Raw genomic sequence first — 111,873 nt, 5'->3', positions numbered from 1 at the left:
GAAGCGCTTTCCAACCAGATCACCATGGCGGGCCTGGAAGTTGACGGCGTTGAGCCGGTTTCCGGTGCCTTCAACGGCGTCGTGGTGGGTGAAGTAGTCGAGTGCGGCCAGCACCCTAACGCTGACAAACTGCGCGTGACAAAAGTGAACGTAGGTGGCGACCGTCTGCTGGATATCGTCTGCGGTGCGCCAAACTGCCGTCAGGGCCTGAAGGTGGCCGTGGCGACCGTCGGTGCCGTACTGCCGGGTGATTTCAAAATCAAAGCGGCCAAGCTGCGCGGTGAGCCGTCTGAAGGCATGCTGTGCTCCTTCTCCGAGCTGGGTATTTCCGACGACCACAACGGCATCATCGAGCTGCCGCTGGATGCGCCAGTGGGCACCGATATCCGTGAATACCTGAAGCTTGATGACAATACTATCGAAATCAGCGTCACGCCAAACCGTGCCGACTGCTTAGGTATTATCGGCGTGGCGCGCGACGTGGCCGTACTGAACCAGACCGAACTCAACGCGCCGGAGATTGTGCCGGTTGAAGCGACCATCAGTGACGTGCTGCCGATTCAGGTTGACGCTGCTGATGCCTGCCCGCGCTACCTCGGTCGCGTGGTAAAAGGCATTAATGTTAAAGCGCCAACCCCGCTTTGGATGAAAGAGAAGCTGCGCCGCTGCGGTATCCGCTCAATCGACGCCGTGGTTGACGTCACTAACTACGTTCTGCTGGAGCTGGGCCAGCCGATGCACGCGTTCGATAAAGATCGTATCGAAGGCGGCATCGTTGTGCGCATGGCGAAAGAGGGGGAAACCCTGGTGCTGCTGGACGGCACAGAAGCCAAACTGAACGCCGACACCCTTGTGATTGCTGACCACAGCAAAGCGCTGGCGATGGGCGGTATCTTTGGTGGCGAACACTCTGGCGTCAACGACGAAACGCAAAACGTTCTGCTGGAGTGTGCGTTCTTCAGCCCGCTCTCCATCACCGGCCGCGCGCGCCGTCACGGCCTGCACACCGACGCCTCTCACCGCTACGAGCGCGGCGTTGATCCGGCGCTGCAGTACAAAGCGATGGAGCGTGCAACCCGCCTGCTGATCGACATCTGCGGCGGCGAAGCGGGCCCGGTTATTGACGTCACCAACGAAGCGACCCTGCCGAAGCGTGCGACCATTACCCTGCGCCGCAGCAAGCTGGATCGCCTGATTGGTCACCACGTTGCCGACGCGCAGGTGACCGACATCCTGACGCGCCTGGGCTGCGAAGTGACCGAAGGTCAGGACGAGTGGAAAGCCGTTGCGCCGTCATGGCGTTTCGACATGGAAATTGAAGAAGATCTGGTGGAAGAAGTGGCCCGTGTTTACGGTTACAACAACATCCCTGACGAGCCTGTGCAGGCGGGTCTGGTGATGGGCGCCCACCGTGAAGCCAACCTGTCCCTGAAGCGTGTGAAAACCATGCTGAACGACAAAGGCTACCAGGAAGTGATCACCTACAGCTTCGTTGATCCTAAGCTGCAGCAGCTGATCCACCCGGGTCAGGAAGCGCTGATCCTGCCAAGCCCAATCTCCAGCGAAATGTCTGCGATGCGTCTGTCCCTGTGGACGGGCCTGCTGGGGACTATCGTTTACAACCAGAACCGCCAGCAAAACCGCGTACGCATTTTCGAAAGCGGTTTGCGCTTTGTGCCGGATAATCAGGCAAATTTAGGCATCCGTCAGGATCTCATGCTGGCTGGTGCCATCAGCGGTAACCGCTACGAAGAGCACTGGGACCTGGCAAAAGGCACGGTTGATTTCTACGATATGAAGGGCGATCTGGAAGCGATTCTGGATCTGACCGGTAAATTATCTGAAATTGAATTCCGCGCGGAAGCGATTCCTGCGCTCCATCCGGGCCAGAGCGCGGCGATTTATTTAGACGGCAAACGCGTTGGTTTCATTGGCGTTGTCCACCCGGAACTGGAGCGTAATCTGGACCTGAACGGCCGTACCATCGTGTTCGAGCTGGAGTGGAGCCCGGTTGCAGACCGCGTCATTCCTCAGGCGCAGGACGTCTCCCGCTTCCCGGCGAACCGCCGTGATATCGCGGTTGTGGTCGCTGAAAACGTGCCCGCAGCAGATATTTTGGCCGAATGTAAGAAAGTTGGCGTAAATCAGGTAGTTGGCGTAAACTTATTTGACGTGTACCGCGGCAAGGGCGTAGCAGAAGGTTTCAAGAGCCTCGCTATCAGCCTTATCCTTCAGGATACCAGCCGTACACTCGAAGAAGAGGAGATTGCCGCTACCGTCGCCAAATGTGTAGAGGCATTAAAAGAGCGATTCCAGGCATCATTGAGGGATTGAACCTATGGCGCTTACAAAAGCTGAAATGTCAGAATATCTGTTTGATAAGCTTGGGCTTAGCAAACGGGATGCCAAAGAGCTGGTAGAGCTGTTTTTCGAAGAGATCCGTCGTGCTCTGGAAAATGGTGAGCAGGTAAAACTCTCCGGTTTTGGCAATTTTGATTTGCGAGACAAAAACCAACGTCCGGGCCGTAACCCGAAGACGGGGGAAGATATTCCCATTACAGCCCGCCGCGTGGTGACCTTCAGACCCGGCCAGAAGTTAAAGAGCCGCGTCGAAAACGCAACGCCTAAAGCAGAGTAATATGAACTAACCAAAAAGGCCGCCCACGCGGCCTTTTTTCTTTGCGCTCTCCGGCAAACACGCCGTAAAATCAATTACATCACTCGCTAACAAACCGTACACATGCTTGATTATGCTCATCGCCAGCACCGTTCCGATCGGCGTCGCCTGCTTCTGCTGGTGCTGCTGCTTATTCTTGCCGCGGGTATTAGCCTCTGCGCAGGCGACAGCTGGATCGGGCCTGAAAGCTGGCTGGGGCCTGACGGGCAGCTCTTCGTCTGGCAAATTCGCCTGCCGCGCACCGTCGCGGTGATCCTGGTCGGCGCCGCGCTGGCGCTGTCTGGCACTATTATGCAGGCACTGTTCGAAAACCCGCTGGCGGAGCCCGGCCTGCTGGGGGTGTCGAACGGTGCAGGCGTCGGGCTGATTGCGGCGGTGATGCTGGGCGGGGGAGGACTCTCCGGCTGGAGCATTAGCCTGAGCGCCATTCTCGGCGCACTGCTGATCACAATCATTCTTCTTCGCTTCGCCAGACGGCACCTGTCGACCAGCCGGCTGCTGCTTGCCGGCGTCGCGCTGGGGATCATCTGTAGCGCGCTGATGACCTGGGCGGTCTACTTCTCGACCTCCTTTGACCTGCGTCAGCTCATGTACTGGATGATGGGCGGCTTTGGCGGCGTTGACTGGCACCAGGGCTGGCTAATGGCGCTGCTGGTGCCGGTCATCGCGTGGGCTGCGCTGCAGGCCCAGCCGCTGAATCGGCTCGCGCTGGGGGAAATCTCTGCCCGCCAGCTCGGCATGCCGATTGGTTTCTGGCGTAACGTACTGGTCATTGCCATTGGCTGGCTGGTAGGCGTGAGCGTGGCCCTGGCGGGGGCGATTGGTTTTATCGGGCTGGTCATTCCGCACATGCTGCGTCTTTGCGGCTTCACGGATCATCGAACCTTGCTTCCGGCCTCGGCGGTTGCCGGGGCAGCCACGCTGCTGGTGGCCGACATCATCGCCCGTCTCGCCCTGAAGGCTGCAGAATTGCCTGTTGGCGTGGTGACCGCAACGCTGGGCGCGCCAGTCTTTATCTGGCTACTATTAAAAGCTGGACGTTAAATCGACAACCTGAGGAAATGCTATGCAGTCAGATATCCTGAATACCGAAGTGACCACCATTGATGGGGATAACACCACGCTGGAAAGCTACAAAGGCAAGGTGTTGCTCATCGTCAACGTGGCATCGAAATGCGGCCTGACGCCGCAGTACGAGCAGCTGGAGAATATTCAGAAGGCCTGGGAGAAAGACGGTTTTACCGTGTTGGGCTTCCCGTGCAACCAGTTCCTGGGCCAGGAGCCGGGCAGCGAAGAAGAGATCAAAACCTTCTGCAACACCACTTATGGCGTGACGTTCCCGATGTTCAGCAAAATTGACGTCAACGGTGAAGACCGCCATCCGCTGTATGCGAAGCTGATTGCCGCCGCGCCGAAGGCCGTTGCGCCGGAAGAGAGCGGTTTTTACGAGCGCATGGCCAGCAAAGGCCGCGCGCCGCTCTATCCGGACGATATTCTGTGGAACTTCGAAAAATTCCTGATTGGTCGTGACGGCCAGGTCGTTCAGCGTTTTTCGCCGGATATGACGCCTGAGGACCCGATCGTCATGGAATCTATTAAGCTGGCGCTGGCGAAATAATGTCGCTGCTGATGCAGCTCACGGACGTCGCCGAGAAGGGGCGTCTGGAGCCGGTAACCTGCGACATCAATTCGGGTGAAATCCTGCATCTCGTCGGGCCAAACGGCGCGGGTAAAAGCACGCTGCTGGCGCGGATGGCGGGGCTGACCACCGGGCCAGGGCAGATTACGCTGCTGGAACATGCTTTGGTCGACTGGTCACCCGCCTCGCTGGCCCACCGGCGCAGCTACCTGGTGCAGCAGCAGGTACCGCCTTTTGCGATGCCGGTCTGGCATTATCTGATGCTGCATCTGCACGACAAACAGCATACGGCACTGCTGGAGGAAGTGGCTGCGGCGTTAGGGCTGGAAGATAAACTGTCCCGGCATGCCAGCCAGCTTTCCGGGGGGGAGTGGCAGCGGGTGCGTCTGGCGGCGGTCATTCTGCAGATCCATCCCGCGGGCAATCCTCACGGGAGGATGCTGCTGCTGGATGAACCGATGAGCGGTCTGGATGTTGCCCAGCAGGCGGCGCTGGATAGCCTGCTAAGCGCTCTGAGCAGGAAAGGTATCGCCGTAGTGATGAGCAGCCACGATCTTAACCATACGTTACGTCACGCCCATCGCGTGTGGCTCCTGTCGCGCGGCAGGATGATCGCCAGCGGTACGCGGGATCGGGTCCTTACGCCGCCAAATCTTGCCCGCGCCTACAACATGTCGTTCCGCAGGCTGGATATAGAGGGACATAAGATGCTGATTTCTACCGGGCAGGAGTAACCGTTTCTTGCCTGCGAACACAATTGCACGCTAAATTACCAAAAGAACAATAAAAGCAGAGGATTCGTCTGAAAATGCGATTCTGGTTTCTCTTCGTGGCGGCACTCTTTCTTGCGGGATGCAGCAGCCATCGTGCACCGCCGCCTAATCCGCGGCTATCGGATTCTATCACCGTTATTGCCAGCCTTAACGATCAGCTGAGCAACTGGCGCGGCACGCCTTATCGCTACGGCGGCATGAGCCGCGGCGGGGTGGACTGCTCAGGCTTTGTCCTGATGACGTTTCGTGACAAGTTTGATTTACAGCTTCCGCGAGACACGCGCAAGCAGGCGGAAATAGGCACTGAAATTGATAAAGACGATCTCCTTCCCGGTGACCTGGTCTTTTTCAAAACCGGCTCGGGAGAAAGCGGCCTGCATGTTGGGATATATGATACAGACAACCAGTTTATTCATGCCTCTACCAGCCGCGGCGTGATGCGCTCTTCTCTCGATAACGTGTACTGGCGTAAAAATTTCTGGCAGGCGCGACGTATTTAGACTGCCCGAACACGTTTCTTATGTCGGCATGGTAACTATTAAACCATGCCGTTTTTCTCAAATAAGCTGATTAAAGTTAAATTTACCTAAATTAGCAACATCCTTATGTGTCTGTTTTATCTAAAACTGGCTATTACTCAGTAACCAGGATAAGATTATTTTAGATTCAGGGATAAATCTGAAAATTAATACGGAACTAATGAAATTAAACTTATTAAAATCAAGACAGTGGAATTGTGTCAGCAATTGCTCCAGGATGTCCTCTCTCATCTTTAATGCGGGGCGAGTGCAATGATTATTACGCTAGATAATGCTTACCAGTCTGAACTGATGCTTCTGCCTGCCCGTAATAGCGCAGGCGAGCTAAAAGGTTTAGAAATACTGGTTAACTTTACTGGCGTCGGCACCGATGTGAGGATCCCCACTGAGCTCGTTATCCCTCGGCTTTCAGCGGCAGAGGAGTTAGCGCTGTTTAACGAAAAACTGCAATTGCTTGATACCTGTAAACTGTTTTTTATTCAGCATCAGTTAATTGCATGGATCAATATTACACCAGCAATTGTTGAGTTTTTATTAAGTAATGGGAATGCTGTTTCAATTCTTGAGCGTTATCCGTTTCTTGAGTTTACTGTTAATGAGAACTATCCAGGTTTAAATAACGGAAAGGACGATCTGCAGCTGGCAAGAATGGCGATCCATTTTCCATTGGTGCTGGCAAACTTTGGAGCCGGTGCTGCATCGCTTAAGGCCGTCTATGATGGATTATTTAAACGGGTTATTCTTGATAAAGGATTCATCCAGCAGCGTGCTTCTGAGCTTTCTTTCGAGCCTTTTATGCGCGCGATCCTCTGGCAAATAACGCCGCACTGCCAGTCGGTGATCGTCTCCGGCATTGACGACCACGGTTTGCTGCAGCGCGTTCTGTCCTTCAATTTTGGTGCCATGCAGGGTGCGCTCTGGCCAGCCGTCTCGGCGGAGCACGTCACGACGCTCGTTCAGCAGCGATAACCCTGCCTTTCGCCCGTGTTTAAGTCCGGGTAAACCCTCTACACTAAAGGCAGGAGGACTTATGACCCTGTCTTTTACTGCTCACTGGCATGACGAGTTGCCTGGCTTTTACACCGCACTCAAACCAACACCGTTACATAATTCACGTCTTATCTGGCATAACGAACGGCTGGCCGATGAGCTGGCCATTCCGCCCGATCTGTTTCAGCGTTCAGACAGTGCTGGCGTCTGGGGAGGCGAGACGCTTCTCCCCGGTATGCAGCCTCTGGCTCAGGTCTATAGCGGACACCAGTTTGGCGTCTGGGCGGGGCAGCTGGGTGACGGCAGGGGGATCCTGCTCGGCGAACAACGGCTTCCCAACGGGGAGACGGTTGACTGGCATCTGAAAGGCGCAGGTCTTACCCCTTACTCACGGATGGGCGACGGGCGCGCGGTATTGCGGTCAACGATACGCGAAAGTCTGGCATCCGAAGCGATGCATGCGCTGGGGATTCCCACCACCCGCGCGCTGTCGATCGTCACCAGCGACACGCCGGTGACGCGCGAAACGGTGGAAAAGGGGGCGATGCTGATGCGCATTGCGCAAAGCCATCTCCGCTTTGGTCATTTTGAGCACTTTTACTATCGCCGCGAGCCGGACAAGGTTCGCCAGCTCGCGGACTTCGCCATTCGCCACCACTGGGCGCATCTGCAGGATGAGGCGGATAAATACGTTCTCTGGTTCCGGGACGTGGTTGCCCGTACCGCCACGATGATTGCGCGCTGGCAAACGGTAGGCTTTGCTCATGGGGTCATGAACACGGACAATATGTCGATTCTCGGCCTGACCTTTGATTACGGTCCGTTTGGTTTCCTGGACGATTATCAGCCGGGGTATATCTGCAACCATTCCGACTATCAGGGGCGTTACAGCTTTGATAATCAGCCGGCGGTTGGGCTGTGGAACCTCCAGCGGCTTGCACAAACCTTATCGCCGTTTATCGACGTTGATGCCCTGAACGATGCGCTCGACAGCTATCAGGACCTTTTGCTGCGGGAATACGGCACGCTGATGCGTAACAAGCTGGGGCTGATGACCCAGGAGAAGGGCGACAACGACATCCTCAACGGCCTGTTTACCCTGATGGCGCGTGAAGGGAGCGATTACACCCGCACCTTCCGAATGCTGGGCCAGACGGAGCAGCACAGCGCCGCCTCGCCGCTGCGCGACGAGTTTATTGACCGTCAGGCGTTTGACGACTGGTTTGCACAGTACCGCACGCGGCTGCAGCAGGAGCAGGTAGACGACGCTACCCGTCAGGCGCAGATGAACGCAGCGAATCCCGCGATGGTATTACGCAACTGGCTGGCACAGCGGGCGATTGAGCAGGCAGAGCAGGGTGAGTACGACGAGTTACACCGGCTGCATCTGGCGTTGCGCACGCCGTTTGCCGACCGGGATGATGACTACGTCAGCCGCCCGCCCGACTGGGGCAAGCGGCTGGAGGTCAGCTGCTCAAGCTAGCGATTTTAGCCGGGCGGCGACGTTGCCTTACCCGGCCTGTTCATCACTGAGCAACCCAGCCGCCATCCATATTCCACGCAGCGCCGCGAACGTTCACGGCGCCGTCGCTGCACAAAAACAGCGCCAGCTCGCCCAGTTGTTCCGGGGTAACAAATTCCCCTGAAGGCTGTTTCTCCGCCAGAAGCTGTTCGCGAGCCTGCTCCGGCGGTACGCCATCCGCGATACGTTTGTCGATTTGCTGCTGCACCAGCGGGGTCAGTACCCAGCCGGGGCAAATAGTATTGGCGGTAATACCCGTGCGGGCGGTTTCCAGCGCCAGGGATTTGGTAAAGCCCACCACGCCGTGCTTGGCCGCAACGTAGGCCGATTTCTCTTTCGACGCGACCAGCCCGTGAACGGAGGCGATATTGATGACGCGCCCCCAGTTTTTATCCCGCATGGTCGGCAGCGCCAGCCGGCTGGTGTGAAACACCGCGGAAAGATTAATGGCGATAATGTCGTTCCATTTCTCTACCGGGAAGGCGTCAACCGGAGCCACGTGCTGGATCCCGGCGTTGTTCACAAGAATGTCCACGCCGCCAAACTGCGATTCGGCGTAGCGCATCATGGCCTCAATCTGCAATACGTCCCGCAGATCCGCATCGTGATAGCCCGGCTTTTTGCCCAGTTGCGCAATCTCTTCTCGTGCCGATCCGCTGTCGCCGAAGCCGTTGAGGATCAGCTGCGCGCCCGCCTTCGCCAGCACGCGGGCGATCCCCAGACCAATGCCGCTGGTTGAGCCGGTGACCAGGGCGGTTTTACCGTTCAGATTCATTTTTCTCTCCTTACACAATGCCGGTCAGATAGAACACGGCAATGACAAAAAGTACTGCCAGACTTTTAATGATGGTGATAGCGAAAATGCCGCCGTAGGCCTGGCGATGGCTCAGGCCGGTGATAGCCAGCAGAGTAATCACCGCCCCGTTATGGGGAAGGGTATCCATCCCGCCGCTCGCCATCGAGGCCACGCGGTGCAGCACCTCAAGCGGGATATTGGCCGCATGGGCGGCGGCGACAAACGAGTCGGACATGGCGGCAAGGGCAATACTCATCCCGCCGGACGCCGAACCGGTGATCCCCGCGAGCACGGTCACGCTGATGGCCTCATTTAGCAGCGGATTCGGAATGGCCGCCAGCGCTTTGGATAACACCAGGAACCCAGGCAGCGCCGCGATAACCGCGCCGAAACCGTATTCCGAGGCGGTATTCATCGCCGCCAGAATGGCTCCGCTCACCGCTGTTCGGCTGCCTTCAGCCAGACGCCCCCGGATATTGCGAAAGCCAAAAATCAGCACCAGCACGATACCGGCGATCAGCGCCGCCTCCACGGCCCAGATGGCGGTGATCTTGCCCACCTCGGTCACAATCGGTTTCGCCAGGCCGGGCAGGGTAAGCTCGTGACTCACGCCGTACCAGCCGGGGATCCAGCGGGTAAACAGCAGGTTCAGTATGCCCACCACCAGCAGCGGAGAGATAGCAATCAGCGGATGCGGGAGATTAATGTTATCCGGCGTCTCGGGTTCATTTTTCAGATCCGTGCCGTAACCTTCATTATTATTGAGCGCCTTCCGGCGCTGGCGCTCCAGCCAGAGCAGGCCAAAGATGATAATAAACAGAGAGCCGATAAGCCCCAGCCACGGGGCCGCCCAGGCGTTCGTGCCGAAGAAGCTGGTGGGGATGATATTCTGGATCTGCGGCGTGCCGGGCAGGGCGTCCATGGTAAACGAGAATGCCCCCAGCGCCACGGTGGCCGGGATCAGCCGCTTAGGGATGCCGCTCTGGCGAAACAGCTCGGCGGCAAACGGGTACACCGCAAACGCCACCACGAACAGCGAAACGCCGCCGTAGGTTAACAGCGCGCATACCAGGACAATCACCGGGATGGCGTGTCGACGCCCGAGGATCTGGATTGCGGCGGCGACGATGGAGCGTGAGAAGCCGGAAAGCTCAATCAGCTTACCAAACACCGCACCCAGCAGGAACACCGGGAAGTAGAGCTTGACGAAGCCCACCATCTTTTCCATAAACAGGCCGGTAAACGTCGGGCCGACGGCACCCGGATCGGTCAGCAGCACGGCACCGAGCGCCGCGATCGGCGCAAACAAAATAACGCTGTATCCGCGGTAGGCCGCCAGCATCAGCAGAGCCAGCGCCGCCAGGGCTATTAACACACTCATTATGACTCCTCACTTTACTTATTATTCGGGTACCAACGAGAGGTTTAACGCTCGACGGTCAGGGCAATGCCTTGTCCGCCGCCTACGCACAGGGTGACGAGCCCTTTTTTAACGTCACGGCGCTGCATTTCGTACAGCAGGGTCACGAGGATTCGGCAGCCGGAAGCACCAATCGGATGGCCCAGGGCGATGGCACCGCCGTTAACGTTGACCTTGTGCTCATCCCAGCCGAGCTGCTGGCCCACCGCCAGCGCCTGGGCGGCAAAGGCTTCATTGGCTTCAATGAGGTCCACCTCGTCGAGCGTCCAGCCAGCCCGCGCTAGCGCCGTCCGGCAGGCGCTGACCGGGCCCATGCCCATTACTGACGGGTCAACGCCCGTCACGGCGTAACTCACGATGCGGCCAAGGACAGGCAATCCGCTCTCCCGCGCCTTTTCCTCGCTCATCAGCAGCACCGCGGCGGCACCGTCGTTGAGCGTGGAGGCATTCCCCGCCGTGACGGTGCCTTCCTCGTGCAAAAAGGCGGGGCGCAACTGCGCAAGCTGCTCTGCAGTAGTGCCTGGTCGGGGCTGTTCGTCACGATCAATAACCAGCGGCGGCTTTTTACCCTGTTTCACCGTCACCGGCGCTATCTCGGCGTCAAGCCGGCCGGACTCAATGGCGGACGCCGCTTTTTGCTGCGAGCGGGCGGCGAATGCGTCCTGCTGCTCGCGGGAAATGTCATACTCGCGGGCGACGTTTTCAGCGGTGATCCCCATGTGGTAATCGTTGAATGCGTCCCACAGGCCGTCGGTAATCATGCTGTCCTTGAGACCCGCATGCCCGAAACGCAGCCCGGCACGTGCGCCGTCCAGCAGATACGGGGCGTTGCTCATGCTCTCCTGACCGCCGGCGATAACCACCTCCGCGTCGCCGCAGCGGATCGCCTGGGCGGCGAGCTGGACCGCTTTTAAGCCCGCGCCGCACACCAGGTTGACGGTGGTCGCCGGCGTGCTGACGGGCAACCCGGCGCCGATGGCCGTCTGGCGGGCGGGGTTTTGCCCGCATCCGGCCGTCAGCACCTGGCCGAAAATCGTTTCATCTACCTGTTCGGCGCTGAGACCACTGTTCTCCAGCAGACGCCGTACCGTGACGGCCCCAAGCTCAACCGCAGAAAGGGACGAGAGCGATCCGCGAAAACTGCCAATGGGGGTTCGCGTTGCCCCGACAATCATGACCTTTTTCATGCTGACCCCTCAGGTGAAGCGCATCTCGCGCACGTCGTCCGCCACAATGATTTTCCCTGCCGTTTTACGCACGATCTCGTCAATACTGACGCCCGGGGCGTATTCCCGCAGGATGAACGCGCCGTCCTGAATTTCCAGCAGCGCGAGATCGGTCAGGACCCGACGGATACAGCCCGCGCCCGTGAGCGGAAGCGTGCAGCGCGGCAGCAGCTTCGACTCACCGCTCTTTGAGGCGTGGGTCATCACCACGATGATGTTCTGCGCCCCGGCAACGAGATCCATCGCGCCGCCCATGCCCTTCACCATCTTTCCGGGGATCATCCATGAGGCGATGTTGCCCTCCACGTCCACTTCAAATGCGCCCAGCACGGTCAGGTCCACGTGGCCGCCGCGGATCATGGCAAACGACTGGGCCGAGTCGAAAATGGCCGCGCCGGTCCGCGCGGTCACGGTCTGTTTACCGGCGTTGATCATGTCAGGATCAAGGGTTTGCTCGTCGGGAAAAGCCCCCATCCCCAGCAGGCCGTTTTCCGACTGCAGCATCACGTCCATCCCGTCCGGAATGTAGTTCGCCACCAGGGTAGGGATGCCGATCCCCAGGTTGACGTAATAACCGTCACGCAGCTCGCGGGCGACGCGCATGGCCATCTGTTCACGGGTTAACATCGTCACACTCCTTGCGCGCGCAGGGTGCGCTGCTCAATGCGTTTTTCGAACTGGCCGACAATCAGCCTGTCGACGTAAATTCCCGGGGTGTGAATGGCCGACGGGGGCAGTTCACCCGGCGGAACAATCTCTTCCACCTCCACCACCGTGATCCGGCCCGCCGTTGCCATCAGTGGATTAAAGTTTTGCGCGGTATGGCGATAGATGACGTTGCCGTACCAGTCCGCTTTCCATCCCTTGATCAGCGCGAAGTCACCGACGATCGCCTCCTCGAGGATGTAGTGCTTCCCCGCGAACTGGCGCACGTCCTTGCCGGTCGCCACGGGCGTGCCGTAGCCGGTGGCCGTATAAAACGCCGGAATACCGGCCCCGCCCGCGCGCACCTTTTCCGCCAGCGTGCCCTGCGGCGTAAGCTCAATTTCCAGCTCGCCGCTCAGCACCTGCTGCTCAAACAGCGCGTTCTCGCCGACGTAAGAGGCCACCACTTTGCGAACCTGCCGCGTTTCGAGCAGTATCCCCAGGCCGAATCCATCCACGCCGCAGTTGTTTGACACCACGGTCAAATCTCTCACCTGACGGCGTCGGACCTCCGCAATCAGGTTCTCCGGAATGCCGCACAGGCCGAAGCCGCCCGCCAGCAAGGTCATTCCGTCCGTCAGCCCGTCCAGCGCCTGCGCATAGCTGCCGACGCGCTTATCCAGTCCTGCCATAGTCATCCCTCCCGTTAACCGTGCCGGTATCATTAGGGGCGGCGACTCATTTGTTAATTTTGAATTTGTGACCCACTCATTTGGTTTTCTTATTAGTTTCCTGTTAACTAATTCTTTTCAATTAGTTAACAGGATGAAAAATGAGAATGAGTGTCAAACAGTTACGCGCGTTTTTAGCGGTAGCTCACACTCTCAATTTCGCGCACGCCAGCGAACGCTTAAATCTCTCCCAGCCGGCCCTGAGCCTGACGATTAAAAGTCTGGAAGACGCGCTCGGCGGCCCGCTGCTGCAGCGGAGCACGCGCAAGGTTGCCCTCACGCAGGAAGGGGAGACGTTTCTGCCGATGGCGCGGCAGCTGCTTGCCGACTGGGATAATGTGGAGGAGGCGATGCACCAGTGCTTTACCCTGCAGCGCGGCAAAATCTCGGTCGCGGCGATGCCGTCATTTGCCGCCAACGTTTTACCGGAGGTGCTCAAGGCGTTTCGCGATCGCCACGCCGGGATTAACGTCACCGTGCATGACGTCATTAACGAGCAGGTGATTGAGATGGTGCGGGAAGGGCGGGTTGAGATGGGGATCGCCTTTGAGCCGGCCCCCACGCACAACCTGCTGTTTACGCCGCTGGGGCTCGACAGGTTTGTCGCCATTGTGCCGAAGGACTCCGCGCTGGCGGGCAAAAAGCGGCTGGCCTGGGAAGAGCTACTGACGCTGGATTTTATTACCCTGCAGCGCCCGTCGGCGGTACGTCTGATGATGGAGGAGGAGCTGGCCCGAAGCGGCAGAAAGCTGGACGTGGCGCTGGAGAGTCATCAGCTGGTGACGGTAGGTCGCATGGTCGCCAGCGGGCTGGGCGGCAGTGCCGTACCGGCGCTCTGCGAAGCGCAGATGACGGCGCTGGGCGCGGTCTGTATACCGCTGGATAACCCGCCCATTGAAAAGTGCATCGGAGCAATCCATCCGGGGCACACGCAGCTCTCTAAAGCGGCGCATGCCCTGCTGGAAACGCTGAAGGATTTTTACCAGCCCGCTCACGGGGCGAGAAATACCTGCGGTACGGGGTGATCCGGATGGCTGCCGACGCGCACCTGCGCGCCGTACCAGCGCGCCAGCGTCCCGGCCTGCAGCACGTCCTCCGGTGTGCCACTGGAGACCAGCCTGCCGTTGTGCAACAGCAGAATGCGATCCGCCCACAGCGCCGCCAGATTGAGATCGTGCAGCACCACGCACACGTGGAGATGACCCCGACGGGTCAGGGATCTCATCAGGCGCAGCAGATGCTGCTGGTGGTAGAGATCCAGCGCGGAGGTGGGCTCATCAAGAAACAGCCAGCCGCGCGGGGCTCCGTCGCACCAGAGCTGGGCCAGCGCGCGGGCGAGCTGGATCCGCTGCTGCTCGCCGCCGGAGAGCGTCGAATAGCGTCTGCCCGCCAGCGGTAGACAGCCCGTTATCGCCATCACTTCCTCAACTACCGACGCTTCAGGGGAGCGAGTCCAGGGCGCGCGTCCCATACCGACCACCGCGTCCACCGGCCAGTCGAATCCGGGCTGAGTATTCTGGCGCATCACCGCCCGGTAACGCGCGAGGGTATCCGGCGGCCAGTCCGCAAGCGGCGTCCCGGCCAGAGTGCTGCGTCCGCTTGCGGGCTTGAGATAGCCGGTAAGCAGCCGCAATAACGTCGATTTCCCGGCACCGTTGGGGCCAATCAGGGCGACCAGCTCACCCTGAGAGAGGGTAAGCGACACATCGTCGATCAGCGTCCGCTGACCGGCGTGAAAGAAAATCTTCTCTGCACAATAGCGTTCAGCCATGCGTACCTCCGCGACGAAAGATAAGCCACAGGAACCACGGCGCGCCGAGAAGGCTGGTCAATAACCCGACGGGCATCTCCGCCGGAGAGACCAGGGTGCGCGCCAGCGTGTCGGCAACCAGCAGCAGCAGCGCACCGGCCAGCACCGAGCCGGGTACGACGGCCCGGTGGTCGGCCCCCAGCCACATGCGCATCAGGTGCGGCACCACAAGGCCAATAAAGCCGATCACGCCGCTGACGGCTACCGCCGCGGCAACCAGCAGGGCGCTGCACAGCAGCAGGATCCGCTGTACCATCGCAACATCCACCCCGAGATAGTGCGCCTCTTCATCGCCCAGCTGCAGCAGGTTGAGCGGGGCGGCCAGCCGCCAGATAATCAGCACCACGGGCACCATCAGCGACGTTACCGCCAGCAGGGTGGACCACTGCGCCTGCCCGAGGCTGCCCATTCCCCAGAGGGAAAGCTGGCGAAGCTGGGCATCGTTGCTGAGCCATGAGAGCACCCCGACGGCCGCGCCACACAGGGCGTTGATGGCGATCCCCACCAGCAGCAGGCGGGACAGGGAGCCGTGACGCTGCTGGCTGAGCAGGAAGATAATGACGGTTGCGGCCAGCGCGCCGAGGAACGCCGCGAGCATCGGGGCATACAGCATCAGCAGGGCAGGTAACGCGGCGGGAATGACCACCCACAGCGCCACCGCCAGCGCCGCGCCGCTGCTGATCCCCAGCAGACCCGGGTCCGCCAGCGGGTTGCGGAACAGCCCCTGCATCACACAGCCGGCCAGCGCCAGCGCTCCGCCAATCACCAGCGCCAGCAGTACGCGGGGCAGGCGAATGGTAAGCCAGATCTGACGCATGGCCTCATCGCTGCCGCTCCACAGCAGGCTGACCGGCAGGTGCAGTGCCCCAAACCCGGTCGCGGTGAGCGTCATGATGCTCAGGATCGCGGCCAGCATCCACAACGACAAGGCGATCCGCCGGGACATCAGGGCAGTTGCTCCGCTTTGGCGCGCAGCTGCTGGATGGCATCCGGCGTTCGCACGCTGAAGCCCAGCAGCGCCATATCATCAATCGCCAGCACCTGCCTGTTCTGTCCCGCCGGGGTTTGCGCCAGACCGGGCAGCTTCCACAGGTTTTCTTCGCCGCCCAGCGCGTTCACGCCGTCCTGCGAAATCACCACCAGATCGGGCTGGCTGGCAATGACCCCTTCCTGAGACAGCGGCTGATAGCGGGTGAATCCCTGCATCGCGTTCTGCAGCCCGGCTGCACGGATGGCAGCGTCTGCGCCGGTCTGCTGCCCGGCGGCCATTGCGGTCATTCCCCCGTGGTTGAGGATAAACAACACCCGCTTGTTGAGGGGCGCGGAGGGCAGGGCCGCCAGCGCCTGACGCAGCGTGTGGCGCAGGGCTTCCCCCTCGGCTTCACGGTGCGTAGCGTTGGCAATCACCCGAACCTTTTCGTCAATGACGCTCAGGTCGTTGCGGCCGGGAACGGTTACTACCCTGACGTGACTTTGTTCAACCTGCTTCAACGCCAGAGACGGCTGCGCCTGGTCGCTGGCCAGCACCAGCGTGGGGCGCATGGACAAAATGCCTTCGGCGTTAAGCTGGCGTAAATATCCCACGTCAGGCAGATCGTTTGCCGCCTGCGGCCACTGGCTGGTGCTGTCGCGCGCGACCAGCGAAGACTGCGCGCCAAGCGCGTAGACAATCTCCGTCACGTCGCCGCCAAGGGCGACAATTTTCTCCTGCGCGGCGGCAAACGCCACAAGAGGCAGGGCGCTCAGCAGGGCTAACCACGTTTTCATGCGGCCAGCCCTTTTGGCGTCAGGGCGTCAATCTGGCTGCGCCACTGGCTCTGCTCCGGCTCACCTTCGGTACGCTGGCCGTAAAGCTGGGCGATTTGCGTGCCGTCGGCGGCAAACAGCTCCAGGCTCGTGACGTGACCGTCAGCCGTGGGCTTGCGCGTCACCCAGCTCTCTGCGATCGTCTCCTCCAGCAGATGCAGGGTAAAGGCAGGGTTAAAGACGTTCAGCCAGCCTTTCATCGGCACGACTTTTTCCACCGCGCCGGTGAAGATCTGCACGCAGCCGCGGTTGCCGACGAAGACCATGATTTCGTTGCCGTCCCGGCGTGCCGCTTCCAGCAGCTGTGCCAGCGCGCTGTTCTCCACCTTACAGGCCAGGTCGTCGCCCACCAGGCGAAACGCCTGCTGACGGCTGAGATTGTGGCGCTTGAGCAGGCTGAAGAACTGATGCACGTCGGTCATGGCGCGCCACTCCTTGTCCACGAGAGCGGCATCCGCGTTTTCGGCGTGAGCCGGGACATCCCCAGCGCTCAGCTCAAGCGGCGGGTTATCGGCAAAGATAAAGCGGGTCAGCACGTCGCCCCAGGCGGCGAGGTCGGTGTTGTCCGTGGTGTAGACCTTCAGCACCGCATCGCCCTGACGATCGAAGAACTGAATGCTCTGTCGCTCGCCGCGGGCGGTGGTTTCGCTGAGGTGAAACGCGCTCGCCCACTGGTTGAGGAACAGGCGCAGATCCAGCGCGCGAGGGTTCAGCACCAGCCCGGCGTGGCCGTTCAGGTGCTGGTTGGTGAAGCTGCCCACCTGCTCGTGAACGGCATACTCGTTGCGGCAGATGCACTTGGTTTCACCCACGGCTTCCAGCGCGCCCAGAATATCGCGGATTTCGCCGCGCAGTCGCCAGGCGTCATGGCACACGCGGGAAAAGGTCAGCTCCGCTTCGCTGATGTTCATTAACCCTGCGATGTCTCGCGCATACTTACCCGGATTTTCTTCTTTTAGCTCAAGCCAGCGTGCGTAGTGATGCATTGTCTTATCCTTCTGAAGAGTGGCCCCGAAGGGAATTACCATTGATAGCTTACGAAAATCTTGCCGTTACGACCGTCCTGCGGAATACCCTGCGGAGACCAGTACTCCTTATCGAAGGCGTTGCCGAGCACCAGCGTGGTGGTGACGCCCTTGAGCTGCTCCTGGCCCTTATAGCTGACGTAGAAATCGTTAACCGCATAGCCCGGCTGCTTGCTGTAGCTGCTGCTGACGTGGGTTGAGCGATCGGCAAAGGTGCCGATCCAGCCCACGGAGAAACCGCTTTGCGCCACCGGAACGTCCAGCTTGCTGGTGACGGTATCCGGGTTAATGCTGGAGATGTACTCGCCCGTATCGGTGTCTTTCCCGCGCGTGCGGTTATAGGCCACGTCGAGGCTAAACAGATCGGCCGAGTATTTTGCCATCATGTCCCAGCCCCAGATTTTGGCGTTCGGAACGTTGTACGACATGGTGGTCGCCGCGGCAAAATCGACGGTTGTGGAGATATAGTCTTTGGCTTTGGTATCGAAATAGCTGGCCTTAAACTCCAGCGCATCGTTGGCAAGCATCAGATCGTCAAAGCGCAGGCCAAAACCAAACTCCTGCGTTTCGTTGGTTTCCGGGCGCAGGTTCGGGTTCGGCACCCAGTAGTTGGTGTAGAAGCGGCCAATGGAGAAGTGTTTGGCGTCGTTATACATCTCACCCATGGTCGGCGCGCGGAAGGCCTGCGCGTAAGATCCGAACAACATCAGCCAGTCGGTGGGGCTGACGGTTAACCCGGCGCGGGAGGACCATTTATCGGCATCGACATCGTCGTAGCCATTGCTGCTGCCGCGGTAGTTGTCATACCGCGTGCCGCCCAGCAAGGTGATCGGCAGATCGCGCAGGGTGATTTCATCCTGCAGCCAGCCGGAGCTGAAGTCGATTTTCGCCTCCGGGAAGCCGGTCGTGGCCCCGCCCGGACGCTGCTCCTGACGATAATATTCTCCGCCGTAGGTCAGCAGGTGAGAGGCAAAAGAGTCGCTGAACAGGCGGGTACGGTTTTCCACCTTGCCGCCTTTGGTGGTCTGCTTGCGGAACTCGCCGGTGCTGTCGATGTTCTGGGCATTAATGCGCGCTTCGGACCAGTAAACCTTCGCATCGGCGTTCAGCCAGTCGTATCCTTCCGGCGCAATGTGGTAGCCAACCTGCGCATCGCGCTGGATGGTGGAGCGGTCGGTCATCGGGTTGCTGCTATTGGCATCAGAGGTTTGCGGGTTTTTCGGCTCCTGCGCGGCGTTGTTGTAGTAGCGCAGGGCGCCGCTCAGCGTCTGGGCCTGGTCGATTTTCCAGCTGCCTTTCGCCAGCATGTTATTGATGGATTCGTCGTTCGGCGCCGTCGCACCGTCGCTCTGGCGGATATCGCCGCGGTCGCGGCTGGACCACGATACCAGGCCGTCCAGGGTATCGGTACGACCATAGGCGCTGGCCCCCAGGCCGAGGCTGTGGTCCCCCGTTGCGCCGGTACCAAACACGCGATAACCGCTGTTTTTGCCCGGTTCCAGCAGATCTTTGGCGTCGACGGTGTCATAGGAGATGACGCCACCCAGCGCGCCGCTGCCGTAGAGCAGCGCAGACGGACCGCGCACCACTTCAATACGTTTAATCAGCGCCGGATCGAGGAACGTGCTGTTGAGGTGCCCGGTGTCGGTACCCTGGCGCACGCCGTCGACCAGCACCAGAACGCCGCGGCGGTCATAGCCGCGCAGGTTAACGTCCTGACCGTTGGTGCGGCCGGTGCCGTCCAGCGTCAGACCGGGCACGTTGCGCAGCAGGTCGGCGGCAGAGCTGGCGGTCTGTTTTTCCGGGGCGGTGGCGTCAACCACGCTCACCATCATCGGGGCTTCGAAGGCGCTACGGGCGTTGCCTGTGGCGGTGACGGTTATTTCATCTGCGGCAGCAAACGCGGCGCCCGGCAGGGTGCTGACAATCGCCAGCGCCAGAAGGGACGGGCGTAAACGTGCGGTATGCAGGTGTAGCATAGCAACTCTCCATAAAGTATCGAAAGCGCTGGCTGCCTGGGGATCACCTGGGTGGCTGGCGAAAGTTTTGGTTTATTTTGTGAGGATCAGTTTTCCGGCATTCGTCTGGCGCAGCAGATACTGCTGGCCGTCATGCTCAATAATCACCCGGCCTTCCTCACCCAACAGGTTTTTGCTGTCGATGCGGCGATCGGTGGAAGCAGGGGATGGCGCTGTGTGTGTTTTTACTGGCGTTGCCGCGCTGTTATCGGTCGGTGACATAATGTTTATAAATAACAATCAATGTAACAATGATAATCATTATCAATAAACTGCAAATTCACGGCAAGCGTTTTTGTGAAAATTGTGTGACGGGATCAAATTCAGGGGAAGGCGATGCGGTCTGATGCCCTCACCCCAACCCTCTCCCACGGGGAGAGGAAGAAGGGCGCGAACCGTAGGTCGGGTAAGCGCAGCGCCACCCGACAATAACATCAGAAGCGAGAATCAACCGCAGCTGCCAGCTTCTCCAGCAGAAGCTCGCTGTCTTCCCAGCTCAGGCACGGGTCGGTGATCGACTGGCCGTATACCATCTGCTGGCCGGCAACGATTTTCTGCGTGCCTTCTTTGATAAAGCTTTCAGCCATGATCCCGGCAACGGCGGTCGAGCCGCTGCGGATCTGCTGACAGACCTCATCGCAGACGTCCAGCTGGCGGCGATGCTGCTTCTGGCAGTTGCCGTGGCTGAAATCCACCACCAGATGTTCCGGCAGGTCGAATTCGGCCAGCGTTTCACAGGCGGCAGCGATGTCTTGTGCATGGTAATTAGGCTTCTTCCCGCCGCGCATAATGATATGCCCATACGGGTTACCGCTGGTCTGGTAGATGGTCATATGGCCGTTCTTGTCCGGCGACAGGAACATATGGCTGGCACGCGAGGCGCGGATCGCATCGACCGCAATCCGGGTGTTGCCGTCGGTCCCGTTTTTGAAGCCGACCGGACAGGAGAGGGCTGAGGCCATCTCGCGGTGGATTTGGCTTTCGGTAGTGCGCGCGCCAATCGCGCCCCAGCTGATCAGATCGGCGATAAACTGCCCGGTCACCATGTCGAGAAACTCGGTGGCCGTCGGCACGCCCAGCTCGTTGACCTGCAACAGCAGCTTGCGCGCCAGCTCGATGCCGTGGTTTACGCGATAGCTGCCGTTAAGGTCAGGGTCGGAAATCAGCCCTTTCCAGCCCACCACGGTACGCGGTTTTTCAAAGTAGGTGCGCATCACAATCTCAAGGCGATGCTGGTATTTTTCCCGCAGCCCCTGGAGCCGTTTTGCATAATCCATCGCGGCATCCAGATCGTGGATGGAGCAGGGCCCAATCACCACCAAAAGACGCTTGTCTTCACCATTGAGGATTTTTTCAATGCGGCGGCGGGAGGCCGTCACATGTTCCGCGACCGCGGCGGAAACGGGGTGCCGCTCGGCCAGTTCAGCCGGGGTGACCAGGCTGTCTATGCGCGCCGTGCGGAGTTCATCGGTTTTATTCATGACTTGTCTCAGAAAATTTTTGCTTCATCGGCAGACTACCGGGAAGTGATGGGCATCACATTAAACCAATCCCTGCTGATTTCAAGTTCGGGGCGACACCGCCCCGCTGTTGAAGAGGATGATACATGAATCTGAGCTAATGTACTAGCTTATTAGTACATGCGGCGGTTAAGCCCCATGATGTCGAGAATTTTGGTGGCGATCTCTTCTACCGAATAGTTCGTGCTGTTCAGCCACGGGATCTGGTTTTTGCGGTACAGCGCTTCCACTTCGGAAACCTCCATGCGGCACTGGCGCATCGAGGCGTAGCGGCTGTTCTCGCGGCGCTCTTCGCGGATCGCCGCGAGACGTTCCGGGTTAATCGTCAGGCCGAACAGCTTGTGCTGCAGCGGCTTGAGCGCAGCGGGCAGCACCAGGTTATCCATATCGTCGGCAATAAAGGGGTAGTTTGCGGCGCGGATGCCGAACTGCATCGCCAGATAGAGGCTGGTCGGCGTTTTGCCGCAGCGCGACACGCCGAGCAAAATCACCTGCGCCTGGTCGAGGTTGCGCAGCGAGATCCCATCGTCGTGCGCCAGGGTGTAGTCGATGGCGGCAATACGCGCGTCATATTTGGTCAGGTTGCCGGGGTTCAGCCCGTGGGTGCGGTGCGCGATAGGCGTCGGGTCAAGCTTCAGTTCGCTCTGGAGCGGGGCCACCAGCGCCTGCACGATATCCTGGCAAAAGCCTTCACTTTGCAGAATGATGTGGCGAATCTCAGGAATAACGATGGAGTAGAACACCAGCGGGCGCACGCCGGTCTGCTGGAAGATGGCGTCAATCTGGTCCTTCACCGCTTTGGCACGGCTCTCATTTTCCACAAACGGCAGCGTGATGCTGTTAATCGAAACGGGGAATTGCGACATCACCGCGTGGCCCAGCACCTCGGCGGTGATCGCCGTACCATCAGAAATATAAAAAACGTGACGATCGACAGCATTATCCATTTTACCCACCCTGAATATCATACCTAATTGTCTGAAAGCATAAATTAAAAAAGTTAATTGCACAGCAAAGAAGTTATCTGAATTTAAAATGAAATGATGTTTTTGATTTTCCTGAAAAGCGGATTTCATTTTTCAAATAGCGACTTTATTTTTGTGGTTTCTGGCTGAATATAGAGGAATCATCAGCTTATTGGCTGGTGGGAAACTATCCGAAAAGTTGAAAATTTAAATTGCTTACACGATTCACCGTTTTTTTAGCGCAAATAATTATGCCAGTATAAATACGTAGTCAGGTGTTACTTACTCCGATCAAATATCACAAAAGGATTGTTTCGATGTCCAACAATGGCTCGTCACCGCTGGTGCTTTGGTATAACCAACTCGGCATGAATGATGTAGACAGAGTTGGGGGCAAAAATGCCTCCCTGGGTGAAATGATTACAAATCTGTCCGGTATGGGTGTCTCCGTACCAAACGGGTTTGCCACGACCGCCGACGCGTTTAACCTGTTTTTAGACCAGAGCGGTGTAAACCAGCGCATTTACGACCTGCTGGATAAAACGGATATTGATGACGTCACCGAGCTTGCCAAAGCCGGGGCGCAGATCCGCCAGTGGATCATCGACACACCTTTCCAGCCGGAACTGGAAAAAGCTATCCATGACGCGTACAACCAGCTCTCCGCTGACGACGCGCAGGCCTCCTTTGCCGTACGTTCTTCCGCGACCGCAGAAGACATGCCGGACGCGTCGTTTGCCGGACAGCAGGAAACCTTCCTGAACGTTCAGGGCTACGATGCGGTACTGGTGGCGGTGAAGCACGTATTTGCTTCCCTGTTCAACGACCGCGCCATCTCCTATCGCGTGCACCAGGGCTATGACCATCGCGGCGTGGCGCTCTCCGCGGGCGTGCAGCGCATGGTGCGCTCGGACGTGGGTTCCTCCGGCGTGATGTTCTCCATTGATACCGAATCCGGCTTCGACCAGGTGGTGTTCATCACCTCCGCGTGGGGCCTGGGTGAGATGGTCGTGCAGGGCGCGGTGAACCCTGACGAATTCTACGTACACAAGCCTACGCTTGCCGCGGGCCGTCCGGCGGTGGTGCGCCGCACCATGGGCTCGAAAAAAATCCGCATGATTTATGCCCCAACCCAGGAGCATGGCAAGCAGGTTAAGATTGAAGATGTGCCGCAGGAGCAGCGCGACCGCTTCTCCCTGACCGACGCCGAAGTGCAGGAGCTGGCGAAGCAGGCGGTGCAGATTGAGAAACACTATGGCCGTCCGATGGATATCGAATGGGCGAAAGACGGGAACACCGGCAAGCTGTTTATCGTTCAGGCGCGCCCGGAAACCGTTCGCTCTCGCGGCCAGGTGATGGAGCGTTATACGCTGCACGCGCAGGGTAAAATCGTGGCGGAAGGCCGCGCCATCGGTCATCGCATCGGTGCCGGTCCGGTCAAAGTGATCCACGACATCAGCGAGATGAACCGTATTGAGCCAGGCGACGTGCTGGTGACCGACATGACCGACCCGGACTGGGAACCGATCATGAAGAAAGCGTCGGCCATCGTCACCAACCGCGGCGGCCGTACCTGCCACGCGGCGATCATTGCCCGCGAACTGGGGATCCCGGCGGTTGTCGGCTGCGGTGACGCCACCGAGCGCATGAAGGACGGGCAGAACGTGACCGTCTCCTGTGCCGAAGGCGACACCGGCTACGTCTACGCCGATATCCTTGACTTCAGCGTGAAGAGCTCCAGCGTGGATACCATGCCGGATCTGCCGCTGAAGATCATGATGAACGTGGGTAACCCGGACCGCGCGTTTGACTTCGCCTGCCTGCCGAACGAAGGCGTTGGCCTGGCGCGTCTGGAATTCATCATTAACCGCATGATCGGCGTTCACCCGCGCGCGCTGCTGGAGTTTGACGACCAGGACGCGAAGCTGCAGAACGAAATCCGCGAAATGATGAAAGGTTACGACTCGCCGAAAGAGTTCTACGTCGGCCGTCTGACCGAAGGGATCGCCACGCTGGGCGCAGCGTTCTACCCGAAACGCGTGATCGTGCGTCTGTCTGACTTTAAGTCTAACGAATACGCTAACCTTGTGGGCGGCGAGCGCTACGAGCCGGAAGAAGAGAACCCGATGCTGGGCTTCCGCGGGGCCGGACGCTACGTGTCCGACAGCTTCCGCGACTGCTTCGCGCTGGAGTGCGAGGCGGTGAAACGCGTGCGCAACGACATGGGGCTGACCAACGTCGAAATCATGATCCCGTTCGTGCGTACCGTGGATCAGGCGAAAGCGGTGGTGGACGAGCTGGCGCGTCAGGGCCTGAAGCGCGGCGAAAACGGGCTGAAGATCATCATGATGTGTGAGATCCCGTCCAACGCCCTGCTGGCCGAGCAGTTCCTGGAGCACTTCGACGGCTTCTCTATCGGCTCGAACGACATGACTCAGCTGACGCTGGGCCTGGACCGCGACTCCGGCGTGGTTTCCGAGCTGTTCGACGAGCGTAACGAGGCGGTGAAAGCGCTGCTTTCCATGTCCATCCGCGCGGCGAAGAAGCAGGGTAAATACGTCGGGATTTGCGGTCAGGGTCCATCCGACCATGAAGACTTTGCCGCCTGGCTGATGGAAGAGGGGATTGACAGCCTCTCCCTGAACCCGGACACGGTAGTGCAAACCTGGCTGAGCCTGGCGGAACTGAACAAGTAACGGCAACACGATCGCAAAAAGGCGAGGATTTTATTCCTCGCCTTTTTTATTTCACCTCTAATTTGCTCCCCATCACAAATAATCTAAAAAACCAAATATCATAATTTGTCTGTTAATTAAGACAATTGTTAGTGCGCAACGCGTTGCTAATACTTGAGCCTTACTGCGCATTTCCCTTCAGATGATGCGCAACTGGTTGAAATACGTTTTAACCTGATAAAAAGGCAAATAACAATGACACTCTCCTCTGTATTGCGTACCAAAGATAAAATAGGTTATGGCTTAGGTGATATGGCCAGCGCGCTGGTCTGGCAAACGGCCACATTATTTCTTGCTTATTTCTATACCGACGTTTTTGGTTTGCCTGCCGCGATCATGGGTACCATGTTTTTAGTGGTGCGCGTGGTTGATGCGTTTGTCGACCCGTGTATTGGCGCGCTGGTTGACCGCACGCAGACGCGTCACGGCCGTTTCCGTCCCTGGCTGCTGTGGTTTGCTATTCCCTTTGGCGTAAGCTGCCTTATTACCTTCTACGTACCGGACGTCGGGCCGACGGCAAAAATTGTTTATGCTTGCGCGACCTACGCGATTTTAAGTCTGATTTACTCCGCCATTAACGTGCCTTACTGCGCCATGCCGGGCGCGCTGACGCTGGATCCGCGCGAGCGTCACTCCCTGCAATCCTGGCGTTTTGGCCTGTCATTTATTGGCGGGTTGATCGTAACGGTTATCGCTCTGCCGCTGGTCTCATTGTTGGGCCAGGGCAACGTGCAGAAAGGCTATTTCTTTGCCATGAGCCTGATGGGGCTGCTGGGAATTGTGCTGTTCTTTTGCTGTTTCCTGATGACCCGTGAGCGTTATTCCCCGCGCAATGATACCTCCGGCTCCATGCTCACCGATTTAAAACTGCTGGCCGGTAACAGCCAGTGGCGCATTGTGTTTGTGTTTAATATTTTGCTGTTAACGGCGGTGGTGACGCGCGGCTCTGCCACCATGTATTACGTCAACTATGTACTGTTGCGCCCGGAGCTGGTTTTTGCCTTTATTGTTTCTGGCATGGTGGCCTCGTTAAGCGGCGCGTTATTATCTGAACGCCTGCTGGGGAAATTTGACCGCGTGCGCGCTTATCAGTGGACGATAATGTCCTTCGTCATTTTCGGCGCGCTGATTTTCTTCCTGCCGCCTTCGCAGGTGTGGCTAATCTTTGGCCTTAACATCGTCTTTAGCTTTATTCAAAACCTCACCACGCCGCTCCAGTGGACCATGTTCTCTGATGTGGTCGACTACGAAGAGCATCGTAGCGGCCGCCGTCTGGACGGGCTGGTCTTCTCTACCGCGCTGTTCGCCATCAAGTTTGGCCTTGCGCTGGGCGGGGCGGTGGTCGGCTGGGTGCTCGGCATGGTGGATTACGCCCCGGGCCAGGCAGCCCAGGCGCCGCACGTGCTCTCCACCATCAACGCCCTGTTCACCCTTATTCCGTGCGCGCTGTTCCTCTGCATGGTGGCGCTGCTTTCCATCTACAAGCTCAACAGCAGGCTGGTGGATTCCATCGCCCGGGAGCTGGCCAGCAAGCGTGAGGTAAGACCCGACGCGGGGCAGCTCAGCCCGGCAACCCCTTCCGCACTACAGGAGTAAAATATGACTGCTATCTATAAGGACGCGGGACGTCCCGTGCACGAGCGCGTCGCTGATTTACTGGCGCGCATGACCCCGGAAGAGAAGTTCGCCCAGATGCACGCCTACTGGCTGATCCTTGATGAAAACGGCAACCACCGGGAGCGCAGCGATTTGAGCGACGAATTCGCCGGCGTCAGCCAGCAGGCGGCGCTGAGCGAACGGCTAAAACTGGGCGTCGGGCAGATCACCCGTCCGCTCGGCACCCACATCGTTGACGTGAAAACCGGGGTGCGCGCGGCTAACCGCCTGCAGCGCATGATGATGGAAGAGACGCGGCTTGGCATTCCGGCGTTGTTCCACGAGGAGTGCCTGGTGGGGCTGCTGTGCAAAGACGCCACCCTGTTCCCGTCCTCGCTCAACTACGGCTCGACCTGGGACCCGGAGCTGGTGCAGCGCGCGGCAGAGCAGATCGGTAAAGAGGCGCGTTCCGTCGGTTGCCAGCAGGGGCTGGCCCCGGTGCTGGACGTTTCCCGCGACGTCCGCTGGGGGCGAACCGAAGAGACCTTCGGGGAAGATCCCTGGCTGGTGGGCGTGATGGCAACCGCCTGGGTGAAAGGGTTACAGGGCGACAAGCGCGATCTGCTGGCGACGCTCAAACATTACGTGGGCCACTCGTTCAGCGAAGGGGCGCGCAACCACGCCCCGGTGCATCTTGGCTTTAGCGAGCTGAACGACACCTTCCTGCTGCCGTTTGAAATGGCGGTCAAGCTGGCAAATGCCGGTTCGGTCATGCCCGCCTACCACGACATCGATAACCAGCCGGGGCACAGCGACAGCTTCCTGTTGACCACCGTCCTGCGCGAACAGTGGGGCTTCGACGGCATTATTGTGGCGGACTACGGCGGCGTCAGCCTGCTGCACCAGCACCACGGGATTTCCCACGACGCAGCGGAGTCCGCCGCGCTGGCGTTTAACGCCGGGCTCGACGTCGAGCTGCCGAAAGATGACTGCGCACGCCATCTGGCGGAAGCGGTAGAGCGCGGGCTGATCTCTATGGCGAAAGTCGATGAGATCGTGGCGCGTACGCTGACCGAAAAATTCCGTCTCGGCCTGTTTGAGAACCCGTATGCCGATGAAAGCGGCATCGATCTGCAAAATGAGATGACCCGCCAGGTGGCGCGGGAGGTGGCGACAAAATCGGTGACGCTACTGGAAAACAACGGCATTCTGCCGCTGAACGGTAAACCCCGCGTGGCGGTGGTGGGGCCGACGGCAGACGATCCGCTGGCGTTACTCAGCGGGTATAGCTTCCCGGTCCATCTGATCATCAGCGATATGGTTGAGGAAACCTCGCAGGTGACGACCCCGCGCGCGGCGCTGGAGCAGTACCTGGGTGCATCGAACGTGCGCTACGCGAAAGGGTGCCACATTATCGAAAAACGGATGGCGGGCGCGCCGGTCTTCCCGGGCGACAGCGGCGGCAAGCCAATGCAGCAGTCTCCGGTGTCGCAAAGCACCGCACTTATCCCCGAGGCGGTCAGCGCCGCACAGGAGAGTGACGTGGTGGTGGCCTGCGTGGGCGATCTCGCCGGGCTGTTCCAGAGCGGCACGGTAGGGGAAGGCTCCGATACTGACTCCCTGAATCTGCCGGGCGTGCAGCAACAGCTGCTGGAGGCGCTGGTGGCGACGGGCAAACCGGTGATCGTCGTGATGACCGGCGGGCGTCCGTACAACCTTCAGGGGCTGGAGGAGAAGATTGCCGCGCTGATGATGGCCTGGGCGCCGGGACAGGAAGGGGGCTGGGCGATTGCCGATGTGTTAACCGGTCGCGCGGAGCCGCAGGGCCGGCTGGTGGTCAGCGTGCCGAAAAGCGCCGGGGCGATGCCATTCTACTATAACCACAAGCTGAAAAGCGGCGGCACGCCGTTCGCGTTCCATTTCGGTGCGCGCTACCCGTTTGGTTTCGGCCTCGGCTGGACGCAGTTTAGCTGGGGCACTGCCCGCGTCGCTGAAAGCAGCGTGCCGGTCGACGGTGAGGTGACGCTGAGTGTGGATATCACCAATACCGGCGAGCGCAGCGGCAGCGAGGTGGTGCAGGTCTACGTGCGGGACAAGGTCGCCACCCAGGTGCGCCCGCTTCAGGAGCTTAAGGCCTTCCAGCGCGTCACGCTCTCGCCGGGCGAAACCGCCACGCTCACCTTCACGCTGCCGGTTGAGATGTTCAACTTCACCCGCCGTGACGGCAAGCGCATCGTTGAGCCGGGCGAGTTTGAACTGCAGATTGGCGCATCGTCGGCGGATATCCGCCAGGCGGTGACGGTCAATGTGACGGGGGAAACGCGGGTGCTGCCAGCAGAGTGGCGGATGCTCAGTACCTGTGAGGTTAAGCGCGCGTAGTCAGGATAAAAAAAAGCCCATCGTGGGAGATGGGCAAAGACTACACACAGCAATTCGTTGTTTCACTCAGGGGATTTCCATGCTTATAAATCAAGGTGTTGATTTATAACCGTGAGCTAATAGTAGGCATTGTAATTTTTAGCGTCGATCAGATTCGTCTCAATAGTTAAAGAGACGTAAAGATTTCTTGAGAATAATAGCGGACTTAGTGCTGAAATAGCGGGTCTGACCAGTGTGCAACGAATAAATACTTTAGCAGTGTTAAAGTATTGTGCGGGATAATGTAGGCCGGGTAAGCGTAAGCGCCACCCGGCAACAAGGCTTAATGGGTATTCTTTTCTTCCAGCTCGTCCAGCTCGCTCAGAATCACGTCCGGGTCGGTTCCAGGCGGCGGCACTTCATGAACCCAGGCGGAGAACAGACGCCAGGTAACGGCGAGCAGCACCGGGCCAATGAACAGACCGATCATCCCGAAAGCAATCAACCCGCCGATAACCCCGGAGAGGATCAGGATCAGCGGCAGGTCTGCGCCCATGCGGATGAGGATGGGGCGAATCACGTTATCCATGGTGCCAACCACGCAGCTCCAGACCAGAAGAACCGTTCCCCACGTGGTATCACCCGTCCAGTAAAGCCAGATAATGCTCGGAACCAGCACCAGCAGCGGCCCCAGTTGCGCAAGGCAGGTCATCAGCATGACTACGGTAAAGACGGTGGCGTACGGTACGCCGGAAATCGCCAGGCCGATACCGCCCAGCACCGCCTGAACCAGCGCCGTCACCACGACGCCCAGGGCGACCGCGCGCACGGCCTGCGCCGCCAGCAGCACCGCGGCGTCACCGCGTTTTCCCGCCAGGCGGGTGGCAAAGTGACGAACGCCTAAAGCCACCTGCTCACCGCGCCAGTAAAGCAGGGCGCTGAAGACCAGCATCAGGGTACAGTGCATCATAAAGCGGCCGATATGTGCGGCCTGACCGACAAACCAGGTGGTGGTGGTGCCAATATACGGACGTACTTTCGCCATCAGCGCGCTGCCGCCCATTTCCAGCAGGCTATGCCAGCCGCTGTAAAGCTTAGCGCCCACGACCGGAATGCTGTTCAGCCAGCCGAGGTCCGGCAGCGTCAGGTCGCCGCTTGTCACGGCGCGGATCACCGGGCCGCTGGAGTCGACAAGGCTGTTTACCAGCAGCGCAATTGGAATAATAAACAGCAGGAACAGCAGCAGCGTCATCACCAGCACGGCCAGCCCGCGGCGGCCAAACAGCAGTTTCTGCAAGCGCAGCAGCAAAGGCCACGTGGCGACGACAACGGTCGCAGCCCAGGCGAAGCCGAGAATAAAGGGTTGAACAATCCACAGACACGCAATAATCATGAGGGCCAGGAACAGCACCGACAGCAGAATTTGCGCAACATCCCTGGGCTGGCGAAGATTGACCATAAATGAAACTTTCCTTAAAAGAACGCCAGTACCACTGGCGGGAATGGAAAACCGCGTCTCTCTTATCATTAGCGATCGCAGCGGTTTTTGACAGGCGAATTCTGCCTGTAATTCAGCAGAGATTATAAGAAAAAAATGTGATAAAACTTTTAAGATACACGCAAACGATTCCCACAACTCTAATTAGGGTCGACAGTAATGATCCCACAGATTTCTCAGGCACCTGGCGTCGTTCAGCTGGTGCTTAATTTTTTGCAGGCACTGGAGCAACAGGGTTTTACAGGTGATACCGCCACGAACTATGCCGACAGGCTGACGATGGCAACCGATAACAGTATCTACCAGCTTCTTCCCGATGCGGTCGTTTTCCCTCGTTCCACGGCCGACGTGGCGCTTATCGCCCGGCTGGCAACGCAGGAGCGGTTTGCCTCTCTGGTCTTCACGCCGCGCGGCGGTGGCACCGGAACCAACGGTCAGGCGCTGAACCAGGGCATCATTATTGATATGTCGCGCTATATGAACCGCATCATTGAGATCAACCCCGAAGAGGGATGGGTGCGGGTTGAGGCGGGCGTTATCAAAGATCAGCTTAATCAGTACCTCAAGCCTTACGGCTACTTTTTTGCCCCTGAACTCTCCACCAGCAACCGAGCAACCATCGGGGGGATGATCAACACCGATGCCTCCGGGCAGGGGTCGCTGGTCTACGGTAAAACCTCCGATCACGTGCTGGGCGTGCGGGCAGTATTGTTAGGCGGCGATATCCTTGATACCCAGCCGATGCCGGTCGAACTGGCGGAAACGCTGGGTAAAGATAACACCGCCAGCGGGCGCATCTACCGCACCGTGCTGGAGCGCTGCCGCGACAACCGCCAGCTTATTCTCGACAAGTTCCCCAAACTGAACCGCTTCTTAACGGGCTACGACCTGCGCCACGTGTTTAACGACGACCTGACGCAGTTTGATTTAACCCGCGTGCTGACCGGGTCCGAAGGAACGCTGGCGTTTATTACCGAGGCGCGGCTGGATATCACCCGCCTGCCGAAGGTGCGTCGCCTGGTGAACGTCAAATATGACTCCTTCGATTCCGCGCTGCGCAATGCGCCGTTTATGGTGGAAGCGCAGGCGCTGTCGGTGGAAACCGTCGACTCTAAGGTGCTGAATCTGGCGCGGGAAGATATCGTCTGGCACTCCGTGCGCGAGCTGATTACCGACGTGCCGGACAAAGAGATGCTTGGCCTCAACATCGTGGAATTTGCCGGTGATGACGCGGAGCTGATTGAAAGCCAGGTGACGACGCTCTGCCAGCGCCTGGATGAGCTGATTGCTCATGGCGAAGGCGGCGTGATTGGCTGGCAGCTTTGTCACGATCTGGCCGGTATCGAGCGTATTTACGCCATGCGTAAAAAAGCCGTGGGCCTGCTTGGCAATGCGAAAGGGGCGGCGAAGCCGATTCCGTTTGCCGAAGACACCTGCGTGCCGCCCGAGCATCTGGCGGATTATATCGTGGAGTTTCGCGCCCTGCTGGATAGCCACGGCCTGAGCTATGGCATGTTCGGCCACGTGGATGCCGGGGTGCTGCACGTGCGTCCGGCGCTGGACATGTGCGACCCGCAGCAGGAGATCCTGATGAAGCAGATCTCCGACGACGTCGTGGCCTTGACCGCCAAATACGGCGGTCTGCTGTGGGGGGAGCACGGGAAAGGGTTCCGCGCGGAATACAGCCCTGCGTTCTTCGGGGAGCATCTTTACGCGGAGCTGCGCAAGGTCAAAGCGGCGTTCGACCCGGATAACCGCCTCAATCCGGGGAAAATCTGCCCGCCTGAAGGGGCGGACGCGCCGATGCTCCAGGTGGATGCCGTTAAGCGCGGTACGTATGACAGACAGATTCCGATTGCGGTGCGCTCGTCCTGGCGCGGTGCGATGGAGTGTAACGGCAACGGCCTGTGCTTTAACTTTGACGTGAAAAGCCCGATGTGCCCGTCAATGAAAATCACCAGCAACCGCATTCACTCGCCGAAAGGGCGTGCGACGCTGGTGCGCGAGTGGCTGCGTCTGCTGGCGGACCGCGGCGTCGATCCCCTGAAGCTGGAGCAGGAGCTGCCGGAAAAACGAGCCAGCCTGCGCTCGCTGATTGAGCGCACCCGCAACAGCTGGCATGCCAATAAGGGCGAGTATGATTTCTCCCATGAGGTGAAAGAGGCGATGTCCGGCTGTCTGGCCTGTAAAGCCTGCTCTACCCAGTGCCCGATTAAAATCGACGTGCCGGAATTCCGCTCGCGCTTCCTGCAGCTCTACCACACCCGCTATCTGCGTCCGGTGCGCGATCATCTGGTGGCGACGGTGGAAAGCTACGCGCCGCTGATGGCGCGCGCGCCGAAGACCTTCAACTTCTTTATCAATCAGCCGCTGGTGCGCAAGCTTTCCGAAAAGCATATCGGCATGGTCGATCTGCCGTTGTTGTCGGTGCCGTCGCTGCAGCGCCAGCTCGTCGGCCACCGCTCGGCGAACATGACCCTGGAGCAGCTCGAAGCGCTTACTCCTGAGCAAAAAGCGAAGGTGGTGCTGGTGGTCCAGGATCCGTTCACCAGCTACTACGACGCGCAGGTGGTCGCTGACTTCATCCGCCTGGTTGAAAAACTGGGCTATCAGCCGGTAGTGCTGCCGTTCTCGCCAAACGGCAAGGCGCAGCACATTAAAGGCTTCCTGAACCGCTTTGCGAAAACGGCGCAAAAAACCGCTGATTTTCTCAACCGGATCGCCGAACTTGGGATGCCGATGGTCGGCGTCGATCCGGCGCTGGTGCTTTGCTATCGCGATGAATACAAGCAGACGCTGGGTGATAAGCGCGGCGATTTCCACGTCATGCTGGTGCACGAGTGGCTGCCGGCAGCCCTGGAAGAGAAGGCCATTCAGGAGGCGGGCGGTGAACCGTGGTATCTGTTCGGACACTGTACGGAAGTGACGGCGCTGCCCGGCGCCCCGGCGCAATGGGCGTCTATTTTTGCGCGTTTCGGAGCGAAGCTGGAGAGCGTCAGCGTGGGCTGCTGCGGCATGGCGGGCACCTACGGCCACGAGGTGAAAAACCACGCCAACTCGCTCGGCATCTATGAGCTGTCGTGGCATCAGGCGATGCAGCGATTGCCAAGAAACCGCTGCCTGGCGACGGGCTACTCCTGCCGCAGCCAGGTGAAACGGGTTGAGGGTAACGGCGTACGCCACCCATTACAGGCTTTACTGGAGATAATTGGATGATCTGGAAACGTGCCGTCACGCTGCAGGCGCTAAACGCCATGGGCGAGGGGAATATGGTGGGGCTACTGGATATCCAGTTCACCCGCATTGGGGAAGACGATCTGGAGGCGACGATGCCTGTCGATAGTCGCACCCATCAGCCGTTTGGCCTGTTGCACGGCGGGGCTTCCGTCGTGCTGGCGGAAACCCTGGGCTCCGTCGCGGGATATCTCTGCACCGAAGGCGAACAGAAGGTGGTCGGGCTTGAGGTTAATGCCAACCACATTCGCTCGGTGCGCAGCGGGCGCGTTCGCGGTATCTGCCGCGCGCTGCATGCTGGCAGCCGCCACCAGGTGTGGCAGATTGATATTCTCGACGAGCAGGAACGCCTGTGCTGCTCGTCGCGTCTGACGACGGCGGTCGTGTAAAGTTTTCAGATGAATTGCCTTTGGTCAAAAACTAGCCAGTGTGTTGTGATATACTGGTCAGGATTTGTACATAAGCGAGGACATCATGGATACTGAAATAACCCCAACACAGCTGGCAATTGAATATTTACGTCGCGATAAGAGCAACCTGTCTCCGGCGCAGTACCTGAAAAAGCTGAAACAGCTTGAGCTGGAGTTCACGGATCTGCTGGCGCTCTCTTCGAATGAACTGAAAGAAGAGATCTACTTTGCCTGGCGGTTGGGCGTTCACGTCCATTGAGTGAGTGTTGTTGAACAGGCCGCGAGTGCGGCCTTTTTTGTGTCTGACATTCAGTATTTAGCGGGGAGCTTGTTGATTTTAATAAGCCTGCCTTCTTCCATTTCGATAAATCCGCCGGTTTTTAAATCCGCCAGAATGCGCATTACGCCGCTGCGGGAGAGCTGGGTTTTCTCCCGAATATACCTTTCCGCCGTTACGCTGCTGCGATAACTTTCATCTTCCTCCATCAGCTTTATGAGCTGCTGGCGAATCATCTCATACGCCGTCGGTGCGCCCTGCGGCATCACGTTGTTATAAAGCCGGCTATAGACAAACATCAGTTGTTTCGAGAGCAGCCCCCATAGCCCTTTTTCTTTGATAATGTCAGCTACCTGTTCAGTAGGGATACTGCCAATCAGGCAAGGGCTCACCGTGACGAGGTAATCATTGAAATAGATGTCCGTCAGGTTAGCAAGACCAAACAGGGCAGGGCTGCGGGCGGTAGAAAGCATCATGCTATCGCTGCTGCGGTAGATGGCAATCGTCCCCTCGAGGATTAAATAACAGAGCCCCTGACCGTTAACCTCAAGGTTAAGTCGTTCACCGCGGCCCGTTCGACGCACCGTGCAATAAGGCTCCAGATGCGCGATCAGTTCCTGGGCGTAAGGGGAGCCGCGAGACGATTTATCTGTAGAGGACATAGCCGTAAACCTGGAAGATAATCTTATGCTTATAGTTTCGCTCTTCTCTCGCGCTATCTCCAGATATTATTGTGCTTTCAGTACTTCCGGGGTAAATGGTTAACTTCTATCAGCACGCCACGGTCCATGGTGATGTATTTCCCCGTACGCAGTTCTGCCAGAATCCGCATAATTCCGCTGCGGGAAAGGTAGGTACGGCTTTTAATGTAAGCCGCTGCGGTGATGTTTTGTCGAATTGCCTCAGGCTCCTGCATTAATTCAACCAGCTGAAAGCGGATGATATCGTAGGCGGACATCTGTGATATTTGCGCGCAGTGCTCGTACACCCGCGATGCCGTGTAGATCAGCAATTTAGAAAAGTGTTCCCAGAGATCATGCTGTGCAACCACGTTGTTAAACGTTTCCAGCGGTACGCTTGCTAATTCGGATGTCTCCAGGGCCCTGACGTAAAGATGTTCCGATGAAAACTGACTGCTGACACCCAGTATAAAAGGCGCTGATTCTGAATTTAACACAATGCCGTCGCCGCGGCGGTGCAGCGCCACGCTGCCGTGTAACAGCATAAAACATTGGCGTTCGTCATTTCGGTAATATTGTACGACTTCGCTTTTCGAAAGAATGATTTTCTCTGCGCCAGGAAGGACATTATCAATTAAACGCTCAATGTGCCTTAGGGGTTTTAATCCCAACACTGACGATTTCTCATTGTCTAATACGGCTGCAATTCGCGTGTTCATAATATACCTCACTTCAACAGATGCGATCGTTATTCAATCAGCGTGGAGAATTATCTTAAAAAGCAGCGAAGCAGGGAATAATACTCGGAAGTCTAATAATAGACCGGAAGGGTTGAGCATCTTAACGTTATGAATTTTATCGTTAAACGGTGAAAGTCTAAAAGTAGACTGGCGATAAAGTGAACGATTCAAATGTTTATTTTTTGTTAAACCCCAGTCTACAGCTAGACCTGAAAATGGATTGTTTCGCACAAAAGAGTTGTATAAATTTTGACTCGTCGACAGAAACACCCATCTGAAACGCTCGACACGATGAGAGTGATATTTTGTTTCTGATGGCCTCTAAAAAAGAATGGCAGAATGAGGAACGTCTGTTTTGCCTGAATATCAGTAATAAATAAAGTAATACAGGAAATGGCTTTATGAAAAAGAAAATTATTGTTGCCATGTTTGCGGCTGGCTCTGCATTGACAATGACTCAGGCTTTCGCGGCGGCAGGTACGGTTAATTTTAACGGTAATATTTTGGATAATGCCTGCGATGTGGATGTGGCATCCCAGAATCAGGTTGTGGTCCTCGGCGATTATTACAAAACGGAATTCCCGACAACGGGTTCCCGAACCGCAGCGACGCAGTTCAATATCGTACTGAAAAACTGCCCGGTGACCGTTACCTCCGCGAAGGTGCGTTTTGACGGCACGCCAGATTTAACCAACGCAAGCCTGCTGGCGATTGATTCCTCCGTTGTGGGAGCAGCAACGGGCGTGGCCATCAACCTGATGACGGCGGATAAGGCCGATCTGCCGCTGCATGGTAGCAACAGCTATACCTATGCGCTGAGCAGCACCGCTGATAATACGCTCAACTTCTATGCCCAGTATATTTCGACTGCGGCATCAGTGACCGCGGGCCCGGCTAACTCGGTTGCTAACTTCTCTGTGATTTATAACTAAGTCTTTTGCAGTAATCAGTATGGGGCCACCCGGCCCCTTTGTTTTATGAGGTATTCAATGCGTTTTATCACAACAATCGGTCTGGCCGCAGCAGCGTTACCGCTGACATTTTCGATCGCCAATGCCGGGGTCATTATTGGCGGCACCCGCGTTATTTTCGACGGTGCAAAAAAAGAAGCAACCATTAGCGTGGACAATGCCGATAGCGCGCCCTTTTTAATTCAGTCGTGGATTGATGCGCCGGAGGGAAAAACAGATAAAGCGCCTTTTATCATTACGCCTCCGCTTTATCGACTGGATGGCGGCCAGAAAAATATCGAACGCATTGTTATGACAGGTTCACTCTCTCAGGAACAAGAAAGTTTATTCTGGCTCAATATAAAAGCCATTCCTTCTGCAACGAAACAGGCAAACGCACTGCAAATTGCGGTGAAAACGCGTATCAAGTTGATTTATCGCCCGGCTAATCTTCACGCGTCAACGCCTGAAGATCAGGCCGGAAAATTAACGTGGCAACGCAACGGGAATGAAATTCAGGTTACGAATCCGACACCTTATGTCATCAATTTTAATGAAATATCTGTGGGCGGAAAAAGGCTGGATGATGTTTCGTATGTATTACCTGGCGCGTCGGTCCGGTTCCCGTTATCTCATGGAACCAGCGGAAATACGTTGACGTTTAAAGTTATCAACGATTATGGAAGCCCCGGCGCGTTGCATCAAGCCAGTTTGTGATTTTGACAAACGGTAATACCCGCATTACTCAGGTTATCAGCAATGAAAATACAGCAATATAAAGTACGTCCTCGACGCCTGGCGACACTCATCGCCCTGGCAATGACGGGGTCTTCTCCCACGCTTTATGCCAGCGAAACGTTTAATACCGAACTGGTCGAGCTGGACAACCCAGGGATGGGGAAAGCCGATTTATCCGCATTTGAATCAGGCTCTCAGGCACCGGGGACGTACCATGTTGATATTATTCTTGACGATCAGCTCATGGAGACCCGGGATATTACCTTTGCCGCAGCAAAAACGCCTGATGGAAATGACGTATTACAGCCATGCCTGAGCATTGAACAATTAAAACAGTGGGGCGTTAAGACAGCGCTCTTTCCACAGCTGGTCTCAGCGAAAAGCGACTGTGCCGATCTTAAGGCCATTCCACTGGCCTCGACGGATTTCCAGTTCAACGCGCAGCGTCTGGTTATCAGTATTCCGCAGGCGGCTATTGATATACCGGCGCGTGGCTATGTGCCACCAGAAATGTGGGACGAGGGCATCAATGCCGCCATGCTCAATTACAGCCTGAGCGGGGCCAACTCCTGGGCGAAGACCGGAGGGGCTAACAGAACGGACAGCCAGTATGCCAACCTGCGTCCGGGGATCAATATTGGGCCCTGGCGCCTGCGCAACTACACCACCTGGTCCCGGGATGCGTCGGGTCAGGATAAATGGGACACCGTTTACACCTATGCGCAGCGGGCCGTTATTCCCCTGAAAGCGCAGCTGACGCTCGGCGACAGCTCCTCCCCGGCTGACGTGTTTGACAGTATCCCTTTTCGCGGCGGCCAGCTGGCGTCCGACGATGACATGCTGCCGGATTCCCTGAAAGGCTACGCGCCCGTGGTTCGCGGTATTGCGCGCACGAATGCGCAGGTGGTGGTGCGCCAGAATGGCTATCAGATCTACCAGAGCTACGTCGCCCCGGGGGCGTTCGAGATAACAGACATGTACCCGACGGGCGGTGCCGGGGATCTGGATGTGACAATCAAAGAAGCGGATGGAAGCGAACAGCATTTCACCCTGCCTTACGCCTCTCTGCCGGTGCTGCAACGCGAAGGGCGTCTGAAGTATGCCATCACGGGCGGCCAGTATCGCGCCTATAACAGCAGCGTGGAAAAGACGCCTTTCGGGCAACTGACCGGTATTTATGGTCTCCCGCAGGGTCTGACGCTATACGGCGGCGTGCAGGGATCGGGCAAGTACCGGTCGCTCGCCGTTGGGGTGGGTAAAAACATGGGGGATTTTGGTGCGATCTCCACCGACGTAACCCAGGCCTGGTCTACGCCGGATAACACGGCCAAAACCAGCGGCCAGTCCTGGCGCGCGCGGTACAGCAAGAACTTTATTGATACCGGAACAAACTTTTCGATTGCGGGGTATCGCTATTCGACCAGCGGCTACTACGGAATGCAGGAAGTGCTGGACTCCTGGGGAGACAGTACCGCGCTGCAGGACAGGCGGCGTAACCGCGCCGAATTGACCATGAGCCAGACGCTGGGCGGGGATTTGGGGTCCCTGACCCTCAGCGCCGCGCGGGAAGACTACTGGAATTCGGGCAAATCAATGGCGTCCTGGAGCGTCGGGTATAACAACTACTGGCATAACATCAGCTATGGCGTGACCTGGACATACAGCAAAAACGCCAGCGCAGCCTCTTATGGCACCGGGAGCAGTAAAACGTACGACCACGACCAGCTTCTGGCGTTTAACGTCAGCGTGCCGCTGGAGAAATTCCTCCCGCAGACGTGGGCGAACTATGGCATGAACGCCAGCAAGAATAACGGCACTACGCACAGCCTGGGCATGAACGGCGTGGCCCTGGAAAACAACGCCCTTAACTGGAACGTGCAGCAGGGCTACGGCACGGACGGCGTGGGATATACCGGCAACATGAACGGGGATTACAAAGGGACCTACGGCGAAGTGACGGCGGGCTATGGCTACGACAGGAACAGCGAGCGTCTGAACTACGGCCTGCAGGGGGGCATCCTGGCCCACGCGGACGGCATCACCTTTTCCCAGCCGCTGGGGGAAACCAATGCCCTGATTAAGGCACCTGGCGCCCACGGGGTGGATATTCGAAACCAGTCCGGTATGCGAACGGACTACCGGGGCTATACGGTGGTGAGCAACCTCTCCGTGTACCGCAAAAACGACCTCACGCTCGATCCGGAAAATATGTCTGACGACGTGGAACTGGAGATCAATACGCGCACGGTCACGCCAACGCGAGGCGCGGTGGTCAGGGCAGATTATCTCTCTAAAGTGGGGCGCAAGGTGCTGATGACCCTGATGGACGACGGTCGATTCGTTCCATTTGGGGCGATGGTGACGCTCGCCGGAGACGGTCACAGTAGTTTTATCGTCGGCGATCGCGGACAAGTCTATTTAACCGGCATGAGCGAGCAGGGGACGCTGATCGTGGCGTGGGGAAATCAGTCCGGCCAGCAGTGTCGCGCGGATTTCACGCTGCCGAAACAGGCCACCTATGGTGGCGTCACCCTCGTTAACGCCCTTTGTCGTCGGGAACATTAAGATGAAAACGATGAAATTTTTGCTGTTGCTCTGTTTATTGGCGGGCTGGAATGGTGCCTGGGCCGGGACGTGCACGACGATCGTGCCGCAAACGTCTTCTCTGTCGGTGGGCACCCTCAACGTGCAGCGCGATGCGCCTGTGGGAACGGTGATATTCTCCGGTGCGGCGTCAAATACGGGGTCCTATCTGACCGGCTGCAGCAATCCATTAATGCTGGGTTTTAGCATGCGGTATAACAGCGCCACGCTCAGCACCTATGGGAATCATGTTTACAATACCAACGTCAGCGGGATTGGGATTCGATTTTCATCGAACAACTATTTTGATAACCCGAGCAATACCTTCTCATACAACGCGCAAACCTCCTACGTCGACTGGTATGGCGGAAAAATTGAACTGGTGGTGACCGGGCCGGTTTCATCCGGGGCGCTCACGCCCGGCGTCATCGGCGTGGTAACCCTTCAGGGCAGCGACGCTATTTATCGCGATGGCCTGACAACGCAGTTGACCAGCGGCACGATCAATGCCCTGGCGTGTACGATTAATACGCCACAATTAACCTTCGCCATTGGAAATATACCCGCCTCTTCCTTTACTGGCGGTGTGGGAACGTCGCCGGCAGGCGCGCAAAATACGCAGAACCTCGGATTAAACTGCAGCGCCGGGACCAATATAAACGTCACGTTGAGCGGCATTCAAAATCCGGATAGCGGCAATACCAGCGTGATGGCCCTGACGGGGCAGGGTAATTCAGGAACGGCAAAAGGGGTGGGCGTTCAGCTCATCTATAACGGTACGCCGCTGGCCATGAACAGTCGCCTGCTATTAAAACAGTCCGCGGGTGGAGTCGAAACGCTCCCGTTAACGGCCCGTTATTATCAAACGCAGGGGACCGTTCAGTCGGGAACGGCCAACGCCTCGGCCACGCTTAATATAACCTACCAGTAGCAGGTGAGAAGATGAAAATAGCGCACAAAAAAACGCTCCTGCTTGCCTTGTTGAGCTGGAAGGTGTTTTCCGGCGATGCGGTCAATATCGGCGTAACGGGGAATATCGTGGCATCGCCCTGCATATTTAATGGCGGGAATACGAATCTGGATATTAACCTCGGCAATATTCAGGCTTCCAATATGGCGACGCCAGGATCCACGTCCGATCCGGTTGCGTTCAATCTGCTCTTTACAAGCTGTCCGCTGGGAACCCGCAGCGTCACGGTGACGTTCGCAGGTAACCCGGATCCCGCAGCAGGCGCGGACTACTACATGAACAGCGGAACGGCCACTGGCGTTGCCGTCGCGATGAGTGACGCCGCGACCGGCTCGCTTAAAGGGACGGGCTCCAGTATCACAAAGGCTATTGCGGCAGACAGCACTGCCACGATGCCCATGCAGGCCTGGGTCAAATCCGCTCCAGGCGGTGTTACGCCCGGAAGTATCAGTGCCGTTGTTGTGATGACCATGCAGTACAACTAAATGACAGTGATACGTATCTCTTAAAGACATTGGTATGAACTATGTTAAATATTCTGATTCAGGAAACGGATCTGTTTTTTCAGGCTGGGCTACAGAACTTTTTAGAGAATTTTTTTAAGCAAAACTTTAATCGCGCCATCACCTTTAATCTTGACCTGACCCATGAAAACGTCAGTCAGGCTGATATTATTGTTCTGTCATTGTGTCAGGGTGAAACACTGACCTGTTTTCCCGAGTTACTGGCCCGGAAAAAAGGGATTGTGATAGGCTTCGTCGACGATGAGCTGCGATTTTCAGCGTCGCCCTCCTGCTTTCAGGACATCATTTTTCTCTCTCGCCGTGCATCGCTTGATCGTATCAGTGGTGATCTGTTTATCGCGTGGTTCAGGACGCAACTACCGGGTTACAAGTGGACTAAAAGGAACTGTTTCGACTGCCAGCATAAAGGTTTATCCCGGCAACAAATTCGCATTATGGTGAATTTTTACAGAGGGCTGTCGGTTGTGCAGATCGCGCACGCGCTGGAGATGAGCGAGAAAACGGTCTTTACCCATAAATATATGATGATGCAAAAATTTAATCTGCGCAGCGATTACGAGCTGATCGCATTGCTGAGAAGGTTGATGGAGAAAAAGAGCCAACCCAACCAGCTTCGCGATTTCCTGGAAAACGATTATGTATAACCTGGCAATGCTCTATCAAAATTTTTCAGGCAGCTTAATAATATTAAGTAACACACCTCTTTGCATGTCGATATAGCCCCCTTCTTTTAATGCCGACAGTATACGCATCACGCCACTCCGGGACAGGTGGGTTTTATCTCTAATATAACTTTCAGCAGTAACACTGAGCCTGAACGAGGGTTCTTCGTTTGAGAGCGCATAAAGTTGGGCGATGACAATATCATAAGCGGAAGGGCCCGTTAAATCTTCATAACTGTGAAAGAGCTTACCTGCCAGGCTCATCAGATGATATGCCAAAGGCTCCCAAAGGTTATGACGCTTAACCGTCTCATTAACAAAATCCATTTTAAGGATGACGATGTCACAGTTATTGAATGTCTTGATATAGCCGCGCATCTGGGTCTGATACAAATTGCTGAGGCCGATCACCGCGGGCCCTTGAACCGTAGCCATCGCTAAATCGTGGTTGCTACGGTGTATCATGACACGTCCTTTGAGCAATACATAACAGAGACGATCATTGCCAACCACAAAATTTAATCGACGGCGTGGAAGCACTTTTTTCAAATCTGAACCATGTTGAAGATAATCGATCAGCAATGTTGTCGCTGATGAAGGATCACATACCCATTTTGTGGAGAAGTCATCGAGCATACGCGCGCCTGTCCGTCAAACCTTCCAGTAGTCATGGGATTCAGTATAGCGTGGATCCTGCCGAGTCTCCCTAAGCGCCCGTTTTGTTCAGTATTTCAAAGGTAAGTGATTGATAGAAATCAAAATACCGCGTTTAAGTTCAACGCATCCGGTATCCCGAAGTTCTGCAAGGATCCGCATTATGCCGCTACGAGAAAGATACGTTCTGCTTTGGATGTAATTTGCTGCGGTAATATTGCTGCGGATACGCTCCGATTCGTTCATCAGTTCAAGCAACTGGAACCGGATTATTTCATATGAGGACATCTGTGATATCAGTGTGCAGTGCTCGTAAACGCGAGAAGCGGTGTAAATCACTAATTTGCACAAACTCTCCCACAGTCCAAAACTCTCGATCAGCAGATTGAAACGTTCCAGAGAAAGGCGGCTCATCACAGCATTTTCATTCACTCTGACGTACAGGTTTTCGGTCTGTGAGAACTGATTACTGATACCCATAATGAAAGTCGCTTGTTCAGAGTTAAGCACCATACCATCCCCTCGTCGGTTCAGCGTGACACCACCTTGATGAAGTATGTAACAGGTTCTTTTTTTACCGGAATGATAGCGCAGGACTTCGCCTTTATTCGCATTAAAACGCGTGGCAAAGGGAGCGATTTGTTCAATAATTTTATTGATATCATCAACGGGCTTAAATGCATGTGCAGGAGTAACCTCAGTGATTTCTCCCGTTGACATTTTAGTATTCATATTAATCCCTCCAGACGCTCTTTATGTTTGTCAAAAGATGCGTGAGAGATTATCTATCCGAGGGGAGTATAAATAAATAATAGGTTGATTTCATAATGGACTCGACCATTAACAAATATTTAATAATTTAAAATGGCCCAGTTAAACAAGTTTTACGTGTTAAAAAATAGTTAACATTAAAGTCTACTGTTGGGCTAAAAACCAATTGTCGAAAAAATTAAACTTCTGTAAATTTCGCTTCAGCAAGTGAGAGGGTGAAAACAAAGTTATCGAATAAATATCTTTGCGTTCTGCTTACTGCACGTTGGAAATGAGATGTCTGGCGCAAAAAATAAATGGCCTAAATCCATCTGGATGTTGCTGCCTAAATTTCGGTAATTTATAAAGTTATTAAGGAAATTAAATCATGAAAAAGAATATTATTGCTGCTGCTTTCGCTGCGACTGCTGCTATAACCATGTCTAATGCATTCGCTTCTGCTGGTACCGTTAATTTCACCGGTGAAATCATCGACGCAGCGTGCACCGTTGACGCGGGTTCTGTAAACCAGACCGTTGATCTGGGCCGTTACAGCAAATCTGAATTTACCGCTGCTGGCGATAAAACCGCTGCGACTAAATTCTCAATCGTGCTGACCAACTGCCCGGCAACCGTAACAGGCGCAACCATCAAGTTTGACGGTTCTGCGGACCCAGCAAACTCCAACCTGCTGGCTGTAACCGGTGGCGCAACGGGCGTTGCCATTAACCTGATGACGGCTGATAGCCAGGACCTGCCGCTGGCGGGCGTTAATTCCCACGTTTACAGCCTGGCTGAAACTGTACCAAACACGCTGGACTTCTTTGCTCAGTACGAAGCAACGTCAGCAACTGTTGGCGTAGGTCCAGCAAACGGTGTAGCTAACTTCTCCGTTAGCTACCAGTAATCTTCCTGACCGGAAAAATATATGAGGGCCGGTATACGGCCCTTTTTTATCGAGGTGTAAAATGAATTTTCTTAGCAAAACTTTAATTGCCTGCGCAGTGATTTCAGCAAGCGTGTCCGCCGCCAATGCGGGTGTTATTATTGGCGGAACGCGTGTCGTCTATGATGGCAATAAAAAAGAAGCTTCCATTGATGTTAACAACCCGGATAAGACGCCGTACCTTATTCAGTCATGGGTTGAGACATTAAATGGTGGCGCTGAGAAAGCTCCTTTTATTATTACCCCTCCGTTGTATCGACTCGATGGCGGTCAGCAAAACATTGAGCGTGTTGTGGTGACTGGCAACTTGCCGCAGGATAAGGAAAGTCTCTACTGGCTGAATATTAAAGCGATACCGTCAGCGCCCAAAAAAGATAATACGCTGCAAATAGCGATTAAAACGCGTATTAAGCTGATATACCGTCCTGCAGGCTTAAAGTCTCAGCAGCCGCAGGAGTTGAGTCATCAGTTAACCTGGCGTCGAAATGGTAATCAACTTCAGGTTACCAACCCAACCAGCTATGTCATTAACTTTAATGAAATCAGTCTGGGCGGTAAAAAAATTGAAAATGTTTCGTATGTACTTCCTGGGGAATCAATGAATTTCACGCTACCTGCTGGCGCTAACTCAACCTCTGTTAATTATAAAGTCATTAATGATTATGGAGCGGTGAGTGACGTGCAAAGCGCAAGCTTGTGAAAATAATTGGTTTTGGAATGTCGTTTCCAAGGTGACGTGAATGATGATAGTAAGGGAATATAATAATTTTAAACCTGCGCGATTGGCTTTACTGATTGCATTTGCCCTTGCTGGCTCAATGCAGAATGCCATGGCGCGTGATTACTTCAACCCGGACCTGGTTGAGCTCGATAATCCGCAAAATGGAGGTAAAGCCGATCTCGCTGCGTTTGAAGCGGGCTCGCAGGCGCCGGGAACTTATCACGTCGATGTGATGCTGGATAACGAACTTGTTGATACGCGCGATATCGAATTCAAAACCTCTGGTGCTCCCAATGATGAGGGGAAATTAGAACCTTGTCTGACCGTGGAGCAGCTTAAAGAGTGGGGCGTAAAAACCGAGCTTTTCCCGGCGCTTGCGGTGGACAACGAACGTTGTGCAAACCTGCACGCGATACCTTCCGGATCCACTGAATTCCAGTTTGGCGCACAGCGTCTGCTCATCAGCATTCCGCAGGCGGCGATTTCTCGTCAGGCCCGCGGATACGTTCCACCAGAACAGTGGGATGACGGAATCACGGCTGCACTGCTCAACTACAGCCTGAGTGGCGCTAACAACCGCTCGCGCAACGGGAGCAGTGATACCAGCAACACGCAGTACGCTAATTTACGTCCGGGAATCAATATCGGGCCATGGCGTCTGCGCAATTACACGACCTGGTCACGGGATGAAGATGGCAAGGACAAATGGGACAGCGTTTATACCTACGCCCAGCGCGCGATCGTTCCGTTAAAAGCGCAGATGACCCTCGGGGACAGCACTGCGCCTGCCGATGTCTTTGACAGTATGCCGTTCCGCGGTGCGCAACTGGCCTCAGATGATGACATGCAACCTGACTCCCTCAAGGGGTACGCACCCGTCGTCCGCGGTATCGCGCGTACCAATGCGCAGGTCATTGTCCGTCAGAATGGGTATGAGATTTACCAGACCTACGTTGCGCCTGGCGCCTTCGAGATCACGGATATGTATCCGACCGGGGGGGCGGGCGATCTGCAGGTAACAATTAAAGAGGCTGACGGTAGCATTCAACAATTCACCGTCCCTTATGCTTCACTGCCCGTACTACAGCGTGAAGGCCGATTCAAGTACGCCGTCACGGGTGGGCAATATCGTTCCTATAACGGTAGCGTAGACAAGACACCGTTTGCGCAAATTACGGGCATCTATGGCTTACCGTATGGCTTAACGGCGTACGGCGGTGGTCAAACGTCGAGTCACTACCAGTCGATCGCTGCCGGTATGGGCAAGAATATGGGTGACCTCGGCGCAGTTTCTGTCGACGTCATTCAGGCATGGTCCACCCCACAAAATCTGCCGAGCGATAGCGGCCAGTCCTGGCGAGCACGCTACAGTAAGAACTTTGTCGACACCGGCACTAACTTTGCTATTGCAGGCTACCGCTATTCGACCAAAGGCTTTTACGGTATGCAGGAAGTGCTTGATTCATATGGCGATAACGGTGTGATGCAAAACAGACGTCGTAACCGTATGGAGCTGACGATGAACCAGTCTCTGGGCGGTTCATTAGGCTCGATCATGGTGAGCGCCGTTTGCGAAGATTACTGGAACTCCGGGCGAGCCATGGAGTCCTGGAGTCTGGGGTATAACAATTTCTGGAACGGCATCAGCTATGGTTTGACGTATACCTCAACGCGTAACGGGACGCCTGGTACCTACGGTAACCCTACGAGCTATGACAAAGACCGGATGGTGGCGTTTAACATCAGCGTGCCGCTGGATAAATTCCTGCCGCAGACGTGGGCAAACTACAGCGTTAATAACAGTAAAAATAGCGGAACGACTCATACGGTTGGCATCAACGGGACCGCGCTGGAAAACAATGCCCTGAACTGGAACGTTCAGCAGGGCTATGGCAGCGATAATGTCGGATACAGCGGCAACGTAAACGGTGATTACAAGGGTACCTATGGTGAGGTGACGGCAGGGTACAGCTACGACCAGAACAATGAGCGTCTGAACTACGGAATCCAGGGCGGGGTTATTGCGCATGCTGACGGCGTGACGTTATCGCAACCGCTGGGTGAAACGAACGTCCTGGTTAAAGTGCCTGGGGCGAAAGGTCTGACAGTGCGAAACCAAACGGGCGCGAAAACGGACTATCGGGGATATACAACGGTAAATAACGTCAACGTCTACCGTAAAAACGATATCGTAATCGACCCAGAAAGTATGTCCGATGATGTAGAACTGGATCTCACGACCCGGACCGTTGTGCCGACTCGCGGAGCTATTGTTCGCGCTGAATATACTGCCAACGTTGGTCAGCGTGCATTGTTTACGTTATTGCGCGGTAACGGACAGCACATTCCCTTTGGGGCGATTGTCAGCGTGGGTGGTATTAAAAATAGCGGCTTTATTGTCGGCGATAATGGGCAGGTTTATCTCACAGGCTTAGGCGAGAATGTCGACCTTATCGCGCAATGGGGTGAGGGTAGTGATAAGCAGTGTAAAGCCTCATACGTTTTAAAACCTTCCGATGTTAAAAATAACATTGCGGTTGTCAGTACTGTTTGTCGATAGGAAACAAAATGAATCTGCTTAAAATTTTTTTGCTGTTGATTTTGACGTTAATATCCGTAGAAAGCTTTGCTGGCTGCACAAACAATATCTCTGCGCAAAACTTTAATTTAAATTTTAGTAACATTACTGCGCAGCGCGATGTGGCGCCGGGAACGGTTGTTGCTGCACAATCGGGTATTTACAATGTGAATTACTCATGTACTGATTCTGCGAATACTTACCAGGAAGCGATGAGCGGTAGTTCTCTGGGGAACAGCCTCTATGATATAGGCGTGAGTGGCTATGGTGTGCGTGTTTCAGAAAATGATACAGGCGGCGGTTTCCACCACTACTTTCCAATGTCGTTCACTATTGGCAGCTATAGTGCGTCTTATATGTATAAAGTTGAGTTGGTAAGGACAACCGCTCCCGCTGTATCCGGTGCACTTCGCAGTGGACAAATTGCTAACGTATCTATTTCGAACCAATTTTTCATCGCGACATGGAATATTACTGGAGGGAGCATTACAACACTTGCTTGTAGTACTTCTTCGGGATCGCTGAGTTTCCCAATAGGTAATATCCCCGCGACAAGTTTTGGTTCAACAGTAGGTACTACGCCAGCCAATGCTCAGGTTACCCAGACTCTCGGACTAACGTGCAATCCTGGAGCAAATATCAATATTTCTTTGAGTGGACAGCAAAATCCTGATGTGGTCAATACAAGTGTTTTAGCCTTATCGGGTCAAGGGGGGCCGGGAGTAGCGCAAGGTGTCGGGGTGCAAATATTATATGGAGGTACACCTCTCAATCTTAATAATACTGTTTTCCTTAAGCAATCTGGGGGTGGGTTGGAGTCATTCCCAATCGTGGCACGTTATTATCAGACTAAATCAGCTGTTTTACCCGGAACAGCAAATGCAACAGCAACGTTGAACATTACCTATCAATAAGGGGATAAATGTGAATATTAAATGTTTAGTCCTGAGCTTGTCCGCAATGATACCGATTTTGTCTTATTCAGCAGATGCGGTAAATATTAACGTGACTGGTAATATCGTGGCGTCACCCTGTATTGTCAACGGAGGAGCAAACAGCCTTTATGTTGATTTAGGTAATATTCAGGCAACAGCACTCGCAGCTCCTGGCTCATCATCTACTGCAGTGCCGTTTACATTGACAGTCACAAACTGCCCAACAGGCACAAGTACTGTCAGAGCAGATATTGGTGGTCTTGCATCCCACGACTCACCTAACCTTTATGAGAATTCAGGTACGGCAGGGAATGCCTCTGTTGTTTTGTATGATGGCGTAACTGGTGATTATTTAGGTCCTGGCACTACAGTCTTTAAAACTGTCCAGAGCGACCGTACAGCATCGATGGCGTTTAAAGTTGGCGCATATTCTCTTCATGGTAATACAACGCCTGGTTCAATTAATACGGCGATAGTTATTACAATGAGTTATCAATAAAGACTAGATCATATGAATAATAAACTCTTTTTATTTGCCTTCCTCCTGAGTTCAGCCCCTTTAATTACCTGCGCTGATACCACTATCATTGTTACTGGCCAGGTCATTGCCAGCCCGTGTGTCGTTGACACGGGCACCGTTTCTAAAGTGGTCAATCTGGGGGAAGATACAAAGCAGAATCTCATCAATGCCGGTGACGGTGGCGTCTGGTCTGACTTTGATCTGCTGGTGCAAAATTGTCCCGCAGGCACCACCAGCGTAACGGCCAAATTTACCGGTAATGCAGATACGCAAGATCCCACGGCATGGAGAAACAGCGGAACCAGCAACAATGTTGCATTACGTATCGCCAGCAGGGATCATGCGACAACATATAGCGTAAACAGCACAATGCAGGTCAACGTCGATAACAGTACGCGCAGCTCGACATTTCCCCTGTCAGCGAGAATGTTTACGCCGCAGGGAAATTCCACTGCTGGAACTTTCCAGTCAGTAATGAACGTTGATTTTACCTATCAGTAACGGCTGAAATATCTTTTTTAAAATACTAAGTTTGAGACATCCATGTTGATTAATTCCTTGCTTGAGCATGCTATATGCGGTGTTCGGTTCCAGCCTATCTATTCTTCACAGGAAAAGAAGATAAAGGCTTGGGAGATGCTAAGTACCTTACGTCAGGGAATTGATTGCGAAACGTTTTTTGAAAAGATGTCTTTAAGTGCAAGCTCTCGTTTGCTGCGCTGGCAGTTGCGTATAATTCCTCTGTGTGAAGAGGATGGTGACTATTTTATTAACGTCCCCGCAAGATTATTATGCCAATCAGAATTGGTCAGTGAAATATTGCCCAGCCTGCGTTCTGGTATCGTTATTGAGGTACAAGATCCGTGCAATTTTATTTTGCTAACAAATGAAGAGCGAGAGAGTTTTGATATAATGCATCAGAGAATAAAAAAAACAGGTTCAAAGATATGGTTGGATGATGTTAGAAGTGAGCATTTAGCGCCGCTGGGTGAACGTATTTGCATATTTGATGGTGTTAAAGTAGATAAAAAGAGCTTGTGGGAAAACAGATTGACTCCCCGGGCCTTACAATCAATGATAGCCTACTGCGCTATGATGGTAGATCAGGTGCTTATTGAAGGCATCGAAAATAACGAACTGTTTTCTTTGGCTCAGAATACTGGATGCAATTTAATGCAGGGATTTCTTTGGCCTGAAAAAAAGTTGAGTATCGATTATGTCTCGGTCTGATAAATGATAAATGTTTTAATTAAAGAAGATGATTTTTTATATCACCATAGCCTCAGGTCATTTGTTGAAGATTTTTTTAACAATGAATATACAAAAAAAGTCAATTTTCTCAATGGCTATGATGTGGAGAATATTGCTCGGGCGGAAATAATCGTTTATGCGTTCAGCAAGGGCGAACATTATACCTGTTTCCCGGAATTAAAATGTGCGCGTAAATGCGTCATAATTGGTATTACCGAAGCGGAAGAGCCATCGTCATCGTTTTTACCGTTCTGCATTCAGCAGACCTTTTTTGTGTCGCGCTCAGCGTCACTCTATCTGTTGAAGAGGGTATTGCGCCAGGCCTGGAGTGCATACAGTGCGCCCGTTATCCCTGTCCTTTCAAAAGCCTGTTTAAGCTGTAAGCATAAAACGTTATCACAGCGTGAGCTCAATATTATGGCCGGTCTTTTCAAGGGGGAATCCGTCAAAAACATAGCCAGGGAGATGATGCTTACGCCAAAGACGATCTATGCCCATAAGTATGCGGTTATGCATAAGTTTAACCTGAGCAGTGAGCATGAATTGCTGGAGCTCCTGAACCGCTTGCTTGAAAAGCGCTGTAACCCCAATTTGTTTCGTGATGCATTAGATCTGTTTCATTAGGGAATTACCCGGCCAAAAAGATGATCATTCTGGTGCCGGGTAAACCTGATGCTATTTACGCTGTTCCTCAGACTTTCGCCGCGCTCATCAGCCGCGACTTCATGGACTGATACGCCGACGCCGCATAGTCCTCCGCCCAGCGCTGATCCTCAATGGCCTCCAGCTGCACCGCACAATATTTTGTCTCCGGCGTTTTTGATACGGGGTCGAGATTATCCTGCGTCAGCTCGTTGCAGGCCCCGATCCACCATTGATAGGTCATATAAACCGCCCCGGCGTTGATGCGCTCGCTAATGCTGGCGCGGGTGATCACTTTACCCCGGCGCGAACGTACCCAGACCAGTTGACCGTCGCTAATACCTAGTCTCTCCGCATCGGCAGGATTCACCTGCACCCGTCCCGGCTCATCGGCGAGGCTTTGCAGCGCGGCGCAGTTCCCGGTCATCGAGCGGCAGGAGTAGTGCCCAACTTCGCGTACCGTGCAGAGTACCAGCGGATAATCATCATCGGGCGTCTCGGCCGGCGCGCGCCACGGTGCGGCAAAGAGCTGCCCTTTACCGCTCGGGGTATCGAACTGATTATCTTTGTAAAGGTACGGCGTGCCGGGGTGATCGAGCGTCGGGCACGGCCACTGCACGTGGCCCATCTCGCCCATTTTTTCATACGTCACGCCGTAGAAGAGCGGGCACAGCTCGCGCATTTCATCCCAGATCTGCTGGTTATCGTCGTAATGCATCGGATAGCCCATCTCGGTGGCGAGCAGGCTGATGATCTCCCAGTCGCGCTTCACGTTGCCTTTGGCCTCAATAGCCTGGCCAAAACGCTGGAAACCCCGGTCGGCGCAGGTAAAAACGCCGCCGTGTTCGCCCCATGAGGTGGCAGGGAGCAGAACGTCCGCCACTTCCGCCGTTTTGGTCATAAAGATGTCCTGAACCACCACGAAGTCAAGCGCCTCGAAACCGCTGCGGACCAGGCCGAGATCGGCTTCCGTCTGCAGCGGATCTTCCCCCATGATGTAATAGGCTTTGACCTTGCCTTCCAGCGCAAGGTGCGGCACTTCGGTAATGCGCGTTCCAACGCGATCGTCCATGTTATTGACGTCGATCCCCCAGGCATCGGCGAACTTCTGCCGGACAGCCGGATCGGTCACATCCTGATAGCCGGGGAACATATTCGGCAGAACGCCCATATCGCAGGCGCCCTGAACATTGTTTTGTCCGCGCACGGGACCGACACCGACGGCAGGGCGGCCGAGGTTGCCGGTCAGCAGTGCCAGGCTGGAAAGCCCTTTGACGACATCAACGGCCTGGCCAAACTGGGTCACGCCCATTCCCCACATTACGGTGGCGGAAGGGGCCGCCGCGAAGGTGCGCATTGCCTGACGAACGTCGCGGGCGGGGATGCCGGTGAGGTGTTCTACGCGCTCTGGGGCATACTCTTTCACCGTCTGCCGATAGGCCTCAAGTCCTTCGGTAAACCGCGCGACGTAGTTCTTGTCGTACAGCTCCTCTTCCAGAAGCACATAGCCAAAGGCGTTCACCAGCGCCATGTTGCTACCGTTCTTCAATTGCAGATGCTGATCGGCAATGCGCGCCGTTTCGATGCGGCGCGGGTCGCAGACGATGATTTTCGCGCCGTTTTCACGGGCTTTTAGCACGCGCCGGGCGACGATAGGGTGGGAGTCTGCGCAGTTATAGCCAAATACAAGCAGGCATTTGGAGTGTTCAATATCGTTGATAGAGTTGCTCATTGCACCGTTGCCGAGGGTCTCCTGAAGTCCGGCGACGGAAGGACCGTGACAAACGCGCGCGCAGCAGTCGACGTTGTTGGTGTGCAGCACCGCGCGGGCAAATTTTTGCATCACGTAGTTGGTTTCATTCCCGGTACCGCGCGACGACCCGGTGGTCATAATCGAACGCGGGCCGAACTGGGCTTTAATGCTGCTGAGCTTCCGGGCGGTGTAGCGGATAGCCTCTTCCCAGGTCACGGGAGTGAATGTCTCTCCCTTGCGGTAGCGGATCATCGGCTGGGTCAGGCGTGGGGTGAGCAGGCGGGTATCGTTAAGGAAATCCCATCCGTAAAATCCTTTCAGGCATAGCGTGCCCTGGTTTGTGGCCCCCTCTGCCGCTTCGGCACGGATGATACGGTTATTCTCAACGACAAGGTTTAGTTTGCAGCCTGCACCACAGTAAGGGCAGACGCTGGCGATTTTTTTCATCAATAACAGACCTGTTAAGAAATGAAGCAAAATGACTGGTAAGCCCAGTCCCGTAACAGGGAGTAAGCAGAAACCATGCCATCTTTATAATGCTTCTTTACAGGGGGTTATGAAGAGAGGGGGGTGTCATCGTCAGCCTGTTCGACAATTCTGACGATGACACGATCGCTGAATGACAGGGCGTTTAAACGTCATCCATGGTGTAGCCCACAACGATTTCCAGCGTCTTGCGAATCACATCCGCCTGAACCACGTCGTGAGTGGCTTCCAGCGTTTGAATGAGCCAGAGGATGATGGCTTTATTGGAAATATGACCTTCGGAGGCCAGAACACAGCGTACTGCAGTAGAAAAAATAGCGGACTCTTCAGCAAAACGATCGCCTGCGTGACGGAAATATTCCGCCAGCGCACTGTCTAAAAAAGCAGAGTGGTATTCGGGTTGAAGCTGAATATTTTGTCTCATTTGTTCTCACCGTAGCTGTTAAAATGCAGTCAATGTATTTTTTTGGGATCGGACGGCTTTCCCTTTCCAAACAACGACACAACATTGTCTCTGTTATCATTGAGAGGTCCCTCTCTGCTTATTCGTCCTTGCGCGGTTCTGCGACGTTTTAATCCGAGGCTTTTTGATCCGATATCGGCAATCGCCTTCGCCAGTGTCTCCCGCCGCCGGGGATTCTTTTCATGTGTTTTCATCTGCCGCAGACGCTGAACCAGAGCTTCAGTTGTAACGGGGCCACGCTCTCTCAAAAGAGAAAGAACGGCTTCGCCAATCAGCTGATCGGTCAGTTTGTCTGCGTCACTGCTGTTCATCACGTTATCGTTCGAAGAGCAAGCCAAGCAGCATATGGTAATGCTGTTCCTCTTCGGGGCCCTCGGCCCTTTCAAGGCGACTTAACAGTTTGGTACAGAGCGATTTGCGATTGAGATTTCGCCCGTCGCTAAGGATCTCAACAACGACCTGACCCAGCGTTTCCTGTTGGGTGGGAAGCGTGGCTTTTTCGAAGTACTGTGCGATTGCTGCTGCGGAATCTGCGACGTAACCTTTCTGCTGCATGTTTCGCTCCTGTAAAATTTTGTAATCAGTAACGTTACATTTAAGGTATACACTTTTTCTAAATCTGTACATTGAAAATGTACAAATTTTTAATAGAATCAGGATATATTTTATAAATGATCTATTTTTCAATTAGTTGTTTGTTGTTCATGAAACGGTAATGCTACAGAATATATTGTACAAATCGCACAGCCGCTGTTAAGTTGTACAACACTTGTGAGAGTGCCATTAACGGGCGTAAATGATTGAGATGTAAATTATTTGTGAGGCAATTAATGTGCTATAAGAGAAGTCTCTCCACATGTTTTTGTGGTCAAAACCCTTAACCCCCAGGAATCGCATGCTTACAACCATCATTTACCGCAGTCATATCTGCGAGGACGTTCCAGTGAAAGCACTGGAAGCTATGGTCGCTGCTGCAAATAATAAAAACCGGCAAGCCAACGTCACGGGGATCTTGCTGTTTAACGGCACACATTTTTTTCAGTTGCTTGAGGGGCCAGTGGAGCATGTTTCTGCTATTTATGAGGAGATCTGCAACGACCCGCGACACCATAACGTAGTCGAGCTGATGCGCGATCACGGCCCCGTCCGGCGTTTTGGCAAGGTGGGGATGGAGCTTTTTGATTTGCGCCAGTTCGACAGGAACGAGGTGCTGCAACAGGTGCTGAACAAGGGAACAACACGCTATCAGCTGACTTACAATGACCGTCCGCTGCAGTTTTTCCGTACCTTTGTCGAGGCCACGGAAAAAGCGAACTATTTTGAACTGCCGCCTGCGGATTCCTGGGAGTTCGTTCGCGAAGAAACACGCTTGTCAGCGCAACCCGAGGTAGTCGCGAAAGGAGCGGATTGCAGCTTTGCTTTCCAGCCGATAGTCGATCCGTTTATGCAGCAGGTTGTCTCCTGGGAGGCGCTTCTCCGCACGCCTGACGGCGGCGCTCCGGGGATCTACTTCGCCAATCTGCCGCGTGACGACGTGTATACCTCTGATTTGCACAGCAAGCAGGTAGCACTCTCAATGGCCAGTGCACTCGGGTTGCAGAACCAGACGTTATCCCTCAACCTGCTGCCTATGACGCTGGTTAACATTCCTAACGCCGTTGATTTCCTGCTCACCGCAATTGAAGCAAACGGTTTTGTCCCTGAGCAAATTGTGGTGGAATTCACCGAGAGCGAAGCCATTTCCCGTTTTGATGAATTCACGGATTCGGTCAGACAGCTAAAAAGTGCAGGCATCAGCGTGACGATCGATCACTTTGGTGCCGGCTTTGCGGGACTACAGCTACTGGCCCAATTCCAGCCCGACAGAATTAAGATTAATCGCGATCTCGTCGCGAACGTGCATAAAAGTGGCCCTCGACAGGCCATCATTCAGGCGATTATCAAATGCTGTTCCTCGCTTGAAATTCAGTTCTGCGCGGTCGGCGTGGAGAAGGCAGAAGAGTGGATGTGGCTGGAATCTGCGGGCATTTCCCAGTTCCAGGGGCATCTGTTTGCAAGCCCCCGGCATGGCGGAATTCCGGCGATTGCATGGCCGGAGAAGAAATTCGATTTTTGATAAAGCTGTACAAAATTCGGCAGACTTAGCTGTACGAGAAGCAAACTTTAGACAACAATGTATTAACAGGTGAAGGGAGAACGACCCCTTTCACCTGTGCAAAATGCGGTCTTAGTTATACAAATGGTTTGTACAATCTGATAAGGTTGGTGTAGTTAGGTATGGAAGTTCTGAGCGTGAGGGAGTTAATGGCCTATTACAGTATCGGCGAAGTGGCCGAACGATGCGGTATCAACCCCGTTACGCTGCGTGCCTGGCAGCGACGTTATGGATTGTTGAAGCCGCAGCGCAGCGAAGGGGGGCATCGTCAGTTTGACGATGAAGATATCCTGCGTATTGAAGAGATCAAACGCCTGATGAAAAGCGGCGTTTCGGTCGGAAAAGTAAAAGCCTTGCTGGAAAATAAAGAAGTCCTGACTCAGGGTAACTGGGTCTCGTTCCAGGAAGAGATGATGACCGTTCTGCGTTATGCCAGCCCGGCAAAGCTGCGCGCCAAAATCGGTGAGTTCCGCCGGGATCACGCCATGGATGCGCTGATTGATAACATCATTTCCCCCGTCCGCCAGCGAATGAATCAGGATCAAAATACTGTACGCCACATGGCGAGCATGCTTGACGGCGTCCTGATTGAATTCGCGGTTCTAAGCCTGGCGGAGTCGCGCAAGAAAGCGGGTAAAGATGCGTTGCTTTTCGGCTGGGAATGCGATGACCGTACCCATCTTTGGCTTGAAGCCGCGCGGCTGGCGCATCAAGGCTGGCACATTGACGTGCTGGCGGACCCGATTGATTCTCCGCGTCCTGAACTTTTCCCGGGGCAAAAAATCTTCGTCTGGACGGGAAAAACGCCAACACCGCGTCAGCAGGAACAGCTGGATCACTGGCGTGAGCAGGGTTTTAGCGTTTCATTTCACCAATAATAATCAGAGGCCTTGAGGGCCTTTTATTGTTTTAGACACTTCCAGAACAAAAGCTATCTCAAAAATAGGCATTTCCGATACATATTTTACTTTTCCTCTCTTCGCTGTTTTCTACAACAGATAATCCATTAATTTTCAAAGTATTGAACAATTAAATCCATCCCGCCCGCATCTTCTGACAGGGTCTATGCTTAATAAAAGTAGACAAAAAGGGCGGTTTAGCCGAATGCCCCTGCTGACAAAGGGTTGAAGTGATAATCGTTATCACTAACATGGTGTTATGCCCTGATGGCTAATCAGATGAGGTGGACCTATGGAACTGCATTCAGAAACCTTCAATCCTGCCGATTTTGCCTGGCGAGGATTAACGCTCACGCCTGCGGCGGCGGCGCATATCCACGAGCTGGTGGCAAAAAATCCCGACATTCTCGGCGTGCGCTTAGGCGTTAAGCAGACCGGCTGCGCGGGCTTTGGCTACGTGCTGGATACCGTCACCGCACCGGAAAAAGATGACCTGGTGTTTGAAACCGACGGCGCAAAGCTGTACGTCGCGCTGCAGGCTATGCCGTTTATCGATGGAACCGAAGTGGATTACGTGCGGGAAGGTTTAAACCAGTTATTCAAATTTCATAACCCGAAAGCCCAGAACGAATGCGGCTGCGGCGAAAGCTTTGGGGTATAGGCGGTACTATGTCTCGTAATACTGAAGCAACGAGTGATGTAAACACCTGGAGCGGCGGACACCTCAACTATAAAGAGGGTTTTTTCACGCAGCTGCAGACCGACGAGCTGGCGAAAGGCATTAATGAAGATGTGGTGCGCGCCATTTCGGCCAAACGTAACGAGCCCGAGTGGATGCTCGAATTTCGCCTGAGCGCGTTCCGCGCCTGGCTGGAGATGGAAGAGCCGCACTGGCTGAAAGCCCACTACGACAAGCTGAACTATCAGGATTACAGCTACTACTCCGCGCCCTCCTGCGGCAGCTGTGACGATACCTGCGCCTCGCAGCCCGGCGCGGTCCAGCAGACCGGTGCCGAGAACAGCTTCCTGAGCAAAGAGGTTGAAGAGGCGTTTAACCAGCTGGGCGTGCCCGTGCGCGAGGGGAGAGAGGTGGCGGTAGACGCCATTTTCGACTCCGTCTCGGTGGCGACCACCTACCGTGAAAAGCTGGCCGAGCAGGGGATCATTTTCTGCTCCTTTGGCGAAGCTATTCATGACCATCCCGATCTGGTGAAAAAGTACATCGGCACCGTGGTACCGAGCAACGATAACTTCTTCGCCGCGCTGAATGCCGCGGTAGCCTCTGACGGCACCTTTATCTACGTGCCGAAAGGCGTGCGCTGCCCGATGGAGCTCTCCACCTATTTCCGCATCAACGCCGAAAAAACCGGACAGTTTGAACGTACCATTCTGGTAGCGGACGAAGGCAGCTACGTCAGCTATATCGAAGGGTGCTCCGCCCCGGTGCGCGACAGCTACCAGCTGCACGCGGCGGTGGTTGAGGTCATCATTCACAAAGACGCCGAGGTGAAATACTCCACGGTGCAGAACTGGTTCCCCGGCGACGGCAATACCGGCGGTATCCTGAACTTCGTCACCAAGCGTGCGCTGTGCGAAGGCGAAAACAGCAAAATGTCCTGGACGCAGTCGGAAACCGGCTCCGCTATTACCTGGAAATACCCGAGCTGTATTCTGCGCGGGGATAATTCCATCGGTGAGTTTTACTCGGTGGCGCTGACCAGCGGGCACCAGCAGGCCGATACCGGCACCAAGATGATCCACATTGGGAAAAACACCAAATCGACGATTATCTCGAAGGGGATCTCCGCCGGGCATAGCCAGAACAGCTATCGCGGGCTGGTGAAAATCATGCCGACGGCCACCAACGCGCGTAACTTCACCCAGTGTGATTCAATGCTGATCGGTGCCGACTGCGGGGCGCATACCTTCCCGTACGTGGAGTGTCGCAACAACACGGCTCAGCTGGAGCACGAGGCGACCACGTCGCGTATTGGGGAAGATCAGCTCTTCTACTGCCTGCAGCGCGGCATCAGCGAAGAAGATGCCATTTCGATGATTGTGAACGGCTTCTGTAAGGACGTGTTCTCTGAACTGCCGCTGGAATTCGCCGTTGAAGCACAAAAACTCCTCGCCATTAGTCTTGAACACAGCGTCGGTTAAGGAAAGCACATGTTAAGCATTAAAGATTTACAGGTTAGCGTGGAAGAGAAAGCGATCCTGCGCGGTCTCAATTTTGACGTCAAGCCGGGTGAAGTTCACGCCATCATGGGGCCAAACGGCTCCGGGAAAAGTACGCTTTCAGCGACGCTGGCGGGACGCGAAGATTACGAAGTGACAGGCGGCTCGGTCGAATTTAACGGCAAAGATCTTCTGAAGATGTCGCCGGAAGACCGCGCGGGCGAGGGCATCTTTATGGCCTTCCAGTACCCGGTGGAAATTCCGGGCGTCAGCAACCAGTTTTTCCTCCAGACGGCGCTGAATGCGGTGCGCAAGTATCGCGGCCAGGAGGCGCTGGATCGCTTCGACTTCCAGGATCTCATGGAAGAGAAGATCAAACTGCTTAAAATGCCGGAAGACCTGCTGACCCGCTCGGTCAACGTCGGCTTTTCCGGCGGCGAGAAAAAGCGTAACGATATCCTGCAGATGGCGGTGCTCGAGCCCGAGCTGTGCATTCTGGATGAGACCGACTCCGGTCTGGATATCGATGCCCTGAAGATTGTCGCCGACGGGGTGAATTCCCTGCGCGACGGCAAGCGCTCGTTCATTATCGTCACCCACTACCAGCGCATTCTGGACTACATCAAGCCGGACTACGTCCACGTGCTTTACCAGGGACGTATTGTGAAATCCGGTGATTTTACGCTGGTTAAACAACTGGAGGAGCAGGGTTATGGCTGGCTTACCGAACAGCAGTAATGCGCTCCAGCAGTGGCACCGGCTGTTTGAGGAGCAGGGTAATACGCGCTCCGAGCAGGCGCAGCAGCACCTGCAGCAGATGCTGCGCCTCGGCCTGCCGACGCGGAAGCATGAGAACTGGAAATACACCCCACTCGACGGCCTGCTGAACGGCGAGTTTGTGACGCGTCTGGCGGAGATTGACCCGGCCCGGCGCGACGCTCTGGCGCTGACGGTGGATGCGGTGCGTCTGGTCTTTGTTGACGGCGTCTGGCGTCCAGAACTGAGTGATGACGCCCGGGATAGCGGGTTCGATATCGTCATTAACGACGACCGCCAGAGCCTGAGCGCCCCGGTTCAGCCGGAAGTTTTCCTCCACCTGACCGAGAGCCTGGCCCGCAGCGTGACGCATATTCAGGTCAAGCGTAACCAGCGTCCGGCAAAACCGCTGCTGCTGATGCACATCACACAGGGCGTGGAGGGCGATGAGATCAACACCGCGCACTATCGCCATCACCTTGAGCTGGCGGAGGGGGCGGAGGCCACGGTAATCGAACATTACGTCAGCCTCAACGAGACCCGCCACTTTACCGGATCGCGGCTGACGATGAACGTTGCCGCCAATGCGCAGCTTTACCATATTAAGCTGGCGTTTGAGAATCCGCAGAGCCACCATTTTGCCCATAACGATCTTCTGCTGGGCCAGGATGCCGCGGCGTACAGCCACAGCTTCCTGCTCGGCGGCGCGGTGCTGCGCCACAACACCAGCACGCAGCTTAACGGTGAAAACACTACGCTGCGCATCAACAGCCTGGCGATGCCGGTGAAGGCAGAAGTGTGCGACACGCGCACCTGGCTTGAGCACAACAAAGGCTACTGCAACAGCCGACAACTGCACAAAACCATCGTCAGCGATAAAGGGCGGGCGGTGTTTAACGGCCTGATTAACGTCGCCCAGCACGCCATCAAAACCGACGGGCAGATGACCAACAACAATCTGCTGCTGGGGCGCCTGGCGGAAGTGGACACCAAACCGCAGCTGGAGATCTACGCCGACGACGTAAAATGCAGTCACGGCGCGACGGTCGGTCGGATCGACGACGAGCAGATGTTCTACCTGCGCTCGCGCGGCATCGACCAGCAGGCGGCGCAGAAAATGATCATCTACGCCTTTGCGGCGGAGCTTACGGAAGCGCTGCACGATGGCGTATTGAAGCAGCAGGTGCTGGCCCGCATTGGTCAGCGTCTGCCCGGAGGCGAAGCATGAGTTTTCCCGTAGAGAAAGTGCGGGCCGATTTCCCGGTTCTGACCCGTGAAGTGAACGGCCTGCCGCTGGCCTATCTCGACAGCGCGGCCAGCGCGCAGAAGCCGAATCAGGTGGTGGATGCGGAAGCCGAGTTCTACCGCCACGGCTACGCCGCCGTGCATCGCGGTATTCATACCCTGAGCGCCGAGGCGACCCAGCGCATGGAAAACGTGCGCACGCAAATTGCAGCCTTCCTCAATGCACGCCTGCCGGAAGAGCTGGTATTTGTGCGCGGCACAACCGAGGGGATTAACCTTGTCGCCAACAGCTGGGGCAACGCCCAGGTGCGCGCGGGGGATAACATCATCATCACCCAGATGGAGCACCATGCCAATATTGTGCCGTGGCAGATGCTCTGCGAGCGTGTCGGCGCGCAGCTGCGGGTCGTTCCGTTGAACGACGACGGCACGCTGCAGCTGGAGCAGCTTGACGCCCTGCTGGACGATAAAACGCGGCTGGTGGCGGTCACCCAGGTCTCTAACGTGCTGGGCACCGAAAACCCGGTGACAGAGATTATCGCAAAAGCCCATCAGGCCGGCGCGAAGGTGCTGATTGACGGCGCGCAGGCGGTAATGCACCACGCGGTGGACGTGCAGGCGCTGGACTGCGATTTCTACGTATTCTCCGGGCATAAGCTCTATGGCCCGACCGGGATTGGCGTGCTGTATGTGAAAGAGGACATCCTGCAGGCGATGCCGCCGTGGGAAGGGGGCGGATCGATGATCGCCACCGTCAGCCTGACGGAAGGGACGACCTACGCACGTGCGCCCTGGCGCTTCGAGGCGGGCACCCCCAACACCGGCGGGATTATCGGCCTGGGGGCGGCGGTGTCTTACGTCTCCGCAATCGGCCTCGACGCCATCCAGGAGTACGAACAGCTGCTGATGCACTACGCGCTGCAGGAGCTTGCCAGCGTGCCGGACCTTACCCTGTATGGCCCGGCTGACCGACAGGGCGTGATTGCCTTTAACCTGGGGAAACACCACGCCTATGACGTGGGCAGCTTCCTCGATAATTACGGCGTGGCCGTCCGTACCGGGCACCACTGTGCCATGCCGCTGATGGCGTTTTACCAGGTGCCGGCAATGTGCCGCGCATCGCTGGTGATGTATAACACAATGGAAGAGGTCGACAGGCTGGTGGCGGGGCTTAAGCGCATTCACCAGCTGCTGGGCTAAGAAGAGGCAAAAGATGGCAGAACTGCCGGACAGAGACAAATTGCTGCGCAACTTTGGACGCTGTGCAAACTGGGAAGAGAAGTACCTTTATATCATCGAGCTGGGGCAGCGTCTGCCGCCGCTCGGAGAAGAGGCGCATAACCCGGAAAACATTATTCAGGGCTGCCAGAGCCAGGTGTGGATTGTGATGGAGCAGTCTGACGACGGCACTATCGCCCTGCACGGCGACAGCGATGCGGCCATTGTAAAAGGGCTGATTGCGGTCGTCTTTATTCTTTACCACCGGATGTCGGCGCAGGATATCGTCGCGTTCGATGTCCGCCCGTGGTTTGAAAAAATGGCCCTGACCCAACACCTCACCCCGTCCCGCTCCCAGGGGCTGGAAGCGATGATTCGCGCCATTCGCGCCAAAGCTGCAATCCTTAGCTAGACTTACAGAACAGCATTCATTCTGTTTCGCGAGGTGGTTCCCGCCTCGCTGGTTTTTCAGCTTTCTGGCATCCTGCCAGTGAATAAGGAATCTCAGCATGAAGCGCGCGTCTCTAATAACTCTATTACTCCTCAGTTCGCTCGGTACGTTTAATTCGGCCCGCGCGATGGACTATCCGTTGCCGCCCGCAGGCAGCCGTCTGATTGGGCAAAATCAAACCTACACGATACAGGAAGGGGATAATAAGCTTCAGACTATCGCCCGTCGGTTTAATACGGCGGCGCAGGTGATCCTTGAAACGAACAATACCATTGCGCCAGTAAACCCGGCGCCGGGTACCGTTATCACGATCCCGTCGCAGATGTTGCTGCCGGATACCCCGCGCGAAGGCATTGTGGTTAACCTGGCCGAGCTTCGGCTCTACTACTTCCCACCGGGAGAAAATATTGTCCAGGTCTTCCCGCTCGGCATCGGACAGCTGGGGCTGGAAACGCCGGTGAGCACCACCCGCGTCAGCCAAAAAATCCCTAATCCAACCTGGACGCCAACGGCGGGCATCAGAGCGCGTTCCCTGGCCCAGGGAATTAAATTGCCACCCGTCGTCCCGGCGGGGCCAAATAACCCGCTGGGGCGCTATGCGCTGCGTCTGGGAATTGGTAATGGGGAATATCTTATTCACGGCACCAGCGCGCCGGACAGCGTAGGTCTGCGCGTCAGTTCCGGCTGTATGCGAATGAACGCCCCGGATATTAAAGCCCTGTTTGAACAGGTGCGGGTCGGCACGCGGGTACAGATCATCAACGAGCCGGTGAAATTCTCGGTTGAGCCGGACGGTAAGCGCTATATTGAGGTCCACCGTCCGCTGGCGCAGGTGGAGGGCGAGAACCCGCAAATTTCGCCCATTACCCACTCGGCAGACTTTGCCACCTTTGTTTCTCAGGCCGGAAGCGATAAGGCGTTAATTGATAAAGCCCTGGCGCGCCGTGCCGGGATCCCGGTTGTCGTATCCGCGGGTAGCGGCCCGTCGGCCAGCAATAGCGTGTTGTCAGTGCAGAACAGCCGGGTGTCTGCTGCGGTAGCAGAAGAGGAAGGGGAAAAGGTAACGCAGTAGCAGTTTGACGCAGGCAAAAAAAAATGGCGCACAATGTGCGCCATTTTATTAACAGGTACTATTACTTACGGTATTTAGTAGCCTGGTTGTCCAGACGCTGGTTAGCGCGAGCTGCGTCGTCTTTAGCAGCCTGAACGTCGGAACGCATTGCGTTCACGTCGTTGCTCAGCTGGTCAACTTTAGCGTTCAGAGTCTGAACGTCAGAAGACAGCTGATCGATTTTAGCGTTGCTGGAGCAACCAGCCAGCAGAGTAGAACCCAGGATTACCGCGCCCAGTACCAGTTTAGTACGATTCATTATTAATACCCTCTAGATTGAGTTAATCTCCATGTAGCGTTACAAGTATTACACAAACTTTTTTGGGTTGAGAATATTTTTTTGATGGGAATACGCCTATTTTTGATCGTTCGCTCAAAGAAGCATCGAATCAGTGCGTTTTGAGTAAAAAGCTATGTAAAAAAAGGCATTTTTCATCGGATTCATCTTAGATAAATCGCATTTAAATAGAAAAACCCGATTTGCTTTTTGAATGAATTTGGCTAATGCCGGGAATAAAAAAAGCGCCCATTGGGCGCTTTTTATCAAATTTAATTCGTTCGTGAATTATTACAGCACGTGAACGGAGGCAGTATTGGTTGTTCCGCTTGGTACCAGAGCACCAGAAACCATTACAACCACGTCGCCCTTCTGCGCCAGACCGCTTTCCAGAGCCATTGCTTTACCCTGAATGTAGAAATCGTCAGTCGAGGCGATCTCTTTGACCAGGTGCGCAACCACGCCTTTGCTCAGCACCAGCTGACGTGCGGTGGTTTCGTTGGTGGTCAGGGCCAGGATGGTGGCATCCGGGAAGTATTTACGCACTGCGCGCGCAGATTTACCGCCCTGGGTCGCAACAACAATCAGTGGCGCTTCCAGTTTCTCAGCGGTTTCTACCGCACCGCGGCATACTGCTTCAGTGATGCGCAGCTTGCGGCTGTCGTTGTTGAAGTCCAGACGGCTGGTCATCACGCGGTCAGTACGTTCGCAGATGGTCGCCATGATGCCGACCGCTTCCAGAGGGTATTTCCCTTTCGCGGATTCACCGGACAGCATTACTGCATCGGTACCGTCGAGGATGGCGTTCGCCACGTCGCCTGCTTCAGCGCGGGTAGGGCGTGGGTTTTTGATCATGGAGTCCAGCATCTGCGTGGCGGTGATAACCACTTTACGCGCGCGAACACATTTCTCGATCATCATCTTCTGCGCGAAGATCACTTCTTCAACCGGGATTTCAACGCCCAGGTCGCCACGAGCAACCATGATGCCGTCAGACGCTTCGAGGATTTCGTCGAAATTGTTCAGGCCTTCCTGGTTTTCGATTTTGGAGATGATCTGGATCTTCTCGCCGCCGTGGGCTTTCAGGTGCTCACGAATTTCAACCACGTCGGAACGCTTACGGATGAAGGATGCCGCAACGAAATCAACGCCTTGTTCGCAGCCGAAGATCAGGTCCTGTTTGTCTTTCTCCGCCAGTGCTGGCAGCGCGATAGAAACGCCCGGCAGGTTAACGCCTTTGTTTTCGCCCAGGTCGCCGTTGTTCAGCACTTTACAGATAACTTTGTTACCTTCGATAGCGGTGACTTCCATACCGATCAGACCATCGTCGACCAGCACGGTGTTACCCACGGACAGATCGCTGGTGAAGCCTTCATAGGTGACCGCAACGATTTCGCTGTTACCAACAACGGATTTGTCGGTAGTGAAGGTGAAGGTCTGGCCCGCTTTCAGAGAGACGTCGTTACCGCCTTCCAGTTTGATGGTACGGATTTCCGGACCCTTGGTATCGAGCAGGATCGCCGCTTTTTTACCGGTCTTGCTCATCACGTTGCGCAAGTTCTGAATACGCTGACCGTGTTCTGCGTAGTCACCGTGGGAAAAGTTCAGACGCATCACGTTCATGCCGGCGTCCAGCATTTTGCTCAGCATCTCTTCGGATTCGGTTTTCGGGCCGATAGTACAAACAATTTTCGTCTTTTTCATGACAGTCTTAGTCTTTAAGTTGGGAAGGATATGGAAATCTCGCTCCGGGGGCGCACCGCCGCGGAGTCAAACCTGTGTTGCAAAAGAGTATATGACACGCACTAAGGATAGGAGACATCAAATGAGCGTGCAGAAGAAAGTGTGCCTGAGTGACAGCCCAACGAAGGAGAGAAGAAGTTGTACGTTGTTTTTTGTATTCCAAGCGCTGAAACCATTCACCAGGGATTTGGCGCGCATTATACGCTAATTTTAAGATAAAAGGAAAATGGAAACGGTGTTTCAGAATTAATCAATGCCGTTTCACATAATATTGTTATCAAGGCGTTAAGCCATGATGACAACTTTTGGCGGCAGGTGAGCGACCTGCCGCCGTTTGCTTATTTTTGCAGCGCCTGGCTGAGGTCGGCAATCAGGTCTTTTGGATCTTCAATGCCTACCGAGAGACGGATCAGCTGCGGCACAATGCCGTTTGCCAGCCGTTGTTCCAGCGGAATCGAGGCGTGCGTCATGCTGTAAGGCTGGCTCACGAGGCTCTCCACGCCGCCCAGGCTTTCCGCGAGGGTGAACAGCTTCAGGTTGCGAATCACCTCGGTGGCGCGTTGCGCGTCACCTTTCACCACGACGGAAATCATCCCGCCCGGCAGGGCCATCTGGGTGCGGGCAAGCTGGTACTGCGGATGTGATTCAAGGCCGGGATAGAACACTTTTTCGACAAGAGGATGCTGCGCCAGCCATTGCGCAATCTCCAGCGCGTTGCTGCTGTGCTTTTCTACCCTCAGCGCAAGCGTGCGGATACCGCGCAGGGTCAGGAAGCTGCTGAACGGATCCAGGACACCACCGACCGCATTTTGCAGATAGCCAAGCTGGTGCGCCAGCGCCGGATTATCTCCAACCACTGCCAGCCCGGCCACCACGTCAGAGTGTCCGTTAAGGTATTTGGTGGCGGAGTGCACCACGATATCGAAACCGGACGCCAGCGGGCGGTGGATCACAGGCGACGCGAAGGTGTTATCCGCCACGCTGATGACGTTATGACGACGGGCGATCGCCGCAATGGCCGCCAGATCCGCCAGCTTCAGCAGTGGGTTGGTCGGCGTTTCGACCCACACCATGCGGGTCTCCGGGCGAATGGCGGCCTCAAGCCCGGCTAAGTCGTCCGGCTTAACCCAGCTGACCTGCAGGCCGGTGCTGCGCTTGCGTACATTTTCGATCAGGCGATACGTCCCACCGTAAACGTCATCAATGGCGACGATATGGCTGTCTTTATCCAGCAGCTCGAGCACCGTGGAGATGGCCGCCAGACCGGAAGCAAAGGCGTAGCCGCGCGTGCCGCCCTCCAGTTCGGCAATCGCCGTTTCCAGCGCATGGCGCGTTGGGTTGCCGCTGCGGGAATACTCATAGCCGGTATGCTCGCCGGGTGACGGTTGCGCAAACGTCGACGTGGCGTAAATCGGCGGCATGACGGCGCCGTGCGGGTCGTTGAATGCGCCGCTGTGGACGCTCAGGGTTGCCAGGTTTTTCATCGTTTAATCCTTTATTACTGTAGACGATTGCGCCACGCGGTCAGGACGTCGCTGCGCGTAATCAGGCCGAGAAAATGGTCATTATCGTTAATCACGGCCACCAGACCGCGGTCGAAGATGGCATGCAGGGCGCTCTCCGGGGCACGTTTATCGAGAAATTCCACCTGACGGGTCATGGCCGCCGTGACCGGCAGGGCAAAGCGGTCGCCGTCGCCGCCGATATGCCGCAGCAGATCCCACTCGTCGATAATGCCCACCACCTTGCCGTTCTCCAGGACCGGCAACTGAGAGATGTCATACAGGCGCATGCGTGCCAGCACGGTGGAAAGCGTATCGTCCGGCGCGGCGGTGACGGTAGCGCCTTCATCATGGCGCAGGGCAATGTAGTCGGAGAGATCCCCCGCCTGAGGGCGCGTGATAAGCCCCTGCTGGCGCATCCAGTCGTCGTTAAACATCTTCGAGAGATACTTATTGCCGCTGTCGCAGGCAAAGGTCACCACGCGCTTCGGCGTGGTCTGCGCCTGGCAATACTTCAGCGCCGCCGCCAGCAGCGTGCCGCTGGAGGAGCCCGCCAGAATGCCTTCCGTTTTCAGCAGCTCGCGCGCGGTGGCGAACGCTTCCCGGTCGGTGATGCGCCAGGCGCGATTCACCCCTTCGATGTGGGCCAGCGGGGGAATAAAGTCTTCGCCAATGCCCTCTACCAGCCAGGAGCCCGCGTCGTGGTAGCGTCCGGTTTCCACCTGGTCAGCGAGAACGGATCCGGCCGGGTCAGCCAGGACAAACTCCGTATGCGGAGAGTGCTCGGCGAACCACGCCTGCAGGCCACCGAGCGTACCACCTGAGCCGACGCCGACGACGATGGCGTCAATCTTGCCGTCAAGCTGTTCATTGAGTTCCGGTGCCGTGGTGGTGCGGTGCGCCAGCGGGTTGGCCACGTTATTAAACTGGTCGATGTAAAACGCGCCGGGCAGCTCGTTGGCCAGACGCCGGGCGTAATCCTGGTAATAGGCGGGGTGGCCCTTATTCACGTCCGAGCGGGTCAGCACCACCTGAGCACCCAGCGCGCGCAGGTGGAAAATCTTTTCGCGGCTCATTTTGTCGGGCACTACGAGGATCAGTGAGTAGCCTTTCTGGGCGGCGATCAGCGCCAGGCCGAGGCCGGTATTGCCCGCCGTGGCCTCAATAATCGTGCCGCCCGGCTGCAGCTGGCCGGTACGCTCCGCTTCGTTAATCATCGACAGCGCAACGCGATCCTTAATCGAACCGCCGGGGTTCTGGTTCTCCAGCTTCAGAAACAGCGAGCAGGGACCGGTATCAAGCTTATGCAGCTGGATCAGCGGCGTGCGGCCAATCAGTTCGGTGACGGAGTGGTAAATCGTCATGATGTTTTCCTTTCGGGATGTCATGACGGGATGATAGGGCGATGAAATTTTCTCAATAAAGAACCATTCACTGCCGTTTAGAACAGAAAGGAATATAAATGCCGTTTTTGGATGTCAGGACAGCAAGACGTAAAGTTGTCTGGATGTGAGGATGGCTATATCGGCATAAAATGCTGAAAAAATGACCGCTTTTACGGAAGGTAAGCCAGCATATATGCGTCTCGTAGATAATCATTGCTGAAATTGGTCTAAATACTTCCCACCCGGTAAATCCGCTGTTTATTTCCGAAAGTTATAACACATTCTTTTTTGTTCATTTAAAAGCTGATAACGCCTGTTTACTATCTTTTGGACATCCATACTGCTAAACCGCCGAGGGCGGCACGGATAACGAATAAGAATGATTGTACTGAGCAATATTTCGAAGGTTTTTGACAACGGAAAGGTCGCACTCACAGCCGTTGATAACGTCAATTTGACGATAGCACAGGGACAAATATACGGAATTATCGGTTACAGCGGCGCCGGGAAAAGCACGCTGATTCGCCTGCTGAACGGTCTGGAGAAACCCAGCGCCGGGAGCGTCACCATTAACGGGCAGGATATCTCCGCCGCAAAAGGTGAAGCACTGCGCCAGGCGCGTCTGAAGATCAGCATGGTGTTTCAGCACTTCAACCTGCTGTGGTCGCGCACGGTGAGTGAGAACATTGCTTTCTCTATACAAATTGCCGGTGTGCCAAAAGCGAAGATTAAGGCGCGCGTCGCCGAACTGGTGGAGCTGGTTGGCCTGAAGGGACGCGAAAATGCGTATCCGTCGCAGCTGAGCGGCGGGCAAAAGCAGCGCGTGGGGATTGCGCGCGCGCTGGCCAACAACCCCGACGTGCTGCTCTGCGATGAGGCTACGTCCGCGCTCGACCCGCAGACCACCGATCAGATCCTCGATCTGCTGCTGGACATTAACCGCCGCTTCAAGCTCACCATCGTGCTGATCACGCACGAGATGCACGTGGTGCGCAAAATCTGCGACCGCGTGGCGGTAATGGAGAACGGCAAAGTGGTAGAAGAGGGCGACGTGCTGAGCGTCTTTACCCATCCACAGCAGCCGATTACGCAGCAGTTTGTCCGCCAGGTGAGCCAGTACGCCGAGGAAGAGACCTTCAATACTGAACTCGCAAACGATCTGGAAGGCACGGTGATCAGGCTGACCTTTACCGGACACAGCACGCATAAGCCGATTGTCGGGGAACTCACCCTGCGCTACGGCCTGCCGTTTAACATCCTGCACGGAAAAATGACGCAGACCGCCCACGGTGTTTTCGGGCAGCTCTGGGTCCACGTGGCGGCATCCGATGAACAACTGAACAATATCCTCGCCGACCTGCAGCACAGCGATATTGAAGGCGAGGTAATTAAACATGTCTGAGAATCTCTTTCCGCATCTCAAGTGGGATCAGCTCTGGGCTGCAACGCTGGAGACGCTGTACATGACCGCGCTGTCCGGCGTGGCGACCTTTGTTCTGGGCATCGTGCTGGGCCTGGCGCTGTTTTTAACCGCGCGCGGTGGCTTGTTCCACAACCGCACGGTCTACAGCGTCATTTCGATAGTGGTGAACGTGTTCCGCTCTATTCCGTTCATCATTCTCATCGTTCTGCTGATCCCGTTCACCAAGACCGTCGTCGGCACCATCCTTGGCGCTAACGCGGCGCTGCCGGCCCTGATTGTCGGTGCCGCGCCGTTCTATGCGCGTCTGGTGGAGATCGCCCTGCGCGAAGTGGACAAAGGGGTCATTGAAGCAACGCGCTCGATGGGCGCACGACTGAGCACGCTCGTGTTTCGGGTTTTACTGCCGGAATCATCACCTGCACTGGTATCAGGTATTACGGTGACGCTGATTGCGCTGGTGAGCTACAGCGCCATGGCGGGGGTGATTGGCGCCGGCGGTTTGGGAAATCTGGCTTATCTGGAAGGATTCCAGCGCAACCATGGTGACGTCACGCTGGTGGCAACGGTGACCATTTTAATCATCGTTTTCATTATCCAGTTCTGCGGCGATGTCATTACTTCACTGTTAGATAAACGCTAATAAATACACACAGGAACCACATCATGAAAAAGACACTGACGCTGATCGCCGCCGCAACCCTGAGCGCCCTGAGCTTCGCCTCCTGGGCCGACACCCTGACCGTGGGCGCATCCAACACGCCGCACGCCGAAATTCTGGAGCAGGCAAAGCCGATTCTGGCGAAGCAGGGTATCGACCTGGAGATTAAACCGTTCCAGGACTACATTCTGCCGAACACTGCGCTGGCGGGTCATGACATCGACGCGAACTATTTCCAGCACATTCCTTACCTGAACAGCGTGCTGAAAGATCATGCGGGCGATAAAGACTACGATTTTGTCAGTGCGGGCGCGATCCACATTGAGCCAATCGGCATCTACTCAAAAAAATACAAATCCCTGAAGGACCTGCCGGAAGGCGGCAAGATCATCATGCGTGATGCGGTTTCCGAGGAAGGGCGTATTCTCTCCATCTTCGAAAAAGAGGGCGTGATCAAGCTGAAGCCGGGCATCGACAAAGTGACGGCGCGCATCAGCGATATCGTTGAGAACCCGAAAAAACTGAAGTTCACGCCGAACGTGGAAGCGTCCCTGCTGCCGCAGATGTACAACAACGACGAAGGCGACGCGGTGGTGATTAACGCCAACTATGCGATAGACGCTGGTCTGGACCCGGTTCACGACCCGATTGCGGTCGAGAGCGGTGAAAACAACCCGTACGCCAACATCATTACCGTGCATCGCGGCGACGAGAAAAAGAAAGACATCGTCGCGCTGGTGAACGTGCTGCACTCCAAAGAGATTCAGGACTGGATCCGCACCAAATTTAAAGGCGCGGTCATTCCCGTGAACAACTAATTATTTGATTTTCCAGATGAAGCCCGGCGAGATCCTCGCCGGGCTTCTTTTTTGTATCCGGCGGGAGAATCATTTAAGCTCAACGTTTAACAGGCAATGGAGTGATGACGATGGGTAACGTGACCAAAGATGAAGCGCTGTACCAGGAGATGTGCCGGGTGGTCGGAAAGGTGGTGCTGGAGATGCGTGATTTAGGGCAGGAGCCGAAGCATATTGTCATTGCGGGCGTGCTGCGCACGGCGCTGGCGAACCAGCGCATCAAGCGCAGCGCACTGACAACCGAAGCGATGGAAACGGTGGTTAAGGCGCTGGCCGGCTAACGCGCCAGCGTTTCGCGACCTGTTCAAGCGAGCAGCAGAGCAGGTAATAGACTGCACCCGTAAAGATAAAGATGGCCGCCGGGTAGATTTGCACCCGGTTATTTACCTGTCCCGCCACCGTGGTTAGCTCCGGGACGTTGACGATGAATGCCAGCGACGTATCCTTCAGCAGGCTGATAAAAATTCCCACCAGCGACGGCAAAATATTTCTCAGCGTCTGCGGCAGCAGCACGCGCCACAGGGTTTGCTGCGTGCTGAACCCCTGAGACAGCGCGGCTTCGTGTTGACCCGCAGGGAGCGCCCTGAGCCCGGCAAAAACCGAATGCATCACCGATGCCGCCGTAAACCAGGCCAGCGCCAGCGTCACGGTCAGCGCCCCCGGCAGATCCCCGCCGGTGATCAGCGGCAACAGGTACCACATCCAGAAAATCACAAAAATCAGGGGAATACCGCGAATCAACTCCGCCCACAGAAAAAGCCCCCTGCGCACCAGCCCAGGATAGCGCCAGGCGAGGCACGCCAGCGCCACGCCGCCGGGAAGCGCAAGCAGGGCGGCCCCTGCGGCCATCAGCAGCGAAAGCAGTACGCCGCCGGGTTCACCCGCTGCCGTTCGTCCCCACAGCAGATAATCCAGGTTTTCGACAATAACGTTAAATCCTGCAACCATCTTTTTTCCTCCCTGAATGCGGGCCGACGCGCACCAGCACCATCCCCATGACAATGCCGGTAAGCAAATAAAGCACCGTACCGACGATAAACGCCTCCATGGCGTGGGCGTTGTAACTTTCAATCTGCCGGACCTGGTAGGTTAGCTCAGCGAAGCCAATCCCGCTGGCGAGCGAGGAGAGCTTCATCAAGTTGAGGTACTGGCCGACAACGGGCTGCCAGGCGTTGGCGAGCCCCTGCGGCAGAAGGATGTAGCGAAATAAACGCCACGACGAGAACCCTTGCGCCAGCGCCGCTTCCTGCTGTCCGGCAGGAACAGAGCGCAGTCCCGATGCCGCTTCCTCAATTAGAAACGCCGAGGTAAAAACGCCCAACCCCCAGGCAGAACATAAAAACTCAGGGGTAAACCACCAGACGTCGCCGGGCAGAATTGACCAGCTGTGATCCGCATTCACCGCGTCTCGAAAGCCCTGCGGTAACCCGTTCCAGGCGGCGAAATACCAGAACAGCAGCTGCACCAACAGCGGCGTATTGCGAAACAGCGATACCCAGCCGCTGACGACCGCATTCCCGATGCGTCCACCGGAAAGACGCAGGAGCAAAAAGGTCGGTGCAAGCAGGCTGGCGATCAGGCCCCCCGCCAGCGTCACCCACAGGGTGGTGAGAAATCCGGAGAGTATCCACTGCAGAGGCTGTCCGGCCAGCACGCCCTGCCAGTCGAGGGCGGGCATCAGAGGTGCTCCTGGTGCAGCGGGTTCAGCACTTTTTGCAGGAAACGCTGCGCCCGGGGATGCGACGGTTGACTGAAAAATTGCCCCGGCGGCGCGGTTTCAAGAATCTGCCCGCCGTCGATAAAGACAATCCGGTCGGCAATTTCCCGGGCGAACTGCATCTCATGAGTCACGACAATCATGGTGATCCCGCTATGGGCAAGGGCTTTCATGACGAATAACACTTCGCCAATCATCTCCGGATCGAGCGCCGACGTCGGCTCGTCGAAGAGGATGATCTGCGGCGACGAGGCCAGGGCGCGGGCAATCGCCACGCGCTGCTGCTGGCCGCCGGAAAGCTCCGCGGGGAAGTGGTGAGCCTTTTCCTGCATTCCGACCTTCTCCAGCAGCGCCAGCGCGCGCTCCTGAGCTGGCTTTGGCTTCCAGCCGTGCACATGCTCCAGCGCCAGGGTGATGTTCTGGCTGGCGGTGAGGTGGGCATACAGATTGAACTGCTGAAACACAAATCCAACGCGGCTGCGCAGCTGACGCAGCCTGCTGCCGGAAAGCTGCCCGGTCGGCTTGCTGTCGACCAGAATTTCCCCGCCGCTCAGGGTTTCAAGCTGATTGATAAGACGGATCAGCGTTGATTTACCCGAACCGGAAGGGCCGAGAATAGCAACCACTTCACCGGGCGTAATGGTGAGGTTAATGTCGCGTAAAACCTGATGGTCGCCGTAGCGTTTGTCCACGTGACGAAACTCAACGCTGGCCTGTTCCAGATGTGAAAAATCCGCGGCACCGGCCGCGGAGTGGGAAAATAAACCTGAGAGCATAATTACCTGGCTTCTATTTTAAAGGCGCGAGGCTGTGGAGCGGGCGTGTTTGGGCCAAACCAGACGTCATAGATTTTTGCCGCCTGACCGTTCTTCTCGAGATTAACCAGCTCATCGTTGACGGCTTTCAGCAGCGCCGTTTCACCTTTCTTCACCCCGACGCCAATTTCTTCTTTACTGAGCAGATCGGGCAGGATTTTGAAGTTCGCTTTATCCGGAGCCTGTGCCAGCAGGCCTGCAAGAATTGTGCTGTCCTGGGTAATGGCCTGCACGTTGCCGTTGCGCAGCGCCGTCAGCGCCAGAGGAATGTCGTCATAAGCCAGCACGCGGGACTGCGGGAAACGCTGGTGGAGCGCCTGTTCACCCGTGGTGCCTTTGACCGCGCCAATGCGCGCCCGGCTGTATTCATCCAGCTTATCGGGCGATTTGGCGGGAACCAGGAACTGTTGTCCGGTCACGAAATAGGGGGTGGAGAAATCAATCACCTGCGCGCGTTCCGGGGTGATGGTGATATCCGCCACGATCAGATCTGCTTTACCGGATTGAAGCAGCGGAATTCGGTTGGCCGGATTGGTGGCAACCAGTTCAAGCTTCACGCCGAGTGATTTTGCCAGTGCTTTGGCAAAGTCCACGTCGTAACCCACGATCTCGTGCGTTTTTGCATCAATTGAGCCAAACGGTGGGTTGGCGTCAAACGTGGCGACTTTCACCACCCCCGCGGCCTTAATATCTTCCAGCCGATCGGCCAGCGCCTGCGCTGAAAACAGGCTCCCGGCGGCCAGTAATCCTAGAACTGCCGTCCCTTTTTTAAACCTTTTCATCTTTGCTGCCATAGTCATCGTTCGTCCCGTTGTTTTTGTTTTGCACCGTTACGCTCCCATAAGCAAAAGCTATCGCCAAATAAGAAAATGTTCTTTGCTCTATACAAAAAAGCATTAGTGAACAGTGTGTTACCGGCAGGTAAATGTAAGGAGCTATTTGCACTTCCTGCACATTGACTGCCGGAATTGATATTTCCGCGGCCAGGAAACGCGTGCTTAACTCAGGGCTGGTGAAGCGAGAGGGGTAAAGGCAATGAAAAAATGGATCGGCACGCTACGGCGGTTTTTTGCGACCCGGCCAGCGAATGCGGAGAACAGCGCGCAGCGTGTTCTGGAGTCAATACTGCCTGTTGCCAGCCTGTATGGCGTGGACGTCGCTAACATCGACCCGGAGTGGTTCCATGATAAAACGTCACGCTGAACTTCGCCGCACGCGCGAAACGTACTGGAATGAGCTGTGCGTGATGCCTGTAAAGCAGGGATGAACGGAAAAATACGCGGGCAAATCCTCGGTAAACCCTGGCCGTTTTGATACCAATATCTCCTTTCTCAGAAGGAGATGATAATGAAACGGACAGTATTAACCCCGGCACTTTCTGCCACCGCACTACTGATTGCCATGCAGGCGGCGCACGCTGCGCCACAGGCGCACGTCGTCTGCGGTTACTCCCACACGCTCGGCGACGATGCCATTATGATGCACGGCATGCCCAATGAGGCCATGCTGCACGATTTTTTTGGCAACGTGCAAACGGATGCCTTCTCCAGCCGTGAATCGCTGCGTAAAGATGAAAAGACCACCTGCGATAACAAAGCAGACAGCTCGGCCTACTGGGCACCCTCTCTGAAATTGCCTGACGGAACGGTGGTCAAACCCGCCTATCAAAAAACCTATTATCAGGCATCGAACGTCGACGCCTGGCCGCTGCACCCGTTCCCGGCGGGGCTGTCGCTGCTGGCGGGCGATCATCACGGCACCGCGCCGAATCCACATATCACCTTCCTGTGCGCTAACGGCAAGGGCTACACCACCAAAACGGGTGAGGTCTGCGGCTTACGCAAGGCGAACGATGCCGTGCAGTTTAATATTGGCATTCAGTTTCCGAACTGCTGGGACGGGGTAAATCTTCAGCCCGCTCACGGTCTGGCCAACGCCACCTACGACACCAAAGGGCAGTGCCCGTCCGACTTCCCGGTGAAAATTCCCACCGTGAACATGAACATTGCGTACGTGCTCCCGACGATTAGCTCGCTCGATACCAGCAAAGCGCAGCTTTCTCTCGACCCCATCATGCACGGCAACGAGCGTGAAGAGCGGTGGGGGAGCCTGTATACGGCGCATGCTGATTTTATGAACGGCTGGACGGAAGACGCCGCGCGCTTTATGACCGACCTGTGCATGAACCGCGGTCTGGACTGCGGCACCACCGTTCCGTATGGTTATTCAAAAGCGAAGGCCAACGTCTGGCTCAGCAGCCTGGAGCCCGCGCTTACCCAGCCAGAGCCCCAGGTCCTGCTGGTGCAGGATAACTGGCAGAACGGCGGGCGCACCAAAAACAGCGAAACGCTGTCGCTGGTGAAGTTTCACATTCCCCCGCTGCCTGCCGGACAGGATCCTTCGCAGTTTAAATACCGCGTGCGGATTTATGGCGGGAAAGTGGAAACAAACGGCGCGGATCAAATTTTCTTCTATCCGGCAAGCAACGACTGGGATCCGGCCAGCTTGAGCTGGCAGTCGCGGCCAGCCTGTAACTACCGCTCGGATGCGGTGCTTTACCTTAACCACTCCCGCGAATACCGGATGGTGGACGTGGATAAGGCGGTGCGCAAGGCGCTGGCAGAAGGGAAAACCGAGATTTCGTGGTACATCGGCGGCGATCGTCAGGGAAATCACTACCAGTTTGAGACGGCGTCTTCCCCGCAAAGCCTGATCCTGATGCTGACCGGCTTTAGCAAAACGCCGGAGATCTGATTACGCCCGCGTTTTTTTGTTCTCATCAACGTTAACTGGTAATGTCGACAGCCTGAATGACGGGCCAGTTAACGCGATGAGCATAAAAAAGATGATAAAGCGCAGCATCGCTGCGTGGGTGGTGGTCTGCCTGATAAGCGGCGTGCTGCTGTATGCGGAACAGATACGCCGCCAGTTCTGGGAGCGCGATCGCGAGTTTACAGCGCTGTATTCGGGGATCGGCGCCGTGCTGACGCAAAACGAGTCGGTACTTCCGCTTCTCACCGGCGATGAAGACCTCACCGCGTTACGCAAAAAATTCCCCCACATTAAGGCTCTGGAAAAAACCACCGGTCGCGCGCTGGACGCCGCCCGCGCGGAGCCTTTTCGCGGCGTTCAGTACTGGCTATACAACCCGTGGCGGCAGATCCGCATCCTGATCGACTTAAGCGCGCTGCTTGCGCCGAGCCATAGCTTTGCAGAGCTGCATCTGAACCTTTCGAATGACGATCTGCCGCGGTCAACGGGCGCTTTCTGGCACTGGCAGCGCACCTTCCCGCAGCATACTCAGCCCTTTATTCTCACTGCCGCGGCAGATCCGGACTGGTTCAGGGTCTCCTGGCTGGCGTATCCGCTGCTGTTTCTGACGTGGGGGATAGTGATTGCGGGCGCGGGAACCGTGCTCTGGCAGCGCAAACAGCGCCAGCAGGCCGAGCAGCGTGCGCTCTATTATCAGCACGCCAGGCTTAACACGCTGGGAGAGATCACCGCGGGCATCGTCCATGAAATCAACCAGCCGCTGACCGCCGTGCAAACCTGGATCCAGGGGGCGCAGCGACAGCAGCAGGATAATCCGCAGGCCGTGTCGCAGGCGCTCGCTGCCGCGCTGCTGCAAACGCAGCGTATCAGCGCCTTGCTGACCCGGTTTCGCGAGCATGTGGTACAGGAAAAGGTGACCCTGCGCGAAACCGATCTGGTGCAGTGCTGGCAGCAGGTGGAGAATTTACTGGAGCACGAGCGTAAATCCGGGCGTATCGCGGTTATTCATGCGTTTGCTGTGGATGCTACGACCGTAATGGCGGACCGACTCTGGCTGGAGCAGATCCTGCATAATCTGCTCAGCAATGCGATTCAGGCGCAGCAGGAGAGCGCGGACGGCTGGGTGCGAATCGACAGTCAGAAAAATGAGAAGGGCATTCTGGTTACCCTGACCGACGGCGGGCCCGGGTTTAGCCCGGATGCCCTGCAGAACGCATTTATGCCATTCTTTAGCGGACGCCCCGGCGGAATTGGGCTGGGAATGACGTTAACGGAAACGCTGATGACGCGCATGAACGGCTCGATCGCCCTGGACAATGCCCCGCAGGGTGGGGCGCAGATCCGCTTGCAGCTGGCAGCAGGAAAGGAGTTAAAACATGGATAAGGTGGTCTGGCTCATTGATGACGACGAGTCCATCAGAGAATCCCTGTCGTTTTTACTGTCGGGGATGGGCTGGCAGGTTAAGACGTTTGCGAGCGTCGAGGCTTTTACTGAGGCGCAGAGCGGTGAATCGGCGCTTGTCGGCTGTCTGCTGCTGGATATGCGCATGCCGGGCAAAGGCGGGCTGGCGTGGCTGGAAGAGGGCGAATGGCCGTGGCCGCTGCTGCCGGTCGTTGTCATGACCGGACACGGAACGATCGACGCCTGCCGTCGCGCGTTTCGCAACGGCGTATTTGAGTTTTTCACCAAGCCGTTAGACGCCGATAAGCTCATCGAAACGGTTGGGCTGGCCTTTGAGGAGAGTCAGCGACGGTCTGCCGCCTGGCAGGATATTTCGCAGATCAAAGCACGCTTTGAACAGCTAACCGCGCGGGAGCACGAGGTACTGACCGTACTGATGGAAGGGTGCAGTAATAAAGAGGTGGCAGCACGCCTGAATCTTTCCCCGAGAACCGTGGAAGCGCACCGTGCGGCGGCGTTTGCCAAGCTCGGCGTCACCAGTCTGGTACAGGCGAGCCGGGCGTACGACAAATTGCAATCCGTATAACTACCAGGTGGAGTGCGTAATCAACCGAATTACGTTTCATCGCGCCGTTAAGTAACCTCCGGGATGTCTAACAACACGCGAGGAAGTGCGATGAAAAAAGTCATGATGGTTGCGGCACTGGTCGCAGGTAGCGTAAGTCTGGCCGCACAGGCCGAGACGTTGACCCAAAAAAATCTCTCTCTGACGCAGGCTAACGCACTGGCAACATCCGCCATTCAGTCCTGTGCAGCGAAAAATTACCAGGTCGCGGTCACGGTGGTTGACCGTGCGGGCGTGGTAAAAGCGGTGCAGCGTATGGATAACGCCGGTCCTCACACGGTTAAAGCCAGCGAAATGAAAGCGTTTACGGCGCTCAGCGCAAAGAATGCGTCAGGCAAAGTGATGGAAGCGGCGCAGAGCAATGCGGGCGCACAGAACATGCGTGATATTCCTGGCTACCTGCTGCTGGCAGGTGGTCTGCCGGTAAAAGAAGGCGATGAGGTGATTGGGGCGATCGGCATCGGCGGCGCGCCGGGCGGTCATCTTGATGAAGCCTGCGCTCAGGCGGCCATTGACGGGCTGAAAAAGTAATATAAAAAAAGCACCGGTTTACCGGTGCTTTTTTTATCAAATCTTGCAGGCATCACCGCAGTCGTCATCGGCAACAATCGCCTGCGCTTTTTTATCCGCGTCGTCCAGACGTTCCGCGTTACGCTCTTCCGCTTCATCCAGACCGTTAAAAACTAAGTTATCGAGATCAATTTCCATGTTGCACCTGCTCTGTTCGGTTTTTGATACTGGCACAGTATAGGGTAAAAAACGTCGGCAATGTACCTCGCAGCACATAAGGATAATCCCTGCCATACTCAGTGCTTTATCACCGAGGAGCGCTCATGATTACACTCTGTAAAACCTGCGGTACCTCCTATGATGGAAAGCCGGAGAGATGTCCGATTTGCGAGGATGAACGCCAGTATGTCCCGGTCAGCGGTCAGGCGTGGATTGATTACGCGACGGTGACGGCCACGCACGTGAATAAATGGCAGCAGCTGGAGCCCGCGCTGTTCAGTATCAAAACGGTTCCCGCTTTTGCGATTAACCAGAGGGCGCTGCTTCTGCGCACCCCGCACGGCAATATTCTTTGGGACTGCATTGCCAACCTTGACCCGGCAACCCAAACGCTCATCGCCGCGCTCGGTGGCCTTCACGCCATTGCGATTTCGCATCCGCACTATTACACCACGATGCAGGAGTGGGCCGCGGCTTTCGATGCGCCAGTCTACCTGCACGCCAGCGACCGCGAATGGGTGATGCGCAACAGCCCGGCGATTCATTTCTGGGAGGGGGAGGCGCTGGAGATTTGGCCGTCCGTCACGTTGCTACGTCTCGGCGGCCATTTTGCGGGCGAAACGGTGCTGCACTGGCAGGAGGGCGAGGGCGTTTTGCTGGCGGGGGATATTTTGCAGGTCACCCCGGGGAAAGATGCGGTGTCGTTTATGTGGAGCTACCCGAATATGCTCCCGCTGCCTGCCCGTACGGTTGAGGTCGTTACCCGGCGCCTGGCGGGAAAATCGTTCGCTCGTCTTTACGGCGCGTTCGAAGGGCAAAACATCCCGGCGAACGCCGACGACATCGTGCAGCGGTCGGGCCAGAAATATATTGCTTGTCTCAGGTAAAGTACGGTGGGTAAACTTTACGAGTGTGATCGCGATCATACCTAAACGAAAACAGATAAAAGAGAAATTGCTATGCAACATATCATTGAAGGTTTTCTCAGCTTTCAAAAAGAGATTTTCCCGCAACGTAAAGAGCTCTTTCGCAGTTTAGCGTCCAGCCAGAATCCCAAAGCGCTGTTCATCTCCTGCTCCGACAGCCGTCTGGTTCCTGAACTGGTCACCCAGCAAGAGCCGGGACAGCTTTTTGTCATTCGTAATGCTGGCAACATTGTCCCGCCTTTCGGGCCGGAGCCGGGCGGCGTATCTGCAACTATCGAGTACGCGGTGGTGGCGCTGGGCGTGACGGATATCGTGATCTGCGGCCACTCCAACTGCGGCGCGATGAAGGCGATTGCCGATAACGCCAACCTGGAGCCAATGCCAGCCGTATCGCACTGGCTGCGCTATTCCGACGCGGCGAAAGCCGTGGTAGAGAAGAAAAGCTGGGACAAGCCGATCGATAAAGTGAATGCGATGGTGCAGGAGAACGTGTTTGCGCAGCTGAGCAACATCAAGACCCATCCGTCCGTCGCGGTGGGCCTGCGTAATAACTCGCTTCGTCTGCACGGTTGGGTGTATGACATTGAAAGCGGCAAAATCCTTGCCCTGGATAAGAACACCAAAACGTTCGTATCGCTGTCGGAAAACCCGGAGGTCTTCTTCGAGTAATCACCGATAGCAGGGCATGGAAGCCCTGTCAGTTCTCCACGTACGGTAACCGACGCCGTCTCCCCGAGGCAGGTTTTTCAGCCGCCTTCGCCATCGCCTCTGCAATCTCCGCACACTCCGCCAGCCCCTGAACGAAGGGACTATCGTGCATCAGCCACGGTATCGCACCGAAAGCAATGCGCCCGCGAACCGTTTCAGGCGCTTTAAGCGTGTAATCCTCGCCAACGTCGGGTATCTCGTCGCCCGTCTCTGCCAGCTGTTTACGCAGCGTCGGGAAAGGCAAGTCCTTTGTTTTGAGCGGCTTTTGTCCGCGCGCGTCAATAAACACGTCGAAACGATAAACGCTCTCTTTGGTGGTAATTACCGTCCGATCGCTGCCAGCATCGAGCGTGTAATCATCGCCGAGCGCCGCCACGCTAATGATGCCGGCCTCGCGAAGCGCAAGCAGCCTGCGGATAGACTGCGGCGGGATGGCGGCATAGTTGTCGATAAACACGCGGGCGAGGCCCTGCTTAAAGCGCTCTCTGTCCTCTTCGTTGAGGTGGGGCACAATCTCCTGAACCACCTCATGCAGTCGAAGGACGGTATAGCGCCAGGCCACGGTGCGCCGTTCGCGTTTGTTGCGTTCAACCTCGCTGAGGTTCTCCTCCGCCCAGGTAAAGGGCCCGTGCCGTTTACGGTCCTCAAACCATGCCTCACGAAGACTGTCGGCATCCTGGTTACGCAGAGAAATTTTCTCGCACCACGCCGGGTCAGCGAGCTCGAGCTCTTTCACCATCAGGGAAAATATGCGGTCAAGCAGGCCGTCCGATCCTTTGGCTATCTCGTGTTCAACCACGAATTCGGTCAATACCGACAGCGGTTCGTAAGGGATTGGACAGTAAAAATCGGCTTCCGGCAGAATGCCCGTGCGGGACATCAGCGTAATGTTTAACCCTTCGCTGCCCTTGTCGAGGAGGAATTTACCGTCACGAAACTCACCGTGCTGCATTACCACCGCCATAGCCGCGTCCAGACCGCTCAACGACGTTCCCATAATGCCCACGCGGCTAGGGGGAATGCTGGCGTCCATCAACCCCGACCACGGGCTGGGGAAGAATGTGCGCGTGGCTTCCTCCTCATCTGGCCAGACGTGGCCGGTGGCGATAACCGCCAGGTCGAACCGATCGGGCAAAGTGGTGTCGTTGACGGAAAGCGTTACGCCGGTTGTCGAGGGGATGATGTCCGTTACCTTTGCGGATTCGTGGACCGCGACCTGGAACCCCAGCTTTTTTGCCTCTTTCACGATTGAACGCAAGCTGTCGCGAAAATACTCTCCCAACAGGAGTCTGGGCAGGAACTGCCGGTCATGCAGGCTGGCTTTATCAACCTTAAAGCGCGCCAGATGGGCGTCGCTCTGTTCCTTGAGCCAGTCGAGGTAGGTCATAAAAATGGGCGGGATTTCTATGCTCGCAATGTTCGCCAGCATCAGCCGGGAATTATCGTCGTCGTTATAGGGCATGCCCACGCCGGCTTCATCGGCCTGTTCGAAGACGGATACGGTGAGCGGGGTGCTGTTATTAAGCAGATGATAAAAGGTGTAAATCCCTGTGGGGCCGGAGCCGATAATCGCGATATTCTTCATTGACGCGCTTCCTGTATTTATTCCATAAGAAAAGCGTAGCAGGAGAATAATGATGAAAATAAGCGATTAAGAAAATTCAGGGTAAAAGGAGAGAGTTTGCACCATTTCAGGACTGAAATGGTGCGTCCGAGTGGACTCGAACCACCGACCCCCACCATGTCAAGGTGGTGCTCTAACCAACTGAGCTACGGACGCAGAATGGTGCGTTCAATTGGACTCGAACCAACGACCCCCACCATGTCAAGGTGGTGCTCTAACCAACTGAGCTATGAACGCAACGTGTTGTCGGTGACAACGGGGACGAATATTAGCGGCACAGCATCAAGGAGGCAAGAGGGAAAACGCATTTTTCTCTCTGATTTCACGCGATTGCTTCATTACCGCGCAAAGTGAAGAGAAAGTAGCCGCCAGCTGGCGGCTACTGCGTAGTTAACGCGCAGCGCGCTGCAAAATTACCGTTGACGGCTGGCGCTGCAGGAAGCGCATGCGCATCATCATCATGATCGCCGCCGACGTCAGTCCGATGATAAAGCCCATCCAGAATCCGGCTGGCCCCATGCGATCAACGACCAGATCGGTCAGCGCCAACACGTAGCCAGTAGGCAGACCCAGCACCCAATAGGCGATAAAGGTAATAAAGAAGATCGAACGCGTGTCTTTATATCCGCGCAATACGCCGCTGCCAATCACCTGGATGGAGTCAGAAATCTGATACACCGCAGCCAACAGCATCAGGTGCGAAGCCAGCGCCACCACGTCCGGGTTGTCGTTATAGAGCAGGGCGATCTGCTCGCGCAGCGCCACCGTAAACAGCGCCGTACAGATGGCCATGCAAACACCGACGCCCAGCCCGGTGCGCGCGGCTGTTTGCGCATCCAGGGTGGAGCCCTGTCCCAGGCGGAAGCCAACGCGAATCGTCACCGCCGCCGCCAGCGACATCGGCAGGACGAACATCAGGGAGCTGAAGTTGAGCGCGATCTGGTGTCCGGCCACGTTAACAATCCCCAGCGGGGAGACCAGCAGGGCAACCACGGCAAAGAGCGTCACCTCAAAGAACAGGGCCAGCGCAATCGGCAAGCCTAGCTGCACCAGGCGCGTCATGATGCTCCAGTCCGGCGTGCTGAATCTGTTCTCGTTACGAATATCGCGCATTGAACGGGCTCGTTTCACATAAGCGATCATACTGAAGAACATTACCCAGTAAACCGCAGCCGTCGCGACGCCGCAGCCGACGCCGCCCAACTCCGGCATGCCGAAATGGCCGTAAATAAAGATGTAGTTCACCGGAATATTTACCAGCAGGCCGATAAAGCCCATCACCATGCCGGGCTTGGTTTTCGCCAGCCCTTCACACTGGTTACGGGCGACCTGGAAAAAGAGGTAGCCGGGCGCACCCCAGAGCAGGGCGCGCAGATAGCCCACCGCTTTGTCTGCCAGCGCCGGGTCAATGTTATGCATGGCGCGGATGATATGACCCGCGTTCCAGAGCACGACCATAATCAGCACAGAGACAAATCCTGCCAGCCAGAAACCCTGGCGGACCTGATGGGCAATACGCTCGCGACGACCCGAGCCATTAAGCTGAGCGATAACCGGGGTGAGGGCGAGCAGCAGACCGTGGCCGAACAGGATGGCCGGCAGCCAGATTGACGTGCCGATGGCAACGGCCGCCATATCGGTGGCGCTGTAGCCACCCGCCATTACCGTATCCACAAATCCCATTGCGGTCTGGGCCACCTGCGCGACGATCACTGGTATAGCCAGTGCCAATAGCTGGCGCGCTTCATTCATGTACTTCTGCACGTGAACACCTTTATTTTGTAGTTATATGAGAGACTAAAAAAGCCGCCGAAACGGGCAGCGAGAAGAAAATGCAGGGGGGTGCCAGCTATTGTAGCGGGCTTTAGCTATTTATCTAGTGAAAAAATCGCCAGAAAATGCGCTCCGCTGGCAACCTGTTTTTCCAACTGTTATTGTGGTGGGATTAAACGGTGTCACCACCGTCCGGAAAAAACAGGAGTTGTAAGCATGTTTACTGGTATTGTGCAGGGCACCGCCAAAGTGGTGTCCATTGATGAAAAACCTAATTTTCGTACTCATGTTGTAGAGCTGCCGGAATATATGCTCGACGGCATCGAAACCGGCGCCTCGGTTGCCCATAACGGCTGCTGCCTGACCGTCACCGAAATTAATGGCAACCAGATTAGCTTTGATTTAATGAAAGAGACGCTGCGTATTACTAACCTGGGCGAGCTGGTGGTGGGGGACACCGTCAACGTTGAGCGCGCGGCGAAGTTCAGCGACGAGATTGGCGGCCATCTGATGTCCGGGCACATCATGACCACCGCCGAAGTGGCGAAAATCGTCACTTCAGAAAATAACCGTCAAATCTGGTTTAAAGTGCAGGACCCGTCATTAATGAAATACATCCTCTATAAAGGGTTTATTGGCATTGATGGGATTAGTCTGACGGTGGGAGAAGTTACTCCGACGCGTTTTTGCGTGCATTTAATTCCCGAGACGCTGCAGCGCACCACGCTGGGTTCGAAAAAACTGGGGCATCGCGTGAATATCGAAATCGATCCGCAAACCCAGGCGGTTGTAGATACCGTTGAGCGCGTGCTGGCCGCAAAAGAAGCCGCAATAATTAAAGCTGTAGAAGAAGAATAAAAAATAACCCCGGCTGGCCGGGGTTATTTTTCTAGCGTGCGACCCGCAAGCCGTGTTCAATCCCACGGCTAAAAACAACCTGCCAGAGCTGAATATCTCGCGCGCGAAACGCCCCCGCGCAGGCATTCAGATAATAGCTAAACATCCGCTTGAATCGTTCAGAATAGTTGTCCGCAATTTCAGGCCAGGCTTCCTGAAAACGTGCATGCCACGCCATTAACGTGGTGTCGTAATCCGCGCCGAAGTTATGCCAGTCTTCCATCACGAAATGGGATTCGCTGGCGTTGGCAATCTGGCGTACGGACGGTAAACAGCCATTCGGAAAGATGTATTTGTTGATCCACGGGTCAACGTTATTGTCGGTCCGCTTAGAGCCGATGGTGTGCAGCAGGAAAATACCATCCGGTTTCAGATTACGGTCCACCACCTCGAAATAGGTGTCGTAATTTTTCGGCCCGACGTGCTCGAACATGCCCACGGAAACGACCCGGTCAAACTGTTCGTTCAGATCCCGGTAATCCTGCAGGCGGATATCCACATCAAGCCCCAGGCACCGCTCCTGCGCCATTTTTTGCTGTTCAGCGGAAATGGTGACGCCGACCACGCTGACGCCGTAGTGCTTCGCCATAAAATACGCCAGCCCGCCCCAGCCGCAGCCGATATCCAGCACGCGCATACCGGGCTGCAACTGCAATTTCTCGCTAATCAGGCGCAGCTTGGCCTGCTGAGCCTCTTCAAGCGTCGACGCCTCTTTCCAGTAGGCGCAGGAGTATTGCATGAAGGGGTCCAGCATGCGGCTGAACAGATCGTTGCCGAGATCGTAATGCTCTTTGCCGACGATCCAGGCACGCTTTTTACTTTGCAGGTTAAAGAGACGGGCAGAGGCGACACGCAGGGTGTCTTTAAGATTACGGGGGAGCTGTTTTTCCAGACCAGCACGCAGCACGCTGGCGAAAAAAGTATCCAGCCGTTCGCATTCCCACCAGCCGTCCATATAGCTTTCCCCCAGGCCTAGCGACCCCTCGCGCAACACGCGTTTAAAAAAATCGGGATGTTTAACCTGAGGATCCGATGGGGATGATCCGTTGATAGTGATGCCTGCCCGACCTAACAGTTCACTGACGATCCGGGACCAGTTATCGTCCGGAACGCTGACTTCTTCTATACACGATGAACTCATAGCTTCTCCATCACCCTACTGTGATCAGAACCTTAAAACAGCGTAGACGCTTTTTTGGTTTGTGAGAAATCTCACGGTAAATACCGCGAGGCTAGTATCCGACGTAGAACAGAGGAAGGGAGATAACCCTTGCCGAAATGCCTTCCATGGTAAAACGGGAGCACTCCGGCTCCCGTTAACACATAATATTTATCGTATTTAATCGAACCAAATTTAGTATAGGCCTCAAAATTTGGTGATTCAATAGAAAATTCTTAGCAACCTAATCACTGAAAATTAACATAGTTTCTGGCGCGATTAGGCATGCGAGGTTTCTACCTGCGTGCTCTCATCCTGAGCGGAAGCCTGCATGCGATAGCCTATGACGGCCAGCGCAACGGTAGCCAGCATCACGCTGGTTGTCGTCAGCAGCGGCGTGGCGATCAGCGCGGAGACCACCAGGCTTGCCAGGAAGCACAGCCCCAGCTGCAGGGTGTTCTGCAGCGCAGCCGCGCGGCCTGTCGCCTGCGGGAACGGACGCAGCGCCTGCGCCACAACGATAGGGTAGATCGCCCCGTTCGCGATGGCCATCACGCAGAATGGAATCAATATTTCGGCCAGACCCGCGCCCGGAATAAAGCCAACGGCCCAGGTGCCGATGACGCTCAGCGCATAGAGCACCAGCAGCCACGGCAGCATCTGCTGGCCTTCCCATTTTTGCAGCGCCGCGCGACAGCCGTACCCGCCCACCAGGAACGCGATGGTCTGCGGAACGTAGCTCAGGCCAATGGCCGCCGGGCTATAGCCCATATCGTGCAGAATAAAAGGCGAACCGGTCAGCCACGCGAAGAAGCTCGCCGAGCAGGCGGCATAGATCAGAACGTTGCCGCGATACGCTTTCGCGCTCAGCAGGGAGGTGAAGGTAATCGGCTTCGCGTCTGCGTGCGCCTCTTTTTTATGCGCGGGCTTGAGGGCGACCGCCGGCAGCATCAGCACCAGCGTGATGGCAAACAGTGTGGCAAAGATGGCCTGCCAGTCAAAGTGCGCGAGGATCCAGCTTCCCAGCAGCGGGGCGAGGGCCGGTGAGAGCCCTACCAGCGGCATGATGGTGGCGAAAATACGGTTAGTGCGGTTCGCCGGATAGTAATCGGTGACCAGCGCCTGCCAGGTCACGGCCGCGGCACAGACGCCGACCGCCTGAACAAACCGCAGCACCAGCAGCCAGGTGGCATCGCGCACCCATAGCATCCCCAGGCAGCCCACGGCAAAAATGGCCAGCCCCAGCAACAGCACCGGTTTACGCCCAAAGCGATCCGAAAGCGGTCCCCAGAGCAGCTGCGCGAAGGCAAAACCGGCCAGGAACAGGCTCAGGCTGGCGCTGATGGCGGCAGCAGGGGTTTGCAAATCTTCCTGCATGGCGGCAAACGCCGGCAGGTACATATCGGTGGCCAAAAAGCCCAGCACGCTTAAGCCGCCGAGCCAGACTAAAAAACCTTTCCTGGGTTGCACTGTTTTATTCTCCTGAGGAGGCAGGTATACGTTGGCGCTGAGTGTAGGGAGTGCAAAGCCGCTTGTGAAACGCTAATATTTGGCGGGTGCATTCAAATTTTTTGCAGGCAGAAAATGTGGTCAGATTATTCTCTTGAGGTGGTCGATGCTGTCGCGCGTAACGGCAGCTTTAGCGGAGCGGCGCAGGAGTTGCACCGCGTCCCTTCAGCCATCAGCTATACGGTGCGACAGCTTGAGGAGTGGCTGGCGGTACCGCTGTTTGAACGGCGGCATCGTGATGTTGAATTAACGCCCGCAGGGGCGTGGTTTTTAAAGGAAGGGCGTTCTGTTATCAAAAAAATGCAGATCACCCGCGAGCAGTGCCAGCAGATCGCGAACGGCTGGCGGGGGCACCTTTCCATTGCGGTGGATAACATCGTTAAGCCCGAGCGCACCCGGCAGATGATTGTCGATTTTTATCGACATTTCTCTGACGTAGAACTGCGGGTCTCGCAGGAGGTGTTCAACGGCGTCTGGGATGCGCTGGCGGACGGCAGGGTAGAGATGGCGATTGGCGCGACCCAGGCTATCCCGGTCGGGGGACGTTACGCCTTTCGCGATATGGGGATGCTGAGCTGGAAATGCGTGGTGGCAAGCGATCATCCGCTGGCGGCGACGGAAGGGCCGCTGAGCGACGATACGCTGCGCAGCTGTCCGTCGCTGGTGCTGGAAGATACCTCCCGCTCGCTGCCGAAGCGAATTACCTGGCTGCTGGACAACCAGCGGCGGGTTGTCGCCCCTGACTGGGGATCGTCGGCGACGTGCCTCAGCGCCGGGCTCTGCGTAGGCATGGTTCCCGCCCATTTTGCACGTCCGCGAATCGACACCGGTGAGTGGGTTGAGCTGACGCTGGAGAATCCGTTCCCGGATGCGGCCTGCTGCCTCACCTGGCAACAAAATGATGTCTCGCCGGCGATGGCCTGGCTGCTGGACTATCTGGGGGACAGCGAAACGCTTAACCGGGAGTGGCTGCGGGAGCCAGACTGACTGGCTCCGCAATGAGATTAACGACGGTAGTCGCGGAACGGGCCATCCGCAACGGAACGGCGTTCGATGAGGCGAGGATGAACTTCAATGGACTGCGACTCTTCACGCTTGTTGACGATCCTGTCCAGCAGCATATTGAAGGCGGTTTCACCCAGCGAATCTTTCGGCTGGTGAATGGTGGTCAACGCTGGCGTGAAGAAGCGCGCGTTGCGCACGTTGTCATACCCGATCACGGAGATGTCCTGCGGTACGCGCAGACCCAGCTCGTCGGCCGCACAGAGGGCGCCCATCGCCATGATATCGCCCCCGCAGAAAACGGCGGTTGGACGGTGCGGCTGGGAGACGATCTGCTGCATCGCGCGGTAGCCTGATTCCGGCTCAAAGTCGCCCTGCACGATCCAGTTTTCCGGCACGGTGATTAGCGCTTCTTCCATCGCTTTCATAAAACCAGCCAGGCGGCCCGCGCCGGTGTTGCGTTCCAGCGGGCCCGGGATCACGCCAATCTCGCGGTGGCCGCGTTCGATCAGATAACGGCCCGCCATGTAACCGCCTTCGAAGGCGTTATCGATAACGGAGTCGGTGAAGTCGGCGCGCGCTTCGCCCCAGTCCATCACCACCATAGGGATATGGCGATACTCTTCCAGCATCGACAGCACGGATTCCGGGTACTCTGAACACATTACCAGCAGGCCGTCCACGCGCTTTTGCGCCATCATCGACAGGTAGGCGCGCTGTTTTTCAATGCTGTTCCAGGCGTTGCCGAGAATCAGGGTATAGCCTTTCTGGAAGCAGTTTTTTTCTACCGCTTCAATGATCTCGGCAAAATAGGCCGCTTCGCTGCTGGTCGCCAGCAGACCAATAGACTTGGTGTGATTAACCTTGAGGCTGCGCGCAACCGCGCTTGGCGAGTAGTGCAGCTCTTTGATCGCTGCCCAGACGGCGTTGCGCGTCTCTTCCGCCACAAAACGGGTTTTGTTAATTACATGTGATACGGTTGTAGTGGAAACGTTTGCGCGTTTTGCTACGTCTTTAATTGTTGCCATTAAATGTCACTCCAGACCATATCCTAAACTCCTGAAAAACTTGAAGGTAAACGTTTGCCTTCTCTCACCCTTATCACGCAATTTTGAATTGCGGCACGCCGGGAAAACGACACGGGACGTCAGGAGGGGGTCAATGGCCGGTACGCTAATAAATTTAGCGTGGAATTTTGGCCTATCTTGATGAAAAGGGGAAGAGGTAAAGTGTTTATCAGCTTAAATCCAGGAAGATTTTTGACGTAAACTGTGCAAAAATGAGCAAGCTCACTTTTCGTGGGGGGATTAAAAGGAGAAAAATTGATGAGTTCCGATCTGAAGTTTTCGCTGTTCACCACCGTTATTGTGCTGGCGCTGATTGTGGCGGCTGGCCTGACGGCTGCGCTGCATTGATTTACGCGGGGGGAGAGCCTTCTCCCTCCCGAACGCTCGGATTGTTACTTCTCTGGCAAAAATCTTTTGCCATTTTGTTAACTTCTCATTTTTTGTGATTGATGTCATGCTTTCCGCTTCTTTGTTCTGTGTCACCACATGACACGGCATCCGGAGTTGACGTATGAAAATCAATTTTCCCCTGCTGGCCCTGGCGATTGGCGCTTTTGGGATTGGCACCACTGAATTCTCCCCGATGGGGTTACTGCCCGTTATCGCCCGGGGCGTGGACGTCTCGATCCCGGCCGCCGGGATGTTAATCAGCGCCTACGCCATCGGCGTGATGGTAGGAGCGCCGCTGATGACGCTTCTGCTTTCGCACCGTGCGCGCCGCAATGCGCTGATTTTCCTGATGGCGATTTTCACCCTGGGCAACGTGCTTTCGGCCATTTCGCCGGATTACACCACTCTGATGCTGTCGCGCATTCTGACCAGCCTCAACCACGGTGCCTTCTTTGGTCTGGGCTCGGTCGTGGCCGCAAGCGTGGTGCCAAAACACAAGCAGGCCAGCGCCGTGGCGACCATGTTTATGGGGCTGACCATCGCTAACATCGGCGGTGTTCCTGCGGCAACCTGGCTGGGCGAGGTCATTGGCTGGCGGATGTCCTTCCTGGCGACGGCCGGACTGGGCGTGGTCTCGATGGTGGCGTTATTCTTCTCCCTGCCAAAAGGCAGTGCGGGTGAACGCCCTGATGTACGCAGAGAGCTGTCGGTGCTGATGCGCCCGCAGGTACTCTCCGCGCTGCTGACCACCGTGCTGGGGGCAGGAGCGATGTTTACCCTCTACACCTATATTTCGCCGGTCTTACACGACATTACCCACGCAACGCCACTCTTTGTTACCGCGATGCTGGTGCTGATTGGCGTCGGCTTCTCGATTGGCAACTATCTCGGCGGGAAATTTGCTGACCGTTCCGTGAGCGGCACGCTGAAGGGCTTTTTAACCCTGCTGATTGTCATTATGGTCGCGATCCCGTGGCTGGCGCAGAATGAATTCGGCGCGGCGATTGCGATGGTTGTCTGGGGCGCTGCCACCTTTGCCGTGGTGCCGCCGCTGCAGATGCGCGTGATGCGTGTCGCCCATGAGGCGCCGGGTCTCTCGTCTTCCGTGAATATCGGGGCATTCAATCTCGGCAATGCGCTGGGCGCCGCCGCCGGAGGCGCCGTGATTTCAGGCGGTCTGGGGTACAGTTTTGTGCCGGTGATGGGGGCGATTATTGCCGCGCTCGGCCTGCTGCTGGTGATGATGTCCGGCCGTAAACAGCCTGAAGCGGTTTGCACGGCTGAATAAGCAAAAACGCAGAAGGGTTACCCCTTCTGCGTGTGTCTTACGCGGCGAAGTTCTTCGCGACAAAGTCCCAGTTAACCAGAGCCCAGAAGTGCTCCAGGTAGTTCGGGCGCGCATTACGGTAATCAATGTAGTAAGCATGTTCCCACACGTCCACGGTCATCAGCGGCGTAGCGCTGGTGGTCAGCGGGGTGCCCGCGTTAGACGTGGACACGATAGCCAGTTTGCTATCCGCCTCTTTTACCAGCCACGTCCAGCCAGAACCGAAGTTCTTGATGGCGGCATCGGTAAACTTCGCTTTAAACTCTGCAAAGCTGCCAAAGGCGGCGTTGATGGCGGCTGCCAGTTCACCGGCAGGTTCGCCACCGGCATTCGGCGCCAGGCAGTGCCAGTAGAAAGTGTGGTTCCACACCTGAGCCGCGTTGTTAAAAACGCCACCCTCTGAGCTGCGAACGATCTCTTCCAGCGTTTTGCCTTCAAAATCGGTGCCCTTGATGAGGTTGTTCAGGTTAGTGACGTACGTCTGATGATGCTTGCCGTAGTGGTATTCCAGGGTTTCCGCTGAAATGTGCGGTGCCAGGGCGTCTTTTGCATACGGTAGTGCAGGTAATTCGAACGACATTGCTTCTCTCCTTATTGTATTTTGTGTTGCCAATAACCCTACAGACAACAAGGACAGGATAGCAAATTGAAAGGGTATGCAAAAGAGGAACTTACCCTGCCGCAGATGCGGCAGGGCAGGGATTAACGAATGGTTTTTGGCGTCATGACGCGACGCGCGCCGACGTAGTGACGTACCCAGTAATCTTCGCTGAGCGAGGTGATCTGAATGTCCTGACCGCTGCGCGGAGACTGGATGAATTTCCCGTTGCCGACGTAGACGCCCACGTGGTCAGCCGTACCGCGACCCTGCGTGCGGAAGAAGACCAGGTCGCCGTTTTCCAGCTCACCCCGGTTAACCGGTGACGCATCGCGCAGGTGATACATCTCATTGGCGGTACGTGGAATACGGAATTTAACCAGATCTTTATAGGCGTAATAGACGAGGCCGCTGCAGTCGAAACCGGTACGCGGCGAACTGCCGCCCCAACGATAAGGTTTGCCAATCTGCCCCATCAGTTTATTCATCGCGGTTTTTTGCGCTTTTTGCACACGCACTTTATGCACATCCGCCAGCTTTGTTACCTTCGTGCATTTTGCTTTATGGCCTTTACGGGTAATGCATTTTTCTGTAACGAGGTTAGCGGCGGTCTGCGAAGCTTTATTTTTGGCGGTGCGGGTAGTGCGGGAAGATTTTGTTTTCGTCTTGCTGGAAGCGGTTTGTTTAGTCTGAGCGGTGGTTTTTTTCTTGTCGTTCTTGTTGCTGGTTTTTTTCTTACGTTCTGTGGCTTTCACCAGATGGCTTTTTTGTACAGCAGATTGCCGCGCCTGCTGAGAGGCGTTTGCCGCTGGCGTTAACGTGAGTGATGTAAACAGTAAAGCACAGAGCGTGATCGAGATTTTAGTTATCCGCGCCACTGGGCAGTCCCCTGATATATGCAGGTCATCAATAATACCCGCGTGTGATTTACAAAGCCCGTCGATTCTAATCCATAAAAACCCGAGAAGTTAATAGCATTTTTCAATCTAAAAACGTGTTTCGTTAGCAAGTGCAAAAAAATTCATCGTTCTGACGCAGAATTGTTCACTCCCTAAGCAAAACCCTGACGGGCGAAGGGGTAAACACCATTTGCAATGCAACTTTTGTGGAGTCGGGGTAAAATATATAAACGTGATGAAAATGTTATTTTCCGATGCCAGCCTGACCCGCTACAATGTCAGACTATTGCCGTAACAGAAGTTAAAGGAAGCAAGACATGAGCACCACTATTGAAAAAATCCAGCGCCAGATCGCTGAAAACCCGATTCTGCTGTATATGAAAGGTTCTCCGAAGCTGCCAAGCTGCGGCTTCTCCGCGCAAGCGGTTCAGGCGCTGTCAGCCTGTGGTGAGCGTTTTGCTTACGTTGATATCCTGCAGAACCCGGACATCCGCGCTGAGCTGCCAAAATACGCTAACTGGCCGACCTTCCCGCAGCTGTGGGTAGACGGCGAGCTGGTGGGCGGCTGCGATATCCTGATTGAGATGTATCAGCGCGGCGAACTGCAGCAGCTGATCAAAGAGACGGCGGCGAAGTACAAAACGGAAGAGCCGGACGCTGAATAAATTTCTGCGTTAATAAAAAAGCGACCTGAAGAGGTCGCTTTTTTTTATTCTTCACTGTCGCCCATCGGCAGCGGCCAGCCGCCCAGACGCTTCCAGCGGTTGACGATCTCACAGAACAGCTCTGCGGTGCGCTCCGTATCGTATAAGGCGGAGTGCGCCTGGGTACCGTCAAACGGTATACCCGCAGTAATGCAGGCTTTGGATAAAACCGTTTGTCCCAGCGCCAGGCCGCTTAGCGCGGCGGTGTCGAAGGTCACGAACGGGTGGAAAGGGTTGCGTTTGAGCGACGCGCGTTCGGCTGCGGCCATGGTAAAGCTGTGATCGAAGGTGGCGTTATGGGCTACCATGATGGCGCGGCTGCAGTTGCTCTCTTTCATGCCTTTACGCACCATTTTAAATATGGCGTGCAGCGCATCATATTCACTGACTGCACCACGCAGCGGGTTATGCGGATCGATACCGTTAAACGCCAGCGCCTCCGGCTGTAAGTTTGCCCCTTCGAAAGGTTCAATGTGGAAATGCAGCGTGGTGTCCGGTGTAAGCCAGCCCTGTTCATCCATCTTCAGCGTGATGGCGGCAATTTCGAGCAGCGCATCGGTTTTAGCGTTAAATCCGGCTGTTTCTACATCAATGACAACGGGATAAAAACCACGAAAACGGTCGCACAGACCGCTAAATTGAGCGTTATCGGACATCAGGGTCTCTTACAAGGGGAAAAAGCAGTGCGCATTATGGCAAATTTTGCAGGGTGATGCAGTAAAACTACGGGCGCATGTTGCGCCCTGAGGGATCAGTTGCCCAGACCGCGACCCGCGTCTTTGGCTTCAATCAGCTCGATCTTGTAACCGTCCGGATCTTCTACAAAGGCAATAACGGTGGTGCCGCCTTTTACCGGGCCGGCTTCGCGCGTGACGTTACCGCCGTTGCTGCGAATGCGTTCACACGCCTCGGCCGCGTTGTCCACTTCCAGCGCGATATGGCCGTAGGCGGTGCCCAGTTCATAGCTGTCCACGCCCCAGTTGTAGGTCAGTTCAATGACCGCTTCATCCGTTTCCGGGCCGTAACCCACGAACGCCAGCGAGTATTTGTATTCCGGGTTTTCGCTGGTGCGCAGCAGCTTCATGCCCAGGACGTTAGTGTAGAAATCGATAGAACGTTGCAGATCGCCAACGCGCAGCATGGTGTGAAGTAGGCGCATAATTTCCTCATTAACCAATGGAATAGACTATTTTTTTGAACAGAAACGATGTTTTAGTATAGCGGCGAAGTGTCGCCGCTATCAATGAACAATGGCGAGATTACAGTGAAGGGTAGTCGGTGTAGCCTTCCGCGCCGCCGCCGTAGAAGCTCTCAGGACGTTGCGGGTTCAGGGCCGCTTTCTGCTGCAGTCGAGCAACCAGATCCGGGTTGGCAATATAGTCGCGGCCAAACGCCACGGCGTCGATCAGCCCTTTATTAATCAGATCTTCGGCTTTCTCAGGGGTATAAGCACCCGCACCGATGATCACCCCGTGGAAGCGCTCGCGCACTTTCTGACGGAAGGCTTCCGTATAAGGCTTACCGCCGGCCCAGTCCGGCTCGGACATGTGCAGATAGGCAATGCCGCGTTTCGCCAGCTCTTCAATCAGATACAGCGCGTCCGCTTCTTCATTCGGACCGTTGTCGACGTTCTGGAACGTACCGATTGGGGAGACGCGGATACCGATACGGTCCGGGCTCCACTCCTGACAAACGGCGTCAACCACTTCCAGCACCAGGCGGGCGCGGTTTTCGACGCTGCCGCCGTACTGGTCGGTGCGATGGTTAGACGACGGTGACAGGAACTGGTGCAGCAGGTAACCGTGCGCGGAGTGCAGCTCAACCAGGTCAAAACCGGCTTCGCGGGCGTTGGCCACGGCCTGACGGAAATCGTTCACGATTCCCGGGATCTCATCCAGCTCCAGCGCGCGTGGCGTAGAGGTGTCGACGCGGATCGCGTTGCCGTTTTCATCGCGCAGGGAGGTGCGGGTGTTCGCGTTCAGGGCAGACGCTGAAACCGGCGCCTGACCGCCAGGCTGAATGCTGCTGTGGGAGATACGACCGGTATGCCACAGCTGGACCGCAATGCGACCGTCTTCAGCGTGAACGCCCGCGGTGATTTTCTGCCATGCGGCGATCTGCTCCGGGCTGTGCAGCCCCGGCGCACCCGCATATCCCTTGGCCTGAGCAGAAATTTGCGTGGCTTCAGTGATGATCAGGCCAGAGCTGGCGCGCTGACGATAGTATTCACCCATCAGTGGGGTTGGGATATCACCCGGCTCAATACTGCGCAGACGGGTAAGCGGAGCCATAAACACGCGGTTTGGCGCGGTTACGGCACCCACTTTTAAGGGGGTAAATAATTTTTCAGCTGACATAACGACTCCTGAGTAGACCAGTCGACTAGTAATAACGTAAATAAAAACGCCTGCTAAGCGCCAGGCGCAGTAATCGTACTTTTCACATGTGCCAGCGCGCTTTCGAGCGGCACGGCACTGCGAGAAATTTTAGCCTGCAGGTTGGCGCCTAACCAGAGGGAGTAGAGCACCTGAGCCTGCGTTAAGGGATCCCCGGGGAAGGCGAGCGTATTTTCTTCGCGCCCCTTCGCCAGCGCCTGCGCCAGCAGGGCGATAACGCCGCTGGCGCCTTTATCCATTGCAGTGCGCATATCTTCTGAGAGATCGCACACTTCGGCAGAGAGTTTAACCGTCAGGCATCCGCTGATAATGCCCTGCTGACAGAACTGGTTCAGCGTTTCCTGGTAGTAGTTCAGAACACGATCCCGATAGTTACCTTCCCCCGTGGCGAAGTGGGTCGCGAGGCGCTGGTGGTAAGCAGCATAGTGCCGCTCCAGCATCGCCACGCCAAAGGCCTCTTTGGATCGAAAGTAGTGATAGAACGACCCTTTCGGTACCTCAGCGGTTTTTAATAGCTCGCTCAACCCCATACCGGTGAAGCCGCGGTGCATGCACAGCCGCTCGCCGGTCGCCAGGAGATGTTCGCGCGTGTCGTGTTCAGTATTTCTGCTCATGGATTCACTCTAATAGACCGTTCGGTCTAATGCAAGCGCTGTTACCGGCGACACGCATTCAGAATGTCCAACTGTTGCTGATAAACGCTTGATTTAACGTCCATCATGCCCAGCACCGTCGAGAATAAATTGTCCTGCGAAACCGCATTTTTTGCTGCTTGGTCGCGTAAACACTGCGCGTTGATGCCAAAGTTTTTCGCATAGTCCGGGGACAGCCAGAACATAAACGGAATGTGCGTCTGCTGCTCCGGCGCCAGCATGTACGGCGTGCCGTGCAGGTAAATACCGCTTTCACCGAGCGATTCCCCGTGATCCGAGAGGTAAATCAGCGCGGTGTTCATGTTCGCCTGACGGGCTTTCAGCGCATCAATGGTTTTGCTGACCATGCTGTCGGTATACAGGATGGTATTGTCATAGGTGTTCATCAGCGCCTGATGGTCGCAATCCTGAATTTCGTTGGTGTCGCAGGTGGGGGTAAATTTACGGAAATTATCCGGGTAACGGCGATAGTACGCCGGGCCGTGGCTGCCCATCAGGTGGATAACCAGCACCGTGTCCTGCTTCAGACCGTCCAGCACGTTGTCCAGGCGGTAGAAATTCACGTCATCAATACAGGACTGGTCTTTGCAGAACTGATCCAGCTTCCACTGCGTCATGTCGGTATGGGGAATACGATCGCAGGCACCTTTACAGCCACCGTCGTTGTCGCGCCACAGGAGGTTGATACCCGCATGGTTGAGCACGTCGAGCAGCCCTTCCTGATGGTGCGCCAGGTCGGCATCATATTTGCTGCGCGTCATACCGGAGAACATGCACGGAACGGATACGGCGGTTTCAGTGCCGCACGAGGAGGCCTGCGGGAAGTTAATCACATCCTGCTTTTTCAGCTCGGGGTTGGTTTCACGCCCGTAGCCATTGAGGGAGTAGTTCGCCGCGCGCGACGCTTCGCCGATGACCAGCACCAGAACGGTTTTCTTCTGCTGACCCGTAATCAGCGCGCCTTTGTGCGCATCTTCGCCAATCCGCACCAGCGTTTGATCGCCGGCAAACCAGCGCATCTTGCTGTATTTCACCACGGCGCTGACGTAGTTCGCCGGAGTGACCATTTTGACGATGCTTTTGTTATTGCGGAACAGCGACGCGTAATCTTTATAAAACACTGCAGCGATAAGAATAATCACCAGCAGGGCACCTAGCATCGCGGCAACACGCGTCAGCAGGGCGTACCACCATTTGCCGGTACGAATGCGGGTCAGCGCCAGCACCAGGGATGGAACAAGACCGGCTATGACAATCCACAGAATCATCTGCGGGGTCACCAGCGCGGTGGCTTCCTGGGAGTTAGTTTCGAACACGTTCACAATCATGTTCTGATCGATGACCGCGCCGTAGGTAAACATAAAGTAAGTTGCCGCAGCGCACCCGACAGTTAAGACGATCAGCAGCGGCTTACGGATATACGGGATATTGAGCAGGCTAAATACTATGACCCAGCCACAAAACAGCACCACCGGTACGGATGCGGCGAAGAGAATATCGTGCAGATGCGCAGGGGCAATAATGGCCCAGCTGCGCTGTATAAACAGCCCGTTAAGCAGAGTAAAAAAGAGTGCACAGCCCAGAGTAAATTTTATGTCGTTACATTGTAACTTTTTACTTAACCACATCGATCGTAAAACCTGTCATTGTCATGATGTGGCGAGTATAAAGAGGGAAGATTAGTGAAACCTTAATGCCACAAAACTGTGGTAAAGCCCTTGCACGGGGCGCTTTTAGCGTCTTCACTGTAGGTGAGAGAGGTTAACCGGAGGTGAGTGTGGCAGAGCAACTGGAGTTTTTCCCCATCCAGAGCCCGTGCCGGGGGATTTGTCAGTCCGATGAACGCGGTTATTGCCGCGGGTGCATGCGTACCCGTGACGAGCGTTTTAACTGGCAAAACTTCAGCGACACGCAAAAGCAGGAGGTGCTGCGCCTCTGCAGACAGCGACTTCTGCGCAAAATCCGCGCAAACAAAGCCTCTGAGACCGAAGAACCCCAGCAACCTTCACTGTTTTAATGCGGTAATTGCGTATACTCATGACATCACGTCCTTGATGAAAATGTTATGGTTCAGCGTATTACCCTTGCCCCCCAGGGGCCAGAATTCTCCCGTTTTGTGATGGGCTACTGGCGCCTGATGGACTGGAATATGTCCCCCCTCCAGCTGGCAAGCTTTATTGAAGAGCATATCGATTTAGGGGTAACAACAGTCGATCATGCGGATATTTACGGTGGCTATCAGTGTGAAGCCGCCTTTGGCGAGGCGCTCAAGCTGGTTCCGGCACTCCGGGAGCGCATGGAGATCGTTACCAAATGCGGTATTGCCACCACGGCCAAACCGGAGCATGCCCTCGGCCACTACATCACCGACAGCGCCCATATCATCAAGAGCGCCGAGCAGTCGCTGGTCAATCTGGCAACCGATCGTATCGACCTGCTGCTGATTCACCGTCCGGACCCGCTGATGGATGCCGATGAGGTGGCGGAAGCCTTCCTGAGTCTGCATCAGAGCGGGAAGGTGCGTCACTTCGGCGTCTCCAACTTTACCCCGGCCCAGTTTGCGCTGCTTCAGTCTCGTCTGCCGTTTACGCTCGCCACTAACCAGGTTGAGATCTCCCCGGTGCATCAGCCGCTGCTGCTGGATGGCACGCTCGACCAGCTGCAGCAGCTGCGCATTCGCCCGATGGCCTGGTCGTGCCTCGGCGGTGGACGCCTGTTTAATGATGATGCGTTCCAGCCGCTGCGCAATGAGCTGGAAACCATCGCCCGCGAGCTGAACGCCCAGAGCATAGAGCAGGTGGTTTACGCCTGGATCCTGCGTCTGCCGTCAAAACCGCTGCCGATTATTGGCTCAGGGAAAATTGAACGCGTCCGTTCCGCGCTGGCCGCCGAAGAGTTGCAGATGACCCGCCAGCAGTGGTTCCGCATCCGCAAAGCCGCGCTGGGTTACGACGTGCCTTAAACCGCAAGAAGGTGACTTTCCGGTGAAATCTGTGCCCCTGGTATACACTTAAGGGGCAAAAAATAACCAGCGGAGGTCATATGAAGCGTTTTACTCTGGCATTGGTCACGCTGGTTGTTTGCGCAGGGGCGCAGGCAGCCAGCGACGAAGTAGAAATGAATCTCGTCACCTCACAGGGTGTGGGTCAGTCCATCGGGACGGTGAAAATCACCGAGACCGATAAAGGGCTGGAATTCGCACCCGATCTTAAAGCACTCCCGCCGGGCGAACACGGCTTCCATGTTCATGCCAAAGGGAGCTGTCAGCCAGCCATGAAAGAGGGTAAACCGTCGGCAGCGGAAGCAGCAGGGGGCCACCTCGACCCGCAGAATTCAGGAAAACATGAAGGGCCTGAAGGTATGGGACACCTGGGCGACTTGCCGGTGCTGGTGGTAAACAATGACGGTAAAGCCACGGATCCGGTCGTGGCCCCGCGGCTGAAAAAGCTGGATGAGGTTAAAGGCAAAGCGCTGATGATCCATGTGGGCGGCGATAACATGTCCGATCAGCCTAAACCGCTTGGCGGCGGCGGGGCGCGCTATGCCTGCGGCGTAATCTGATCCCCAATCGTTCCTGGCGGAGGCGCCTGTTCCAGCTGCGACAGCGAGCAGTGCAGGCGCCAGATTATCGAGGCCAAATCGCGGGCTGCGGGAAGATGATGCCGGGCAAGGGTGTCGCAGATCCGCTGCAGTTCAGCCAGCGTGGCCTCCAGAGGCCGCTGCTGAACGCCGCGCTCGCTCATCACATCGCGTAGCAGAGAGATACACACATCACGTACCTGCGACAGCGGATCGGAGCGCGTTTCCCATGCGCGAAGTTGCCAGACCACGTGCGAGCAGTTCAACAGCACCACCCCCCAGCGCAGCAGCCAGCGTCGGGACAGCGCGTCCTGGCTGTTATTTAACTGGCTAACGTGGTGATAAACCAGCGATTCATACTCGCTTTCTTGCAGATGCGGCTTGCGGCTGAGCTGGTCGACAAACCCTCTGCGCAATTCACGGATATGTCGACGGCTTTTGCGTGCGTCAGAGCCGGGACGCAACACCGCGAAGGCCAGCCACGCCAGCCCGACGCCAAGAATCTTTGCCAGGTTGTCATTCAGAAAAGCGGCGTAATCATAAACCGGCGGATTCGTCACGGAGATAAACGAGCCCATAAAGACAATCAGCTGTCCCCACAGACCCGCCAGTTTCGGCATTTGCAGCTTAAGGAGCTGCATCGTAGTTAACAGCGGAAACAGGAACAGCAGAAACTGCCAGAGATCGCTTATCTGCACCATCAGGCCAAACTTCACCACAAAACTGAACAGTGATAGCAAAACAAGCGTTCGCAGCAGCAGCGTAAGCGAGTTAAACGGCGAGGCCGCGACGGAGTAAAGCACGCAGCTGATAGCGGCAAGCGTTAACGCCGCCGAACCTGACTCCCACTGCGTGGTAATGCTCCACGCCCCCACCAGCATCAGTGCGCTGAAGGTGCGAAAACCGCTCCACAGCGCTTCCAGATAATCGGTGTGACGTGCGAGAGCCGGGCTGCCGGGAACGGCGAACTCCGTGACCGGGGTAGCATTCTCTACCGCCTTAATCCAGCGGCTGCTGCGCAGGTATAGCCGACAAAAGTAATTCAGCCGCTGCCAGAAGGCGCGATGGCGATAATCAAACTCATCCACCGGGGCGAGCGGGGCGATGATCTTCGCGACGGTATAGATGTCCGCATCCGGTCGCGCGAGCGCCGCGAGCAGGGTTTCGATTACCGCGCGGGTGTTTTCTGGCGGTGTCGGCCAGTTGAGCAGCATTCGGCGCAGGCTGGAGATAGCGCTGGTCATGCGCAGCTGCTGGTGCAGCAAATAGTTAAGCAGCGTGTTCTGACGGCGAAAACGGTAATGGCTCCAGAACGCCTGAATTCGCAACAGATTCATGGTCAGGATCTGCCCGATAACCTTTTCATGCGCGAGGCGGATGTCATCGCTGGTATCCGGTTGCCACAGCAGGCTCGCATGTTCCAGCAGCCGGGTATGCATGGTTTTCAGCGCAGTGATAAGCGCAGTGCCGTCAGAGGTGCTGGGCAGGATCATCATCATAAATCCGCCGCAGAGGATCCCGACAATGACTTCGCAGACGCGCGCCTGTGCGATATCCCATAGCTCGGTGGTGTCGAGCACGTTGACGACCGGGAAGGCGATAATGGCGGCGGTATAGCCCGCCAGCTGGAAAGCATAGGCCACGTTATTGGTGAAATGGGCGCAGGCCCAGGTACAGCAACCCAGCCATGCCGCCATGCTCAGCAGGAACAGCCATGGATCGTTCAGCGTGTGGCCCGCGATAATTAACGCCGCGGTGGCGCCCAGCAGGCTACCTGCGATACGGCCAAGGCTTTTGCTGATCACCCCGCCAACGGTGGGGAAGCTTACCACCGCCGCGGAGGTCATCGCCCAGTAGGGTTCATCCAGGTTCAGATAATAGGCAACAGTCAGCGCCAGGCACATGGCAATGCCGTTACGCAGCGCGTAGCGCCACTGGGGGCGCGTCGCTTTCATCCACGGCGTGTTTTGCCAGGAGAGCGCCTGCAGCTTCATTAACGGGTTCCGATAGAGACAGTGCAGGTGGTGCCGGAAACCAGCGTGATGTCCTCGGGTAAACGGTCAAACTCCACGCGCACAGGCACGCGTTGAGCCAGGCGCACCCACGGTACGTTCGGCTTGATGTCCGGCACCAGCCCGGAATCCGTTTCAACGCTTTGATCGTAAATGGCGCGGCCAATGCTGGAAACGTGACCCTGTAACTTTTGCGGGCCACTATACAGCGTTATGGCGGCGGGTGCGCCTTCACGTATATGACGAAGCTTGGTCTCTTCGAAATAGCCCACGACGTAGAACGAGTGGCTGTCGACGAGAGCAAAAACTGGCTGACCGGCGGTGGCATAATTTCCCACCCGGGCGGAGAGGTTGGTCACCCATCCGTCGACGGGTGCGGTGACCACGGTTTGGGTTAATTCCCACTGCGCCTGCTTCAGCGTGGCCTCAGCCACGTTGACGCTCGCCTGCATGGCCTTGACGTTGATATTGGCGGTATCTAAATCTTCCGCGGAGATGTAGTTTTTCGACAGGTGACGGCGGCGATTGGCCTCATTATTGGCCTTAGCAAGGTCAGACTGGGCTTTTGCCAGCTGCGCCTGGGCGTTCAGAATTGCAATGTGATACGGGGTGTCGTCGATGCGGAATAACACCTCTCCCTTTTTAACGTACTGGTTATCCTTAACCATCAGCGTTGTGATACTTCCCGATACCTGGGGGGTGATGCTGACCTGCTCAGCGCGAACTTTGCCGTCACGGGTCCAGGGGGACTGCATATAATAATTCCACAACCACCATCCAGCAGCCAGGGCGAGGACAAGAACGAACAGGGTGGAAAAGTACTTCAGCGTTTTCAGAGGCATATTCACCACACGATCAGAACAGCAAGGCCCAGGCATACGGAGAGGGCAAACAGGGAGAGATCCATCAGCATGGGGTGCCAGATTTCGCCGGAGTACATCCAGTCGCGAAGCAGGCGATGCGCGATGAGCCAGAGAACAAAGCCCACCAGCACGGCTTTAAACAGGGGAGGAAAGTAGACTGACGCACCGAAGATCAGGTCCTGAAGGGGTAAACCTTCTGAGCGATGAAAAAAGATCACAGGCAGAAATCCTTTGCAGTGAACAGAATGCCGCGTTGGCTTGTCTGAGTATGAAGAAGCATCATAATTCAGTGTAAGTCATACTTTTGAGTCCGATGAATGCAGTATTGCATTTGTTTTGCCAATACAAATGCTGCACACTATTCTAAAATCAGTATAATAACTTAGCAAGCTAATTATAAGGAGATGAAATTGGAATCGCCATTAGGTTCTGATCTGGCAAGGTTGGTACGCGTCTGGCGTGCTCTGATTGACCATCGCCTGAAACCTCTGGAACTGACGCAGACGCATTGGGTCACGTTGCACAACATTCATCAGCTGCCGCCCGACCAGTCGCAAATTCAACTGGCTAAAGCGATAGGCATTGAGCAACCGTCGCTGGTGCGCACGCTTGACCAGCTGGAAGAGAAGGGACTGATCTCCCGGCAAACCTGCGCCAGCGATCGTCGCGCCAAGCGCATTAAGCTGACGGAGAAAGCGGCGCCTATCATCACTGAAATGGAAGCGGTGATCACCAAAACGCGCGGTGAAATCCTTTCAGGCGTTTCACCGACGGAGCTGGAAATGCTCATCAGCCTCATTGCGCGCCTTGAGCAAAACATTCACGAGCTACAGTCTCGCGACTGACCAGACAACACGGCCTTGCATCTGCAAGGCCTTGTTTTTACTTAAATACAACGACGCGGTTACGGCCCGTCTCTTTCGCTTCATACATCGCCTTATCGGCACTTTCCACGCACGCTTCTGCGCTTACCGACGAAGAGGTTGCCGTAAACACCCCCATGCTTATGGTAATCGGCTCTGGTAACTGACCCTCGCTGCTAATTTTATCAAAACCGCTTAGCTTCAACCGAATGCGCTCCGCCACCTGATATGCGTCTTCTGCGGAGGTGTTTGCCAGCATCAGGACAAACTCTTCGCCGCCGATTCGCGCTGCGATATCCTGCGGACGTACGGAGTCCATCAGCAGATTGGCGACAAACTGCAGGACTTTATCTCCCTGCAGGTGACCGTAGTTGTCGTTGATACGCTTGAAACGATCGAGATCGCTGACGATAACCGAAACCGGGCGACTGGGTTTGGCGATGCCCAGCGCCTGGTTTAACGATTCATAAAAATAGCTGCGGTTATAAAGGCGCGTGAGCGGATCGCGAATCGAATTTTGATACGACTGCTGATACTTCAAATGGGAGTCACGATACAACCTGAAGACATCATAGAGCAGCACAAAAATAATAATCAGCGTCGCGACGGTTTCAAATAATCGGGCGCGATACCAGGATATATCTTCTGCATGTCCGCCTACCAACAGCATAGAGAGCGTGACGACATAGCAGACACACAGAAAATTACCGCCTACCCAGAACAGATTACGCACGCGCGTAATAAACATCAGCGTGGCTAGTGTCACGACCCAGAGAACGATTAATGAAATATTAATGCTGTGGCTCCAGAGAACCATAAACTGCCGCGTTTCATTATCAACCAGATCGAGGGATAAAAACGGGGAATGGCTGGAATACATCCAGGCCAGAATCACCATACATGCGGTAAAAAGAAATGAACCGCTAACGATGATGATATGCGCCAACCGTGAAAGGGGCAGATTGCGCGTGGGATAAAGTAATGCCGAAACGATCATCAGCACCGCCATTAAGAGGTGGCGGAACATATAGTAGATCATCGCATCGTTGTAGTTCACAACGTTGAACTGATAGAGATCCAGCCATGCCGGAAAGCTGGTCAATGTTCCGACCATCAGCAAGGCCGAACCGGCAAAGGCAAATGAGATGGCAATCAGATAGAGCCGCCGCTTATCACACCAGTATTTCATTGCCATAAAACAGGCAATAAACAGGTGAAACACGAGTAAAAAAATGGTGAGTGTGGGGAACAAAAGAGGCGAAAAGGACGGAACCCAGTCAACCAGTTTTGAAAATAAAGCCTGTAATATTCCGATGACGACCAAGCAACCGAAACAGAACGAGATATAACGACCTTTTACAGAACGACTATTCGCAAGCATATAAAGTTATACAAATTAAAAATAATTATGAAGAGATGATTGCGAAGAGTTTAATCAATTAGCACGCTAAATACTTTGCGCAGAAACAATATATGACGCGTTTAATAATGTGTGGGATGAATGTATTCTGTAAATATATTTGTGAGAGTGATATATATTGTAAATGGATGTGGCCTGATGACCACATCCATTTTTAATTAACGCGGAGAAACGGTAACCTGGCTCCCGTTGCTCGCCAGCACGACGCGTTGACCCGCAGAGAAGCGGGTATTGCCCTGCTTCTGAACAACCATAATGGTGCTGCCGTCGTCTTTACGAATTTCCAGCTCTACGCCCTGGGTTTTGTTCATCGCGCCCTGAACGCCCTGACCCGCGACACCACCCGCTACAGCGCCCGCTGCGGTTGCCAGAGAACGGCCCGTGCCGCCGCCAACGGTATTACCCAGGAAACCACCCAGTACAGCACCGCCGATTGCGCCCATCACGTTGTTTTCATCACCACCCTGAATTTGTACAGGACGGGCGTTAACAACGGTACCGTAAGTCACGCTCTGAACCTGTTTTGCTTCAGAAGCGCTGTAAACGTCGCCAGACAGCGAGCTGTCGTTCACACAGCCAGCCAGGGTTAAACCAATCAGCGAAACGCCCAGTACACGTACAATCATTTGAATCTCCTGTTCACCAAAAACGCCCATCTGGAGGCATCCGTTATGGCTAAATTATATGGCATAAAGAGCCATAGTTCATATCTTTGCACTAACAATAAGAAAATTGTACTTGAATTTGACTTAACGAGACATAAACAGGAGCCACTCGCCATACCGGCAAGACATTGTTAAAAAATATTATCGTCGGATGGCAAAGGAGCGCTGTTTATGGTTGAGTGGATATCCTTAGCCCACGCAACGTAAGGAAAGCGCATGAAATCGGGTCGCTACATTGGTGTGATGTCGGGCACCAGTCTGGATGGGGTAGATGTCGTTCTGGCCGCCATTGACGAACATATGGTGGCACAGCAGGCGAGCCTGACCTGGCCAATCCCCCTTTCGCTGAAAGAGGACATTCTGAGCATCTGTCAGGGGCAGCATTTAACCCTCTCCCAGCTTGGTCAACTTGATGTTCGGCTGGGTGCGCTGTTTGCGGATGCGGTGCAGGCGTTAATGCAAAAAGAACATCTTCGTCCCCAGGATGTGGTCGCCATCGGGTGTCACGGACAAACCGTCTGGCATGAGCCGACTGGCGACGCGCCGCATACGTTGCAAATCGGCGATAACAACCAGATTGTGGCGAAGACGGGCGTAACGGTCGTCGGGGATTTTCGTCGTCGCGATATTGCCCTTGGCGGACAGGGCGCACCGCTGGTGCCTGCCTTCCATCAGGCGTTGCTGGCGCACCCTACAGAACGCCGCATGGTGCTCAACATAGGCGGGATTGCTAACCTCTCGATGCTTATTCCGGGGCAGCCCGTTCGCGGCTACGATACCGGCCCGGGGAATATGTTAATGGATGCCTGGATCTGGCGGCAGTGCGGTCAACCGTATGATAAAAACGCCGAGTGGGCGAGCGAGGGTAAAGTGATTCTCCCGCTGCTGCAGTCCATGCTCAGCGACCCTTATTTTGCCTTACCGGCGCCGAAAAGCACGGGACGAGAATACTTCAACTTTGGCTGGCTCGAGCGCCAGCTTGCGCTGTTCCCGGCACTCGCCCCGCAGGATGTCCAGGCGACGCTTGCCGAATTAACGGCCGTGTCGATCTCTGAGCAAGTGCTGCTCAGCGGCGGCTGCGAACGCCTGCTGGTGTGCGGCGGGGGAAGCCGAAACCCGCTGGTGATGGCTCGTCTTGCCGGGCTGCTGCCGGGCACTGAGGTGACCACGACGGACGAGGCCGGCATCAGCGGGGATGATATGGAAGCGCTGGCTTTCGCCTGGCTTGCCTGGCGCACTATCGCAGGGCTGCCAGGGAATTTGCCGTCGGTAACCGGCGCGCGCGAGGCCAGCGTCCTCGGGGCGATTTTCCCTGCAAATCCTCGTCATAATCAGAGTTAACTGAAATTCAGCGCGGCGCCTCGTCGTTAGAATGGAATAAAACAGGGGGGCAGCCATGCCCTCCAGGACCAGGAAAGTCTTCGGAATACGCCCATGAAAAAACTTCTTCTTGTTGCCGCGCCTTTATTGCTGTCAGGATGCAGCGTCTATAACCAGTTCCTTGAGCGCATGCAGACCGATACGCTGGAGTATCGCTGCGATGAAAAACCGCTGACCGTGAAGCTGAATAACCCGCGTCAGGAAGCCAGCTTCGTTTACGATAACAAGCTGCTAACCCTTAAGCAGGGTATCTCGGCCTCCGGGGCGCGTTATTCGGACGGCATCTATGTATTCTGGTCGAAAGGCGACAGCGCCACGGTCTACAAACGAGACCGCATTGTGCTGAACAACTGCCAGCTTGAAAATCCGAAGCGTTGAGATTTTTACAGGGGCGGCGCACAATAGCGCCACCCAATCTCAAGATCAGCTAACGCCATGTCAGATAACGACGAACTGCAGCAAATTGCGCATCTGCGCCGTGAATACACCAAAGGCGGCCTGCGTCGCCAGGATCTTCCCGCTGAACCCCTCGTGCTTTTTGAGCGCTGGCTGAAACAGGCCTGCGACGCGAAGCTGGCCGACCCAACGGCCATGGTCGTCGCGACGGTAGATGAAAACGGTCAACCGTATCAGCGCATCGTCTTGCTTAAGCATTACGACGAGAAAGGGCTGGTGTTCTATACCAATCTGGGCAGCCGCAAGGCGCACCACTTAGAAAACAACCCGCGCATCAGCCTGCTGTTCCCGTGGCACATGCTGGAACGTCAGGTGATGGTCATCGGTAAAGCGGAACGTCTCTCGACCCTTGAGGTGGTGAAGTATTTCCACAGCCGCCCGCGCGACAGCCAGATTGGTGCCTGGGTGTCAAAACAGTCCAGCCGGATCTCTGCCCGCGGCGTGCTGGAAAGTAAATTCCTGGAGCTGAAACAGAAGTTCCAGCAGGGGGAAATTCCGCTGCCGAGCTTCTGGGGCGGCTTCCGCATTCCGATTGAGCAGATGGAATTCTGGCAGGGCGGTGAGCATCGCCTGCATGACCGCTTTTTATACCAGCGCGAGAATGGCGGCTGGAAAATCGACAGACTGGCCCCGTAATCCCCGAAATTTGTTGATTTAAGCGCTAGCGCACACCGCGCTTGCGCTTTATTCTATGGTCCTTTCGCATCAGGCGAAAAGTCGTGTACCGGCAAAGGTGCAGTCGTTTATACATGGAGAATTTGATGGCAAGCAGTAACTTGATTAAACAATTGCAAGAGCGGGGCCTCGTGGCCCAGGTGACGGACGAGGAAGCGTTAGCAGAGCGACTGGCGCAAGGCCCGATCGCGCTCTATTGCGGCTTCGATCCCACCGCTGACAGCTTGCATTTGGGGCATCTTGTTCCATTGTTATGCCTGAAACGCTTCCAGATGGCGGGCCATAAGCCTGTTGCCCTGGTGGGCGGCGCGACCGGTCTGATTGGTGACCCGAGCTTTAAAGCCGCGGAGCGTAAGCTGAATACCGAAGATACCGTGCAGGAGTGGGTGGATAAGATCCGCAAACAGGTTGCACCGTTCCTCGACTTCAACTGTGGTGATAACTCTGCCATTGCTGCTAACAACTACGACTGGTTTGGCGGCATGAACGTGCTGACCTTCCTGCGTGACATCGGCAAGCACTTCTCTGTTAACCAGATGATTAACAAAGAAGCGGTTAAGCAGCGTCTGAACCGTGACGATCAGGGTATCTCCTTTACCGAGTTCTCCTACAACCTGCTGCAGGGCTATGACTTTGCCTGCCTGAACAAGCTGCACGGCGTCTCTCTGCAGATCGGCGGCTCTGACCAGTGGGGGAACATCACCTCCGGTATCGACCTGACCCGTCGTCTGCATCAGAACCAGGTCTTCGGCCTGACCGTTCCACTGATCACCAAAGCAGACGGCACCAAATTCGGTAAAACCGAAGGCGGCGCGGTGTGGCTCGATCCGAAGAAAACCAGCCCGTACAAATTCTATCAGTTCTGGATCAACACGGCGGATGCCGATGTTTACCGCTTCCTGAAGTTCTTCACCTTCATGGACATTGCAGAGATCAATGCGCTGGAAGAGGAAGATAAGAACAGCGGTAAAGCGCCGCGTGCCCAGTACGTGCTGGCGGACGAAGTGACCAAACTGGTTCATGGTGAAGAGGGCCTGGCCGCGGCAAAACGCATCACCGCAAGCCTGTTCAACGGTACGCTGAGCGATCTGAGCGAAGCGGACTTCGAACAGCTGGCGCAGGACGGCGTGCCGATGGTCGAGATGGAAAAAGGAGCTGACCTGATGCAGGCGCTGGTGGACTCTGAGCTCCAGCCTTCCCGTGGTCAGGCGCGTAAAACCATCGCCTCCAACGCTATCACCATCAACGGTGAAAAGCAGGCTGATCCGGAATACACCTTCGTTGACGGCGACCGTCTGTATGGCCGCTACACGCTGCTGCGCCGCGGTAAGAAAAACTACTGTCTGGTCTGCTGGAAGTAAGTAAAAGTCTCGAGGGGCGTGGGAAACCACGCCCTTTTTGTTTGTTCAGGGTTTGGTAAGAAAAAGATGAAGAACATCCTCGCCATTCAGTCCCACGTTGTGTTTGGACATGCTGGCAATAGCGCAGCGGAATTCCCGATGCGCCGCCTCGGTGCCAACGTCTGGCCTCTCAATACCGTGCAGTTCTCTAACCACACGCAATACGGCAAATGGACCGGCTGCGTGATGCCGCCTTCGCATCTCACAGAGGTTGTGCAGGGTATTGCGGATATCGACCAGCTCAAGCGCTGCGACGCCGTTCTGAGCGGCTACCTCGGCTCAGCGGAGCAGGGGGAACACATCCTCGGCATCGTGCGTCAGGTGAAAGCGGCAAACCCGGCGGCAAAATATTTCTGCGACCCCGTCATGGGACACCCGGAGAAAGGCTGCATCGTGGCGCCTGGCGTAGCGGAATTTCACGTTCGCCATGCGCTGCCCGCCAGCGATATCATTGCTCCCAACCTGATTGAGCTGGAGATCCTCAGCGAGCATCCGGTTAACAGCGTAGAAGAGGCTGTACGTGCGTCTCGCGAGCTGATAGCCCAGGGGCCGGAGATTGTGCTGGTAAAACATCTCGCCCGCGCAGGGCTGACCCAGGAGCGTTTTGAGATGCTGCTGGTGACGAAAGATGACGCATGGCATATCAGCCGTCCGCTGGTGGATTTCGGCACGCGTCAGCCGGTGGGCGTGGGTGATGTGACCAGCGGGCTACTGCTGGTGAAACTGTTGCAGGGTGCAACGGTGAGAGACGCGCTGGAGCACGTGACGGCAGCGGTGTACGAAATCATGATTGCGACGAAACAGATGCAGGAATATGAACTGCAGGTGGTCGCGGCACAGGATCGTATCGCGAAGCCGGAGCACTATTTCAGCGCCACACGGCTATAATCGTTCAGAGTTCGTAGGCCGGGTAAGCGTCAGCGCCACCCGGCAACACAGACGGCTCGCTTAATTCAACCCTTCCGCTTTTAGCGCCGCGGCCACCGCTGGACGCTCCGCCACGCGCGCCATATACGATGCGATGTGGTCCAACCCTTCCAGGTTCAGCTTAACCGCACGCGCCCAGCGCAGTACGGTAAACAGGTACGCGTCGGCAATGGTGAAGCGTGAACCACAAATCCACTGATCGTCTTTCAGCGATTCGTTAACATACTGCAGCTTTTTCTCCAGCAGAGCTCGCACGGTCGGCTTGTACTCTTCCGGCGTATCCGGGCGGAAGAGGGGGGTAAAACCTTTGTGCAGCTCGGTGGCGAT

The 111,873-nt window shown here is 55.7% G+C and carries 112 protein-coding genes, 2 tRNA genes and 1 other RNA gene (2 of these 115 cut by a window edge); 63 read left to right on the top strand and 52 right to left on the bottom strand.

Going from position 1 to position 111,873, the window contains the following annotated elements:
- From pheT to selO, 8 genes are all read left to right on the top strand, one after another.
- Positions 1 to 2,334: the 3' portion of a phenylalanine--tRNA ligase subunit beta gene (gene pheT, locus INF77_RS16650; protein ID WP_193532581.1), read on the top strand. The gene continues 54 nt to the left of window position 1, outside the view; 2,334 of the gene's 2,388 nt are visible here — the last part of the coding sequence; the start codon falls outside the window, past its left edge; the stop codon is at positions 2,332 to 2,334.
- A 4-nt stretch (positions 2,335 to 2,338) separates the two neighbouring features.
- A complete protein-coding gene (ihfA, locus tag INF77_RS16645; protein ID WP_003857805.1) occupies positions 2,339 to 2,638 on the top strand; it encodes an integration host factor subunit alpha in 300 nt (99 codons plus the stop codon).
- Between the two features lie 102 nt (positions 2,639 to 2,740).
- Positions 2,741 to 3,721, top strand: coding sequence for a vitamin B12 ABC transporter permease BtuC (btuC, locus tag INF77_RS16640; RefSeq protein ID WP_193532580.1), 981 nt, complete (start codon positions 2,741 to 2,743; stop codon positions 3,719 to 3,721).
- 22 nt (positions 3,722 to 3,743) lie between these two features.
- Positions 3,744 to 4,295 (top strand): glutathione peroxidase, encoded by a 552-nt coding sequence (locus INF77_RS16635; protein ID WP_193532579.1) that lies wholly within the window; start codon positions 3,744 to 3,746, stop codon positions 4,293 to 4,295.
- Complete coding sequence (gene btuD / locus INF77_RS16630) at positions 4,295 to 5,050, top strand: vitamin B12 ABC transporter ATP-binding protein BtuD (RefSeq protein WP_047368358.1); 756 nt, start codon at positions 4,295 to 4,297, stop codon at positions 5,048 to 5,050. Before INF77_RS16635 ends, btuD begins: the two co-directional genes overlap by 1 nt.
- Before the next feature lie 74 nt (positions 5,051 to 5,124).
- Positions 5,125 to 5,589 carry a C40 family peptidase gene (locus tag INF77_RS16625; protein WP_028012820.1) on the top strand — a complete coding sequence of 155 codons (465 nt, stop codon included), beginning with the start codon at positions 5,125 to 5,127 and terminating at the stop codon, positions 5,587 to 5,589.
- Between the two features lie 291 nt (positions 5,590 to 5,880).
- A complete protein-coding gene (locus INF77_RS16620; protein ID WP_028012821.1) occupies positions 5,881 to 6,597 on the top strand; it encodes an EAL domain-containing protein in 717 nt (238 codons plus the stop codon).
- 61 nt (positions 6,598 to 6,658) lie between these two features.
- Positions 6,659 to 8,101: a protein adenylyltransferase SelO gene (selO, locus tag INF77_RS16615; protein WP_047368359.1), complete on the top strand. Its 1,443-nt coding sequence runs from the start codon at positions 6,659 to 6,661 to the stop codon at positions 8,099 to 8,101.
- A 43-nt stretch (positions 8,102 to 8,144) separates the two neighbouring features.
- Here the strand turns inward: selO and INF77_RS16610 are convergent, their stop codons facing one another.
- Genes INF77_RS16610 through INF77_RS16590 form a run of 5 tightly spaced genes read right to left on the bottom strand, consistent with a single transcriptional unit; the run spans position 8,145 to position 12,919 of the window.
- On the bottom strand, positions 8,145 to 8,915 hold the full coding sequence (locus INF77_RS16610; protein ID WP_047368360.1) for a 3-hydroxybutyrate dehydrogenase: 771 nt from the start codon (positions 8,913 to 8,915) through the stop codon (positions 8,145 to 8,147).
- Between the two features lie 10 nt (positions 8,916 to 8,925).
- The gene (locus INF77_RS16605) at positions 8,926 to 10,320 is read right to left on the bottom strand and encodes a GntP family permease (RefSeq protein WP_199886617.1); all 1,395 of its coding nucleotides are present in this window, start codon (positions 10,318 to 10,320) and stop codon (positions 8,926 to 8,928) included.
- 41 nt (positions 10,321 to 10,361) lie between these two features.
- Positions 10,362 to 11,543 (bottom strand): acetyl-CoA C-acetyltransferase, encoded by a 1,182-nt coding sequence (locus INF77_RS16600; protein WP_192978965.1) that lies wholly within the window; start codon positions 11,541 to 11,543, stop codon positions 10,362 to 10,364.
- A gap of 9 nt (positions 11,544 to 11,552) precedes the next feature.
- The gene (locus INF77_RS16595; RefSeq protein ID WP_041910432.1) at positions 11,553 to 12,209 is read right to left on the bottom strand and encodes a CoA transferase subunit B; all 657 of its coding nucleotides are present in this window, start codon (positions 12,207 to 12,209) and stop codon (positions 11,553 to 11,555) included.
- A 2-nt stretch (positions 12,210 to 12,211) separates the two neighbouring features.
- Positions 12,212 to 12,919, bottom strand: coding sequence for a CoA transferase subunit A (locus INF77_RS16590; RefSeq protein ID WP_028012827.1), 708 nt, complete (start codon positions 12,917 to 12,919; stop codon positions 12,212 to 12,214).
- Positions 12,920 to 13,059: 140 nt separating this feature from the next.
- Here INF77_RS16590 and INF77_RS16585 point away from each other — a divergent pair, with 140 nt between their 5' ends.
- Entirely contained in the window at positions 13,060 to 13,983 is a 924-nt protein-coding gene (locus INF77_RS16585; protein ID WP_032644866.1) for a LysR family transcriptional regulator, read from the top strand.
- Here INF77_RS16585 and INF77_RS16580 read toward each other — a convergent pair.
- From INF77_RS16580 to INF77_RS16545, 8 genes are all read right to left on the bottom strand, one after another.
- Positions 13,950 to 14,729, bottom strand: a complete 780-nt coding sequence (locus INF77_RS16580; RefSeq protein ID WP_048956222.1) for a heme ABC transporter ATP-binding protein — start codon at positions 14,727 to 14,729, stop codon at positions 13,950 to 13,952. The genes INF77_RS16585 and INF77_RS16580 overlap by 34 nt on opposite strands.
- On the bottom strand, positions 14,722 to 15,714 hold the full coding sequence (locus INF77_RS16575; RefSeq protein WP_193532578.1) for an iron ABC transporter permease: 993 nt from the start codon (positions 15,712 to 15,714) through the stop codon (positions 14,722 to 14,724). Before INF77_RS16575 ends, INF77_RS16580 begins: the two co-directional genes overlap by 8 nt.
- On the bottom strand, positions 15,714 to 16,535 hold the full coding sequence (locus tag INF77_RS16570) for a hemin ABC transporter substrate-binding protein (RefSeq protein ID WP_193532577.1): 822 nt from the start codon (positions 16,533 to 16,535) through the stop codon (positions 15,714 to 15,716). Before INF77_RS16570 ends, INF77_RS16575 begins: the two co-directional genes overlap by 1 nt.
- Positions 16,532 to 17,560 (bottom strand): hematinate-forming heme oxygenase ChuS, encoded by a 1,029-nt coding sequence (chuS, locus tag INF77_RS16565; RefSeq protein ID WP_193532576.1) that lies wholly within the window; start codon positions 17,558 to 17,560, stop codon positions 16,532 to 16,534. Before chuS ends, INF77_RS16570 begins: the two co-directional genes overlap by 4 nt.
- Before the next feature lie 35 nt (positions 17,561 to 17,595).
- Positions 17,596 to 19,578 carry a TonB-dependent hemoglobin/transferrin/lactoferrin family receptor gene (locus INF77_RS16560; protein WP_193532575.1) on the bottom strand — a complete coding sequence of 661 codons (1,983 nt, stop codon included), beginning with the start codon at positions 19,576 to 19,578 and terminating at the stop codon, positions 17,596 to 17,598.
- Positions 19,579 to 19,650: 72 nt separating this feature from the next.
- Positions 19,651 to 19,839: a hemin uptake protein HemP gene (gene hemP, locus INF77_RS16555; RefSeq protein ID WP_048960739.1), complete on the bottom strand. Its 189-nt coding sequence runs from the start codon at positions 19,837 to 19,839 to the stop codon at positions 19,651 to 19,653.
- A gap of 212 nt (positions 19,840 to 20,051) precedes the next feature.
- Positions 20,052 to 21,098 carry a 3-deoxy-7-phosphoheptulonate synthase AroH gene (gene aroH / locus INF77_RS16550; RefSeq protein WP_028012834.1) on the bottom strand — a complete coding sequence of 349 codons (1,047 nt, stop codon included), beginning with the start codon at positions 21,096 to 21,098 and terminating at the stop codon, positions 20,052 to 20,054.
- A 152-nt stretch (positions 21,099 to 21,250) separates the two neighbouring features.
- Positions 21,251 to 22,084 carry a pyruvate, water dikinase regulatory protein gene (locus INF77_RS16545; protein ID WP_028012835.1) on the bottom strand — a complete coding sequence of 278 codons (834 nt, stop codon included), beginning with the start codon at positions 22,082 to 22,084 and terminating at the stop codon, positions 21,251 to 21,253.
- Positions 22,085 to 22,419: 335 nt separating this feature from the next.
- Between INF77_RS16545 and ppsA the strand changes: the two genes are divergently transcribed.
- From ppsA to INF77_RS16530, 3 genes are all read left to right on the top strand, one after another.
- A complete protein-coding gene (ppsA, locus tag INF77_RS16540) occupies positions 22,420 to 24,798 on the top strand; it encodes a phosphoenolpyruvate synthase (protein WP_028012836.1) in 2,379 nt (792 codons plus the stop codon).
- A 234-nt stretch (positions 24,799 to 25,032) separates the two neighbouring features.
- Positions 25,033 to 26,433, top strand: a complete 1,401-nt coding sequence (locus INF77_RS16535; protein ID WP_045261569.1) for an MFS transporter — start codon at positions 25,033 to 25,035, stop codon at positions 26,431 to 26,433.
- A gap of 3 nt (positions 26,434 to 26,436) precedes the next feature.
- Positions 26,437 to 28,812, top strand: coding sequence for a glycoside hydrolase family 3 N-terminal domain-containing protein (locus INF77_RS16530; protein ID WP_193532761.1), 2,376 nt, complete (start codon positions 26,437 to 26,439; stop codon positions 28,810 to 28,812).
- Between the two features lie 5 nt (positions 28,813 to 28,817).
- Here INF77_RS16530 and rprA read toward each other — a convergent pair.
- An RNA gene (gene rprA / locus INF77_RS16525) (antisense sRNA RprA) lies at positions 28,818 to 28,925 on the bottom strand.
- Positions 28,926 to 29,134: 209 nt separating this feature from the next.
- Positions 29,135 to 30,250: an AI-2E family transporter YdiK gene (ydiK, locus tag INF77_RS16520; RefSeq protein ID WP_048960742.1), complete on the bottom strand. Its 1,116-nt coding sequence runs from the start codon at positions 30,248 to 30,250 to the stop codon at positions 29,135 to 29,137.
- Positions 30,251 to 30,448: 198 nt separating this feature from the next.
- Here ydiK and INF77_RS16515 point away from each other — a divergent pair, with 198 nt between their 5' ends.
- The 3 genes from INF77_RS16515 (at position 30,449) to INF77_RS16505 (ending at position 34,192) form a co-directional block, all read left to right on the top strand.
- Positions 30,449 to 33,505: an FAD-binding and (Fe-S)-binding domain-containing protein gene (locus INF77_RS16515; RefSeq protein WP_193532762.1), complete on the top strand. Its 3,057-nt coding sequence runs from the start codon at positions 30,449 to 30,451 to the stop codon at positions 33,503 to 33,505.
- Complete coding sequence (menI, locus tag INF77_RS16510; RefSeq protein WP_193532763.1) at positions 33,502 to 33,912, top strand: 1,4-dihydroxy-2-naphthoyl-CoA hydrolase; 411 nt, start codon at positions 33,502 to 33,504, stop codon at positions 33,910 to 33,912. The genes INF77_RS16515 and menI overlap by 4 nt, the downstream gene beginning before the upstream one ends.
- A gap of 85 nt (positions 33,913 to 33,997) precedes the next feature.
- A complete protein-coding gene (locus tag INF77_RS16505) occupies positions 33,998 to 34,192 on the top strand; it encodes a YdiH family protein (RefSeq protein WP_003857766.1) in 195 nt (64 codons plus the stop codon).
- Between the two features lie 50 nt (positions 34,193 to 34,242).
- Here INF77_RS16505 and INF77_RS16500 read toward each other — a convergent pair whose 3' ends face one another.
- Both INF77_RS16500 and INF77_RS16495 read right to left on the bottom strand, forming a co-directional pair.
- Complete coding sequence (locus INF77_RS16500; RefSeq protein WP_150143549.1) at positions 34,243 to 34,872, bottom strand: helix-turn-helix domain-containing protein; 630 nt, start codon at positions 34,870 to 34,872, stop codon at positions 34,243 to 34,245.
- Between the two features lie 77 nt (positions 34,873 to 34,949).
- Positions 34,950 to 35,609, bottom strand: a complete 660-nt coding sequence (locus INF77_RS16495) for a winged helix-turn-helix transcriptional regulator (protein WP_063942603.1) — start codon at positions 35,607 to 35,609, stop codon at positions 34,950 to 34,952.
- Positions 35,610 to 36,031: 422 nt separating this feature from the next.
- Between INF77_RS16495 and INF77_RS16490 the strand changes: the two genes are divergently transcribed.
- The 6 genes from INF77_RS16490 to INF77_RS16465 are packed head-to-tail and all read left to right on the top strand — an operon-like array spanning position 36,032 to position 42,039.
- Positions 36,032 to 36,562 (top strand): fimbrial protein, encoded by a 531-nt coding sequence (locus INF77_RS16490; RefSeq protein WP_028012844.1) that lies wholly within the window; start codon positions 36,032 to 36,034, stop codon positions 36,560 to 36,562.
- Positions 36,563 to 36,619: 57 nt separating this feature from the next.
- Positions 36,620 to 37,297 carry a molecular chaperone gene (locus INF77_RS16485; protein WP_193532764.1) on the top strand — a complete coding sequence of 226 codons (678 nt, stop codon included), beginning with the start codon at positions 36,620 to 36,622 and terminating at the stop codon, positions 37,295 to 37,297.
- 42 nt (positions 37,298 to 37,339) lie between these two features.
- On the top strand, positions 37,340 to 39,883 hold the full coding sequence (locus INF77_RS16480) for a fimbria/pilus outer membrane usher protein (RefSeq protein WP_193532765.1): 2,544 nt from the start codon (positions 37,340 to 37,342) through the stop codon (positions 39,881 to 39,883).
- A 1-nt stretch (position 39,884) separates the two neighbouring features.
- Positions 39,885 to 40,832, top strand: a complete 948-nt coding sequence (locus INF77_RS16475; protein WP_193532766.1) for a fimbrial protein — start codon at positions 39,885 to 39,887, stop codon at positions 40,830 to 40,832.
- Between the two features lie 11 nt (positions 40,833 to 40,843).
- The gene (locus INF77_RS16470) at positions 40,844 to 41,356 is read left to right on the top strand and encodes a fimbrial protein (protein WP_048960400.1); all 513 of its coding nucleotides are present in this window, start codon (positions 40,844 to 40,846) and stop codon (positions 41,354 to 41,356) included.
- A gap of 41 nt (positions 41,357 to 41,397) precedes the next feature.
- Positions 41,398 to 42,039, top strand: a complete 642-nt coding sequence (locus tag INF77_RS16465) for a LuxR C-terminal-related transcriptional regulator (protein ID WP_063153871.1) — start codon at positions 41,398 to 41,400, stop codon at positions 42,037 to 42,039.
- A 15-nt stretch (positions 42,040 to 42,054) separates the two neighbouring features.
- Here the strand turns inward: INF77_RS16465 and INF77_RS16460 are convergent, their stop codons facing one another.
- Together INF77_RS16460 and INF77_RS16455 are read right to left on the bottom strand one after the other, a co-directional pair.
- Positions 42,055 to 42,693, bottom strand: coding sequence for a helix-turn-helix domain-containing protein (locus INF77_RS16460; RefSeq protein WP_080461416.1), 639 nt, complete (start codon positions 42,691 to 42,693; stop codon positions 42,055 to 42,057).
- Positions 42,694 to 42,780: 87 nt separating this feature from the next.
- Positions 42,781 to 43,443 carry a winged helix-turn-helix transcriptional regulator gene (locus tag INF77_RS16455; protein ID WP_047368376.1) on the bottom strand — a complete coding sequence of 221 codons (663 nt, stop codon included), beginning with the start codon at positions 43,441 to 43,443 and terminating at the stop codon, positions 42,781 to 42,783.
- Positions 43,444 to 43,849: 406 nt separating this feature from the next.
- Between INF77_RS16455 and INF77_RS16450 the strand changes: the two genes are divergently transcribed.
- From INF77_RS16450 to INF77_RS16415, 8 genes are all read left to right on the top strand, one after another.
- On the top strand, positions 43,850 to 44,368 hold the full coding sequence (locus tag INF77_RS16450) for a fimbrial protein (protein ID WP_193531758.1): 519 nt from the start codon (positions 43,850 to 43,852) through the stop codon (positions 44,366 to 44,368).
- A 61-nt stretch (positions 44,369 to 44,429) separates the two neighbouring features.
- Entirely contained in the window at positions 44,430 to 45,107 is a 678-nt protein-coding gene (locus INF77_RS16445; RefSeq protein WP_028012853.1) for a molecular chaperone, read from the top strand.
- Between the two features lie 40 nt (positions 45,108 to 45,147).
- Entirely contained in the window at positions 45,148 to 47,688 is a 2,541-nt protein-coding gene (locus INF77_RS16440; RefSeq protein WP_227413900.1) for a fimbria/pilus outer membrane usher protein, read from the top strand.
- A gap of 8 nt (positions 47,689 to 47,696) precedes the next feature.
- Entirely contained in the window at positions 47,697 to 48,620 is a 924-nt protein-coding gene (locus INF77_RS16435) for a fimbrial protein (RefSeq protein ID WP_072058753.1), read from the top strand.
- 10 nt (positions 48,621 to 48,630) lie between these two features.
- Complete coding sequence (locus INF77_RS16430; protein ID WP_126326128.1) at positions 48,631 to 49,140, top strand: fimbrial protein; 510 nt, start codon at positions 48,631 to 48,633, stop codon at positions 49,138 to 49,140.
- Between the two features lie 12 nt (positions 49,141 to 49,152).
- On the top strand, positions 49,153 to 49,662 hold the full coding sequence (locus INF77_RS16425) for a fimbrial protein (protein ID WP_063942596.1): 510 nt from the start codon (positions 49,153 to 49,155) through the stop codon (positions 49,660 to 49,662).
- A 42-nt stretch (positions 49,663 to 49,704) separates the two neighbouring features.
- Complete coding sequence (locus INF77_RS16420; protein WP_193531759.1) at positions 49,705 to 50,391, top strand: EAL domain-containing protein; 687 nt, start codon at positions 49,705 to 49,707, stop codon at positions 50,389 to 50,391.
- A gap of 3 nt (positions 50,392 to 50,394) precedes the next feature.
- Entirely contained in the window at positions 50,395 to 51,036 is a 642-nt protein-coding gene (locus INF77_RS16415) for a LuxR C-terminal-related transcriptional regulator (protein ID WP_047368381.1), read from the top strand.
- 67 nt (positions 51,037 to 51,103) lie between these two features.
- Here INF77_RS16415 and fdhF read toward each other — a convergent pair whose 3' ends face one another.
- The 4 genes from fdhF to ycgZ form a co-directional block, all read right to left on the bottom strand.
- Positions 51,104 to 53,254, bottom strand: coding sequence for a formate dehydrogenase subunit alpha (fdhF, locus tag INF77_RS16410; RefSeq protein ID WP_193531760.1), 2,151 nt, complete (start codon positions 53,252 to 53,254; stop codon positions 51,104 to 51,106).
- A 184-nt stretch (positions 53,255 to 53,438) separates the two neighbouring features.
- The gene (locus tag INF77_RS16405) at positions 53,439 to 53,717 is read right to left on the bottom strand and encodes a biofilm/acid-resistance regulator YmgB/AriR (protein ID WP_028012859.1); all 279 of its coding nucleotides are present in this window, start codon (positions 53,715 to 53,717) and stop codon (positions 53,439 to 53,441) included.
- A gap of 29 nt (positions 53,718 to 53,746) precedes the next feature.
- On the bottom strand, positions 53,747 to 54,067 hold the full coding sequence (locus INF77_RS16400) for a hypothetical protein (protein ID WP_193531761.1): 321 nt from the start codon (positions 54,065 to 54,067) through the stop codon (positions 53,747 to 53,749).
- Positions 54,068 to 54,071: 4 nt separating this feature from the next.
- Positions 54,072 to 54,311, bottom strand: a complete 240-nt coding sequence (ycgZ, locus tag INF77_RS16395) for a regulatory protein YcgZ (protein WP_028012861.1) — start codon at positions 54,309 to 54,311, stop codon at positions 54,072 to 54,074.
- A 340-nt stretch (positions 54,312 to 54,651) separates the two neighbouring features.
- On the opposite strand from ycgZ, the gene INF77_RS16390 reads away from it, so the two are divergent.
- The 9 genes from INF77_RS16390 (at position 54,652) to INF77_RS16350 (ending at position 63,730) form a co-directional block, all read left to right on the top strand.
- Positions 54,652 to 55,872: a diguanylate phosphodiesterase gene (locus INF77_RS16390; RefSeq protein WP_048956257.1), complete on the top strand. Its 1,221-nt coding sequence runs from the start codon at positions 54,652 to 54,654 to the stop codon at positions 55,870 to 55,872.
- A 188-nt stretch (positions 55,873 to 56,060) separates the two neighbouring features.
- On the top strand, positions 56,061 to 56,789 hold the full coding sequence (locus INF77_RS16385; RefSeq protein ID WP_193531762.1) for a MerR family transcriptional regulator: 729 nt from the start codon (positions 56,061 to 56,063) through the stop codon (positions 56,787 to 56,789).
- Between the two features lie 313 nt (positions 56,790 to 57,102).
- Positions 57,103 to 57,471 carry a Fe-S cluster assembly scaffold SufA gene (sufA, locus tag INF77_RS16380; protein ID WP_041910386.1) on the top strand — a complete coding sequence of 123 codons (369 nt, stop codon included), beginning with the start codon at positions 57,103 to 57,105 and terminating at the stop codon, positions 57,469 to 57,471.
- 8 nt (positions 57,472 to 57,479) lie between these two features.
- Positions 57,480 to 58,970 carry a Fe-S cluster assembly protein SufB gene (gene sufB, locus INF77_RS16375; protein ID WP_028012865.1) on the top strand — a complete coding sequence of 497 codons (1,491 nt, stop codon included), beginning with the start codon at positions 57,480 to 57,482 and terminating at the stop codon, positions 58,968 to 58,970.
- A 9-nt stretch (positions 58,971 to 58,979) separates the two neighbouring features.
- The gene (sufC, locus tag INF77_RS16370) at positions 58,980 to 59,726 is read left to right on the top strand and encodes a Fe-S cluster assembly ATPase SufC (RefSeq protein WP_193531763.1); all 747 of its coding nucleotides are present in this window, start codon (positions 58,980 to 58,982) and stop codon (positions 59,724 to 59,726) included.
- Complete coding sequence (gene sufD, locus INF77_RS16365; RefSeq protein ID WP_193531764.1) at positions 59,701 to 60,972, top strand: Fe-S cluster assembly protein SufD; 1,272 nt, start codon at positions 59,701 to 59,703, stop codon at positions 60,970 to 60,972. Before sufC ends, sufD begins: the two co-directional genes overlap by 26 nt.
- Positions 60,969 to 62,189 carry a cysteine desulfurase SufS gene (gene sufS / locus INF77_RS16360; protein ID WP_028012868.1) on the top strand — a complete coding sequence of 407 codons (1,221 nt, stop codon included), beginning with the start codon at positions 60,969 to 60,971 and terminating at the stop codon, positions 62,187 to 62,189. Before sufD ends, sufS begins: the two co-directional genes overlap by 4 nt.
- A 13-nt stretch (positions 62,190 to 62,202) precedes the next feature.
- Positions 62,203 to 62,619, top strand: coding sequence for a cysteine desulfuration protein SufE (gene sufE / locus INF77_RS16355; protein ID WP_028012869.1), 417 nt, complete (start codon positions 62,203 to 62,205; stop codon positions 62,617 to 62,619).
- 97 nt (positions 62,620 to 62,716) lie between these two features.
- Positions 62,717 to 63,730 carry a L,D-transpeptidase family protein gene (locus INF77_RS16350; RefSeq protein WP_028012870.1) on the top strand — a complete coding sequence of 338 codons (1,014 nt, stop codon included), beginning with the start codon at positions 62,717 to 62,719 and terminating at the stop codon, positions 63,728 to 63,730.
- Between the two features lie 61 nt (positions 63,731 to 63,791).
- On the opposite strand, the gene lpp is transcribed toward INF77_RS16350, so the two are convergent.
- The 4 genes from lpp to INF77_RS16330 form a co-directional block, all read right to left on the bottom strand.
- Positions 63,792 to 64,028, bottom strand: a complete 237-nt coding sequence (gene lpp, locus INF77_RS16345; RefSeq protein WP_001082307.1) for a murein lipoprotein Lpp — start codon at positions 64,026 to 64,028, stop codon at positions 63,792 to 63,794.
- A 309-nt stretch (positions 64,029 to 64,337) separates the two neighbouring features.
- Entirely contained in the window at positions 64,338 to 65,750 is a 1,413-nt protein-coding gene (pykF, locus tag INF77_RS16340; protein ID WP_014883536.1) for a pyruvate kinase PykF, read from the bottom strand.
- Between the two features lie 377 nt (positions 65,751 to 66,127).
- Positions 66,128 to 67,273: a PLP-dependent aspartate aminotransferase family protein gene (locus INF77_RS16335; protein ID WP_193531765.1), complete on the bottom strand. Its 1,146-nt coding sequence runs from the start codon at positions 67,271 to 67,273 to the stop codon at positions 66,128 to 66,130.
- A gap of 14 nt (positions 67,274 to 67,287) precedes the next feature.
- On the bottom strand, positions 67,288 to 68,655 hold the full coding sequence (locus INF77_RS16330) for a cystathionine beta-synthase (RefSeq protein ID WP_193531766.1): 1,368 nt from the start codon (positions 68,653 to 68,655) through the stop codon (positions 67,288 to 67,290).
- Positions 68,656 to 69,055: 400 nt separating this feature from the next.
- Between INF77_RS16330 and INF77_RS16325 the strand changes: the two genes are divergently transcribed.
- From INF77_RS16325 to fumD, 4 genes are all read left to right on the top strand, one after another.
- Complete coding sequence (locus INF77_RS16325; RefSeq protein ID WP_193531767.1) at positions 69,056 to 70,078, top strand: methionine ABC transporter ATP-binding protein; 1,023 nt, start codon at positions 69,056 to 69,058, stop codon at positions 70,076 to 70,078.
- A complete protein-coding gene (locus tag INF77_RS16320; protein ID WP_028012874.1) occupies positions 70,071 to 70,739 on the top strand; it encodes a methionine ABC transporter permease in 669 nt (222 codons plus the stop codon). Before INF77_RS16325 ends, INF77_RS16320 begins: the two co-directional genes overlap by 8 nt.
- A gap of 23 nt (positions 70,740 to 70,762) precedes the next feature.
- Complete coding sequence (locus INF77_RS16315; protein WP_193531768.1) at positions 70,763 to 71,575, top strand: MetQ/NlpA family ABC transporter substrate-binding protein; 813 nt, start codon at positions 70,763 to 70,765, stop codon at positions 71,573 to 71,575.
- A gap of 110 nt (positions 71,576 to 71,685) precedes the next feature.
- On the top strand, positions 71,686 to 71,895 hold the full coding sequence (gene fumD, locus INF77_RS16310; protein ID WP_028012876.1) for a fumarate hydratase FumD: 210 nt from the start codon (positions 71,686 to 71,688) through the stop codon (positions 71,893 to 71,895).
- On the opposite strand, the gene INF77_RS16305 is transcribed toward fumD, so the two are convergent.
- Genes INF77_RS16305 through INF77_RS16290 form a run of 4 tightly spaced genes read right to left on the bottom strand, consistent with a single transcriptional unit; the run spans position 71,876 to position 74,940 of the window.
- Positions 71,876 to 72,562, bottom strand: coding sequence for an amino acid ABC transporter permease (locus INF77_RS16305; protein WP_126345694.1), 687 nt, complete (start codon positions 72,560 to 72,562; stop codon positions 71,876 to 71,878). The two genes, fumD and INF77_RS16305, sit on opposite strands and share 20 nt — an antisense overlap.
- Positions 72,546 to 73,292 carry an amino acid ABC transporter permease gene (locus tag INF77_RS16300; RefSeq protein ID WP_069732390.1) on the bottom strand — a complete coding sequence of 249 codons (747 nt, stop codon included), beginning with the start codon at positions 73,290 to 73,292 and terminating at the stop codon, positions 72,546 to 72,548. Before INF77_RS16300 ends, INF77_RS16305 begins: the two co-directional genes overlap by 17 nt.
- Positions 73,292 to 74,107, bottom strand: coding sequence for an amino acid ABC transporter ATP-binding protein (locus tag INF77_RS16295; RefSeq protein ID WP_126817461.1), 816 nt, complete (start codon positions 74,105 to 74,107; stop codon positions 73,292 to 73,294). Before INF77_RS16295 ends, INF77_RS16300 begins: the two co-directional genes overlap by 1 nt.
- 2 nt (positions 74,108 to 74,109) lie before the next feature.
- The gene (locus INF77_RS16290; RefSeq protein WP_071993779.1) at positions 74,110 to 74,940 is read right to left on the bottom strand and encodes an ABC transporter substrate-binding protein; all 831 of its coding nucleotides are present in this window, start codon (positions 74,938 to 74,940) and stop codon (positions 74,110 to 74,112) included.
- 241 nt (positions 74,941 to 75,181) lie between these two features.
- On the opposite strand from INF77_RS16290, the gene INF77_RS16285 reads away from it, so the two are divergent.
- The 5 genes from INF77_RS16285 (at position 75,182) to INF77_RS16265 (ending at position 79,476) form a co-directional block, all read left to right on the top strand.
- A complete protein-coding gene (locus INF77_RS16285) occupies positions 75,182 to 75,349 on the top strand; it encodes a hypothetical protein (protein WP_032644868.1) in 168 nt (55 codons plus the stop codon).
- 144 nt (positions 75,350 to 75,493) lie between these two features.
- Positions 75,494 to 76,900 (top strand): DUF1996 domain-containing protein, encoded by a 1,407-nt coding sequence (locus INF77_RS16280; protein WP_193531769.1) that lies wholly within the window; start codon positions 75,494 to 75,496, stop codon positions 76,898 to 76,900.
- Positions 76,901 to 76,991: 91 nt separating this feature from the next.
- On the top strand, positions 76,992 to 78,302 hold the full coding sequence (locus INF77_RS16275) for a sensor histidine kinase (RefSeq protein WP_227413901.1): 1,311 nt from the start codon (positions 76,992 to 76,994) through the stop codon (positions 78,300 to 78,302).
- Positions 78,295 to 78,906 (top strand): response regulator transcription factor, encoded by a 612-nt coding sequence (locus INF77_RS16270; RefSeq protein ID WP_193531771.1) that lies wholly within the window; start codon positions 78,295 to 78,297, stop codon positions 78,904 to 78,906. The genes INF77_RS16275 and INF77_RS16270 overlap by 8 nt, the downstream gene beginning before the upstream one ends.
- Positions 78,907 to 78,996: 90 nt before the next feature.
- Positions 78,997 to 79,476 (top strand): heme-binding protein, encoded by a 480-nt coding sequence (locus INF77_RS16265; protein ID WP_047368400.1) that lies wholly within the window; start codon positions 78,997 to 78,999, stop codon positions 79,474 to 79,476.
- A 36-nt stretch (positions 79,477 to 79,512) separates the two neighbouring features.
- Here the strand turns inward: INF77_RS16265 and INF77_RS16260 are convergent, their stop codons facing one another.
- Positions 79,513 to 79,653, bottom strand: a complete 141-nt coding sequence (locus INF77_RS16260; protein WP_003857665.1) for a hypothetical protein — start codon at positions 79,651 to 79,653, stop codon at positions 79,513 to 79,515.
- Positions 79,654 to 79,778: 125 nt separating this feature from the next.
- Here INF77_RS16260 and INF77_RS16255 point away from each other — a divergent pair, with 125 nt between their 5' ends.
- A complete protein-coding gene (locus tag INF77_RS16255; protein ID WP_193531772.1) occupies positions 79,779 to 80,561 on the top strand; it encodes an MBL fold metallo-hydrolase in 783 nt (260 codons plus the stop codon).
- A 72-nt stretch (positions 80,562 to 80,633) separates the two neighbouring features.
- Positions 80,634 to 81,269 (top strand): carbonic anhydrase, encoded by a 636-nt coding sequence (locus INF77_RS16250; RefSeq protein WP_028012884.1) that lies wholly within the window; start codon positions 80,634 to 80,636, stop codon positions 81,267 to 81,269.
- A 28-nt stretch (positions 81,270 to 81,297) separates the two neighbouring features.
- On the opposite strand, the gene INF77_RS16245 is transcribed toward INF77_RS16250, so the two are convergent.
- From INF77_RS16245 to mdtK, 4 genes are all read right to left on the bottom strand, one after another.
- Complete coding sequence (locus tag INF77_RS16245; RefSeq protein WP_193531773.1) at positions 81,298 to 82,893, bottom strand: FAD-NAD(P)-binding protein; 1,596 nt, start codon at positions 82,891 to 82,893, stop codon at positions 81,298 to 81,300.
- Between the two features lie 118 nt (positions 82,894 to 83,011).
- Positions 83,012 to 83,088, bottom strand: a tRNA-Val gene (locus INF77_RS16240).
- Between the two features lie 4 nt (positions 83,089 to 83,092).
- A tRNA-Val gene (locus INF77_RS16235) sits at positions 83,093 to 83,169 on the bottom strand.
- 153 nt (positions 83,170 to 83,322) lie between these two features.
- Entirely contained in the window at positions 83,323 to 84,696 is a 1,374-nt protein-coding gene (mdtK, locus tag INF77_RS16230) for an MdtK family multidrug efflux MATE transporter (protein WP_049138896.1), read from the bottom strand.
- A 225-nt stretch (positions 84,697 to 84,921) separates the two neighbouring features.
- On the opposite strand from mdtK, the gene INF77_RS16225 reads away from it, so the two are divergent.
- Positions 84,922 to 85,563 carry a riboflavin synthase gene (locus INF77_RS16225; protein ID WP_028012887.1) on the top strand — a complete coding sequence of 214 codons (642 nt, stop codon included), beginning with the start codon at positions 84,922 to 84,924 and terminating at the stop codon, positions 85,561 to 85,563.
- 31 nt (positions 85,564 to 85,594) lie between these two features.
- Here the strand turns inward: INF77_RS16225 and cfa are convergent, their stop codons facing one another.
- Positions 85,595 to 86,743 (bottom strand): cyclopropane fatty acyl phospholipid synthase, encoded by a 1,149-nt coding sequence (cfa, locus tag INF77_RS16220; RefSeq protein ID WP_028012888.1) that lies wholly within the window; start codon positions 86,741 to 86,743, stop codon positions 85,595 to 85,597.
- 297 nt (positions 86,744 to 87,040) lie between these two features.
- Positions 87,041 to 88,231: a purine nucleoside transporter PunC gene (gene punC / locus INF77_RS16215; protein WP_193531774.1), complete on the bottom strand. Its 1,191-nt coding sequence runs from the start codon at positions 88,229 to 88,231 to the stop codon at positions 87,041 to 87,043.
- 114 nt (positions 88,232 to 88,345) lie between these two features.
- On the opposite strand from punC, the gene punR reads away from it, so the two are divergent.
- Positions 88,346 to 89,257, top strand: coding sequence for a DNA-binding transcriptional activator PunR (gene punR, locus INF77_RS16210; RefSeq protein ID WP_193531775.1), 912 nt, complete (start codon positions 88,346 to 88,348; stop codon positions 89,255 to 89,257).
- A gap of 17 nt (positions 89,258 to 89,274) precedes the next feature.
- On the opposite strand, the gene purR is transcribed toward punR, so the two are convergent.
- Positions 89,275 to 90,300, bottom strand: a complete 1,026-nt coding sequence (gene purR, locus INF77_RS16205; RefSeq protein WP_008500597.1) for an HTH-type transcriptional repressor PurR — start codon at positions 90,298 to 90,300, stop codon at positions 89,275 to 89,277.
- A gap of 297 nt (positions 90,301 to 90,597) precedes the next feature.
- On the opposite strand from purR, the gene INF77_RS16200 reads away from it, so the two are divergent.
- Together INF77_RS16200 and INF77_RS16195 are read left to right on the top strand one after the other, a co-directional pair.
- Positions 90,598 to 90,687 (top strand): YnhF family membrane protein, encoded by a 90-nt coding sequence (locus INF77_RS16200; RefSeq protein ID WP_020688313.1) that lies wholly within the window; start codon positions 90,598 to 90,600, stop codon positions 90,685 to 90,687.
- Positions 90,688 to 90,850: 163 nt separating this feature from the next.
- Positions 90,851 to 92,017 (top strand): MFS transporter, encoded by a 1,167-nt coding sequence (locus INF77_RS16195; protein WP_100170409.1) that lies wholly within the window; start codon positions 90,851 to 90,853, stop codon positions 92,015 to 92,017.
- A 37-nt stretch (positions 92,018 to 92,054) separates the two neighbouring features.
- Here the strand turns inward: INF77_RS16195 and sodB are convergent, their stop codons facing one another.
- Together sodB and INF77_RS16185 are read right to left on the bottom strand one after the other, a co-directional pair.
- Entirely contained in the window at positions 92,055 to 92,636 is a 582-nt protein-coding gene (gene sodB, locus INF77_RS16190) for a superoxide dismutase [Fe] (protein ID WP_193531776.1), read from the bottom strand.
- 122 nt (positions 92,637 to 92,758) lie between these two features.
- Positions 92,759 to 93,532 carry a C40 family peptidase gene (locus INF77_RS16185; protein WP_047368407.1) on the bottom strand — a complete coding sequence of 258 codons (774 nt, stop codon included), beginning with the start codon at positions 93,530 to 93,532 and terminating at the stop codon, positions 92,759 to 92,761.
- 338 nt (positions 93,533 to 93,870) lie between these two features.
- Here INF77_RS16185 and grxD point away from each other — a divergent pair, with 338 nt between their 5' ends.
- Positions 93,871 to 94,218 carry a monothiol glutaredoxin 4 gene (gene grxD, locus INF77_RS16180; protein WP_003832760.1) on the top strand — a complete coding sequence of 116 codons (348 nt, stop codon included), beginning with the start codon at positions 93,871 to 93,873 and terminating at the stop codon, positions 94,216 to 94,218.
- Between the two features lie 44 nt (positions 94,219 to 94,262).
- Here the strand turns inward: grxD and rnt are convergent, their stop codons facing one another.
- The 5 genes from rnt to eptA form a co-directional block, all read right to left on the bottom strand.
- On the bottom strand, positions 94,263 to 94,913 hold the full coding sequence (gene rnt, locus INF77_RS16175; protein ID WP_028012894.1) for a ribonuclease T: 651 nt from the start codon (positions 94,911 to 94,913) through the stop codon (positions 94,263 to 94,265).
- 95 nt (positions 94,914 to 95,008) lie between these two features.
- The gene (gloA, locus tag INF77_RS16170; protein WP_013096923.1) at positions 95,009 to 95,416 is read right to left on the bottom strand and encodes a lactoylglutathione lyase; all 408 of its coding nucleotides are present in this window, start codon (positions 95,414 to 95,416) and stop codon (positions 95,009 to 95,011) included.
- 100 nt (positions 95,417 to 95,516) lie between these two features.
- Complete coding sequence (locus INF77_RS16165; RefSeq protein WP_028012895.1) at positions 95,517 to 96,614, bottom strand: alkene reductase; 1,098 nt, start codon at positions 96,612 to 96,614, stop codon at positions 95,517 to 95,519.
- 53 nt (positions 96,615 to 96,667) lie between these two features.
- A complete protein-coding gene (locus INF77_RS16160) occupies positions 96,668 to 97,267 on the bottom strand; it encodes a TetR/AcrR family transcriptional regulator (RefSeq protein WP_059355233.1) in 600 nt (199 codons plus the stop codon).
- A gap of 41 nt (positions 97,268 to 97,308) precedes the next feature.
- On the bottom strand, positions 97,309 to 98,934 hold the full coding sequence (gene eptA, locus INF77_RS16155; RefSeq protein ID WP_193531777.1) for a phosphoethanolamine transferase EptA: 1,626 nt from the start codon (positions 98,932 to 98,934) through the stop codon (positions 97,309 to 97,311).
- Positions 98,935 to 99,083: 149 nt separating this feature from the next.
- Between eptA and INF77_RS16150 the strand changes: the two genes are divergently transcribed.
- The 3 genes from INF77_RS16150 (at position 99,084) to sodC (ending at position 100,867) form a co-directional block, all read left to right on the top strand.
- Positions 99,084 to 99,323, top strand: a complete 240-nt coding sequence (locus tag INF77_RS16150; RefSeq protein ID WP_045630183.1) for a DUF1289 domain-containing protein — start codon at positions 99,084 to 99,086, stop codon at positions 99,321 to 99,323.
- A 48-nt stretch (positions 99,324 to 99,371) separates the two neighbouring features.
- Positions 99,372 to 100,268 (top strand): aldo/keto reductase family oxidoreductase, encoded by an 897-nt coding sequence (locus INF77_RS16145; RefSeq protein WP_028012899.1) that lies wholly within the window; start codon positions 99,372 to 99,374, stop codon positions 100,266 to 100,268.
- Positions 100,269 to 100,348: 80 nt separating this feature from the next.
- Positions 100,349 to 100,867, top strand: a complete 519-nt coding sequence (sodC, locus tag INF77_RS16140) for a superoxide dismutase [Cu-Zn] SodC (protein ID WP_028012900.1) — start codon at positions 100,349 to 100,351, stop codon at positions 100,865 to 100,867.
- Here sodC and INF77_RS16135 read toward each other — a convergent pair.
- Genes INF77_RS16135 through INF77_RS16125 form a run of 3 tightly spaced genes read right to left on the bottom strand, consistent with a single transcriptional unit; the run spans position 100,846 to position 103,978 of the window.
- Positions 100,846 to 102,879 (bottom strand): FUSC family protein, encoded by a 2,034-nt coding sequence (locus INF77_RS16135; protein ID WP_041910337.1) that lies wholly within the window; start codon positions 102,877 to 102,879, stop codon positions 100,846 to 100,848. The genes sodC and INF77_RS16135 overlap by 22 nt on opposite strands.
- Positions 102,879 to 103,739, bottom strand: a complete 861-nt coding sequence (locus tag INF77_RS16130) for an HlyD family secretion protein (RefSeq protein WP_193531778.1) — start codon at positions 103,737 to 103,739, stop codon at positions 102,879 to 102,881. The genes INF77_RS16135 and INF77_RS16130 overlap by 1 nt, the downstream gene beginning before the upstream one ends.
- 2 nt (positions 103,740 to 103,741) lie before the next feature.
- Positions 103,742 to 103,978: a DUF1656 domain-containing protein gene (locus INF77_RS16125; RefSeq protein WP_028012903.1), complete on the bottom strand. Its 237-nt coding sequence runs from the start codon at positions 103,976 to 103,978 to the stop codon at positions 103,742 to 103,744.
- Positions 103,979 to 104,164: 186 nt separating this feature from the next.
- Here INF77_RS16125 and slyA point away from each other — a divergent pair, with 186 nt between their 5' ends.
- Positions 104,165 to 104,605, top strand: coding sequence for a transcriptional regulator SlyA (gene slyA / locus INF77_RS16120; protein ID WP_028012904.1), 441 nt, complete (start codon positions 104,165 to 104,167; stop codon positions 104,603 to 104,605).
- A 37-nt stretch (positions 104,606 to 104,642) separates the two neighbouring features.
- Here slyA and INF77_RS16115 read toward each other — a convergent pair whose 3' ends face one another.
- Positions 104,643 to 106,004: a GGDEF domain-containing protein gene (locus INF77_RS16115; protein WP_063153894.1), complete on the bottom strand. Its 1,362-nt coding sequence runs from the start codon at positions 106,002 to 106,004 to the stop codon at positions 104,643 to 104,645.
- 197 nt (positions 106,005 to 106,201) lie between these two features.
- Positions 106,202 to 106,669 carry an outer membrane lipoprotein SlyB gene (slyB, locus tag INF77_RS16110; protein WP_028012906.1) on the bottom strand — a complete coding sequence of 156 codons (468 nt, stop codon included), beginning with the start codon at positions 106,667 to 106,669 and terminating at the stop codon, positions 106,202 to 106,204.
- A 255-nt stretch (positions 106,670 to 106,924) separates the two neighbouring features.
- Here slyB and anmK point away from each other — a divergent pair, with 255 nt between their 5' ends.
- The 5 genes from anmK (at position 106,925) to pdxY (ending at position 111,507) form a co-directional block, all read left to right on the top strand.
- Positions 106,925 to 108,049: an anhydro-N-acetylmuramic acid kinase gene (gene anmK, locus INF77_RS16105; protein WP_193531779.1), complete on the top strand. Its 1,125-nt coding sequence runs from the start codon at positions 106,925 to 106,927 to the stop codon at positions 108,047 to 108,049.
- Positions 108,050 to 108,142: 93 nt separating this feature from the next.
- Positions 108,143 to 108,466 (top strand): C-type lysozyme inhibitor, encoded by a 324-nt coding sequence (mliC, locus tag INF77_RS16100; protein WP_193531780.1) that lies wholly within the window; start codon positions 108,143 to 108,145, stop codon positions 108,464 to 108,466.
- A gap of 57 nt (positions 108,467 to 108,523) precedes the next feature.
- Entirely contained in the window at positions 108,524 to 109,180 is a 657-nt protein-coding gene (pdxH, locus tag INF77_RS16095; protein WP_047365377.1) for a pyridoxamine 5'-phosphate oxidase, read from the top strand.
- Positions 109,181 to 109,305: 125 nt separating this feature from the next.
- On the top strand, positions 109,306 to 110,580 hold the full coding sequence (gene tyrS, locus INF77_RS16090; protein WP_028012910.1) for a tyrosine--tRNA ligase: 1,275 nt from the start codon (positions 109,306 to 109,308) through the stop codon (positions 110,578 to 110,580).
- Positions 110,581 to 110,646: 66 nt separating this feature from the next.
- A complete protein-coding gene (gene pdxY / locus INF77_RS16085) occupies positions 110,647 to 111,507 on the top strand; it encodes a pyridoxal kinase PdxY (RefSeq protein ID WP_193531781.1) in 861 nt (286 codons plus the stop codon).
- Positions 111,508 to 111,567: 60 nt separating this feature from the next.
- On the opposite strand, the gene gstA is transcribed toward pdxY, so the two are convergent.
- Positions 111,568 to 111,873 carry the 3' portion of a glutathione transferase GstA gene (gene gstA / locus INF77_RS16080; protein ID WP_028012912.1) on the bottom strand. The gene runs 300 nt beyond the window's last position, so only the last 306 of its 606 coding nucleotides appear in the window; its start codon lies beyond the right edge, outside the window — the gene reads right to left on this strand; the stop codon is at positions 111,568 to 111,570.

The sequence above is a fragment of the Enterobacter cloacae complex sp. P1B genome, assembly GCF_014982345.1.
In the GTDB taxonomy this organism is placed as follows: Bacteria; Pseudomonadota; Gammaproteobacteria; order Enterobacterales; family Enterobacteriaceae; genus Enterobacter; species Enterobacter bugandensis.
Note: the sequence above shows the minus strand (reverse complement) of the source record. Positions and strands in the feature narration are given on the sequence as shown.

What these genes read in the sequence shown, in the direction of transcription:
- INF77_RS16385 (WP_193531762.1), top strand. Translation starts at nt 56,061, where the DNA reads ATGGCCTATTACAGTATCGGCGAAGTGGCCGAACGATGCGGTATCAAC.
- ydiK (WP_048960742.1), bottom strand. Translation starts at nt 30,250, where the DNA reads ATGGTCAATCTTCGCCAGCCCAGGGATGTTGCGCAAATTCTGCTGTCG.
- INF77_RS16590 (WP_028012827.1), bottom strand. Translation starts at nt 12,919, where the DNA reads ATGGCAGGACTGGATAAGCGCGTCGGCAGCTATGCGCAGGCGCTGGAC.
- mliC (WP_193531780.1), top strand. Translation starts at nt 108,143, where the DNA reads ATGAAAAAACTTCTTCTTGTTGCCGCGCCTTTATTGCTGTCAGGATGC.
- INF77_RS16465 (WP_063153871.1), top strand. Translation starts at nt 41,398, where the DNA reads ATGTTAAATATTCTGATTCAGGAAACGGATCTGTTTTTTCAGGCTGGG.
- sodC (WP_028012900.1), top strand. Translation starts at nt 100,349, where the DNA reads ATGAAGCGTTTTACTCTGGCATTGGTCACGCTGGTTGTTTGCGCAGGG.
- INF77_RS16350 (WP_028012870.1), top strand. Translation starts at nt 62,717, where the DNA reads ATGAAGCGCGCGTCTCTAATAACTCTATTACTCCTCAGTTCGCTCGGT.
- INF77_RS16530 (WP_193532761.1), top strand. Translation starts at nt 26,437, where the DNA reads ATGACTGCTATCTATAAGGACGCGGGACGTCCCGTGCACGAGCGCGTC.
- sufD (WP_193531764.1), top strand. Translation starts at nt 59,701, where the DNA reads ATGGCTGGCTTACCGAACAGCAGTAATGCGCTCCAGCAGTGGCACCGG.
- INF77_RS16470 (WP_048960400.1), top strand. Translation starts at nt 40,844, where the DNA reads ATGAAAATAGCGCACAAAAAAACGCTCCTGCTTGCCTTGTTGAGCTGG.
- INF77_RS16280 (WP_193531769.1), top strand. Translation starts at nt 75,494, where the DNA reads ATGAAACGGACAGTATTAACCCCGGCACTTTCTGCCACCGCACTACTG.
- INF77_RS16475 (WP_193532766.1), top strand. Translation starts at nt 39,885, where the DNA reads ATGAAAACGATGAAATTTTTGCTGTTGCTCTGTTTATTGGCGGGCTGG.
- INF77_RS16335 (WP_193531765.1), bottom strand. Translation starts at nt 67,273, where the DNA reads ATGAAAAACCTGGCAACCCTGAGCGTCCACAGCGGCGCATTCAACGAC.
- hemP (WP_048960739.1), bottom strand. Translation starts at nt 19,839, where the DNA reads ATGTCACCGACCGATAACAGCGCGGCAACGCCAGTAAAAACACACACA.
- INF77_RS16535 (WP_045261569.1), top strand. Translation starts at nt 25,033, where the DNA reads ATGACACTCTCCTCTGTATTGCGTACCAAAGATAAAATAGGTTATGGC.
- INF77_RS16160 (WP_059355233.1), bottom strand. Translation starts at nt 97,267, where the DNA reads ATGAGCAGAAATACTGAACACGACACGCGCGAACATCTCCTGGCGACC.
- INF77_RS16115 (WP_063153894.1), bottom strand. Translation starts at nt 106,004, where the DNA reads ATGCTTGCGAATAGTCGTTCTGTAAAAGGTCGTTATATCTCGTTCTGT.
- sufC (WP_193531763.1), top strand. Translation starts at nt 58,980, where the DNA reads ATGTTAAGCATTAAAGATTTACAGGTTAGCGTGGAAGAGAAAGCGATC.
- slyA (WP_028012904.1), top strand. Translation starts at nt 104,165, where the DNA reads ATGAAATTGGAATCGCCATTAGGTTCTGATCTGGCAAGGTTGGTACGC.
- INF77_RS16455 (WP_047368376.1), bottom strand. Translation starts at nt 43,443, where the DNA reads ATGAATACTAAAATGTCAACGGGAGAAATCACTGAGGTTACTCCTGCA.
- INF77_RS16445 (WP_028012853.1), top strand. Translation starts at nt 44,430, where the DNA reads ATGAATTTTCTTAGCAAAACTTTAATTGCCTGCGCAGTGATTTCAGCA.
- INF77_RS16500 (WP_150143549.1), bottom strand. Translation starts at nt 34,872, where the DNA reads ATGTCCTCTACAGATAAATCGTCTCGCGGCTCCCCTTACGCCCAGGAA.
- INF77_RS16270 (WP_193531771.1), top strand. Translation starts at nt 78,295, where the DNA reads ATGGATAAGGTGGTCTGGCTCATTGATGACGACGAGTCCATCAGAGAA.
- slyB (WP_028012906.1), bottom strand. Translation starts at nt 106,669, where the DNA reads ATGATTGTACGTGTACTGGGCGTTTCGCTGATTGGTTTAACCCTGGCT.
- INF77_RS16435 (WP_072058753.1), top strand. Translation starts at nt 47,697, where the DNA reads ATGAATCTGCTTAAAATTTTTTTGCTGTTGATTTTGACGTTAATATCC.
- INF77_RS16420 (WP_193531759.1), top strand. Translation starts at nt 49,705, where the DNA reads ATGTTGATTAATTCCTTGCTTGAGCATGCTATATGCGGTGTTCGGTTC.
- INF77_RS16515 (WP_193532762.1), top strand. Translation starts at nt 30,449, where the DNA reads ATGATCCCACAGATTTCTCAGGCACCTGGCGTCGTTCAGCTGGTGCTT.
- INF77_RS16255 (WP_193531772.1), top strand. Translation starts at nt 79,779, where the DNA reads ATGATTACACTCTGTAAAACCTGCGGTACCTCCTATGATGGAAAGCCG.
- menI (WP_193532763.1), top strand. Translation starts at nt 33,502, where the DNA reads ATGATCTGGAAACGTGCCGTCACGCTGCAGGCGCTAAACGCCATGGGC.
- INF77_RS16625 (WP_028012820.1), top strand. Translation starts at nt 5,125, where the DNA reads ATGCGATTCTGGTTTCTCTTCGTGGCGGCACTCTTTCTTGCGGGATGC.
- selO (WP_047368359.1), top strand. Translation starts at nt 6,659, where the DNA reads ATGACCCTGTCTTTTACTGCTCACTGGCATGACGAGTTGCCTGGCTTT.
- fumD (WP_028012876.1), top strand. Translation starts at nt 71,686, where the DNA reads ATGGGTAACGTGACCAAAGATGAAGCGCTGTACCAGGAGATGTGCCGG.
- INF77_RS16580 (WP_048956222.1), bottom strand. Translation starts at nt 14,729, where the DNA reads ATGGCTGAACGCTATTGTGCAGAGAAGATTTTCTTTCACGCCGGTCAG.
- INF77_RS16130 (WP_193531778.1), bottom strand. Translation starts at nt 103,739, where the DNA reads ATGCCTCTGAAAACGCTGAAGTACTTTTCCACCCTGTTCGTTCTTGTC.
- INF77_RS16275 (WP_227413901.1), top strand. Translation starts at nt 76,992, where the DNA reads ATGATAAAGCGCAGCATCGCTGCGTGGGTGGTGGTCTGCCTGATAAGC.
- chuS (WP_193532576.1), bottom strand. Translation starts at nt 17,560, where the DNA reads ATGCATCACTACGCACGCTGGCTTGAGCTAAAAGAAGAAAATCCGGGT.
- purR (WP_008500597.1), bottom strand. Translation starts at nt 90,300, where the DNA reads ATGGCAACAATTAAAGACGTAGCAAAACGCGCAAACGTTTCCACTACA.
- INF77_RS16495 (WP_063942603.1), bottom strand. Translation starts at nt 35,609, where the DNA reads ATGAACACGCGAATTGCAGCCGTATTAGACAATGAGAAATCGTCAGTG.
- anmK (WP_193531779.1), top strand. Translation starts at nt 106,925, where the DNA reads ATGAAATCGGGTCGCTACATTGGTGTGATGTCGGGCACCAGTCTGGAT.
- INF77_RS16145 (WP_028012899.1), top strand. Translation starts at nt 99,372, where the DNA reads ATGGTTCAGCGTATTACCCTTGCCCCCCAGGGGCCAGAATTCTCCCGT.
- INF77_RS16440 (WP_227413900.1), top strand. Translation starts at nt 45,148, where the DNA reads ATGATGATAGTAAGGGAATATAATAATTTTAAACCTGCGCGATTGGCT.
- sufE (WP_028012869.1), top strand. Translation starts at nt 62,203, where the DNA reads ATGGCAGAACTGCCGGACAGAGACAAATTGCTGCGCAACTTTGGACGC.
- INF77_RS16250 (WP_028012884.1), top strand. Translation starts at nt 80,634, where the DNA reads ATGCAACATATCATTGAAGGTTTTCTCAGCTTTCAAAAAGAGATTTTC.
- INF77_RS16490 (WP_028012844.1), top strand. Translation starts at nt 36,032, where the DNA reads ATGAAAAAGAAAATTATTGTTGCCATGTTTGCGGCTGGCTCTGCATTG.
- fdhF (WP_193531760.1), bottom strand. Translation starts at nt 53,254, where the DNA reads ATGAAAAAAATCGCCAGCGTCTGCCCTTACTGTGGTGCAGGCTGCAAA.
- tyrS (WP_028012910.1), top strand. Translation starts at nt 109,306, where the DNA reads ATGGCAAGCAGTAACTTGATTAAACAATTGCAAGAGCGGGGCCTCGTG.
- btuD (WP_047368358.1), top strand. Translation starts at nt 4,295, where the DNA reads ATGTCGCTGCTGATGCAGCTCACGGACGTCGCCGAGAAGGGGCGTCTG.
- INF77_RS16460 (WP_080461416.1), bottom strand. Translation starts at nt 42,693, where the DNA reads ATGCTCGATGACTTCTCCACAAAATGGGTATGTGATCCTTCATCAGCG.
- sufA (WP_041910386.1), top strand. Translation starts at nt 57,103, where the DNA reads ATGGAACTGCATTCAGAAACCTTCAATCCTGCCGATTTTGCCTGGCGA.
- INF77_RS16315 (WP_193531768.1), top strand. Translation starts at nt 70,763, where the DNA reads ATGAAAAAGACACTGACGCTGATCGCCGCCGCAACCCTGAGCGCCCTG.
- pykF (WP_014883536.1), bottom strand. Translation starts at nt 65,750, where the DNA reads ATGAAAAAGACGAAAATTGTTTGTACTATCGGCCCGAAAACCGAATCC.
- INF77_RS16325 (WP_193531767.1), top strand. Translation starts at nt 69,056, where the DNA reads ATGATTGTACTGAGCAATATTTCGAAGGTTTTTGACAACGGAAAGGTC.
- ihfA (WP_003857805.1), top strand. Translation starts at nt 2,339, where the DNA reads ATGGCGCTTACAAAAGCTGAAATGTCAGAATATCTGTTTGATAAGCTT.
- INF77_RS16260 (WP_003857665.1), bottom strand. Translation starts at nt 79,653, where the DNA reads ATGGAAATTGATCTCGATAACTTAGTTTTTAACGGTCTGGATGAAGCG.
- INF77_RS16225 (WP_028012887.1), top strand. Translation starts at nt 84,922, where the DNA reads ATGTTTACTGGTATTGTGCAGGGCACCGCCAAAGTGGTGTCCATTGAT.
- INF77_RS16390 (WP_048956257.1), top strand. Translation starts at nt 54,652, where the DNA reads ATGCTTACAACCATCATTTACCGCAGTCATATCTGCGAGGACGTTCCA.
- INF77_RS16585 (WP_032644866.1), top strand. Translation starts at nt 13,060, where the DNA reads ATGAGAATGAGTGTCAAACAGTTACGCGCGTTTTTAGCGGTAGCTCAC.
- cfa (WP_028012888.1), bottom strand. Translation starts at nt 86,743, where the DNA reads ATGAGTTCATCGTGTATAGAAGAAGTCAGCGTTCCGGACGATAACTGG.
- INF77_RS16570 (WP_193532577.1), bottom strand. Translation starts at nt 16,535, where the DNA reads ATGAAAACGTGGTTAGCCCTGCTGAGCGCCCTGCCTCTTGTGGCGTTT.
- ycgZ (WP_028012861.1), bottom strand. Translation starts at nt 54,311, where the DNA reads ATGCAGCAGAAAGGTTACGTCGCAGATTCCGCAGCAGCAATCGCACAG.
- grxD (WP_003832760.1), top strand. Translation starts at nt 93,871, where the DNA reads ATGAGCACCACTATTGAAAAAATCCAGCGCCAGATCGCTGAAAACCCG.
- INF77_RS16295 (WP_126817461.1), bottom strand. Translation starts at nt 74,107, where the DNA reads ATGCTCTCAGGTTTATTTTCCCACTCCGCGGCCGGTGCCGCGGATTTT.
- INF77_RS16425 (WP_063942596.1), top strand. Translation starts at nt 49,153, where the DNA reads ATGAATAATAAACTCTTTTTATTTGCCTTCCTCCTGAGTTCAGCCCCT.
- pdxY (WP_193531781.1), top strand. Translation starts at nt 110,647, where the DNA reads ATGAAGAACATCCTCGCCATTCAGTCCCACGTTGTGTTTGGACATGCT.
- eptA (WP_193531777.1), bottom strand. Translation starts at nt 98,934, where the DNA reads ATGTGGTTAAGTAAAAAGTTACAATGTAACGACATAAAATTTACTCTG.
- gloA (WP_013096923.1), bottom strand. Translation starts at nt 95,416, where the DNA reads ATGCGCCTACTTCACACCATGCTGCGCGTTGGCGATCTGCAACGTTCT.
- INF77_RS16450 (WP_193531758.1), top strand. Translation starts at nt 43,850, where the DNA reads ATGAAAAAGAATATTATTGCTGCTGCTTTCGCTGCGACTGCTGCTATA.
- ppsA (WP_028012836.1), top strand. Translation starts at nt 22,420, where the DNA reads ATGTCCAACAATGGCTCGTCACCGCTGGTGCTTTGGTATAACCAACTC.
- lpp (WP_001082307.1), bottom strand. Translation starts at nt 64,028, where the DNA reads ATGAATCGTACTAAACTGGTACTGGGCGCGGTAATCCTGGGTTCTACT.
- INF77_RS16485 (WP_193532764.1), top strand. Translation starts at nt 36,620, where the DNA reads ATGCGTTTTATCACAACAATCGGTCTGGCCGCAGCAGCGTTACCGCTG.
- INF77_RS16195 (WP_100170409.1), top strand. Translation starts at nt 90,851, where the DNA reads ATGAAAATCAATTTTCCCCTGCTGGCCCTGGCGATTGGCGCTTTTGGG.
- INF77_RS16575 (WP_193532578.1), bottom strand. Translation starts at nt 15,714, where the DNA reads ATGTCCCGGCGGATCGCCTTGTCGTTGTGGATGCTGGCCGCGATCCTG.
- INF77_RS16330 (WP_193531766.1), bottom strand. Translation starts at nt 68,655, where the DNA reads ATGACGATTTACCACTCCGTCACCGAACTGATTGGCCGCACGCCGCTG.
- INF77_RS16135 (WP_041910337.1), bottom strand. Translation starts at nt 102,879, where the DNA reads ATGAAGCTGCAGGCGCTCTCCTGGCAAAACACGCCGTGGATGAAAGCG.
- INF77_RS16265 (WP_047368400.1), top strand. Translation starts at nt 78,997, where the DNA reads ATGAAAAAAGTCATGATGGTTGCGGCACTGGTCGCAGGTAGCGTAAGT.
- INF77_RS16165 (WP_028012895.1), bottom strand. Translation starts at nt 96,614, where the DNA reads ATGTCAGCTGAAAAATTATTTACCCCCTTAAAAGTGGGTGCCGTAACC.
- INF77_RS16415 (WP_047368381.1), top strand. Translation starts at nt 50,395, where the DNA reads ATGATAAATGTTTTAATTAAAGAAGATGATTTTTTATATCACCATAGC.
- INF77_RS16305 (WP_126345694.1), bottom strand. Translation starts at nt 72,562, where the DNA reads ATGGTTGCAGGATTTAACGTTATTGTCGAAAACCTGGATTATCTGCTG.
- INF77_RS16480 (WP_193532765.1), top strand. Translation starts at nt 37,340, where the DNA reads ATGAAAATACAGCAATATAAAGTACGTCCTCGACGCCTGGCGACACTC.
- INF77_RS16635 (WP_193532579.1), top strand. Translation starts at nt 3,744, where the DNA reads ATGCAGTCAGATATCCTGAATACCGAAGTGACCACCATTGATGGGGAT.
- INF77_RS16610 (WP_047368360.1), bottom strand. Translation starts at nt 8,915, where the DNA reads ATGAATCTGAACGGTAAAACCGCCCTGGTCACCGGCTCAACCAGCGGC.
- INF77_RS16505 (WP_003857766.1), top strand. Translation starts at nt 33,998, where the DNA reads ATGGATACTGAAATAACCCCAACACAGCTGGCAATTGAATATTTACGT.
- sodB (WP_193531776.1), bottom strand. Translation starts at nt 92,636, where the DNA reads ATGTCGTTCGAATTACCTGCACTACCGTATGCAAAAGACGCCCTGGCA.
- pdxH (WP_047365377.1), top strand. Translation starts at nt 108,524, where the DNA reads ATGTCAGATAACGACGAACTGCAGCAAATTGCGCATCTGCGCCGTGAA.
- sufS (WP_028012868.1), top strand. Translation starts at nt 60,969, where the DNA reads ATGAGTTTTCCCGTAGAGAAAGTGCGGGCCGATTTCCCGGTTCTGACC.
- INF77_RS16620 (WP_028012821.1), top strand. Translation starts at nt 5,881, where the DNA reads ATGATTATTACGCTAGATAATGCTTACCAGTCTGAACTGATGCTTCTG.
- INF77_RS16400 (WP_193531761.1), bottom strand. Translation starts at nt 54,067, where the DNA reads ATGAACAGCAGTGACGCAGACAAACTGACCGATCAGCTGATTGGCGAA.
- INF77_RS16595 (WP_041910432.1), bottom strand. Translation starts at nt 12,209, where the DNA reads ATGTTAACCCGTGAACAGATGGCCATGCGCGTCGCCCGCGAGCTGCGT.
- aroH (WP_028012834.1), bottom strand. Translation starts at nt 21,098, where the DNA reads ATGAATAAAACCGATGAACTCCGCACGGCGCGCATAGACAGCCTGGTC.
- INF77_RS16285 (WP_032644868.1), top strand. Translation starts at nt 75,182, where the DNA reads ATGAAAAAATGGATCGGCACGCTACGGCGGTTTTTTGCGACCCGGCCA.
- INF77_RS16545 (WP_028012835.1), bottom strand. Translation starts at nt 22,084, where the DNA reads ATGGATAATGCTGTCGATCGTCACGTTTTTTATATTTCTGATGGTACG.
- INF77_RS16600 (WP_192978965.1), bottom strand. Translation starts at nt 11,543, where the DNA reads ATGAAAAAGGTCATGATTGTCGGGGCAACGCGAACCCCCATTGGCAGT.
- INF77_RS16560 (WP_193532575.1), bottom strand. Translation starts at nt 19,578, where the DNA reads ATGCTACACCTGCATACCGCACGTTTACGCCCGTCCCTTCTGGCGCTG.
- INF77_RS16200 (WP_020688313.1), top strand. Translation starts at nt 90,598, where the DNA reads ATGAGTTCCGATCTGAAGTTTTCGCTGTTCACCACCGTTATTGTGCTG.
- INF77_RS16320 (WP_028012874.1), top strand. Translation starts at nt 70,071, where the DNA reads ATGTCTGAGAATCTCTTTCCGCATCTCAAGTGGGATCAGCTCTGGGCT.
- punR (WP_193531775.1), top strand. Translation starts at nt 88,346, where the DNA reads ATGTGGTCAGATTATTCTCTTGAGGTGGTCGATGCTGTCGCGCGTAAC.
- rnt (WP_028012894.1), bottom strand. Translation starts at nt 94,913, where the DNA reads ATGTCCGATAACGCTCAATTTAGCGGTCTGTGCGACCGTTTTCGTGGT.
- INF77_RS16245 (WP_193531773.1), bottom strand. Translation starts at nt 82,893, where the DNA reads ATGAAGAATATCGCGATTATCGGCTCCGGCCCCACAGGGATTTACACC.
- INF77_RS16290 (WP_071993779.1), bottom strand. Translation starts at nt 74,940, where the DNA reads ATGGCAGCAAAGATGAAAAGGTTTAAAAAAGGGACGGCAGTTCTAGGA.
- btuC (WP_193532580.1), top strand. Translation starts at nt 2,741, where the DNA reads ATGCTTGATTATGCTCATCGCCAGCACCGTTCCGATCGGCGTCGCCTG.
- INF77_RS16405 (WP_028012859.1), bottom strand. Translation starts at nt 53,717, where the DNA reads ATGAGACAAAATATTCAGCTTCAACCCGAATACCACTCTGCTTTTTTA.
- INF77_RS16300 (WP_069732390.1), bottom strand. Translation starts at nt 73,292, where the DNA reads ATGCCCGCCCTCGACTGGCAGGGCGTGCTGGCCGGACAGCCTCTGCAG.
- sufB (WP_028012865.1), top strand. Translation starts at nt 57,480, where the DNA reads ATGTCTCGTAATACTGAAGCAACGAGTGATGTAAACACCTGGAGCGGC.